This is a genomic window from Vibrio sp. 10N.222.55.B11 (assembly GCF_041473705.1).
In the GTDB taxonomy this organism is placed as follows: Bacteria; Pseudomonadota; Gammaproteobacteria; order Enterobacterales; family Vibrionaceae; genus Vibrio; species Vibrio crassostreae_C.
This window is the reverse complement of sequence record NZ_JBFRST010000063.1, coordinates 1-91,627: the sequence shown is the minus strand read 5'-3', so window position 1 is coordinate 91,627 and position 91,627 is coordinate 1. Positions and strand designations below refer to the sequence as shown.

Below are 91,627 nucleotides of genomic sequence, written 5' to 3'. Positions count from 1 at the left end.
GCTGATTCGTTTTGGTTTCTTACGAAGCCATCCCGTGTCAGCGAGGTGGCATTATAGAGATTTCGATCACACTGGCAAGCCCTTTTTGAAGTTTTTCTTACTTTTTTGATTGTTCGAGCGTTTTTTGTTCAAAACACCCCATTTTCACTAGTATTCCTCTTAATTAAGGGCTTAAGGTGCCTATATAAAGGAGGATTTATGAGTTCAATACGCAGTTATAAAGGAATATCCCCTCAGATTGGGCAAGGTGTCTATATAGATACCAGTTCAGTACTGGTTGGTGATATCAAAATCGGTAACGACTCTAGCGTGTGGCCTTTGGTTGCAGCTCGAGGGGATGTGAACCACATTCATATTGGAGAGAGAACGAATATCCAAGATGGTAGTGTCTTGCACGTCACCCATAAGAATGCTGAAAACCCTGACGGTTATCCTCTCTTAATAGGTAATGATGTCACTATCGGGCATAAAGTAATGCTGCATGGCTGCACTATTGAGGATCGTGTACTTGTTGGTATGGGAGCGATCGTGTTGGATGGCGTGATTATCCAAAAAGAAGTGATGATTGGTGCTGGTAGCTTAGTGCCACCAAACAAGGTACTTGAAAGCGGTTACCTCTATGTAGGAAGCCCAGTAAAACAAGCTCGTCCATTAAATGATAAAGAGCGTGCCTTTCTACAGAAGTCTGCAGACAACTACGTTCAGAATAAAAATGACTATCTAGACTCTGTAATTTCAGTCTAAAGCGCTTTGATCTGAATCCGATTAGAGGAGTCATACTCCTCTTCTTCTATTAACTCTTCCGCTAGCTCTTCAATATCGAAACGTAACTCTGAAAAGATAACTAAAGCTTGATCGCCTTCTTCTATATCTTTACCTGCCAATCGTGATAATTCCTCAATAGACATGACACATTCAATCAATGCGCCCGACTGTTGTGCTGGGAACGTGATTGTTCGGCTCTCTTCATCCCAATCTTGGATATCAGGAAATAGAATTGATTGATTCATTTTTTATAAACACCCCATTACATCTCTAGATTTTTACGTAATTCTCTTAAAATCTGTTTTGTTCCCGGACGAAGACCACGCCAAAGCATAAAGCTTTCTGCTGCCTGCCCCACTAGCATACCCAAACCATCATAAGCAGCATGAACACCATTATCTAATGCCCATTGATTGAATACCGTCGTTCCAGATCCATAAACCATGTCATAAACGGCGCTAGTAGAATTGAAAATCACCTCAGACACTTCAGGAAGCTGCCCGCTTAGACCAGATGAGGTAGAGTTAATAATGACATCAAAGCCTTCATTAACATCACTTAGCCCCATCCCCTTGATGTTGCCATGCGACGAAAACATCTCAGCCAGAAGTTCAGCCTTGGAGCTGGTTCGATTAGCGACCACCAGCTGTTGTGGCTTTTGGTCGAGAAGAGGTTGAATCACTCCTCTAGCAGCACCACCAGCGCCAAGAAGAAGAACACGTGCTCCTTTTAGCGTGACTTGATGTTGAAGCAGGTCTTGAACTAAGCCCTCACCATCGGTGTTATCACCAATGATCTCTCCATCATCTAACTTCTTAAGGGTATTTACGGCACCAGCTAGTTCAGCTCTCTCAGTTAGGCGATTGGCAAACTGATACGCATCTTCTTTAAAAGGTGCTGTGACGTTACATCCTCGACCACCTTCACTGAAAAATGTTTTGGCCGCAGTGATAAATTCACCATGCTCTGGCTGTAATGCTGTATAGGTAAGTTGTTGTCTGGTTTGGCGAGCAAATAATGTGTGAATGAATGGCGATTTGCTTTGCCCAATAGGGTTACCGAAAACGGCATAACGATCTACTTGCTGTGTCATATCCTTACCTAACAGAAATAAAAAAGGGTCATCTATATAGATGACCCTATCACTATCCCTATAAGGAAGGAAGAACTACCAAACTCGAGGCTTTAGGTAGTCGCTATAAAGCAGAGCTTCCGGTGAACCCGCTTGTGGTTCGTAGCGGTATTCCCAGCGAGCCAATGGCGGCATCGACATTAATATAGACTCTGTACGACCGCCGCTTTGTAAACCAAATAGAGTGCCACGGTCATAGACTAAGTTAAATTCAACATAGCGACCACGACGATAAAGTTGGAAATCACGCTCGCGCTCACCATAAGGCGTCTGTTTGCGTCGTTCTACAATTGGTAAGTATGCGGCTGCAAAACCTTCACCGACCGCCTGCATATAAGCAAAGCTCTTTTCAAAGCCCCACTCGTTAAGATCATCAAAGAACAACCCACCAACACCACGTGTTTCGTCTCGGTGAGGAAGATAGAAGTACTTATCACACCACTCTTTGTGCTCTTGATAAACATAATCTCCAAATGGCGCACAAAGATCTTTGGCTGTTTGGTGCCAAGATTGGCAATCTTCATCGACAGGATAAAATGGCGTTAAGTCAAAACCACCACCAAACCACCAAATCGGGTCTTCCCCTTCTTTTTCCGCAATGAAGAATCGAACGTTCGCGTGTGAGGTTGGGATATATGGGTTTTTAGGGTGGATAACTAATGAAACCCCCATCGCCTCAAACTTACGTCCGGCTAATTCAGGTCGATGAGCTGTAGCTGAGGCAGGCATAGCCTTACCCGCTACGTGAGAGAAGTTAACCCCACCTTGCTCAAATACCGCACCGTTGGTCATCACACGAGTTCGACCACCGCCACCAAGGCGCTCGCCAGGCTCACGCTGCCATGCATCTTCTTCAAACAGTGCAGTACCATCAGCTTGCTCAAGCTGCTGGCAAATCGAATCTTGTAGACTCAGTAAAAACTGTTTTACTGCTTCTTTATCAATTGCTGACATCTTACTTCCTTTGCAGGGTTTAGCCCTGTCTTAATATTTTCGACGTTTTTGCATCTCTAATTTCGCTTGGCTTCTCACGACCACCCGTTTGACCTTCTAAAATAGCCACCAAATGTTGGCCAAGTTGCTGCTTAACTTCTTCAGTCGTCATACAAGGCGGCTCGCCGGTCAGGTTAGCACTGGTAGAGGTTAACGGCTTACCAAACTCATTACACATTCTTTGAACCAAAGGGTGATCAGTCACTCGTACCGCGATGGAATCAAATTGACCACTTACCCAGTCAGTAACTTTGCTGCTGGTTGGCATAATCCAAGTGACCGGACCTGGCCATGTCGCTTTCACTGTTACCAACTGTTCTTCCGTCAACTGGCTTTCATCAATGTAAGGTAACAGTTGCTCGTAACTTGCAGCAATTAAGATCAACCCTTTCTCGATCGGTCGTTGTTTTAAGTCGAGTAATTTCTTGATGGCTTGTGGATTATCGGGATCACAACCGACCCCAAAAACGCCTTCAGTCGGGTAAGCAATGACTTCACCTTGTTGTAATGCCTGCAAAGTATGTTGAAAGTTATCCACGGGTTGCCTCATTAATTCAGTTATCTAAGTCACTAAGTGTACAAATTATCATTCACTGTGACTAAAGCTATTTGTTTATAAAATGTATCAATTAACAACCTAGACTGACGCAAACGTTTTCCTTAGGCAATTTTACCCGTATAATGCGCGCAAAATATCTAATCACTAATTAAATCGTACCTGAAGGAGTTTGAGATGACTGTCGGTATTATCATGGGTTCTAAATCTGATTGGCCAACAATGAAGCTAGCTGCAGAAATGTTGGATCAGTTTGGCGTGGCGTACGAAACAAAAGTGGTTTCTGCTCACCGCACACCTCAGTTGCTTGCAGACTACGCAACCAGTGCGAAAGAGCGCGGTATTAAAGTAATTATTGCTGGTGCTGGCGGTGCAGCGCACCTTCCGGGTATGGCTGCTGCTTTCACAAGCGTACCAGTTCTGGGTGTTCCAGTTCAGTCTAAAGCACTGAAAGGCATGGACTCTCTGCTTTCTATCGTGCAGATGCCAAAAGGTATCGCGGTAGGTACTTTGGCTATCGGTGAAGCTGGCGCTGCCAATGCAGGTATCCTAGCCGCTCAAATCATTGGTACACACAATGAAGAAGTAATGGCAAAAGTAGAAGCATTCCGTTCTGAGCAAACAGAAACGGTTTTGGCTAATCCAAACCCTGCAGAGGACTAATTTCCATGCATGTTCTTGTGTTAGGCGCGGGCCAACTTGCTCGCATGATGTCCCTAGCTGGGGCGCCGCTGAATATTGAAATTTCTGCTTTTGATGTTGGCAGCAAAAATATTGTTCACCCATTAACGCAAGCGATTCTAGGTAACGGCTTAGAAAATGCGATAGAGCGTGCGGACGTCATTACTGCTGAATTCGAACATATTCCTCACGATGTACTTGAGGTGTGTGAACGCAGCGGTAAGTTCTTACCGACAACAGAAGCAATTAAAGCCGGCGGTGACCGTCGTCTTGAAAAAGCCCTGTTAGACGAAGCAAATGTGAAAAATGCCAAATACTACGTGATTAACTCTCGCGAAGACTTTGACGCTGCGATCGCTCACGTTGGCTTACCAATGGTATTGAAGAGCACACTTGGTGGTTACGATGGCAAAGGTCAATGGCGCTTAAAAACATTAGACAATGTTGACGCAACTTGGACAGAAATGGCCGAGTGCATCGCCGCAACAGACAACCAAGCCATTGTGGCTGAAGAGTTCGTTCCGTTTGATCGCGAAGTATCACTGGTTGGTGCTCGTGGCGCTAATGGCGAGATTCAAGTGTACCCACTGGCTGAAAATGTTCACACCGACGGCGTGTTAAGCTTATCGACAGCGATTGATGACATTGAACTGCAAGAGCAAGCTAAAGCCATGTTCACTGCCATTGCTGAGCGTTTAGATTACGTTGGCGTGCTAGCACTTGAGTTCTTTGATGTTCAAGGTTCACTGCTTGTTAATGAGATTGCACCACGTGTTCATAACTCGGGCCACTGGACGCAACAAGGCGCAGAGACTTGTCAGTTTGAAAACCACCTACGTGCAGTGTGTGGCATGCCACTAGGTAGCACTAAACTGATTCGTCCAACCGCAATGATCAACATTCTTGGCGAAGATACTCTTCCTGAGGCTATTCTTGCTCAAGGTGGTTGTCATGTTCATTGGTATGGCAAAGAAAAGCGTGCAGGTCGCAAGATGGGTCACATTAACGTGAGCGCTGACTACAACGCAGAATTACAAAGAGCTTTGTGCTCATTGGCTGAGATTCTTGATAAGCAAGCCTACCCTGCTGTGCATGAGTTTGCTGAGCAGATGAAGTAAGCCTACATTGGCTTATTGATATAAAAAGTTTATTGGATACAAAAACGGCGCTCAGTGAGCGCCGTTTTTTTGTGTCTATAATATCGAGTTATTGAGATTGAATGTGGTGACACTTGCGATCAGCGCATTGCTTCTTGGTACCACTGGCTGTTTTCTTCTCAAGTAACAACGGGAACTGGCACTGTTCACAACGACCTATAACAGGTGGCTGATTAACGGCGAACTTACACTTAGGGTAGTTATCACACGCATAGAAGGTTTTGCCATAGCGAGATTTACGCTCAACCAAGTGGCCTCGACCACACTCAGGGCAGGCAACAAGTGGCTGCTCTTCAGGTTGTTCTTTCGGTTGGTCCAAAGATTCGATGTGATTACACTCTGGATAACTGCTACAGCCAATGAACATCCCAAAGCGACCTTGCCTTAATACCAATTCGTTTTGGCATTTAGGACACGGAACGCCCAGCTCTTTCACCACATGACCATCATTTTGATGAAGAGGCTTGATGTAATCACAGCTCGGATACTGCTTACAGCCTAAAAATGGGCCGTGCTTACCATGGCGAAGCTGAAGCTCCCCACCACACTGTGGACATGGTTCATGCTCTAACGCATGTTCATGTGCTGAAAAAAGCTGATTATCAATCTTACTACTCATGATAAGCCTGTATTAATGCAAGATACCTTGCTCTTTGGTGTACAACAGCTCTTCCATTTGCGTGTAAGCACTTTCATTACCCGGTACATTGAACAGTACCATTAAGATAATCCACTTCAGATCATCCAACTCAAATTCATTGGTCTCTAACCCCATGACACGATCAATCACCATTTCACGAATCTCTGTCGTGAGGACGTTGATCTGCTCAAGGAACAACAAGAAACCACGACACTCCATATTAATACGTGATATCTCTTTACTTGTGTAAACACGCATCGAGGTATTAGAGCACATAGTAATCGCCGCTTGGTTATCGGTATCTTGCAGTGCAGCAAGGTCTTCTAACCAATGGAGAGCCTTATAAATATCATCTTGGTGAAACCCCGCTCGAAGAAGTTCATCTTCAAGTTCGTCTTGATCCACCTGCAATTCAGAATCGCTATGGATGTAGGTTTCAAACAAGTACATCAGTATGTCCATCATCATAGCTTAGCCTCTCCCCTTTCGAATATAGCCACCGGAAACTGCAACAACATGCCCTGAGAGCTCAAGCTCTAAAAGCTGCATCATGACTTCATGCACAGGTATATGGGTTCTCTGTGCCAAAATATCAACGGGTGTCGCCTCTAATCCTACGTTAGCTAACAGCTGTGGAAATGGCAATTGTTCATTTTCACCCTCATTCGGCGTAGGTTCGAATAAGCTCGGCTGCTGATCTATAGACCAGTTTAACAGACTCTTTATTTCAATCAGAACATCTTGAGCATTTTGCACTAAACATGCTCCAGCTTTGATGAGACTGTTACCTCCGCGACTGGTTGGGCTATGAATAGAACCGGGCAGCGCAAACACTTCTCGACCTTGCTCCATGGCATAGCGAGCGGTAATTAAAGAGCCACTCTTCTCAGCCGCTTCCACCACCAAGGTTCCTAACGACAAGCCACTTATAATACGGTTACGACGGGGGAAATGTTCAGGTCTTGGTTTAGCACTCGGTCGAAACTCTGAAATCAGCGCTCCGTTCTCACAGATCCTCTCAGCTAGATTTCGGTGGCGGGCAGGATAAATGGAGTCCAAGCCAGACCCCAACACTGCAAAAGTTTCCCCTCTTTTATCTAGAGCACCATCATGAGCATAGCCATCAATACCAAGCGCTAAGCCGCTAGTGACAATCAAACCATTTTGTACAAACTCTTTAGCGAATGATTTCGCCGTCTGTAGACCTTCGATACTGGCATTACGGCTGCCAACCATCGCGATTTGAGGCTCGATCAGTTTTTCAACGTGACCTTTAACGAAAAGAACACTGGGCGCAGAGGCAATCTCATTAAGCAGTTTGGGATAATGTGGGCAATTAGGGGTAATGATGTGATGGTTAGGCTGTTTTGCTTGCCATGATAAGCAAGCCTCCACATCTCTTGGGGCTTGCTCTCTTAGATAAGAAATTTGTTTGCCTGATAAACCCATCACTTGCAGCTGCTGGCTTGAGTAGCCAACAATGTTCGAAGGGGAATCGATACTCAGCAGGCGAGAAAGGCGTTTGCCACCCAATTGAGGAACAAAACTTAGAGTTAGCCAAGCACTCAGTTGTTGCTCATTCACTCGGTGCCCTTAACCTCTTCTGTCAAAGCAAGATCCAAAGGCGATACTGCCAGAATGCCCTTGCTAACAGGCTTAGAGCTCTGAGTGATCAACGCGAGGCTAAAATACTCATAAGGACGAATGACCATCAAGCTACCCAGCGAGGTACTTGGCAATTGCACCTTATCGCTCGCCGCAGACTCTTTATAACTGTATTCACCTTGCTTACCAAACACCACCGCACCGCTTTCGCTGAGGGTAAACATAGAACCTTGACGAAGGTTATCCTGTGAACCTTTGTTGATCACTACCACCTGATTCTTCGCGCTGTATTGGCAGCCATCTAATGAGCCCAAGATATTAGCAAATTGACCCGCCGCACTAGGTGCAGGATAAAACGTGGTAGAGAGCTTCACCTGATCAACACCAAGTTCTGGTAGCACAAGGTCGTTCAGCAATACCTCTTGCAGCTGAGTGTCTATCTGCAAGCTGCTGAACTCAGCATCCACTTCTTTTAAGCGCGCCGTGGCGACCAAACGCAACGAGGTCATACTCGCTTGAGGTTGCTGTCGCTGGTAGGTTTCAACGGCGCGGTAAATACCCCACTTTTGATGTTGTTGGTTGCCCGAGATAAACAACCGGTCTTCACCCGATAAGAATCTCTTCCCATCACTCGTTCCTAACACTCGTTGAGCCGATTGAATATCTTGCAGTTCAACCAAGCGATCAGATTGTAGGTAAGGAAGAACCAATCCTTCATTGACGGTTGGCACCGCTTTCTTCTCCGAGACACGAATCTTAGGGCTCAGCTTGATAACCGGTTTAAGACTCAATACCGGCTCACCATTAATCCAAACCAGAGACAATTTATCTCCAGGGTAAATAAGGTGAGGGTTTTCTATTTCAGGGTTTACCTGCCATAACCTTGGCCACAACCAAGGGCTATCGAGATACATCGCGGAGATATCCCATAAGGTATCGCCCTTAACCACCACATACGCCTCGGGTGCGCCTTGTTTAATGGTTAAAGGTTGCTCACTATTTTCAGCCATAGCGGCGAACGAAAGCGAGGCACAAATAAGAGATAAAGCGGGGGAAAAATGACGCATGACCTAGGTTCCTTGGTCTGAATATATGACATCTGATTGGAGAATTACCTTCAGGATGCTGTCATTTGACCTCTAAAATGTCTAGAATTGAGCCAACAAGGTTTAAGCTGTTTCGGCACAGTTCAATATTTCGAGTGTATATGTCTGTATTACAAGTATTAACATTACCAGATGATCGTCTACGTACCGTGGCGAAACCGGTAAAAGAAGTTACCCCAGAGATTCAAAAGTTCGTTGATGACATGATTGAAACCATGTACGACGAAGAAGGTATCGGCCTTGCGGCAACGCAAGTAGATTTCCACCAACGCATCGTTGTTATCGATATTTCAGAAACACGTGATGAGCCAATGGTGCTTATCAACCCTGAAATTACTGAGAAGCGCGGCGAAGATGGAATCGAAGAAGGCTGCCTATCTGTACCAGGCGCTCGAGCTCTAGTACCTCGCGCTGCAGAAGTAACGGTTAAAGCACTAGACCGTGACGGCAACGAATTCACATTCGACGCTGACGACCTTCTGGCTATCTGTGTTCAGCACGAACTTGACCACCTAGAAGGCAAGTTGTTTGTTGATTACCTATCGCCACTAAAGCGTAAACGTATCCAAGATAAGCTAGCGAAGATTAAACGTTTCAACGAGAAACAAGGTTAATAACCGCTGCTATTACTAAATTAGAAGGAAGCCTACCTTGAGTCAGTCTTTAAGAATTGTCTTTGCAGGTACTCCGGATTTCGCCGCCCGTCACTTGGCGGCGTTGTTGTCTTCGGAGCATGAAGTTGTTGCTGTTTACACACAGCCAGATCGCCCAGCAGGCCGCGGTAAAAAACTCACTGCGAGCCCAGTAAAAAACATCGCACTTGAAAACAATATTCCGGTTTACCAACCAGAAAACTTCAAGTCAGATGAGGCTAAGCAAGAGCTAGCTGAATTGAACGCTGACATCATGGTTGTTGTCGCTTACGGCTTATTGCTTCCGCAGGTTGTATTAGATACGCCTCGCTTAGGTTGTATCAACGTACATGGCTCTATCCTACCGCGCTGGCGTGGTGCTGCTCCGATTCAACGCTCTATTTGGGCGGGTGATAAAGAGACAGGCGTGACGATCATGCAGATGGATATCGGCCTAGATACTGGCGACATGCTAAGTATCGCGACGCTGCCTATCGAAGCGACAGATACTAGCGCATCTATGTACGAGAAATTAGCGGGCCTTGGCCCTGATGCGCTTGTTGAATGTCTAGCGGACATCGCTTCTGGCAAAGCAGTTGCAGAAAAGCAAGACGATGAGCTTGCGAACTACGCGAAGAAGCTAAGCAAAGAAGAAGCGCGTATCAACTGGAGTGATGAAGCTGCGCATATTGAGCGCTGCGTTCGTGCCTTCAACCCATGGCCAATGAGTCACTTTGAAGCTGCTGAGAACAGCATTAAAGTATGGCAAAGCCGTGTGGCAGAGCAAACTTCTGATAAGCCTGCAGGTACCATTCTGCAAGCGGATAAAACTGGTATCTATGTTGCGACAGGGCAAGGCGTACTTGTTCTTGAACAACTGCAAGTTCCAGGTAAAAAAGCCATGTCAGTTCAGGATATCTTGAACTCACGTGCAAGCTGGTTTGAAGTTGGTACTCAACTTTCTTAATCCGCTTTTAAAGCTGTTAATTACACAGCTTAGAAAACCTTTACGAGGGCAGAGATGTCCTCATGTATTCAAATAAATATTCGGTACCCCTCATGAATGTTCGCGCTGCTGCTGCAAATGTCCTATTCCAAGTTGTCGATAAAGGCCACTCTCTTTCACACGCTCTCCCTGCGGCTCAAAAAACGATCCGTCCGCGAGACCATGCTCTACTGCAAGAGATTTGCTACGGCGCACTTCGTTATCTGCCTCGTTTAGAGTCAATCGCTAACGAACTGATGGAAAACCCGCTTAAAGGTAAAAAGCGTGTATTCCACCACCTAATCTTGGTGGGCATTTACCAACTAAGCTTCATGCGTATCCCTTCGCATGCCGCGGTTGCTGAAACGGTTGAGGGTACTAAGACACTGCGCGGTCCAAGCCTGAGTGGTTTGATCAACGCTGTGTTACGTAGCTACCTACGTGACCAAGAAGAACTAGACGAGAAAGCCGTTAGCCACAATGCAGGCAAATACGGCCACCCAAGCTGGATTCTAAAAATGCTTCAAGAGAGCTACCCAGATCAATGGGAGCAACTGGTTGAAGCAAACAACAGCAAGGCACCAATGTGGCTGCGCGTTAACCGCCAACACCACACTCGTGACGAGTATGTAGAACTGCTTAAAAACGAAAACATTGAATACACATTGCACCCAGAAGCAGCTGATGCCATAAAATTAGCTGCACCTTGTGATGTTACTTTGCTTCCTGGCTTCGACAGGGGTTGGGTATCAGTGCAAGATGCTGCCGCTCAGCTTTCGGTTGATTACCTAACACCAAAAGATGGTGAGCTGATCTTAGATTGTTGTGCTGCACCAGGTGGTAAAACGGCACACATTCTTGAGCACACTCAAGATACTGAAGTGGTTGCGATTGACTGCGACATCAAACGTCTAGACCGTGTTTACGATAACCTTGAGCGCCTACAACTGCGTGCCGACGTAATTTGTGGTGATGCTCGCTACCCTGAAGAGTGGTGGATGGGCGATAAGTTCGACCGTATCCTACTTGATGCACCTTGTTCAGCGACTGGCGTCATTCGCCGTCACCCTGACATCAAGTGGCTACGTCGTGCATCTGACATTGATGCGCTGGCTGAACTGCAAAGCGAAATTATGGATGCAATGTGGCGTCAGCTGAAAGAAGGCGGCACCATGGTTTATGCGACATGTTCTATCACGCCGCAAGAAAACGTGCTGCAAGTGAAAGCATTCCTAGCACGTACTGAAAACGCAACGCTGGTTGGGTCTGATATCGAAAATCCGGGTCGTCAAATACTACCTGGAGAAGAAGATATGGATGGCTTCTACTACGCAGTTCTAGTAAAACAGGCATAACAACTAACAGCGGCTAAGAATTTATTTCTTAGCCGCTGTTTCTTTCTAGTGCATTATCAAAACAAAGTTAGATAACTAGAATTACCACGGTAAAGAAAAGAGAAAGGCTATGAAGATCATTATCCTAGGTGCTGGACAAGTTGGCGGTACCCTTGCTGAAAACCTGGTTGGTGAAAACAACGACATCACCATTGTCGACCGTAATGCTGACCGACTTCGTGAACTTCAGGATAAGTACGACCTTAGGGTTGTAAACGGTTATGCCAGCCACCCAAACACACTACGTGAAGCGGGTGCGCAAGATGCCGACATGTTAGTTGCCGTAACTAACATGGATGAAACCAACATGGCTGCGTGTCAGGTTGCTTTCTCTCTTTTCAATACGCCGAACCGAATTGCTCGTATTCGTTCTCCTCAATACCTAGAAGAGAAAGAAGCGCTATTCAAATCAGGTGCCATCCCAGTCGATCACCTGATCGCACCCGAAGAACTAGTGACCAGCTACATCGAGCGCCTGATTCAATACCCAGGCGCACTGCAGGTTGTGAGCTTTGCTGAACAGAAGGTTAGCCTAGTAGCAGTAAAAGCCTACTACGGTGGTCCACTGGTGGGTAACGCACTGTCTGCTTTGCGTGAGCACATGCCGCACATTGATACCCGTGTTGCCGCTATTTTCCGTCAAGGTCGCCCTATTCGCCCACAAGGCACCACCATCATTGAAGCCGATGATGAGGTTTTCTTTGTGGCAGCGAGTAACCATATCCGCTCAGTAATGAGTGAGCTACAACGCCTAGAGAAACCGTACCGCCGCATCATGATTGTCGGTGGTGGTAACATTGGTGCAAGCTTGGCAAAACGCCTTGAGCAGAGCTACAGCATCAAGCTTATCGAGCGCAGCTACACTCGTGCCGAAAAGCTGTCTGAAGAATTAGAAAACACCATCGTCTTCTGTGGCGATGCGGCAGACCAAGAGCTGCTAACCGAAGAGAACATCGATCAAGTGGACGTGTTCATTGCCCTAACCAATGAAGATGAAACCAACATCATGTCAGCAATGCTGGCGAAGCGAATGGGTGCCAAGAAGGTAATGGTACTGATTCAGCGTGGTGCTTACGTAGACCTTGTTCAGGGTGGCGTGATTGATATTGCTATCTCTCCACAGCAAGCGACCATTTCTGCGCTGCTTACTCACGTTCGTCGTGCTGATATTGTTAACGTATCATCTCTACGTCGCGGCGCTGCAGAGGCGATCGAAGCCATTGCTCACGGTGACGAAACCACATCGAAAGTGGTTGGCCGAGCGATTGGCGACATCAAGCTACCACCGGGCACCACTATTGGTGCGATTGTTCGCGGAGAAGAAGTACTTATCGCGCACGATAGAACCGTAATCGAACAAGATGACCACGTAGTGATGTTCCTAGTGGACAAGAAATACGTACCTGATGTTGAGTCTCTATTCCAACCGAGCCCGTTCTTCTTATAGCCTTGTTCTCGTAAGTATCTTCTCGCAACCTTCTTCTTGTGAGAACGACGCTTCGGCACAAAGCGATGGTCTATTAAGCTATGGTCAACTTTCGTCCGATATTATTAGTGATAGGGTTAGTGTTATCAAAACTCGCCCTTTTCATGTACATCCCTACATTGGTTGCCTTTTTTACAGGCACCGGTGGCTTCCTCGAGTTTGGTCAGTCGGTAGTGATCACGCACATAGTGGCGTTCATCTGCTTGAGTTTAGGCCGTTCAGCTAAGTTCCGACTTGGGGTACGGGACATGTTCCTGATCACCTCTCTGGTATGGACGATTGCCAGTGCCTTTGCTGCACTGCCGTTTGTCTTCATCAACCACATCAGCTTCACCGACGCCTATTTTGAAACCATGTCTGGTATCACCACGACTGGCTCAACTGTATTGAGCGGCTTAGACAGCATGGCACCAAGCATTCTGTTGTGGCGCTCTATACTGCAATGGTTAGGCGGCATCGGCTTCATCGTTATGGCGGTAGCGGTTCTACCAATGCTCAACGTCGGTGGTATGCGCCTGTTCCAAACCGAATCATCAGATTGGTCAGATAAAAGCAGCCCACGAGCAAAAACGGTCGCGAAGAACATCGTGGCGGTTTATCTGGTTCTGACTGGCTTGTGCATCATTAGCTATCTGTTTGCAGGCATGGGCATCTTTGATGCGATCAATCACGCCTTCACAACACTGTCGACGGGTGGTTACTCAACATCAGATGGCTCAATGAACCACTTCTCTAACAGTGCTCACTGGGTGGGAACCCTGTTCATGTTCCTTGGCGGTCTGCCGTTCTTACTGTTTGTTAGCGCACTGCGTGGTAGAAAACTCTCAATCCTCTACAAAGACGCTCAAGTGAGAGGCTTCACGTATCTATTCTTGGTCACCAGTGCCGTAATATCGACATGGCTGGTGGTTAGGGATGACTACACCATCATGGATGCAATGCGTGTTTCGATGTTCAACATAGTGTCAGTCGTCACCACAACCGGTTTTGGCTTAGAAGACTTCACCGCGTGGGGTGCACTACCGACTACCTTGTTTGCGTTTTTAATGATGGCGGGCGCGTGCTCAGGTTCAACCTCTGGTGGTATCAAGATCTTCCGCTTCCAGATCGCGATGACCATGCTTCATAAGCAGATGATGAAACTGATTCACCCGTCGGGCGTGTTTGTTCAACGCTACAATCAGCGACCGGTGAATGACGATATTGTGCGTTCACTAGTCGCATTTGGTTTGATGTTCTTTATTACGATTATCTTAATTGCAGGTGGCTTGAGTGCGATGGGGCTTGATCCCGTGACCAGTATATCTGGCGCTATCACAGCCGTTGCCAACGTTGGTCCTGGTATGGGCAGCGTTATCGGTCCAACCGGGAACTTTGCTCCACTGCCCGACGCCGCTAAATGGTTGCTAAGCTTAGGAATGCTGATGGGGCGACTCGAGATATTGACGCTCATTGTTCTATTTTTCCCAGCCTTTTGGCGACGTTAACCAAGCACAAAATCAAGGAAACAGAGATGAAATCATACGTACTTCTCGCTAGCGCATTGCTCGCAAACTCAGTATTCGTAAGTTCTGCCTTTGCTGATCAAATGGTCACCTTGCCTGATGGCAAGCAAGTGTTACTCAAAGATGATTTTACTTGGCAATACGTGGCACCAAAGCAAACGGAAGCAGCAACGACAACATCAGAGACTGCAGTGCCTGTCGTAGCCGTACCTGTCGCAACGAACACGCGTGGCACTACGATTGTGGTTAATAGTAAAAAGCCAAGCTTACAGCTGTCTCAGTCAGGAGTGGATGTTGTACTGGGTGCAAGTCGCTATGAAGATGGTGAGCTTATCATTCCGACAGCCATCACTAACCAAGGCACTCAAGCTGTCATTTTGGTATCACTTAACATCAGCGTATTTACTGTAGAAGGCGAGTTGTTGGCAGAAGAAAAAGTTGCAGTGTGGAAATCAATCAAACGAATGGCCGACACATATTTGCGACCAAAGACGGGTGAAGAAGGCAAGCTCATCAAGCTCGACCTAGAACAACACCCTGAATATCAGATTAAAGCTGAGATTACTGAGGTACTGGCTCGCTAAACCGGAGTCACGTACAAATAAATAGCGAAGAAATGGCAAGCGCAGCCCGCCAACACAAACAAATGCCAGATAGCATGATTGTAAGGGATGCGTTTTGCCACATAGAAAATCACACCCAACGAGTAAATCACGCCACCGAGTGCTAGTAGCACCAAACCACCCATCTCGATATTCATCGCCAGTTGATAAACCACAATCAGCGATAACCAACCCATCGCCAAGTAAGTCACCAATGACAAACGCTTAAATCGGTAGACGAAGGCAATCTTCATAATGATTCCGACTAGCGCGATACCCCAAATCACTGCCATCAAACCCATCGCCAATGGTGTTCTTAAACTCACCAATAAAAATGGCGTGTAACTGCCCGCGATCAATAAGTAGATCGCACAGTGATCGAGAGTTTTCAGTAATCGCTTGGTCTTTTCTGTGGTGATCGAGTGATAAAGCGTGGAAGCGAGAAAGAGTAGGATAATACTGCTGCCATATACCGCCATACTCGCAATAGTCAGTATGTCGGCTTGATGGTCAAACGCACGAATCAGCAGCAGGATTAAACCAACCACGCCAAGCACAACACCCAAGCCATGGGTTATCGCATTGGCGCGTTCTTCGATGTCACTGTATTCGCTCGCCGATGATGCAGACATGATTATCCTACTAGAGTAAATGTTCGATTTGCCTAGTATTGCACATTAAGCTTACACGTGTAAGCTTAAATTTTTATGACATCTTTTATGACATTAATAACGCCTAAACGGTGTGATGAAGCTAAGGTCTCTAAAGCTACAGAACCAAAGAGCTAACTAAGATGCGTTGTCTAGATACTCAAGTACCATCTTGCCCGCATCTTGTGGTGACGTATCCAATGGCACACTCAATTGACGCTGCAGTTGGCCAATGCCTAACAAGCTCGCCAACATACCTTTTGCACCATCGCGATTACGGTCTATCTCAAACCACAACTTAAGCTCGGTTTCATCACGATGAGCAACCACTTCCAGTTCACGCCAGCGGCCATGATATGGACCAGTGGTAGGGACAAACTCAAACTCTTGAACAAATGGCAGTTCAAAGCCCTCTACTGCTTCGCACTCAACTTGGCGAATGCGCAGCCCTTGAGCTTCAAGTTCATTAAAAATACCATCGAGGAGTGCATCAGGACGAACCGTTAAGATGTCTTTATCCGATGGATCAATCGCCATCGCAATATCAAGCCCGGTTTCAAGCCATACTTTTGAGTCACCAATCGTGACCGGAGTGTTCAGCGGGACATCAAATTCACATTCAAAATCACGGGTTTCACCCGGCTGAATAACAAAGGCATACGGCAGGCTCCATTTGGCCAACGAGTATGTCTGGTGCATTCGACGTGTTTGACCGCCCTCTTGCCTTTGCGAGTTCATGGTAACTTCTTTGACGTAACGACAGCACAAGTTGAGATCGATGTTGTCGATCTCTTGTGGCTGAGCGCCACCATAGACATGCACAATAATGCTCGCCTTCTTGCCTGGATAAAGCACTTCCTGTTGCAATACAGAATCCACCTTGGCAGATCCAATTCCAAAACTTGCTAACGTTTTCTTTAAGAACGACATATGCACCTCCTTTAAAGCATCATCTTAAGCCTGAAAGAGGTTCAAACTCAAATATACTGCTCACACTATTTTAGCTCTAATATCGTTTAATTATCACTCAGGCGTCGATCGATAACTTAGATAGTGATAATCTAAGCCTTGATATGCATGCATATCATTATCCTGATTTATTTTTCGGATTGGCGAAAGCCAGACGAGTGACTATTCAAGTAATTGAAGCGAAGCTCATGATAAGTCAGGCCATTAGATTGGCAATGGATATGCCTGACCGTTAGGTAAATTAATGCGCCCAACAGCTGTCAGGTTCTCGCACACCAACCGTAGTGCGATGCGTCGTCGTAGTGGCTTTGTTGCTGCTCCAACGGCTAAGAAATTGGCTCCTACAATGACTCTCGTTCAGAAGACTGCTTTATTAGCACCGACTGCAACAAAAGTAATTAAAGCCGCTTAACGAAAAGCGCAGTTTTTACTGCGCTTTTTTCTTGCCCGGTCCCATCTTGAAATGTCTTTACACATTGGTATTCCCTACCCGATTTGATACCTTAACCACAAATCATTATAAAATTTGTGGAGAAGTAAAGTATGAAGTGTCACCGCATTGAGGAACTGCTTGAACTGATGGAGCCTGAGTGGCAGAAAGATCAAGAGCTTAACCTATTAGAGTTCATCATTAAGCTTTCAAACGAAGCAGGCTACCAAGGCAAGCTTGAAGAACTGACTGACGATGTTCTTATCTACCATCTAAAAATGCGTAACAGCGAAAAAGATGAAATGATCCCAGGTCTTAAAAAAGACCAAGAAGATGATTTCAAAACGGCAATTCTAAAAGCGCGTGGCCTTCTTTAATCGCCTATTTGGTTAGAACTCAATTGCCGTATAAATAAAACAATCAATTTCGAAAAGCGACCACTCGGTCGCTTTTTTGTTTCTGTTCGCTATTTTTTCGTCACAACTGTTATGACTTTTGTTGTTAAAGGTTGATAGCGTTAAAGAAATGAGAACAAGATTGTCGCTATAATCGCCATCCATAAGAATCTTCTAAAATAATAAGAGTGAGTGCGATAACAACAAATGCACCAAGCTCAATTTCAACGGGTTCTCTAAACCATACTTTCAAGTAATGTCGTCATGCCCGACTTAACCGGGCAAACAAGCCACAAAAAGGATAGTCCATGAGTCAGGATAAAATCGACATCAAAGATGTGACTCCTAAAACCTTTAACCCAAAAACACATAAAGGTAATGGAGATCGATTTAACCCAAGTAACCGAATCTATGTTCGAGAAAGCAAAGGTAAATTCCAACAACTTCGTCGTTACGGCGGTTGGTTCTTACTTTTACTTTTTGCGCTTATCCCATGGATTCCATTTGGTGAACGACAAGCGATCTTGCTCGATATCGGTAGCCAGCAGTTCAACTTCTTTGGCACCACGTTGTACCCACAAGATCTGACCCTACTCGCCATCCTATTTATGATTGCTGCGTTTGGCTTATTCTTCATAACCACCTTCTTAGGGCGAGTCTGGTGTGGTTATTTATGCCCGCAAACCGTCTGGACCTTCATGTACATCTGGTTCGAAGAGAAACTGGAAGGTGCTGCCAATAAGCGAAGAAAACAAGACTCGGGCAAACTGACGAGCAATTTAATTCTCAGAAAAACCATCAAACACATCGCGTGGTGGGCGATTGCGATTGCGACGGGCTTAACCTTTGTCGGTTATTTCATCCCAATCAAAGAGCTGGTGGTTGGCTTCTTTACCTTTAACTCGTCTTTCTGGCCGGTGTTTTGGGTACTGTTCTTTGCTGGATGTACTTATGCCAATGCGGGTTGGATGCGTTCAATTGTTTGTCTGCACATGTGTCCTTACGCGCGTTTCCAGTCGGCAATGTTCGATAAAGACACCTTCATCGTTGGTTACAACACAGAACGTGGTGAAAGCCGTGGCCCTCGCTCTCGTAAAGCCGATCCAAAAGAGCTTGGTCTAGGCGACTGTATTGACTGTAATCTGTGTGTACAAGTGTGCCCTACGGGTATCGATATCCGTGACGGCCTGCAATACGAGTGTATTAACTGCGGCGCGTGTATTGATGCCTGTGACAACACGATGGAGCGTATGGGCTATGAGAAAGGCCTGATCAATTACACCACCGAGCACAGACTTGAAGGTCACTCGACCAAGGTAATGCGTCCCAAGCTGTTGGGCTATGGCGCTATCTTGATCGTGATGCTGGGCTTGTTCTTCGCCCAAATCGCGAGCGTTGATCCTGCCGGCCTAAGTGTTCTGCGTGACCGAAACCAACTGTTTAGAGTCAATAACCAAGGGTTGGTTGAAAACACCTACACCTTGAAAGTGATCAACAAGACTCAACAAGAGCAAGAGTACAAACTCGATGTTAGCGGACTGCCCGATTCTATCTGGTATGGTAAACAGACGATTACTGTCGATCCAGGCGAGGTTTTGAACCTACCTATCAGTTTGGGCGCCGACCCAGAAAAACTGAGCTCACCAGTTTCGACAATTCAGTTTATACTCTCGGATAATGAAGAGTTTACGATGGAAGTCGAAAGCCGCTTTATCAAGAAGCTCTGATACCCGCACCGTAGTGCTTGGTATAACAACCCAATAAATGGAAAAAGGCTCAGTAATGAGCCTTTTAATAAATCTTAAGTTATTGTTTTTAAGATAAAATAAAAACAACAAAGCCACAAAATGACCACAACAAAAAACCCACTAGCAATAGTGGGCTTTCTTTTTAACTCTTTGGAGCACTCCCCCAAAGCAACGAAGTATCATTTCCTAACAAGCCAGCCACATAATCTATACCGCCATGCTTAACGGTAAGAAACACACCGCTATACGTACCATTCATTGAAGCTTGAGCACATGACACAGCGTTTGCATTGTTGACGTTGAAATACGCGCCGTTGCGTACAAGGGTTCCTGTGATTGTACAAATACCATTTACAGTAAAAGAGCCATCAGCATTGATTGTCCATGTACTACCATCGCTAAGGTTTGTATGAGTACCTACAATCTCAGATAGTTGCAAAGAATCAGACGTTTTATCCATTGAGTACGCTAGATTGCTTCCATTAAAAACCGCAGTCAGTGACACAGAATTACCCGTAAAATTAGCAGTCATTTCCTGACTACTACTTTTAAGGAAACTTGATGCATCAGCGTACGTTACGCCCTTAGTTTTCATCTGCTTTTCTGTCGTGGTTGCACTATCAGTAAAGTAAACACCATTATTCGCAAAGTCACCCACCACCAAATTATTAGCAGAACGCGAAGAGTCGACTACCATCACAGCTAAGTCCGCTGTATTGACATAAATCCCACTGCCCGAAAATGAACTAACACTACTAGGGGTAGAGCTTCCACCGCCCCCGCCACCACAACCGATTAGTGATACAGACGCTATTAAACCAACGATTAAGCCTTTATTTTTCATTTATTCATTATCCCTATTTGCATATGCGCACAAAATAGTATCAAACAAAAACAATAAAGCCCACATAGGTTAGTGGGCTTTATAAAACTAAAAGACTTTAGTTTCCAATCGGATAAGTCGGTTGTTATGTCGCCAGAATATAGCAACGATGATTAACATTGAGGGAGGTAAGCCCATTGACGTGAGATACTGCAATAGTTCAACCATTTACACCCCCTAAACGTTTTTGCAGCCAGTGTTCAAAGGCAACCCGCACCATTCGACGAAAACCGAACGTATCAACGTAAATCATCCCTAGCGCATACCAGTAATATTCTGGTACACCATCCAATGCAGCAAAACCCGCATCAACGATATGCGCCCAATCAGGGATAAACGATAGCCCTAGCGGTAAGGTGGTCAGAATCAATAGATATTCATCTTTCCAGCCTCTCTGCTTAATGCTCAGTTCATCCAATTTCGCCGCTGATTCATCACCGGATTGCAGTCGTTTGATTTGAGCATCTAACTTAGCTTGCTCTAGCTTGTCGTCACGCTCTTGCGCCTTGTGCTTTGCTTCCTGCTTTTGCTTAAAGTACCCGACTCCCTCAGTGAAAAGGGAGGTAATTAATCCAATCATAGCCAACCTTGCTTCTTTAAGAATTTGATTGTGTAAGCCGCTACCACCGCACCAACAACGGTGACGGCGATTCGTTTCGCGTCACCTTTGTTCATCATCGGTAAACAGCCTTATCCAGTTCGATGTGTGGACCATCTTTAAAAGACTTCCAATCACCGCCCCACTTGATAGGCACACCCAATTCACGCGCGGCCTGTTTAAACGCCCAACTTACTTGCTCGTAATAACTAAAGCCCCAAGTCACTTTTCCGTTTTCGTCATAAACAACAAAATCGATGGCATGGCCTGTTTGGTGTCGACTCTTGCGAGAATAACCGTCCAGTTGGCTTGCCCCTTTTTTGAATAGAACGTTTTGTTCTTCCGCTGTACGTTTGCCAGAGGTGATACCAAAATCAAACGGTGAAAGCTGAATAGCGCGGTGAACCACGGCTTTTAAATCGCGGTGAACCCCACCCATTCGCGCTTCACTACGCGCAGACAGTGCCCATTTAGAAATGGTTTCTTTTTTCATAAGTAATAGCCCTCCAATGGCTAAACAGACGCTTGCGGCAATGATGGTTTTTGAGGCCATACCACATCTTCCGGATTAGTGAACGTTTGAGGGATATCGCGTAGAGCTTGGCGATACTGGCGAAATGGGGTTGCATCTAACTCCATATCCATTGCTGAGCTCACAAGATGGTCAGCATCAACTAATAGCCCACCTCGCTTGTTAATAATGTCCAGCCATTTTTCACCAACCAAACCACGACGAGTTACAATTGTCATTTCCATTTCATTAAATCCTTATTCGTGTAATCCGTTAATTTTTCGGACAAGCTCAGTTTTTGTGCTATATAACAAACCGTGCTTTTTCGATTTGGGAAAGTGACCAGCACACAAGGTAGGTAATGCTAAATAAACCACATCACCAACACTGGCAGCAGAGAAGTTAATATCCACATGGAAGTAAGAACCAACATTATCCGAACTGGTCTGCATGTTGATTTGCTTCCATGTACCGCCCGTATCCCCACCGAGAAAACTTAATACCGCATCACCTTCAATCTTCGTATAAGCCATGAACGTACTTGCGGGGGCGTTTTTAATATGAGGGTCAGGGACAACAAAATCGACACCAGCAATATCCATAAAAGCAGTATCAAGAACGGTCAGTTTCATGATGTTAAATGCTTTTGAAAAATGAATTGTATCCCGCCCTATCCCCATATAATCCAACAGCGTTTTTGCTTCTGGATGTCGCATCGCAGGATCGGCACCGTTAACAACAGGTATCATCTCAACCTTAAAGCACTCGTTACGGTCGTTGCGAATACCCGCCCCAATTGGGTAAGTGTTTGCATCACCACGAGCATTCGCTGGCAATGTCTTGGTATCAATAAAATCACCGTTGTAATTCAACGCCGTAAAGCCCAACTCAGCACGAACTGTTTCCGTATCAACCCGCCCAATCGCCGCCAGCGCTTCATTATCGACTTGGCTTTTCTTCGCCGCCCACTGGCTATTTACATTCACCATAAACGCATCAAACGCCGTTTCCATTTTTCGAATAGCACCGCCCTTGATGCTATCTAGTAGGTTTCGGGCTTCAGTCACCAGTTGCCCGATTGCCGTAAAATCACTCATTGAGCTCTTTCTCCATTTCTTCCGCTACGTCCTGTAAGCGAGGGAGCGTATTTGCTGCCACACTATCTGCCAGTTCGTGAACGTCATTATCTGAATCGAAAGCGTGACGCTGTATAGATACCACCGCCGCACTTAATGCCACCTGATTGCTGTAAACGCCTTGCATCATTTCCAATGCGTCTACTTGCTCAGGCTGTAGGTTTTTTAGGTGTTCCGTGAGTGGGTCGCATTTCACGACCACTCGACGGGGCATGATGTGGCTCATCGGTGAACCTCCATCATTGCCAGTTTTAAAGGTTGATTAGAGTTGTTGTGCGCCCAAAGCTCACCACCACCCGTAATCGTAATTCCTGCAGGGGCTTGTCTGTCCCCCATAACCGGAAGCCCGACCACGGCAGAAACATTGCTATCACCAATCATCGCTTCTACTTCCGTATCGCTAATGTTTTGGATAATCGCCTCTAGTCGTGTAACTGAGGCATTGAACAAACGTTTCTTTTCATTGGGGTTAATAAGCAAATGGTCACGACTGATAAAGCGTTGCGCCGTTTCTTGTCGAGTGGTCACGATTGAACGAATCTCACTGACTGCCAACGATTGAGCAAACTTCACCTGTGCAGGTGGGGTAGTTTTTAGATCACGTTTAGTGAGTTGGTACACCACTCGAATTGACGCTGCATGAGGGTTAGAAATTTCAAGCTCTTTAAAGCTTTCAATATCTAACGTATCTCCCGCATCAACACGAATTTGCTCGCCGTTATCACTGCGAACATAGAGGTACTCTTGAGATTCACGGACAATCAGCCACTTATCAGAACCCACACCAAAACGTTTAACTTCATTAGCCTGTAAGGTTAGCTGTTTCATTTAGCCCCCTTAAAGGCCGTTGCGACCATTCCCACACCTGCTGCCACTGCAACTGCAATCGCAACTTTTGACATTTCGCCAGCACTGCCTGTTTGACTGCGTGATGCGGTATTTTCTGCCATAACCAGAGCAGCGCGGGCGTTCTCTCCCGATTGTGCAGCCATGGCTTTAATTGCGGACGTTGTATCTGCGCTGTTCTGTCGCATATTGTCCATTGCCTTTTGACTCACAACGCTGTTTTCTTTCATTGAGTCACGACTAAAATCGAGAGCCTTTGATAGAGACTCTTGACCAGAACTCAAAGCAGATTTAAGCGATTCGTGATTAGCCTTAATTGCTTCTTTGCTAACACTTTCATTTGATTTAAGGGCTTCTTTGCTCACGCTCTCGTTTGACTTGAGAGCATCACGCCCAAAACCTAATGATTCATCAATCGCCTTTTCGTTGGCTTTAAGCGCATCAGAACCCAATCGAGCCGCTTCTTTCATAGCAGCACTATTGCTGTTCATCGCACTTTTTGCGATTTCTGTTGCTGCCTTAACCGAACCATGGTCAGTCACTGAAATATTGCCGACATTGCCGTTAACACCAGAAATAACAACACCGAGGTTATCCCCACTAATGGCACTGGTGCCGCTAGTATTGGTTGTGTTTGTAACGTTCTTACTTGAACTACTGCCACCGCCACCCATTAGCACCCCTCCCATGTGAGTGATAAAACCGATTCATGCTCTGTCTTATCTGCAACAACGAAACCAAAAGCTTTAAGGATGCGTTCCATCCCACGGCGCACCGTGTGATATTTAATTGAGCGATAACCTTGAGACTTCACCGCCTCAATAATGCAAGGAGCCGCTTTCACTAACCCCTTGCCTGTCATAGCCAAAATTAAATACTCGTTATCACTGGTAACCAAACCAACAAAACGAACAGAGACACCCGCACCTTTTAAGTGGTAAAAGCTCGCCTGTTTATTACTGACTGCTTCACAACAAAATTGATATTCAGCCTTGGCACAATGCACCCCGTTAAATGCGGATTTAATCAGGGCAAACTGTGCCTTAATGTCAGCGCGAGTAGGTTTAATTAACATGAAATTCATTTTTTAAACGCCACCCACGCAATACCAAGAGCCAACAAGACAAACGGCAGGTTTTGAGCAAGGCTTTGCCCCGCACTCCCACCAAAATTGATAGCACCATTACGAATGCCACCAATCGAGTTAGTCCCTGTTGCCTCACTAGGGCCAGCCGAACCACCTCCGGCACTGATAGGCATAGAACCGCCCGCGCTTAAACCGCCGCCGATACCCGGTATCATTTGCCCCCCTTAATGACTCGATAAGCCACATAACAGCCGCCACTTACCGCCGCGACTTTTAATAATTTCGTTGCACCTGAACCAGACCAAAAGCCCGCCCCAAATCCAACTCCGCCCGCAACCAGAGGAAGAAGCACAATCAATGGCATACTTCCCCCTTACTTTTTCACTGCAATAACCAACACCGTAAGCAATAACGCGACACCCAAACCGCCACCGACATACAACAATGTTTTGTCAGTCGTTTGGGGCAGCGGTGAGCCTGTCACCGCGTTGCCATGATTATCTTTTACAGGCTGTTGGGGTTGCTGAGTCGTACCTGCGTTTTTCGATGAGTCGTCTTTGGTAGCGGTATCAATCAAGTTACCCATACCTTCACCTACATCATCCAAAAGCCCAGACCCAAATTCGGTTAAATCATCCCAAAAAGCCAAAAGTCACCCCCCTACACTAAATCAGGGCGAACAACTTCCACTGACTCAACAATAATTGGAATAGAGCCGACTGGCTGATTGGTTTTCACTGTGAACTTAAGCTCCGAGCTATGTGCTGTTGGAAACAGTTCATCAATGTAAAAACCGCGCATGATTGGGTCGAAATGAAAGCAGCCCGCTTGCCAAAAACGGCGATTGCGTTTTGCTCGCATATCTTCCAAAGCTCGTGAAGAGTCAAAGACCTTCACAAAGTCACGGTAGATTTGCAGCGTATGAATTTCATCACTTAAAAAGTGCATGCGGCGAACCAGTTGAAGCGGGCCCGAAACAAGATCAAGAAACTCATTTTCTGTAGAGCTTGCTTGCATGGTTTGCTTTTTGATTTTTGGCACAACCACACGTGCAGGTTGACGCGCTGAAACGGTCGCCCATGCTTGCAATTGAACCTTGGGTGCATTCGCTTGAGAGGTGGAAGCAATTTCCACTTCTAGCGTAATGTTATCGCCCATTTCCGTTACCAGACCTGTGTAACGAACGCCGTTTTTCGTTTTTGCTGTGATATCAGACAGTGGGATTGTGAAGAAACCATCTACCTGAGTCAGACCTTTGTACGCTTCTAACTTCTTGATGAACTCACCATCTAAAACAATGATTTCATCTGCATTAAGTGTCAGCGTGATACGGCGCAATTGTGCAGCAGCAAGGTTGGTCTCAAGAAAGATTTCTTCATAAGTAGGACCAATCGGAATAGTCAGCGTTGCTTTCTCGCCGTAATCCGCACCCGTGAAGGAATTGAGTTTAGTTGGAGCAGACATTGATAATTACTCCCTTAACCGATGGTATCTTCAACAGCGTCAACGTTGTTTGAAGCCCAAACCACGCCAGCCGCCACAACGGATGCTACAAGAGCAATAACCGCGAGTTTCTTCGGTGTAAAACCTGCCATTTCTTTACCTATAAAAAAAACCGCCCAACATTAGGCGGCTTTTACTTAAACAGGCTATTGGGAATCGATTCCTAATAGTTATTGGGAATCGATTCGGAATAAATGGGCTTTGTGTCACAATTTACCACTTAATCACCCCTTTCTTGAACGCTTTACCGTCTTGTAATAGGTACTCAAGTGGATCAAGTTTTTCGATATCACTTGCAGGGATTCCGGTCATTTTTTCCAAATACACAGCACTAGCCTTGGTCTTTTGCATCATCACACAGGCGTGCTGACAGTTATCGATAATGGTCTTTGAAACTTCCTGACCACGTTGAAACAGGTTAATAGTATGCAGGTTAAACTTACGACCTAAGCGCAATATTTTGCCATGATAGCCCGTTGCTTTACCTGCATTTTCGCTATGCTCCGCGACCTCTTCACAGATGATTTTAAGCGGTTTTTTGTGCTTACCATTCCCCATAGCCCAAACCACTTGGCAAAACTTATCAAAGTCTTTGGTTGTGGTTTCGTGAGTCGGTTGATAGGCAATCTTAAAGCCTTGTTTTGTCTTACGACCTGCAATCAGTGCGGCGGCAAACTCTTTAATGTTGGAATAACCGCGCACCACACGCCCTGCAAGCTTTCCACTGTAATCGCCCATTGGGTCAAACATGGCTACTTGGTCAGTATCTTTGATAAAGAGCTTTTTGGCAGCGGAGGTTTTCCCGCTGCCACTCATACCAACCGCAAACACATGACCATTTTTAAGGGCGTTATTTGGGTTAATTGGCTGCATTTATTGTGCTTCCTCCGCGGAATCTGTTACCTCTTCCGGTTGAGTAATTTCTTTCGCCGCATCGGATGCCTTAAGCATTTTGATTTGTTGGAATGACGTAAAGCCTAATGAACCCGCCGCGACCAGAAATGCAAACTCTTCTTTGTAGGCTGCTAACCATGGGGGCATTTCACCGCCATATTTCACAAACAAAGGTGCTGCCGTACTTGCCACGCTTTCGGCCTGTGATGGGTCAATAGCAAAGTCTTTATGTCCAAACTGTTTTAGCAATTGCTCAGACACTCCAAGAATTGCCATTACAGACGCTGAGCCTTGCGCTAGAGCTTGCGCATTATCCGCTTGTTTAATATCAGCGGTACTAGGGTCAAAATCTTGCTCATCACCCAACTGTTGAAGCAATGCCGCTTCATCTTCCGTTGTGTGCACATCTTCATTCACTTCAATTTCATTTACTTCTAATTCGCTTTCCATTTACGCCACCACTTTGATTGTTTTAACTAGACCACCAAACACCAACCCCATAAGAGCACCGATACCCACACACGCCGCCGTTCCGATTGGCTTTGATTCCGTATCTGTATTGGGTTTCGGTGTTGGCTCTGGATTGGGTTTAAATTCCCCTTGATTGACAATCGGTTTAGCCTCTAGCTTTGGAGCTTTTAGCTTTTCGATATCTGATTGCACTTCTTCAAGTGATTTAAAGGCATTCATTTCCGCTTGCATTGCCTTACCTGTACGAGTATCAGGACCACACTCACAACGACCATGAACATAAGCCGAACGTTTCCCTTTACCTTGCTTGATTGCCTTTGGTGTTAAGCAAGTCGAGCACACTACATACCCTAAGATTTCGTTTTCATTTTCCATTAGCTATTTTCCTTTTCTAATGCGTTTAGACGTTGGTTAAAGGCTTTAAAAAGCCAAATGGTTTTCATTAGCCAAGGCTTAATGAAACCGAAGCCTATCGGGGGCTTATACGCTTGCGACTCCGAATCCATTTCATTCAGTAAACGAGTGGTTTCGCTTTGTATTGTTTTTTCCGTCATTGGATTACCTGTTGTCGATAGTATTGCTCTACTTCGTTCATGGCCTGACCGAGTAGCTCTTGTTGAATTTCATAAGGTGGTATTGGCGGCAAGTCCTGATTGAGCAGACTTAACCAGTTAGCCTGATTGACTTGCCAACGCTTAAACTCTTGTTGGTAACGGTCTTTTGCTTCAAGGCGTATATCATCTAGATACGCATCCTCTGTCGTCATACTCCAACCTCTAGCCCCTGCCGCCCACTCTAAGAATTGATTAGCTTTTTGTTCGCAATCCTCGCCCTCAAAGCTAATTGAAAATTGATTATCTGAACTGGCAAACACGCCGCGACTGCTTAAACGTTCCTTTTGTGCTCGAATTTCGCCATCTATCTGCTTTATGAGTCTATTTAGCTTGACGACTGCCCCGACCTTTTTAGCTTTTTTATTGATAGCAATGGCTTTTTTGGTTTCTTCTTTTTTGGCTTTCTTGCGAGCAATTTCGCGCTTAGTTGGAGCTTTCCATTGCTCTAAACGATACCCACACTCTTTGATAATTCCCGTCATATTGGAAACGTCAAAGCTTGCCAACGCCTCCCACTCAGGGGCACGACTGCAACGAGCAATGTTATAGCGATTACCTTTAATCAACCCTTGGTCAGCATTACCACCTTTAGCGGCATAACCAATTGCTTTGATGAGATAACCCGCCGCCGCTTCTTTGTGCTGAATACGTTGAAGATTAGCCATACCATGCCCCCAAAGGCGCTCAACACGTTTCGCCCACCCTTGAAAATGCTCTTTAGGCACGTGGTAATTCAATAGAATATGAACGTGTGGATTTGGCTCACCGTTTTCATTCGCAGGACATTCAGCAACCCAAACATAATGAAAGTCGAAAGGCTTTTTCGTTGCGCCGTGTAATTCTTGGGTATGTGTTCGAACCTGCTTGTTTTCGTCTTTCGTTTTCCAGATAGCTTTAAGTGGTCGCCCTTGGTTCCCCTGAACAACCACCTTATTGGTTAGAGAAAGTTCACCAACCTCAGACGGTTGATATTCAAAACCGCGCTGATACATTTTTTTAAGACCATCAAGAAAACGAGATACCTCTTTGCCTATGGTGGTTTGAATAGGGCAATACGCTAAACCCTCATCGGTCAACGCTTCACCGCCGAACAAATGCTTTCGCTGTTCTTCGGTAAAAGTTAAGGTCAGGAACGTAGTAAAACCGCCATGACAAGTAGCTACATATGCACCCGCCTCAAAGATTTTCTTAACTGCGTTTGAACTTAATTTTTCAGTGAAACGCTCACCTGTTGGTGATTGCGGCGCATCGCTTGGGCTTGGGTGGTAAGTGACTTGCAATTTCACTTGTTGAGCCCACTCTCTTTTGAGCAAATAGGCGCGACTCTGTCCTTTAGGGATGTAATCAAGGCGATTGCGGTCTTTATCTCGCACCCATCCGACTTGTGGCGCGTTTTGTTCAGTTCCGTAGTGCTGTGACTCCACATGAACACTTTGTGTTTTTGAGCGCGGTTTTAGACGGCGTGAGCGGGTGATAAAGCGGTCTAAATGGCGTCTTTTTTCGTGTCGGACTTTGCCGCCCTTTGACAAGCCTAGTGTCTCCACGGCTCCGCCGTGCGCTCCGCGCCGAGAATTGGTGAAATATTCAGGAGTGATTAACGTAAGTTTTTTATCCTGAACTAATTGCCAAATTTCCGCTGATTCCTTGGTGTTATGAAAGTGGACTTGCTCCATTGCATGTAACTTACTTTGCTCACTTTCCATCCAATCAGAATTTTGAGCACTAAAAAAACCGCTCTCGATAGCGGCTATGTTTTTTTCAGTTGTCGCAACGTCTTGCGCTAAGGCTGTCACATAGCCCACATCATGCGGACTAAGAATATTAGTAATCTCTCGCTCAGCTTGCGGCTCGTATAAGTGATTCACGCTAAAGTCTCTTTGTGCTTAATGGCTTGAAGTCGTGCGGCTTTTTTAAACTCAGCCTGACCTTTTCGGCTAAAACGGTAATCTTTCCCGCCTTTAGAGTGTGAGTTGTATCCATTCGGAAACCACTTAGCCTTAATGTCGTTTAGGGTTTTAAGTCCTTGCTCAGTTGGCATAACCCCTCCCTAAGAATCACATTCAGTGTGGTGAATACGAGTCGCGTCAGTCTTTTTATCAAGGTTGCGATAACGCTGTCGTCTTAACGCAGCTCTTAACTTTCTGGTCTGCATTACGTGCGTTAGCATAGTCTCTCTAGTGCCGCAATTAGCCCATCTTAAGTTGCTCCCAACTAGCCTAAAAACATTGCCGGCACGCTTACTGCCCAACTCCGACTCTAGAAGCGATATATCGACTTTTATACCCGTAATAGAAAATGTGCTCATTGCGGTTTTTATACCCGCCGTAAAATTACGAAACTCTTTTGATGTTTTCATCATTGCCCCCCTTAAATCGCTGAACGCCAGTCTTGATATTTAGACGCCTGTTCTTCTGCTAACTGGTCAATAGCTCGCATATTGATTAACACTCGACGTGCATCACTTGAGCTTTCACGCTTCAAAAGTGGAAGCTGACCGCGCTTAACCTGCATTCGGACAGCATTCAAAGACAACCCTGTTAGGTCTGCATACTTTTCAGGCGTCACAAAAGACCCATAAAAACCGTTAACTTCATTCATTTCTGTTTGTTTATGACCTACCATGACTTAAACACTCCAATAGTTAGTTAAAGAACCAACCAAGTGGTTCGTTAAGGTTCTATTGGATTTAAACATATTTATTGTGGTTTTCAAAGGTTCTTAAGGGTAATTATGAAAGAGTGGATAATGAGTGATTTGTTAATTGAGCTAGAAGGGATGCCAAACTCAATTACGGGGATAGGACAAAAAGCAAGAAGAAACAAATGGTTAAAAAGAAAAGCCATTGGTCACGCACGTGCTGTTGAGTACCATATTTCAAATTTTCATCCCGACATACAAAAGCAAATAATTGAGAAGTTAGTCACAAACCCTCTTGAGCGTGAAAAACTATTAAAAAAAGACTGGACGATACCACCGAGCAATGCGCATGGCTTAAGGCCACTCGATGATTTTGAAGATTGGGCGAAGCTGCCTGTTTATGATGTACACGCAGCAGCAGGGGCAGGAGCCTTGATTGAATCAGAGTATCAAATAGGGGTTTTCAGCTTACCCGTTGAGCTACTTCACGAATACGGCCTTAAGCCTTGCTATAGCTCTATTATTTTTGTCGATGGTGATTCAATGGAGCCAACGTTAAGCCACAAAGACAGGTTACTTGTTGATATTCGAGAGCAACAACATCCTGTAGCAACTGGCGTTTATGTGATTCGCATAGATGAAGCTGTTTACGTGAAGCGTTTACAGTGGGATATAGAAAACGGCCTCTACAAAGTAATCTCTGACAACCTGAGATACCCTGCTTTTAGTATCAACCATCAGAATGGGCGAAATTTCAAAATAATAGGTAAAGCGGTTGCCCCTGTTATGAAGAAGATCATATGAGCGTTAAGAAAGACGGCGAAAAATGGCTTGTTGATTTAAGGCCATCCGGAAGAAGCGGCAAGCGTTTTAGACGTAAGTTTGATAAAAAGTCAGAGGCTTTAGCCTATGAGAAACACATACTTTCGACACATCACAATAAAGAGTGGTTAGGTCTACCCGACGACAAACGGCTACTCTCTGAGTTAGTCGAAATATGGTGGATTAAGTCAGGCCAACTTAAACGAACGGCAAGCAACTATAGAAAAAAGTTAGACCTGGTATGTCGTGAGCTTGGTAATCCACCCGTCAATAAAATCAATAATGCGATGGTTAGCAATTGGCAACTGAATAGAATGTCTAAAGGGCAAAGCGCAAATACAGTCCGCCGATTAACATCGTGTCTAAGTAATGTTTTTACTGTACTGATTGAAACGGGTGACTTCAACGCACCTCACCCGTTAAAAGACCTCAAACAACCCGCCCCTAATCGGTCTGAAATGACTTATTTAACAACCTACCAAATAGATGCGTTGTTATCAGCGGTACAATCGCACCCTGAACTATCCAAGATAGTAGACATTTGTTTGTCTACTGGTTCACGGTGGAGAGAAACCGTAACTCTAAAGCCAATGAACCTAAGCCCCTATAGGATTAGATTCACCAACACAAAAACAGGCAAGCCTCGAACTGTTCCTATTAGTGAAGAGTTATATAAAAAGTTGCAAACCAATGTAAGTGGAAACTTGTTTTCATATGACCCGCAAAAAGAGCTATATGAGATTATGGATTCATTAGAGTTCAATTTACCGAAAGGGCAAAAGGTTCACGTATTACGGCACACTTTCGCGAGTCACTTTATTATGAACGGCGGTAACATTCTTACGCTAAAAGAAATCCTAGGCCATGCTAGTATTACCCAAACAATGGCTTATGCTCATTTAGCACCAGACCACCTAATTGACGCGGTAAAACTTAACCCACTAAGCAGGTTAAGAGATCCACAAAATGACCACACTCACGACCCAAAGCGACCTATTACCACATAAGACGGATTGTTAAGTGATTGTATTTAATGGCTATGAACCATTACCACCCATACTAAACAACTTGGGAAACGCTCAGTAATGAGCCTTTTTTATTCTATGACGATGCAAGCCTTTAACTTTGATAACCTGACTCCTGACTTCATGTGGTACGCACTGGAGAGCATCGGAGTTCGCGCTGAATCCGGGCTTCTCGCTCTCAACAGTTACGAAAACCGTGTCTATCAGTTCACCGATGAAGACCGTAAGCGCTACGTCGTTAAGTTTTACCGTCCACAACGCTGGAACAAGGCACAGATCCAAGAAGAGCATGACTTCGCACTCGAGCTTATCGAACAAGAGATGCCGGTTGCGCCTCCAATGCGAATCAACGGTGCAACCTTACATGAATACCAAGGCTACCTATTTGCACTATTTGAAAGTGTTGGCGGCAGACAGTATGAAGTTGACAATCTAGATCAATTGGAAGGCGTAGGACGCTTTCTTGGTCGTATTCATAAAGCCAGCGCGGGAAGAACATTCCAGCATCGCCCGACCATCAGCTTAGATGAATACCTTTATCAGCCACGTAAGATTCTAGAGAACTCTCAGTTTATCCCGACGCACCTAGAAAATGCCTTCTTCAATGACGTTGACCTTCTGATCAAAGAGCTAGAGAGCCAGTGGCCGAGCAACATTGAGAATATCCGCCTGCACGGTGACTGCCACCCTGGCAATATTTTGTGGCGCGATGGGCCAATGTTCGTCGATCTTGATGACGCACGTAACGGCCCTGCGATACAAGATCTGTGGATGCTGCTCAATGGCGAGCGCCAAGATAAGCTGATGCAACTGGATATTTTGCTAGAGAGTTACCAAGAGTTTTGCGATTTTAATACCGCACAACTGAAACTAATCGAACCACTACGCGGTCTACGTATGGTGCATTACATGGCATGGTTGGCGAAACGATGGCACGATCCTGCGTTTCCTCTGGCCTTCCCGTGGTTTAATGATCCGAAATATTGGGAGCAACAAGTACTTGCTTGTAAAGAGCAAATTGCTACCCTGCAAGAGCCACCACTTTCGTTAATGCCTCAGTGGTAACAGCAATCGCAACATACAACTAGATAAAAATTCAAACATAATGGAGATTGGATAAATGAAAAAGCTATTCGCATTTTTCTCATTGATCATGTTGAGCCTTACCGCTCACGCTGCGAAATTTAACGAAGGTGAACACTACAAAGTTCTCGACCTAGAAGCATCAAAAAAACCAATGGTGACAGAGTTCTTCTCTTTTTACTGCCCACACTGTAATAGCTTTGAGCCAATCATCCAGCAGCTAAAACAACAGCTACCTAAAGACGCTAAGCTACAGAAGAACCATGTTTCATTCATGGGTGGCAACATGGGTCTGCCAATGAGCAAAGCTTACGCGACAATGATTGCACTGAAAGTTGAAGATAAAATGGTGCCAGTGATGTTTAACCGCATCCACACAATGAACAAGCCACCACGTGATGAAGAAGAACTGCGTCAAATCTTCCTAGACGAAGGCGTTGATGCGAAGAAATTCGATGCTGCGTATAACGGCTTTGCTGTAGATTCTATGGTTCGTCGCTTCGACAAAGCATTCAAAGACAGCGGCCTTTCAGGTGTACCCGCTGTTGTGGTTAACAACCGCTACCTAGTAGAAGCTCAAGGTATCAACTCTCTTGATGAGTACTTCGAGCTCGTGAACTTCTTATTAAAGAAGTAAGCCATTGATGAAAGGAAGCTTCGGCTTCCTTTTTTTTTGCTAGTTCAAAAATCATTATTGATAAATAATTAACCTGGAAGTTTAAAGCTTTACTGCTATTAATAACCCGTCCTAAGAACCGGTGGGCAAGGAGCCCTTGAATGAAAATAAAAATAACTCTCTTGGCATTGAGCGTTGCGGCTTCTCCCGCTTTTGCCAAGCTTGCAGACCAACAAGGTTTCAGTGGTGAAATCTCTCTCAATACCGGGGTTACCTCTTCCACCTCGAACTTTAATACCGATGCTGATAGCAATCTTTCATCCACAGATCAGAAGGCTTCTTCGGAAAGCTCTTTTCTGGTTGCTCCTTTAGGTAGTGTTGCTTATACCTTTGGTGAAAAGCTAAACCATCAGGTATACACAGGTACCGCGCGAGATGATGTAGCAACAGGTACTGTAGTTCTCGAAGTCGGTTACAAATACCAACTTGAGTCAGGCATGGTGATCGACGCTTCACTGCTGCCAACCATTATGTCTGGTGAAACTTGGGCTGATCCATACAACACCACATCAGCTCGCACCAAGACCGATGAAACTGGCAATGCGTTTCGTTTGAAGCTAAGCAACATTGCGGGCTCAGCTTTCTCGCTAGACATGGCCTATGCGACCAAAGATGTCGACAAGGATGATATTCAAGATCAAGAGCTCAAACGAGATGCCAATACTCTCTACTTGAAAGGTCAATATCGCCTGCCACTTAGTCGTACCATGATGCTTATTCCATCCGTCATCTATCAAACACGTGATGCTGATGGTAAAGCTGAATCTTACGACCAATTCGGTGGTGAGGTAAGCTTGTTTGGTGGCATGGGGCGTCACAAGTACGCACTAACAGCGGGTTACAACCAACGCTCTTACGATGCGAGCAACCCGATCTACGACAAGAAACGCAGCGACGACAATATCAACCTATTCGCCGCCTATGAGTATGATCAATTCATGGATTGGGAAAACTGGTCGTTTATTTCACTGGCAGGCTACGGCACCAGCGACTCGAACATTACCTTCTACGACGAGTCTCAATATATAGTTTCAGTTGGCTTGAACTACAAGTTCTAACCTTAGCGAGTATGAACTGCAATCCAACGAAAGCCTGCATCTAAGCAGGCTTTTTCTGCTTGCTAGACAGCTTGAGCCGTGAGTTGTTTCAGCAAGCGATCCATCGCGCGATAGCCTAGCGCTTCTGATAGATGTTTCTTTTCGATCTGCTCGTTACCGTCAAGGTCGGCAATGGTTCGTGCCACCTTAATAATTCGATGATAAGCACGAATCGATAAACCCAAGCGATGTAGTGCTGTCTCAAGAAACTCTGCATCTTCGCGTCGCAGTGGGCAATACTTCTCAATTTCTCGGCTACCTAACAGTGCATTCGATTTATGGTTGCGAGATAGCATTAACTCTCGCGCCTGCCTAACCCTTTGCTTAACTACTTGAGTGGTTTCACCGCGATCACCGCCTTCGGCCAACATTCCTTTTGGCAACAGAGGTATCTCCAATGACATATCGAACCTATCCAGCAAGGGCCCAGATAAGCGATTGAGGTAACGCAGGATGATCTGTGGGTTGGCGCGCGCCTGGTTACCTTCGTAATAACCCGTTGGACTTGGGTTAAGTGCACCGACCAATTGAAAACGCGCAGGAAAACGAGTCTTGCCCGCAGCACGGGAGATAATGATCTCGCCCGACTCTAGTGGCTCTCGTAATGAATCAAGCACCTTGCGCTCAAACTCCGGCATCTCATCTAAGAACAATAAGCCGTTATGCGCTAAAGAGATCTCTCCGGGGCGAGGCACCGAACCACCACCCACTAATGCCGCCATTGAACTGGAATGGTGAGGAGAGCGAAAAGGTCGTTGCTTCCAGTTGTATTGATTGATTTCTTGTTGCGTTAACGAGGCCACCGACGCGGTTTCCATCGCTTCGTCATCACTCATTTCAGGTAATAGGTCACGCAGTCGAGAAGCGAGCATAGTTTTTCCGGTTCCGGGTGGGCCAAGAAACAATAAGTTATGATTCCCAGCAGCGGCTATCTCTAGAGCTCGCTTGCCTTGTTGTTGGCCGATAATATCTTGTAGGTCGCGAAGCACTGAAACATCAGCCTGATGATGTTCCGTTCTATATAGCCCAAGCTGAGCCTGTCCACACATGTCAGCACAAACCTCCAACAAGGTTTGTGCAGATTTATGCGCTCCCTTGCCCACCAGCGCAGCCTGATCACCGTTATGATGTGGGACAACTAAGCATCGCTCTACACTGTCGGCGGCTAACGTCGCAGGCAAAACGCCCTTTACCGAGCGAAGTTCTCCTGACAATGCCAACTCACCGATAAATTCATGTTGAGCTATTTTTGATGTCGGAAGCTGATCTGACGCCACCAAAATCCCAAGCGCGATGGGCAGGTCAAAACGGCCACCTTCTTTGGGCAAATCGGCTGGGGCGAGATTAACCGTGATTCTTTTCGATGGAAACTCAAAGCGAGAATTGATGATCGCGCTTCTCACTCGGTCTTTAGATTCCTTGACCGTTGTTTCAGGTAGACCCACCAGCGTGAAGCCAGGCATTCCGTTGCTTATATGCACCTCAACGGTCACTTCTGGCGCCTCTACACCCACACTAGCTCGGCTATGAATTATCGCGAGTCCCATAACTTTCCTTTGTCTTTGATTTAAAAGTATTCGCTCTGGATATTCGTTGCTCACCAAAGCGATAAGGTTGTTATATAGCTTGGTGGAATGGTATTTTAATGTGAAAAAAGAATGACATTTCCCTTGTCATGCGGCAGATTTGTGTGATAACACTAGAGATGTAGACATTTACTGAAGACAATAAACGAGAAAACTCGAATATTATGATTTTTAACGCTCGCATTTACGCACTGATTAACCTGATTATCGTAGTCATTATTAAGACTGCGCGGGGGCGAGTGGGAAGAAAGTAACCACGAATTAGAAAAAACCCCCGCACTGACAAGTCCGGGGGTTTTTTCTAATTTAAACATTCGATTTTTATATTTTTGAGCATTTTCGGCTTTGCCGATTTACAGGAAGAATGGGAGCACAAGATGTGCAGAGACAAAGGAAACAGTTACCAAAATAAAGGTAATACGGGAGAATTCCGATGAAAGGCGCAGAACTAGTCGTATCCGCACTCAAGCAACAAGGAATTGAGACCGTATTTGGTTACCCCGGTGGTGCCATCATGCCAATCTACGATGCACTCTATGACGGCGGGGTTGAACATATCCTATGTCGCCATGAGCAAGGCGCCGCTATGGCCGCGATCGGCATGGCTAGAGCAACACAAGATGTCGCTGTTTGTATGGCAACCTCGGGACCAGGTGCAACCAACCTAGTCACTGGCCTTGCTGATGCCTTTATGGATTCAATCCCATTGGTTGCTATCACAGGTCAGGTTGCAAGTTCCCACATTGGTACCGATGCATTCCAAGAAATGGATGTGATTGGTATGTCTCTGTCATGTACTAAACACAGCTACCTAGTAACTGATATTGAAGAGCTAGCTCCAACCCTCGCTGAAGCGTTTGTGGTAGCAAAGTCTGGCCGCCCTGGCCCGGTTATCGTCGATATCGCTAAAGACGTTCAACTAGCAGAAGCACCTGTTAACGCTCTTCCTGAATTTACTCCACCCGCAATTCCTGTTGCGACAACTGATGCCATTGAACAGGCACAGTACTTTTTGTCTCAAGCGACCCGTCCTGTTTTATACGTAGGTGGTGGTGTTCAACTTGCTAAAGCAACCGATGCGGTTCGTGAGTTTTTACGCCTAAACCCAATGCCAGCAGTAAGCACACTGAAAGGCTTGGGCACTATCGAACGTGACGACCCACACTACCTTGGCATGCTGGGTATGCACGGCACTAAAGCCGCTAACCTTGTGGTTCAAGAGAGTGACCTGTTGATTGTTGTCGGTGCTCGTTTTGATGACCGAGTAACTGGCAAACTCGATACCTTTGCGCCGCATGCTAAGGTTATCCATATCGATATCGATGCCGCTGAGTTCAGCAAACTGCGTCTTGCCAATGCGCCAATTCGCGGTGACATCAACAAGATCATGCCTCAACTAGAGCTAAGCCAAGACATCTCCTCTTGGGTTCATCACTCTGAAGGTCTTCGTAGCTCATTCAAATGGCGTTACGACCACCCTGGTGATCTGATTTTTGCTCCACTGCTGTTGAAGCAACTGTCAGACATGATGCCAGCAAGCTCTATCGTATCGACTGATGTGGGCCAACACCAAATGTGGGCAGCTCAGCACATTCAGCCTCGCGATCCACAGAACTTCATTACCTCTGCCGGTTTAGGCACCATGGGCTTTGGCTTGCCAGCTGCAATGGGTGCATCGGTTGGGCGTCCTGACGACCAATCTATACTTATCTCTGGTGACGGCTCGTTCATGATGAACATTCAAGAGCTTGGCACATTGAAGCGTCGTCAGATCCCAGTGAAGATGGTACTGCTTAATAACTCTCGTTTGGGCATGGTTCGCCAATGGCAATCGCTGTTCTTTGATGGCCGCCACAGTGAAACTATCTTAGATGACAACCCTGATTTCGTGATGCTCGCGAAAGCGTTCGATATCCCGGGCAAAACCATCACTCGTAAAGAAGAAGTAGAACCAGCATTGAAAGAGATGCTAGAGAGCAAAACCGCTTACCTACTTCATGTTCTTATCGATGAAGAAGAAAACGTATGGCCACTAGTACCGCCAGGTGCTTCAAACAGTGAGATGTTGGAGAACACATAACATGAAAAGATACCTATTAGACATCAAAGCCGATGATAAGCCTGTACTACTAGAGCGTGTTCTTCGTGTTATCCGCCACCGTGGCTTCATTGTTAAGCAAGTTGCGGGCACTCAAAACCACGAAAGCAAAGTGGCGAGTGTTGAGATCATCGTAGACAGTGACCGTCCGATCTCGTTCTTGGTAAACCAAATCGAAAAGCTGTGGGATGTACGTACCGTTGACGTTATCTCGATCAGCCGTAATGAACTGCCAAACAACAACTTACAACAAAAGATAAACGCATAAGGAACCGCAAACATGACAGCTAAAACAGCAGACTATATTTGGTTTAACGGTGAGATGGTTCCTTGGGCAGAGGCGAACGTTCACGTCCTGACTCACGCAATGCACTACGGTACTTCTGTGTTTGAAGGTGTTCGTTGTTACAACACACCAAAAGGGCCGGTTATCTTCCGTCACCCTGAACATGCTAAGCGCCTAAAAGACTCAGCAAAAATCTATCGCTTCCCTATTCCTTACACTGAGGAAGAAATTATGGAAGCGACTCGCGAAACGCTACGCCAAAATAAGCTAGAGTCAGCGTACATCCGCCCTCTAGGTTTCGTAGGTAACGTTGGTTTGGGTGTCTGCCCGCCAGAAAATACTGAGATGGAACTGATCATCGCTGCTTTCCCTTGGGGGTCTTACCTAGGCGAAGAAGCACTAGAAAACGGCGTTGATGCAATGATTTCTAGCTGGAACCGTGCCGCTCCAAACACGATCCCAACCGCAGCAAAAGCCGGTGGTAACTACCTATCTTCACTATTAGTTGGTGGCGAAGCTCGCCGTCATGGTTACGATGAAGGCATCGCACTGAGTGTTGATGGTTACCTTTCTGAAGGGGCTGGTGAGAACATCTTTGTGGTACGTAACGGCGTGCTATCCACACCACCAGCGACCAGTGCGATTCTGCCGGGTATCACGCGTGATTCGATCATGACACTAGCAAAAGACATGGGTTATGAGATCCGTGAAGAGAACATTGCTCGTGAAGCGCTATACCTTGCCGATGAAGTATTCATGACAGGCACAGCGGCGGAAATCGTTCCGGTTCGCAGCGTAGACAAAATTACAGTAGGTGAAGGCAAACGCGGTCCTATCACTGAAAAAGTTCAAGCGGCTTACTTTGGTCTATTCAATGGAACCACTGAAGATAAGTGGGGCTGGTTAGACTACGTTTACCCAGCAGACCAAACTTCAGAAAACCAAACGCAAACAACTAAGTAAGCAACAGCCAAATATTTTATAAGGATTTAAGCAATGCCAATCTATCGTTCAGCAACGACTACCCACGGACGCAACATGGCTGGTGCGCGCGCTTTATGGCGTGCAACTGGCGTTAAAGATGATGACTTCGGTAAGCCAATCATCGCAGTTGTAAACTCTTTCACTCAATTCGTACCAGGCCACGTTCACCTTAAAGATATGGGTCAATTGGTAGCAGGTGAAATCGAGAAAGCGGGCGGTATCGCTAAAGAATTCAACACCATCGCAGTTGATGATGGTATCGCAATGGGTCACGGTGGCATGCTGTACTCACTGCCATCACGTGAGCTTATCGCAGACTCAGTAGAGTACATGGTGAATGCTCACTGTGCGGATGCGATGGTATGTATCTCTAACTGTGACAAAATCACTCCGGGAATGATGATGGCTGCAATGCGCCTTAACATCCCAGTGATCTTTGTATCAGGCGGCCCAATGGAAGCAGGTAAAACCAAGCTTTCCGATCAAATCATCAAGTTAGACCTTGTTGATGCAATGATTCAAGGTGCCGATCCAACGATTTCTGATGAGCAAAGTGAGCAAGTAGAACGTTCTGCGTGTCCGACATGTGGTTCTTGTTCAGGTATGTTCACGGCTAACTCAATGAACTGTCTAACTGAAGCGCTAGGCCTATCTCAGCCTGGTAACGGTTCTATGCTAGCAACGCACGCTGACCGTGAAGAGCTATTCATCAATGCTGGTAAGCGTATCGTTGACCTGACTAAGCGTTACTACGAGCAAGATGACGCATCAGCACTGCCTCGTAACATCGCGAACCGCGCAGCCTTTGAAAATGCAATGGCTCTAGATATCGCAATGGGTGGCTCGAGTAACACCGTTCTTCACCTATTGGCAGCAGCTCAAGAAGGTGAAGTCGACTTTGATATGGGTGATATCGACGAGATGTCTCGCCGCGTTCCACACCTATGTAAGGTTGCGCCTTCAACACCTAAATACCACATGGAAGACGTTCACCGCGCTGGTGGTGTTATGGCTATCCTAGGTGAACTAGACCGCGCAGGCCTACTGAACAACCAAACTCGCACTGTACTTGGCCTAAGCATGCAAGAGCAGCTAGCTCAATACGACATCATGCAGACAGAAGACGAAGCGGTACTTAAGTTCTTCCGCGCGGGCCCAGCAGGTATTCGTACCACCAAAGCCTTCTCACAAGATTGCCGTTGGGATCGTCTTGATGACGACCGTAAAGAAGGTTGTATCCGTACTAAAGAGAATGCATTCAGCCAAGAAGGTGGCCTAGCCGTACTTTCAGGCAACATCGCCGTTGACGGTTGTATCGTTAAGACAGCAGGTGTTGATGAAGAGAACCTGAAATTCCAAGGTCCTGCTATCGTATTTGAAAGCCAAGATAGTGCTGTTGATGGCATCTTAGGTGGCAAAGTGAAAGCGGGCGAAGTGGTTGTTATTCGTTACGAAGGTCCTAAAGGTGGTCCGGGCATGCAAGAAATGCTTTACCCAACCACTTACCTAAAATCTATGGGTCTAGGCAAGTCTTGTGCTCTATTAACAGATGGTCGTTTCTCGGGTGGTACATCGGGTCTGTCTATCGGTCACGCTTCTCCAGAAGCAGCAAGTGGCGGTGTGATTGGTCTAGTAAACACTGGCGATATCATCACTATCGACATCCCTAGCCGTTCGATCACACTTGATGTGCCTGAAGCTGAACTAGAAGCGCGTCGTGTTAAGCAAGACGCACTAGGCTGGAAACCAGAAAACCGTCAGCGTGAAGTGTCTTTCGCACTGAAAGCTTACGCAAGCATGGCGACCAGTGCCGACAAAGGCGCCGTGCGTGATAAGTCTAAGCTAGAGGGCTAGTCTATGAGTGATGACACGGTCAGTCCCCAAAAACAAACTGGCGCAGATTATCTGCGTCAGATCCTGAGAGCGCCAGTTTACGAAGCCGCAATCGTGACACCTCTGCAAGAGATGCCTCGCTTAAGTGCTCGCATTGGTAATCAGGTTCAGCTAAAGCGTGAAGACCGTCAGCCGGTCCACTCGTTCAAGCTACGTGGTGCCTACAACATGGTATCAAGCCTTTCAGAGCAACAGAAAGCCGCAGGTGTGATTGCAGCATCGGCAGGTAACCATGCTCAAGGTATGGCGCTGTCCGGTTCTAAGCTTGGTATTCAAACCACGATTGTGATGCCAAAAACCACACCAGACATCAAGGTTGATGCGGTACGTGGCTTTGGCGGTAACGTAGTTCTACACGGCAGCAACTTTGATGAAGCTAAAGCTGAAGCAGAACGCCTTTCCGCTGAACATGGCTACACCTTTGTGCCTCCATTCGATCACCCATTGGTGATCGCCGGACAGGGCACCATGGGTATGGAAATGCTTCAGCAAAATGGTCACATGGATTACATCTTTGTGCCTGTCGGTGGTGGTGGTTTGGCTGCGGGTGTTGCCGTGCTAGTTAAGCAATTGATGCCGGAAATAAAAGTCATCGCGGTTGAACCTGAAGATTCATCTTGCTTGAAAGCAGCACTGGATGCCGGTGAGCCAGTAGTACTGGATCAAGTCAGCATGTTTGCCGATGGCGTTGCGGTTAAGCGCATTGGTGAAGAGACATTCCGTCTGTGTCAGCAGTACATCGATGGTCACATTGCCGTGTCTAGCGATGAGATCTGCTCTGCGGTCAAAGACATCTTTGAAGACACTCGTGCGATTGCCGAGCCTTCTGGTGCGCTTGCTCTGGCTGGTTTAAAGAAGTTTGCAGAGCAGAACCAACTGCAAGGCAAACAACTGGCAACTGTACTTTCTGGTGCTAATACCAACTTCCATGGTCTGCGTTATGTCTCTGAACGTTGTGAACTAGGTGAGAAGCGAGAAGGTCTACTTGCGGTTACGATTCCAGAGCGACAAGGAGCATTCCTAGAGTTCTGTAATATTATTGGTGGTCGAGCGGTAACTGAGTTTAACTACCGCCACAACGACGAAAGCCTAGCGAATATCTTCGTTGGTGTACGCCTACAAGGTGGTCAAGAAGAACTCGAACACATCATCAATGACTTACGTGAGGGCGGCTACCCGGTTGTCGATCTCTCTGATGATGAGATGGCAAAACTGCACATTCGTTACATGATTGGTGGCAAACCATCAAAACCATTGAAAGAGCGCCTATACAGCTTCGAGTTTCCTGAATACCCAGGAGCATTGATTAAGTTCCTTGATACCTTAGGTACCCATTGGAATATCAGCCTGTTCAACTACCGTAACCACGGCGCTGATTACGGCCGTGTATTGTGTGGATTCGAACTGGATGATGATGATTTAGCTCAGTTCTCAACACATCTACGAGAGCTTGGCTATCAGTGTAAAGATGAAACCGATAACCCTTCCTACAAGTTCTTCTTGTCATAAGAGTTAACGACCGAATCAAAAAAGAGCGAGTATTTACTCGCTCTTTTTATTGGTGCTGATTCAGCTCAAGCTTGAAAAGGATCTTCTTGTAAACAGATCATTAGATCGCCTTGCGATGATCCAACCAATCTTGGTGAAGTTGCTCACTCGATCCTAGGTACTTCACCATCCATTCGATCAGTTTATGGTTATCGTCTTTTCGCCATACCAAACAACAATGACTCTGCGGACTCGGTTCAGGCAGTATTTTCTCCACCAGCAGGCCTTGTTCGATAATTGGCGCGGCAATGTGCCTTGGCATATAACCCACTCCTACTCCATTTTTAAGACACTCTATGGCGCTATACCAGTTGGGTAACAACAGGCGTCTTTGACTTGAGTAGTGACCTGTGTGTCGCTTGGGGAGCACACTAGAGGTATCGTCCAAACATATCGCGGGATACTGGCTAACAAATTCTTCGTTGAGGTTTTGCTCTCGCACACACGGGTGACTTGGCGACATTACAAACGCCCAATCTAGGCGTCCCATATCTTTAACCTCAAAGTCGCCACCGACCGGTATCGCTGAGGTTGCGCCAATCACAATATCCGCTCTGCCCTGTGCAATCGCTTCCCAAGAGCCATTAAACACCTCCATGTTGATCTGAAGCTCTGCAAACTCAAAGGTTTGGTAGAACTCTTCAATCATCGGCTTCATTTTGTCGAGCTTAACCACGTTATCGAGCGTCAGACGCAAGGTTTTCTTCCAACCTCGAGCTGCTCGACGAGTCTGGGCACTGACCTCTTCCATTTGCCTCAGTAGTGCACGCGCCTCTTCAATGAACAGTTCACCTGCCGGAGTGAGCTCAACCTTTCTCGGTAAACGCCTGAAAAGCAGCACATCCAGTTCTTGTTCGACCTGTCTGACACCATAACTGATCGCCGAGGGCACTTTGTGCAACTGCTCAGCCGCCGCGGTAAAACTGCCCAAGCGCGCTACCGTATCGAGCATTTCTAAAGAGGATTTAGAGAACATAAGCCTTCAAATTTTTTGATTGATAACCACATATTTTAGCGTTTTATTTTATCAGGTCTGAAAAATAGAATGTCAGCATAAATAAACAGGGGCTTTCACTTCTGTATATCAAACAATTTTTTTGATGATAAAAACATCACTACCTTTAGCTTAATGGCATCTTATGAATATTTCTAAATTTCAATTGGTCTACCTTGCAGTTCTTTCAATGCTTGGCTTTATTGCGACCGATATGTACCTTCCTGCATTTAAGGCAATGGAAGTTGATTTCGCAACCGGCCCAGAGCAGATTGCCCTGTCTTTAACGGTATTCCTTGGCGGTATGGCAATGGGTCAGCTTCTTTGGGGTCTGGCGAGTGACAAGTATGGTCACCGTAATACGCTGGCGGTTGGTCTTGTTATCTTTACTGCAGCTTCATTCGGCTTAGCATTCAGCACCGAGGTATGGCATCTACTGACACTGCGCTTCATTCAAGCGATCGGCGTATGTGCTCCTGCGGTAATCTGGCAAGCAATGGTTATCAAGCGTTACTCACAAAGCAGTAGCCAACAAATTTTTGCAACCATCATGCCTTTGGTTGCGCTATCTCCTGCATTAGCACCTCAGCTAGGTGTGTTACTGGCGGATAGCTTTGGCTGGCACAGCATCTTCATCACATTAACCTTGATGGGTGCACTGCTAGTGGCGACAACAATGGCTCAACCAAAAGAAGCGCCTGAAGTAAAACAGACATCGATTAAGACAGACATCAAGATGTTGCTTAAATCAAAGCCTTACATGGGTAATGTTTTAATGTTTGCATCAGCATCTGCCGCGTTCTTCGCTTACCTAACGGGTATGCCAGAGATCATGGCTCAGCTAGGTTATGAAGCAAAAGACATCGGTTTGAGCTTCATCCCACAGACAATCGCGTTCATGGCGGGTGGTTACTTCGGTAAGCAAGCGGTGAAGAAATATGGCGATGGTGTTGTACTAAGAAATCTTATCGGTTTGTTCAGCGTAGCAGCGATGCTTATCTTTATTGCATCACAATGGGAACTGACGTCAATCTGGCCTCTACTAGCACCTTTCTGTTTGATTGCTGTCGCAAACGGTGCTCTTTACCCAATCGTAGTAAACCGTGCCCTATCAAGCGCTAAACAAAGCCCAGCAACAGCTGCTGGCCTACAAAACAGCCTGCAAATCAGTATCAGTGGCCTATCAAGTGCATTGGTCGCAGCAATGGCGAGCCAAGCACTAAGCGCGACGGGTATTGCAGTTGTGATCTGTTTGGGTGCATTGTGGGTTGGTTATATTGTTTCGAACAAAGAGCTTTCTGAACACTTCGCGACACCAGACAACTCTCGAGTGGTCGCTGACGAGAAACAAGACTAATTTCTGGATTAACGAAAACAAAAAAGAGCGAGATTACTCGCTCTTTTTTTATATCTAGATAAATAAGAAAAAGCCAGTAGCGGTACTACTGACTTTCATTTAAATCATCTTATTTATTAAGAGACTACTTTTTCTTAGTCGGACGCTGCCAGTCAGCAATCTTACGTTCTTTCGCACGGCTGATAACCAGCTCATTTTCAGAAACATCGCGTGTTACGGTAGAGCCAGCTCCAACGGTAGCACCATTACCAATCGTAACAGGCGCGATTAATTGGCTGTCTGAACCAACGAATACGTCATCACCAATTATGGTCTTAAACTTATTCGCCCCATCGTAGTTACAAGTAATTGCACCCGCACCCACGTTTACGCGCTGACCAATTTCAGCATCCCCAAGATAAGTCAGGTGGTTGGCTTTAGAGCCTTCGCCAAGGCGAGTGTTCTTCACTTCAACAAAGTTACCGACGTGCGAATCGTTACGCATGTCTGCACCAGGGCGTAGGCGAGTAAATGGACCAACCGTACAGTCTTCACCAACAGTCGCTCCTTCGATTACGCTGTATGGACGAATAACTGTGTTGTCATCGATCTCACAGTCTTTCAGCACGCAGCCAGTGCCGATAACCACGTTATCGCCAATGCTTACGCTGCCTTCGATGATAACGTTAGTATCAATCTCAACGTCCATACCGCACTGCAGTTCACCACGCAGATCAAAGCGGCTTGGGTCGCGTAGCATCACGCCTTGCTTCAATAGCTTATCGGCTTGCGTAGCTTGGTAAGCGCGCTCTAGGCGAGCCAGTTGCGAACGATCGTTAACGCCTTCCACTTCAATTGGGCTTACTGGGTGTACCGCTTCAACTGCACGACCTTCGTCGTGAGCCGCAGCGATAACGTCAGTCAGGTAATATTCACCCTGTGCGTTGTCGTTGCTTAGACCTGACAACCAGCGCTTCAGATCGCCACCAGTCGCCACCATAACGCCGGTATTGATCTCTTTGATAAGCTTCTGCTCATCCGTTGCATCTTTCTGTTCAACGATAGCCACAACAGGGCCATTACGACGAATAATACGTCCGTAGCCCATCGGGTTGTCTAACACGACAGTAAGTAGCGCGATGCCACCGTTTGGTTGAGCGTCTAATAGGTTTTCAATGGTTTCAGGTGAGATTAGTGGAACATCACCGTAGAGCACCAATACTTTTTCATCATCAGCGAAATGTGCAGATGCTTGATCCACAGCGTGACCTGTGCCGAGCTGTTCAGCTTGCAGTGCCCAGTTTACAGATTCTTCAGCTAAGGTAGCCTTCATCTGATCACCACCGTGGCCGTAAACCAGGTTGATGTTTTGAGCGCCTAGACCATTACATGTATCGATAACATGCTTCACCATTGGCTTACCCGCAAGTGTGTGCAGAACCTTTGGTGTGTTTGAATACATGCGAGTGCCTTTGCCCGCCGCGAGAATTACCGCGCTAAACTTCATTGTAAACCTATCCAACGTTATTTTTATTAAGCCGATATTGTAACCGTTTTTGGGCAAAAAATTAAATCGCAATAACCATTTAACCAGTAGTGATACGTAAAAGAAGCATTTTTGAGAATCTAAAAATGCAAAAAGGCGACCCTTAGGTCGCCTTTATCTCAGAGTCTGTAATCTTAAAAAGATTAACGACGCTGTTTTGTCAGTTCGATAACTCGTAACTGAGCAATGGCTTTAGCCAGTTCACCGGCCGCTTGTGCGAAGTCTATGTCGCCATGCTGATTTTGGATATTCTCCACAGCCTTGCGTTTAGCTTCTTCCGCCTTTGCTGCGTCTAGCTCTTCACCACGGATAGCTGTATCAGCCAGTACAGTCGCTGTACCAGGCTGAACTTCTACCATACCACCAGAAACATAAATAATTTCTTCGTGGCCGTGCTGCTTAACAATACGCACCATACCAGGCTTGATAGCGGTCAGCAGTGGAGTGTGACCATGGAAAATACCAAGCTCACCCTCACTACCGGTCACCTGAAACGTCTCAACAAGACCAGAGAAAATTTGTTTCTCGGCACTTACAACGTCTAGGTGAAAGGTTATTGCTGCCATATCGCCTCCTAGTTAGCCTTATAGCTTCTTAGCATTCTCGATAGCTTCGTCAATTGCACCACAGTACATGAACGCTTGCTCTGGAATGTCATCGTATTCACCAGATAGAAGACCTTGGAAGCCACGTAGAGTCTCTTTAAGAGGTACGTAAATGCCTGGGTCACCTGTAAATACTTCCGCTACGTGGTAAGGCTGAGTTAGGAACTTCTCAATCTTACGAGCACGAGATACAACTTGCTTATCTTCTTCAGATAGCTCGTCCATACCTAGGATAGCAATGATATCTTTCAGCTCTTTATAGCGCTGAAGAGTAGACTGAACGCCACGAGCGATGTCGTAGTGCTCTTGTCCAACTACCAATGGATCCAGTTGACGTGAAGTAGAATCTAGCGGGTCGATCGCAGGGTATAGACCCATAGATGCGATGTTACGGTTAAGTACAACCGTTGCATCCAAGTGAGCGAACGTTGTTGCTGGAGACGGGTCAGTCAAGTCATCCGCAGGTACGTATACCGCCTGTACAGACGTGATAGAACCAGCTTTAGTTGACGTGATACGCTCTTGTAGAACACCCATTTCTTCAGCCAGTGTAGGTTGGTAACCTACCGCAGAAGGCATACGACCTAGAAGTGCTGATACTTCAGTACCTGCTAGTGTGTAACGGTAGATGTTATCAACGAACAGTAGAACGTCACGACCTTCGTCACGGAAGCGCTCTGCCATTGTTAGGCCAGTCAGGGCAACACGTAGACGGTTACCTGGTGGCTCGTTCATCTGACCGTAAACCATCGCTACTTTTGATTCTTCAGGTTTTTCGATGTTTACAACACCTGCTTCCTGCATCTCAAAGTAGAAATCGTTACCTTCACGAGTACGCTCACCTACACCTGCAAATACAGATAGGCCTGAGTGTTGAAGTGCGATGTTGTTGATAAGTTCCATCATGTTAACGGTCTTACCTACACCAGCACCACCGAATAGACCGATTTTACCACCCTTAGCGAATGGACAAATCAAGTCGATTACTTTAACACCAGTTTCTAGAAGAGCTGTCTCGTTAGACTGCTCTTCATAGCTTGGAGCTTCACGGTGAATGGCGTAATGCTCTTCAGCACCAATCTCGCCACACTCATCAATCGCGTCACCTAGGACATTCATGATACGACCCAATGTCTTAGTACCTACTGGTACTGAGATTGGAGCGCCAGTATTTTCAACTGTCAAACCACGACGTAAACCATCAGAGCTACCCATTACGATTGCGCGAACTACGCCACCGCCAAGTTGTTGCTGAACTTCAAGAACTAGACGTTCTTGTACTTCATTAACATTCAGAGCGTCGTATACACGAGGTACTTCACCCTGTGGGAACTCTACGTCGACTACCGCACCGATGATCTGTACGATCTTACCTGTAGCCATCGTTAATCCTCTAACTATTTAGTTTTACCTAAGCTTAAACCGCAGCTGCGCCTGAAACGATCTCAGAAAGTTCTTGTGTAATCGCCGCTTGACGCGCTTTGTTATACACAAGTTCTAAGTCATCAATAATGTCACCAGCGTTATCTGTTGCTGATTTCATTGCAATCATTCGAGCCGCTTGCTCACAAGCAAGGTTCTCAACCACACCTTGGTACACTTGAGATTCGACATAGCGAACCAGTAGTGCATCTAGTAGTGGTTTTGGCTCGGGCTCATAAATGTAGTCCCAAGAATGACTGCGTTTCATTTCTTCGCTGTCTGATTTAGGCAAAGGAAGTAATTGATCGATCGTTGGTTCTTGAACCATAGTGTTTTCAAACTTGTTGAACACTACGAACAGGCGATCTAATTCGCCTTCATCATATTTCTTCAGCATAACGCTTACAGAGCCAATCAAGTCTTCAAGGCTTGGGCGATCGCCCAGACCAGAAACTTGAGCTGCTACTTTCGCGCCGCTGTTGTTGAAAAATGCTGTCGCTTTTGAACCTACAATTGCAAGTTCAACGTCAGCACCTTTCTCAGACCAATCTTTCATGTCGTTCATGGCTTTTTTGAACAAGTTAATGTTCAAACCACCACAAAGACCACGGTCTGTAGAAACGATGATGTAACCAACACGTTTGGCTTCACGTTCCTCAAGATAAGGATGCTTATACTCGAGGCTACCATTAGCCAAATGACCGATCACTTTACGCATTGTTTCTGCATATGGACGAGTAGCTTCCATTGCGTCTTGAGAACGACGCATTTTTGAAGCTGCTACCATTTCCATTGCTTTCGTAATCTTCTGTGTGCTTTTAACACTACCGATTTTATTACGTATCTCTTTTGCGCCGGCCATCGTTACTCTCCGTTAATGGTATGAGGTGGCCCTAAGACCACCTACCAATTACCAGGTCTGGGTTGCCTTGAAATCGTCAACAAGCTTCTTCAGCTCAGCTTCGATTTCTTTATTGAAAGCACCCGTTGTGTCGATCTGTGTTGCTAGATCGGCATATTGACCACGAGCAAACGACAGTAAAGCAGCTTCAAAGTCTAGAACTTTAGAAAGTTCAACGTCTTGAAGGTATCCACGCTCTGCAGCGAAGATTACTAGAGCTTGGTCAAATACAGACATAGGAGCGTATTGCTTCTGCTTCATCAGTTCTGTAACTTTTTGACCGTGGTCTAGCTGCTTCTTAGTCGCTTCATCAAGATCCGAAGAGAACTGAGCAAATGCTGCAAGTTCACGGTATTGAGCTAGAGCAGTACGGATACCGCCAGATAGCTTCTTGATGATTTTAGTCTGCGCCGAACCACCTACACGAGAAACTGAGATACCAGGGTCAACAGCTGGACGTACGCCCGCGTTGAATAGCTCAGTTTGTAGGAAGATCTGACCATCGGTAATCGAGATTACGTTCGTCGGTACGAATGCAGATACGTCACCAGCTTGCGTTTCGATGATAGGAAGAGCAGTTAAAGAACCCGTCTTGCCTTTCACTTCGCCTTTAGTGAATTCTTCTACGTAGTGTTCGCTTACACGAGCAGCACGCTCTAGTAGACGAGAGTGAAGGTAGAAAACATCACCAGGGAACGCTTCACGACCTGGTGGACGCTTAAGCAGTAGTGAGATCTGACGGTAAGCGACAGCTTGCTTAGATAGATCATCATAAACAATCAGTGCATCTTCACCGCGATCACGGAAGTATTCACCCATCGCACAACCAGCATACGGTGCAAGGTATTGCAGCGCTGCAGATTCAGAAGCCGATGCAACAACAACAACAGTGTTTGCTAGTGCGCCGTGCTCTTCTAGTTTGCGAACTACGTTAGCAATAGTCGACGCTTTTTGGCCGATAGCTACGTAGATAGAGAAAATACCAGAATCTTTTTGGTTAATAATCGCATCGATCGCCATTGCTGTTTTACCAGTCTGACGGTCACCGATAATAAGTTCACGTTGACCACGACCGATAGGGATCATTGAGTCAACAGACTTGTAACCAGTTTGAACAGGTTGATCTACCGATTTACGGTCGATTACACCTGGTGCGATAATTTCTACAGGCGAAGTCAATTTAGCTTCGATTGGACCTTTACCATCAATTGGCTCACCTAGCGTGTTTACAACACGACCAAGCATTTCAGGACCTACTGGTACTTCTAGAATACGACCAGTACCTGTAACTTTCATGCCTTCCTGTAGGTCAGCATACGGGCCCATTACAACAGCACCAACCGAATCACGGTTCAAGTTCAGTGCTAGCGCGTAACGGCCACCCGGTAGTTCGATCATTTCACCTTGCATCACGTCCGCTAGGCCGTGGATGCTAAGGATGCCATCGCTTACAGAAACGATAGTACCTTCATTGCGAGCTTCACTAACAACGTCGAAAGATTCAATACGTTGTTTAATTAGATCGCTAATTTCAGTGGAATTAAGTTGCATGCTCCAATCCCCATTAAGACTGCAATGCATCGCTCAGGCGGTCTAAACGACTGCGCGCTGAGTTATCGATGACTAGGTCTCCGGCTCGAATAATAACTCCACTAAGTAGAGTCTCATCTATACTGCAATTCAGCTGAACTTTGCGCGCAAGGCGCAGTTCCAATTTGCTGATAATGCTTGTGCGTTGTTCTTCAGAAAGTTCAACAGCTGAAGTAACTTCAACGTCGATCTCTTTCTCATACTCTTTTTTGAGTATAAAGAACTCTTTACAAACATCAGGAAAAGCCATTAAGCGGCCATTCTCTGCCATCACTTTAATTAAGTTCTGGCCGAATTCATCAAATTGTTCGCCACAAATTACAATGAATACTTCAGCTAATTTTTCAGCAGTCATAGAACCGCTTAATAAATTGTGAACATCATCATTTTGTGCCACTTCGGCAGCAAAAGTAAGCATTTGACCCCATTGGTCTAGCTCACCTTTATCTACCGCAAAGTCAAACGCTGCTTTAGCATAGGGGCGTGCGATTGTAGTCAAATCAGACATATACAGCCCCTTGCTTTAAAGTTTTGCAGTAATGTTGTTAAGAAGATCATCGTGTACATCTTTATCGATTGTACGCTCAAGGATTTTCTCAGCACCAGCTATAGCCAGAGTTGCGACTTGTTTGCGCAGGTCATCACGGGCACGTGTACGCTCTGCTTCAATTTCTGCTTCAGCTTGCGCTAAGATTTTCTGGCGTTCTGCCTGAGCTTCTTCGCGTGCTTCATCAATAATTTGAGCTTTACGTTTGTTTGCCTGATCAATAACCTCAGTTGCAGTGCGCTTTGCTTCTTTCATTTGCTCAGAAGCGTTGGCTTGTGCCAGGTTCAAGTCTTTAGCAGCGCGTTCAGCGGCTACAAGACCGTCAGCAATTTTTTTCTGACGTTCTTCAATTGCTTGCATGATTGGTGGCCATACATATTTCATGCAGAACCAAACAAACAGTGAAAAAGCAATTGCTTGACCTAGCAGAGTTGCGTTCATATTCACAACAGCTACCCCTCGTTAAGAATCAACTACAAAAATTTAATTAACTATTAAAGAGTTAATTAGCCTGCTAGTTGACCAACAAATGGGTTAGCAAACGTGAATAGTAGTGCGATTACGATACCGATCATTGGAACAGCATCCAGTAGACCAGCGATGATGAACATCTTAACTTGTAGCATTGGAGCCATTTCAGGTTGACGCGCAGCGCCTTCTAGGAATTTACCACCAAGAATAGCAAAACCAATTGCAGTACCTACGGCACAAAGACCAACAATAATAGCAACAGCGATTGCTGAAAAACTTAGTACAGTTTCCATTTACGTTCTCCGATTAACATTAATAGTTAGAATAAAGCTTAAAAATTTTTTAGTGATCACTATCTTCATGAGCCATTGATAAGTAAACGATTGTCAACATCATGAAAACAAACGCTTGAATCAATATAACTAAGATATGGAAGATAGCCCAAGGTAGTGCACCTACCCATTGTAAGTACCACGGTAGCATTGCCGCGATAAGAATAAACACCACCTCACCCGCAAACATATTACCAAATAAACGCATACCTAGAGATAGTGGCTTCGCTAATAACGAAATTACCTCAAGTACCAAGTTAAATGGGATCATGATTGGGTGATTAAATGGATGCAGTGCCAATTCTTTAGCAAATCCGCCTAGGCCTTTCACTTTGATGCTGTAGTAGATCATCAGAGCAAAAACACCCAAAGCCATTGCCATGGTTATATTTACATCAGCTGTAGGAACCACTTTCAAGTAAGGGATACCTAGCCAATGCTCTGCAGGATATGGTAAGAAATCGATAGGCACTAAGTCCATCAAGTTCATAATGATAATCCAGCAGAATATAGTCAGTGCTAGTGGGGCAATCAGAGGGTTGCGACCATGGAAAGTTTCTTTAACGTTGTCGCCAACGAATTCCACTACCATTTCAACAAAACACTGAAGCTTACCAGGTACACCTACTGTTGCTTTCTTAGCGACTGAGCGAAAAACCCAAAGGAATAACATCCCTGTCAACACCGAAAAAAACAGACTGTCTATATGTACGTTCCAGAAACTTGTCTCCTCTACAAGACCAAACTTAGCTAAAGAAAGGTTTTGTAAATGGTGTTCAATGTATCCGGATGCTGTTGGCGCAGCCATAACTCATCCTATTTTTTATTGTTAATGAAAAGCACTGGCGCAAAGATATTAATACCTAGAACCAGTAAATAGGTCAGTTTGAGGGGAATTAATTCCACCTGCATATACATGTAGACAATAGAGAATAGTAGAACTGTGATAAGGATCTTTAGTGCTTCACCTGCATAGAACGACGCCGCAACTAACTTAGTTGCGCGAGCTCCACAAAATAGGAAAGCACACACACAAAAAACCACATTCGCGATGACAAAAATACCGCCACCAACCAATGCAGCAAAACCCCAATCAGGATTAACAGCTAAACCTAACCCTATCGCCACTAATATAACCGCGCTAAGCTCGATCAATAACATTTGCTTTGCAAGCACTCGTCCTGGTCTTGCTAACGCCGCTACCATGTATTCGTTCCTCTTTAAGCCCACTTTACCACTCGCTTAAAAGCGTGCTGAGAAATTGGCGAAAATTATACGTTCAGCCAAATTGATTGCAATAAGAATGCAGCAATCATTTACATTTCTGTATACAAACCGACAACTTTTGTAAGAAATTACTTGTTTATTACATAATTGACCTAAATCAATTATCTCATTTAGTACTCTAGTTTAGCAATAAGTTGCTCTAATTTGTGAGGCTCATCAAGAGTAATTGTCACTTTTGACTTACCGCTAACAGAACGAGTAACTGAAACGTTTGCTTGCAATTTTTCCGTGAGTCTTCGTGAAAGTTCGATGGCCTCAGTGTCTTCGGGCTTCGATTCCGCTTCAACGTCTGGTTTTAAGCACTTTTTGACAAGTTGCTCAGTTTGACGCACGGTCATTTTTTTGGTTGCTGCAGTATTCGCTGCCTCAACCTGGGTAACACCTTCAAGTGCAAGCAGTGCTCTAGCATGCCCCATTTCTAGTTGTTTACTGGAAACTAAACCTTTTACTTCATTTTCGAGCTGATTTAGACGTAATAAGTTACTAACGGTAGCTCTGGATTTACCAATCACATCGGCGACCTGCTGATGTGTCAGTGAAAACTCGTTCTGCAAGCGCTCTAGCGCTTGTGATTCTTCGATAACATTCAGATCTTCACGTTGAATGTTCTCGATCAATGCCATCGCAATCGCGGCCTTGTCTTCTACTCTCTTGATCAAGCATGGAACTTGTTTAAGACCAGCTTGACGAGCCGCTCTCCAACGACGTTCACCAGCAATAATCTCAAACTGGTCGTGCGCCAATGGGCGAACTACGATCGGTTGGATAATGCCTTGAGATTGAATTGATGCTGCCAGCTCTTCTAGCGCTTCAGGCGCAATATCCTTACGCGGTTGATATACACCAGGCTTCAAGCAACCAACAGCCAGTTCAATAAGCTCACCATCAGCCGACAACGCCTGACTATGAGAAGCAACTTGCTGTTTTTCACGAGCCAATGAGCTAGTTGCAAGCAATGCATCTAGCCCTTTTCCTAAACCACGCTTAGACATTGAGCGAATTCCTTTGGTTGGACCTATACTGGGACTTCTTCACGACGCAACATTTCGCCAGCAAGAGCAAGGTAAGCCTTAGCTCCTGCGGAATATTTGTCGTAGTACATTGCTGGCTTGCCGTGACTCGGGGCTTCTGCCAGACGCACATTTCTAGGGATCACAGTTCGGTAGACTTTGCTACCAAAGTGTTTTTTGAGTTGATCAGATACTTCGTTCGATAAGCGGTTGCGAGGATCGTACATAGTACGCAGAAGACCTTCGATCTTCAGGTTCTCGTTTACAACAGCCGCTAGCTTACTGATGGTATCCATCAATGCAGTCAAACCTTCCAAAGCAAAGTATTCACATTGCATAGGAACCAATACGGAGTCGGCCGCAGCCATCGCGTTGATTGTAAGAAGGTTTAATGAGGGCGGGCAATCAATAAAGATGAAATCATAGTTATTGCGAATGGGTTCGAGTGCATTTTTTAAACGAACTTCACGAGCAAACACTTCCATCAGCTTGATTTCTGCCGCAGTAACATCACCGTTCGCGGCGATGAGGTCATAATTGCCAGATGTACTCCGGCAAACCACCTCATCAAATGGGGTGTCTTCAACCAACAAATCGTAAGCTGTTGCTTCAACTTGATACTTGTCGACACCGCTCGCCATAGTGGCATTACCTTGAGGATCGAGGTCAACAACCAATATCTTGCGTTTTGTTGCCGCCATTGATGCTGCTAAATTAATGCAAGTTGTTGTTTTTCCTACGCCACCCTTCTGGTTGGCAATTGCTACGATTCTACCCACTATGGCCTCGCTGATTATCCCTGACGCGATAAAGTAACTAGATGACGCTCTCCATCAAGCTCTGGCACTTGCAAAGCTTTAATGTCTGTCACTGAACACCATTCAGGTAACAGGTCGATTTCGTCTCTAGGATGTTGTCCCTTAAGAGCCAAAAATACACCGGATTGCTCTTTAGGTAAATGGTGACACCACTCTACCATGTCTGTCATTGACGCAAATGCACGACTGAGCACTGCATCAAACTTTTCTTCTGGTTGAAATTCTTCAACGCGACTTTGAACCGGTACCACGTTGTCGATACCCAGCTCATGAATCACCTGTTTGATAAAACGAATACGCTTACCTAGGCTGTCTAGCAAGTAAAACTCGCAGTCTGGATTCATGATTGAGAGCGGAATCCCAGGAAGACCAGGTCCCGTACCCACATCGATAAAGCGCTTACCTTGTAAGTGAGTGCTAACAATGATGCTATCTAAGATATGTTTCACCATCATTTCTTGTGGGTCACGAACTGATGTTAGGTTATAAGCTTTGTTCCACTTGTTCAGTAACTCAACGTAGCCAACCAACTGGCCACGTTGTTTTTCAGATACTTCAAGTTCAGTCTGGCCAATAAGGTGATCCAGTTTTTCGCGTAATGCGCTCATTATGCTTCCTCACCTTTTTTCAACAGGCCGTGTTTTTTCAAGTAAACCAACAGAATTGAGATTGCTGCAGGTGTGATACCTGAAATTCGCGAAGCAATACCAATTGAGTCAGGCTTAGCTGTCGTTAGTTTAAGAACCACTTCGTTAGAAAGTCCTTTTACCTTGCTGTAATCGATATCAGCAGGCAGTTTGGTGTTTTCATGACGCAGTGATTTTTCAATTTCGTCTTGTTGACGCTGAATGTAACCATCGTACTTCACTTGGATCTCAACTTGCTCAGACGCTTGTTGATCTTCCAGTGCAGGACCAAAACGATCCAATGCGGTTAACTGTGAATAAGTCATTTCAGGGCGACGAAGAAGATCTTCACCGCTCGCTTCACGAGACATTGGTGTTTTCAGAATTTGGTTCAGTTGATCAATATCTTCAGATTTTGGATTAATCCAAGTCTCTTTCAGACGTTGACGCTCCTTCTCCATGTTTTCCATCTTCTCGTTGAAACGAGCCCAACGAGCGTCATCAACAAGGCCAAGTTCACGCGACTTTTCAGTCAAGCGGATATCGGCGTTGTCTTCACGAAGCAGCAGACGGTATTCCGCGCGAGACGTAAACATGCGGTAAGGTTCTTTGGTACCCATGGTAGATAGGTCGTCGATAAGCACGCCCATGTAAGCTTGGTCACGACGTGGACTCCAGCCTTCTTTGCCTTGAGTAAACAAACTTGCATTCAGACCGGCCATCAAGCCTTGTGCAGCCGCTTCTTCATAGCCAGTGGTACCGTTGATTTGACCCGCAAAGAATAGACCTTTGATAAACTTAGTTTCGTAAGTCAGCTTAAGGTCGCGAGGATCAAAGAAATCGTACTCAATCGCATAGCCAGGGCGAACGATATGAGCATTTTCAAAGCCCTTCATCGAACGAACAATTTGAACCTGTACATCAAACGGCAGACTGGTAGAGATACCATTCGGGTATAGCTCGTGAGTCGTTAGACCTTCTGGCTCAATAAAAATTTGGTGACTGTTCTTGTCAGCAAAACGCATTACTTTGTCTTCAATCGAAGGGCAGTAACGAGGGCCAATGCCTTCAATCACACCCGCGTACATAGGGCTGCGATCAAGGTTGGCACGAATTACGTCATGCGTATTTTCATTGGTATGCGTGATGTAACATGGAATTTGACGAGGTTGTTGAGCTCGGCTGCCCATGAACGAGAAAACAGGCGTCGGGTTATCACCGTGCTGAACCTCAAGCTCAGAAAAATCAACGCTACGCGCATCGATACGAGGAGGAGTACCTGTTTTCAGGCGATCAACTCGGAATGGAAGATCACGAAGACGGTCAGCCAGTGCGATCGATGGTGGATCACCAGCACGGCCACCTGAAGAACTTTCCATACCAATATGGATCTTGCCGCCTAGGAATGTGCCCACAGTCAGAACCACAGCGCTTGCGCGGAACTTAAGGCCCATCTGCGTTACCACACCTACCACTTGATCCTGTTCAACGATCAAGTCATCAACCGACTGTTGGAACAAAGTCAGGTTTGGCGTGTTTTCAAGAACGTTACGAACAAAGGCTTTGTACAGTGCGCGGTCAGCTTGTGCACGAGTAGCACGAACCGCAGGGCCTTTTGATGCGTTCAATGTTCTGAACTGAATACCTGCATGATCAATAGCTTGCGCCATTAATCCACCCATTGCATCGACCTCTTTTACCAAGTGGCCCTTACCGATCCCGCCAATGGCTGGGTTACAAGACATTTGTCCTAGTGTATCGATATTATGAGTAAGTAATAACGTACTTTGACCAGTACGTGCAGATGCGAGTGCGGCTTCCGTTCCTGCATGGCCACCACCAACAACGATGACGTCAAATTTTTCGTGATAAAGCATGAACCGACCTCAGGTATTCAAACGTTTTCTAGATTGATAAAAAGGAGCGATATTCTACCTGTTTTCATAGCCTGAGAAAACGTTTTTGGGATTTTTCGAAAAAGCTGTTTTTAATTAATATAGATAAGATCTTTAAGGAGATCTTTTATTAGATCTATTATTAGGAACGAGGGTATCTGTGGATAAGTCGGAAATGATCAACGAGATCATGGATCTTTTTTGGATCAAATGATGTGATCTAACTTTGATCAGGATGAGGATTAGCTGGGATCAAAATGGCTACTTATTCACAGGAGGAAATTAGCCTAAAACTTGTTATTTGGATAACTATAGGTTAATCACCGTATATGTATGATCTTATCCACAGCAGAAATTGAAAATAGATCGCTAATTTTCGATGTTTTTGAAAAAAAGTTATTCACAATCACGATGTTCAGAGACAAAAAAAGCGGCATAAGCCGCTTTTTGAGAGAGGAGAGAGGTTAAAACTGGTCGCTATGATCGTTGAACCAAGCTTCTGCTGCGTCTTCTGGTACCGGAGTTTCCAATACATCGATGGTAAAACAGTCAGAAATAGGCTGAGCACCGAGCTCTTTCATCTGGCTGTGGACTGATTTTCCCGCCAAACAGAAGGTATCGTAACTCGAATCACCAAGCGCCACGACAGCAAAGCGAACCGGGCTTAAATCTGGAGATTGCTGGGTCAATGCGTCGATAAACGGCTTAATATTATCTGGAAATTCACCCGCACCATGAGTTGAAGTCACCAGCAACCAAAAGCCTTGTTGGGGAATATCATCGAATTCAGGCTGATTATGAAGGGTGATCTCGTGGCCTTGCTCTTCAAGAAGATCATTAAGGTGATCGCCAACGTACTCTGCACCACCTAAGGTGCTGCCTGTAATAATGTGGATCATTAAGCTGTCCTTACTAAAGAAAAAGGCCAGCATGAGCCGGCCTTTAAAGGTTATTTACCAATACAGAAAGAGGTGAAGATACGGCCGAGTAGGTCATCGGAACTGAATTCACCAGTAATCTCGTTAAGGTGTTGCTGCGTTATACGCAGTTCTTCTGCCAAGATTTCCCCTGCCATATAGCCTTCGAGCTGTTGCTGGCCAATATCTAGATGCTCAGATGCGCGTTCTAGGGCATCTAAGTGGCGACGACGTGCCATGAAGCCACCTTCATTGCCACCAGCAAAGCCCATGCAATCTTTTAAGTGATTACGTAGTGCATCAACGCCTTGTCCCGTCTTTGCTGATAGTCGAATCAGAGTTGGATCATTAACATGGCAAATCCCGAGATCTTCACCGGTTTGATCGGCTTTGTTACGAATCACGGTCATTCCGATGTTATTCGGCAGACGATCAACGAAATCTGGCCAGATATCTTTCGGGTCGGTTGCATCGGTAGTGGTGCCATCGACCATAAATAAAACGCGATCGGCTTGAGCAATTTCTTCCCAAGCGCGTTCAATACCGATTTTTTCGACTTCATCCGAGGCTTCACGCAGGCCTGCGGTATCAATAATGTGCAGTGGCATACCATCAATATGGATATGTTCACGAAGTACATCACGGGTTGTACCTGCAATATCAGTCACAATCGCGGAGTCTTTACCCGATAATGCATTCAGTAAGCTCGACTTACCGGCATTAGGACGACCTGCAATCACCACCTTCATACCTTCACGCATGATGGCACCTTGATTGGCTTCTTGGCGAACCGCTTCGAGGTTGTCGATGATAGCTTGTAAGTCAGCACTTACTTTACCGTCAGCAAGGAAATCAATCTCTTCTTCTGGGAAGTCGATAGCGGCTTCAACATAGATGCGTAAGTGAATCAGAGAGTCCACCAGCGTATTAATGCGTTTCGAGAACTCACCTTGCAACGATTGCAGAGCTGATTTCGCCGCTTCTTCTGAACTGGCATCAATGAGGTCAGCAATCGCTTCTGCTTGGGTTAAATCCATCTTGTCGTTCAAGAAGGCACGCTCCGAGAACTCACCTGGGCGTGCTGCGCGTAGCCCTGGAATAGCGAGGATGCGCTTGATGAGCATATCCATTACCACAGGACCACCGTGGCCTTGCAGCTCTAAAACGTCTTCACCGGTAAACGAGTGCGGGTTAGGAAAGTAAAGCGCGATGCCTTGGTCTAGCTCTAAACCATCGTGAGATTTAAAAGGGGTGTACTCAGCGTAACGTGGTTTCAGTACTTTGCCGGTAACTTCAAGCGCAACTTGGGCTGCTTGTGGGCCTGAAACGCGAATAATACCGACGCCGCCACGGCCGGGTGCAGTCGCTTGAGCAACAATCGTATCTGTAGTCATAGTTGTGCCTGCTAGCATGTGAAAGCCAAAAAGGGGCGCTCACGATTAATCAATTAGCTGAATTGTAATCAGCTAAAAACAAAAAGGCGACCTTTTGGTCGCCTTTCTTTGTCTCTTTCTATTATCGAACTTACTTAGAATGTAAGCCTTTCTTTTCCAGCGCGCGGTAGATAAGCGTTTGCTGAATCAGAGTTACGATGTTCGATACTAGCCAGTATAGAACCAGACCTGAAGGGAAGAACAGGAAGAAGAATGTGAACATAACCGGCATAAAGGTCATGATCTTCTGCTGCATTGGATCCGTTACAGTTGTCGGGCTCATCTTCTGGATTAGGAACATTGAAGCACCCATCAGAAGTGGCAAGATGTAGTATGGGTCTTGTGCTGAAAGGTCAGTAATCCAACCGAAGAACGGTGAGTGACGCAGTTCAACAGACTCCATTAGTGCCCAGTATAGCGAAATGAAGATAGGCATTTGCAGAAGGATAGGTAAACAGCCACCTAGTGGGTTTACTTTCTCTTTCTTGTAAAGCTCCATCATTTCTTGGCTCATGCGTTGACGATCGTCGCCGATACGCTCACGCATTGCAGTCAGCTTAGGCTGAAGCATACGCATTTTCGCCATAGACGTGTACTGAGCTTTCGTTAGTGGGTACATAGCACCACGAACGATGAAAGTTAGACAGATGATTGCCAGACCCCAGTTCACAACGATGCCTTGAATGAACGAAAGCAGAGTATGAAGTGGTTTAGCAATGAACCATAACCAACCGTAGTCAACTACTAGGTCTAGGTTAGGTGCAACAGCAGCCATTTGGTCTTGAAGTTTAGGACCAACCCAAAGCGTTGCTTTGAAGTTTGCTTCGTCGCCAGTAGCGATGGTTTTGTTCGGCATGCGAACACCGATGTCGCCAAGGTTACCAATTACACGAGTGTAAAGGTTGCTGCCTGCTTCGTCGCGTGGGATCCATGCACTTGCAAAGTAGTGCTGAATCATCGCTGCCCAACCTTGACCGTTTGCTAGGTTAAGAGACAGGTTGCGATCTTGCATGTCGTCGAAGCTGTATTTTTTGTAACGCGTATCTTCCGTAGAGTAAGCACCACCACGGTAAGTTGGCATTGTTAGGCTACCGCCGTCATCCATTACGTTCTGACGCAGGTGAGCGTACATGCCGAATGTCGCGTTGTTACCAGAGTTGTTGACTACATCGTATTCAACATCCATTGCGTAGCTGCCACGCTTAAGGATGAATGTTTTCGTGTAATCAAGGCCGTTCGCTTGGTAAGTCATCGGGATGCGTAGTTCATCCTGACCATCAGCAAGCGTGAAGCTGTCTGCTGAAACTGTGTAGCTTGGGCGGTTTGTGCTGCTTAAATCGATACCTTGAGGACCCACTAGACCGCTTTGTGCGATAAATTGGTGACCTGGTTCGTTTTTAAGAAGAACAAACGTATCTTCAGAATCGAACTCAGCAGAGTAATCGTTTAGGTTTGCTTTAACGACATCACCACCAACCGTATCAATTGACAGAGTCAGTACATCAGTTGTTACTGTGATAGTTTTAGCAGAAGAAGTAACTTGACCAGGAGCCGGGTCTAGATCATCTGCATAAGATGGCGCTGGTAGGGTGCTGCCAGATTGTGCCTGCTCAACCGCTTGTGGTGCTGGATTCTGAGCTACGTTCCATTGTTGGAACAGTAGGAAAGAAACCAAAGCCAATGCGATTAACAGGATATTACGTTGAGAATCCATCGTTATTTATCTCTGTCTTGTTTTTGGACTGGTGGAACGGGGTCAAAGCCCCCTTCGTTCAAAGGATGGCATTTTAATAGACGTTTGCCTGATAACCAACACCCTTTTACAAAACCGTGAGCTTTCAACGCTTCTATCGCATATAAAGAGCAGGTTGGAGTAAATCGGCAGCGTGGGCCGATGAGTGGACTAATAAACCATCTATAAAAATAGATGGGTATTAGCGCTATCCACGCGAAGGGCGAGACAGGCGAAGCCATAATTTGTCGAGTAGCTTGAACATTTCTTCATTGCTTAAATCTTGCGCGCTCTTCTTAGCGATTACAACAAAATCTTTGTTAGGAAGTTTGTGTTGAGTGTTACGAAAGCTTTCACGAGTAAGACGCTTGAATCGGTTACGACCCACGGCGGTTTTAATCTGCTTTTTCGGAACGGCTAATCCAAGACGAGGATTTGAAAGAGAGTTATTTCGGGCAATGATGGTGAAATGAGGGGAGCCAGCTCGATGAGCTTGCTTGAAGACATTTTGATAATGTTCGGGAGTTAACAAGCGTAACTCCCGACCGAAGGCTAGCTTATTCAAAATAATCAAAGATTACTTAGAAAGACGCTTACGGCCTTTTGCACGACGTGCATTGATTGTTGCGCGACCGTTCTTAGTAGCCATGCGAGCACGGAAACCGTGAGTACGCTTACGCTTTAGAACTGTAGGTTGAAAAGTGCGTTTCATTGTAATTACCTTACTGATCAGTAGTTTTAGGTTTTTGTTAAACCCGGCGTGGGCATTTTTTCTCTTCTTTATATAAGAAAGGAAAACCGACGCCTCTCAACAAAGAGGCGGAATTGTAATCACTGTCACAAAAAGTGTCAATGATTGGGTTAACTAAAATTCCGGTCGGGGGATTATACGTAGAATAACTAAAATCACAAGGATCCTTAGTCGATCCCAACCTTATTTAAGAATTTTTTTAATTTAGGATCCTGTGGATTACCAAAAATATCCTGTGGAGATCCCTGCTCGATAATATGACCGTCAGCCATGAAGATCACTCGGTCTGCGACCTCTCTCGCGAACTGCATTTCATGGGTAACCACCAGCATGGTTTGATGCTGATTTGCCAGTTTTTTCATTAGGTTAAGCACTTCGCCAACCCACTCAGGATCGAGCGCTGAAGTCGGCTCATCAAACAGTAAAAGCTCGGGTTGTAGTGCCATTGCACGGCCAATACCCACCCGTTGTTGCTGGCCACCAGAGAGCGCGGCTGGGTAGCTATCACCTTTGTCACCTAAGCCAATATCATCAAGTATTTGTTGTGCTTTTTCATGGGCTTGCTGTTTTTTCCAACCACGAACGGTAATTAAACCTTCAGCAATATTCTGTATCGCGGTTTGGTGAGCGAACAGTGCATAGTTTTGGAACACAAAACCGGTCTTACGACGCAGTGCAAGCACCTCTGCCTTAGTGTGTTTCTGAGTATCAACCTTGATATCATCAATCGAAATCGTGCCTTGATCGGCTTGCTCTAGAAAATTCACACAACGCAGTAGGGTAGATTTACCCGTACCACTTGAACCTATGATGACAATTATCTCACCTTGTTTGATTTCTAGGTCGATCCCTTTCAAAACTTCGGTGTCACCAAACTGCTTGTGGATACTTTGTAATTTGATCATCGTACATACGCCTTATTCAGTTTCACTTCGGCCCAAATTTGAATACGAGTGAGGATAACCACCACGCCCCAGTAAATCAGTGCGACTGCTAAGAAAGCCTCGAAGAAGCGGAAACTTGAAGAAGCCTCCATCTGAGCTTTAGCCATGATTTCGGCGACACCTAGGGTGAAGGCAAGTGAAGTCGACTTGATCATATCGATGAAGTAGTTCATCAACGACGGCAGTGCCACGCGAGTTGCTTGCGGTAAGATCACTCGGCGCATCGCTTGGCTGGTTGTCATACCGACCGAAAGGCTGGCTTCCATCTGGCTGCGATCAATACCGATAATCGCGGCACGAATACTTTCTGCCATATACGCGGCAAAGTGCAGGGTTAAGCCAATCACAGCGGCGCTGAAGGCATCCAACCCAACCATCCACGGGAAGACTTGTGGTAAGCCGTAATAAAGGAGGAACAGCTGCACCAACAGTGGTGTGCCTCGGAAGAAGCTAATGTACAGCTGGCTCAGTTGGTCGAGCACTGGGATTTTGAATACACGAATATTCGCCAGTATCAGAGACAGGATCAGAGCAAAGAACAAGCCCCAGGTCGCCATCTCCATCGTGGTGCCTAAATACTTCAGTAGTATTGGCAACAGCTCTAGCATGTAATTAAAGTCAAATCCCATAATCTATCTCGTATTTTTATTGGCAGTGTTGTTCTATATGTAAGTACTGTTGTATCAGGTTTTTTAATCAGTGCACAAAAGCAAAAAGCCCACCGCTGTATAAAGCAGTGGGCCTTGAATGGAGAAAGTGAGTAATTACTTCTGAGTAATGTCCGCACCAAACCATTTCTGAGAGATACTTTCTAGCGTACCATCTGCGCGCATTGCTGCTAATGCTTCATTTACTTCTGCTTGCAGTTTTTTGCCGTTATCGTTGTCGACGAAAGGCCAAGCGTTTTCAATTGTTTCGAATGGCTGACCTGCTAGTTGTAATGGTAGACCAGTCTTCTTGATAAGCTCTAGTGCTGATAGGCGATCCATTACGAATGCATCGGCACGACCCAGTGCCACGTCATGTTCAATACCTGTATCGTAGGTTTTTACATTGATCTTGCCATCTTTGTCGTAGCTGCGAAGCAGTTGTTCAAAGTTTGAGCCTAGGTTTACCGCAACCGTCTTGCCATCAAGGTCTTCGATGCCTTTAATGCTGTCATTACCTTTACGAACGGTAATTTGTGCGCCGTCTACTACGTATGGGTCTGCGAATAGGTATTTCGCTTTACGTGCATCCGTCATTGTAATTTGGTTTGAAATGGTATCGATGCGACCCGTTTCAAGAAGACCAAACAGACCAGAGAAGTTTGCCGTTACGTATTCAACCTTGTAATCGTTACGCTTACCGATCTCATCCCATAAATCCACTTCAAAACCCTGTAGCTGGTCTTGTTTAACGAACGTAAACGGGAAATAGCGACCAGACATGCCGACTTTAACTTCAGTCGCAGCTTGAACAGTAGCAGCAGAGAGTGCGATAGCCGCAATTGCAGCCTTAATCCAGTTATTCATTTGGTAACTCCTTATATTTATGGGTTTGGATGTTACTGGGAAAATGCTCACTAGAATAAATAACCAGATGTTATTAACCATAACCAGATTGAATTCCCGATTTGGGGATAACTAGCAAGGATCCGGGCATAAGTGGATCATTGTGTGAGTAAATTAGGGGCAAGATGTGTGGATCCACCGATAAATTACAAATTTATTGTGAATAACTTGGATCTTATTCACTGGATCTGTGATCAATTGCTGGTGATCTGACTTATCAACAGGTAAAATTAGCGGTCATTTCATATTACTTTAAATAGAGTGAGGGCACCGTGTCATCTTCGCTTTGGTTGCAGTGTTTGCAACAGCTTCAAGAAGAGTTACCAGCTACAGAATTCAGTATGTGGGTTCGTCCGTTACAAGCGGAACTCAATGACAATACTCTAACTCTATTTGCACCGAACCGTTTCGTACTCGATTGGGTTCGTGATAAGTATCTAAATAGCATTAACCGTCTGCTGCAAGAATATTGCGGTAACGATATCCCACATCTTCATTTTGAAGTGGGAAGCAAGCGTGTGATTGCACCAAAGCCTGCGACACCGACACCAACTCAGACTCGCACTGCAGCTGATGTGGCCGCTGAGTCATCAGCACCTGCGCAATTACAAGCTCGCAAACCTGTCCATAATATCTGGCGTGATGAAGAGCCTGTCGCGGTTGACTTGAATCACCGCTCAAACGTGAACCCAAAACATAAGTTCAATAACTTTGTTGAAGGTAAGTCGAACCAACTCGGTTTGGCTGCGGCACGTCAGGTTTCTGATAACCCAGGTACAGCCTACAACCCGTTGTTCCTATACGGCGGCACTGGTTTAGGTAAAACGCACTTGTTGCATGCGGTGGGTAACGCCATTGTTGATAATAAGCCGAATGCGAAAGTGGTTTACATGCACTCAGAGCGTTTTGTTCAGGATATGGTAAAGGCTCTGCAAAACAACGCGATCGAAGAATTTAAGCGCTACTACCGTAGTGTTGATGCATTGCTTATCGATGACATCCAATTCTTTGCTAATAAAGAGCGTTCTCAAGAAGAGTTCTTCCATACCTTTAACGCGCTGCTTGAAGGCAACCAACAGATCATCCTCACGTCTGACCGTTATCCAAAAGAGATCAACGGGGTAGAAGATCGTCTTAAATCTCGTTTCGGCTGGGGTTTGACGGTAGCGATTGAGCCACCAGAGCTTGAGACACGTGTTGCGATCTTGATGAAGAAAGCCGAAGACCACCAAATTCACCTTGCGGATGAAGTGGCGTTCTTTATTGCCAAGCGTCTACGCTCTAACGTTCGTGAACTGGAAGGCGCATTGAACCGTGTTATTGCGAATGCAAACTTCACTGGCCGCCCGATCACGATCGACTTCGTGCGTGAAGCACTGCGTGACTTACTTGCCCTGCAAGAAAAACTGGTCACTATTGATAACATTCAAAAGACAGTCGCTGAGTACTACAAAATCAAAGTCGCTGATCTATTGTCTAAGCGTCGTTCTCGTTCTGTTGCTCGTCCACGTCAATTGGCGATGGCACTGGCGAAAGAGCTAACAAACCACAGCTTGCCTGAGATTGGCGATGCATTCGGTGGTCGTGACCACACGACGGTACTACATGCTTGTCGTAAGATTGCTCAGCTGCGTGAAGAGAGCCACGACATTAAAGAAGATTATTCGAACTTGATTCGTACCCTTTCTTCTTAATACACAGTATTCTTAACCTTAATAAGCAGAATCTTGGCCACGTACTATTACGCAGTGCCATTTAGACCGTAAGAGCAAGATATGAAATTTACCATTGAACGTAGTCACCTGATTAAGCCATTACAACAAGTATCTGGCGCACTCGGTGGCAGGCCAACGCTTCCAATTCTAGGAAACCTACTGATTAAAGTAGAAGATAACGTGTTGTCGATGACAGCGACGGATCTAGAAGTTGAACTGATCAGCCGTGTAACGCTTGAAGGTGATTTCGAAGCGGGCAGCATTACCGTACCTTCACGTAAATTCCTAGATATCTGCCGTGGATTGCCAGATAACTCAGTGATCACTGTGGTATTGGATGGTGACCGTATTCAGGTTCGCTCTGGTCGTAGCCGCTTTTCTTTAGCAACATTACCTGCGGCAGATTTTCCAAATATTGAAGACTGGAGCAGTGAAGTTGAAGTGTCAGTGACACAAGCTGAACTTCGCGGTCTTATCGAGAAAACACAATTCTCAATGGCGAACCAAGATGTTCGTTATTACCTCAACGGTATGTTGTTTGAGATTGAAGGCTCTATCCTGCGCAGCGTGGCGACCGATGGTCACCGTATGGCAGTATCTCAAGCACAACTGGGTGCGGATTTTGCTCAGAAGCAGATCATTGTTCCTCGTAAAGGTGTTCAAGAGCTAGTGAAGCTATTGGATGCACCTGAACAGCCAGTAACACTGCAAATTGGTAACTCTAACGTGCGAGCTGAAGTGAACAACTATGTCTTCACTTCTAAGCTGGTTGATGGTCGTTTCCCTGATTATCGCCGCGTAATGCCGCAAAATACCACCAAGACACTTGAAGCTGGCTGTGATGAATTACGTTCAGCATTTTCTCGTGCTGCGATTCTATCGAATGAAAAATTCCGTGGTGTTCGCGTTAACCTTGCGGATAGCGAGATGCGCATTACCGCGAACAACCCAGAGCAAGAAGAAGCAGAAGAAGTACTCGATGTTAACTTCGACGGTGACGCGCTAGAGATTGGCTTCAACGTAAGCTACGTATTGGATGTTCTGAACACACTGCGTTGTGAACAGGTTCGCATCTCAATGTCAGACGCCAATGCGAGTGCTCTTATCGAGAACGCACAAGATGACAGCGCGATGTACGTTGTTATGCCAATTCGCTTATAAGCAGCCCTATGTTGACCTACCGAGTCGTGATTGAAGATTAATATGAAGACGTTATGCCTTTATCGCGCTTAATCGTTAAGCAGTTTAGAAATATTGAAGCCTGTGACATTCAACCGTCATCAGGCTTTAACTTTCTTATAGGGGCTAACGGAAGCGGCAAAACCAGTGTCCTTGAAGCTGTGTATCTGCTCGGACATGGTCGCTCATTCAAGAGTTCACTTACCGGTCGTATCATACAAAACGAGTGTAGTGAGCTGTTTGTACATGGCCGTTTTATGACCTCGGATCAATTTGAGCTGCCAATTGGCATTAATAAGCAGCGTGATGGCACGACAGAGGTTAAAATAAGCGGTCAAACTGGGCAAAAGTTGGCTCAGTTAGCTCAAGTCTTACCTTTGCAGTTGATTCACCCTGAAGGGTTTGATTTACTAACCGATGGACCTAAGCATCGCCGAGCATTCATTGATTGGGGAGTCTTCCACAGTGAGTCGGGCTTTTATGATGCGTGGGGCAGGGTAAAGCGCCTCAATAAGCAGCGAAACGCCTTATTGAAAACGGCAACGCACTATCGAGAGCTGAGCTATTGGGACCAAGAATTGGCCCGTTTAGCAGAAAGCATCAGTCAGTGGCGTGCCACCTACGTTGATCAGCTCAAAGAAGTCGCCGAAGAAATCTGTGCGACCTTCCTTCCTGAGTTTGAGATAAAGATTAACTACTATCGTGGCTGGGACAGAGACACCCCGTACGCCGATATATTAGAAAAGAATTTTGAAAGGGATCAGCAGCTTGGTTACACCTTTAGTGGGCCAAACAAAGCGGATCTGAAGATAAAAGTGAACGGCACTCCAGTGGAAGATGTCTTGTCACGAGGTCAATTGAAGTTGATGGTGTGCGCGCTACGAGTAGCACAAGGGCAACACCTCACTCAAATGACAGGTAAGCAGTGCATCTATTTGATAGATGACTTCGCTTCCGAATTAGATAGCCAACGCCGAGCACGTCTTGCTGAGTGTTTAAAGGCGACCCAGGCTCAAGTTTTTGTAAGCTCTATTACCGCTGATCAGATTGCAGATATGCATGACGAAAATAGCAGGATGTTTCATGTGGAACATGGCAAAATAGAGCAAGGATAATTAGTCAGAGAGTAACTATGTCAGATAATTACGATTCATCGAGTATTAAAGTACTGAAGGGTCTGGATGCGGTACGTAAGCGTCCTGGAATGTACATTGGCGACACGGATGATGGTACCGGTCTGCACCACATGGTTTTTGAGGTGGTAGATAACTCTATTGATGAAGCGCTAGCTGGTCACTGTAATGACATCATTGTAACTATCCATGAAGATAGTTCTGTGTCTGTGAGCGATGACGGCCGTGGTATTCCAACAGAATTGCACCCAGAAGAAAACGTATCTGCAGCCGAAGTAATCATGACGGTTCTTCACGCTGGTGGTAAGTTCGATGATAACTCGTACAAGGTATCTGGTGGTCTGCACGGTGTTGGTGTTTCAGTAGTTAACGCACTTTCTAAGCAAGTTACTCTTACTATCCACCGCGGTGGCAAAATCCACACTCAAACCTACAGCCACGGTGAGCCTCAAGCGCCACTAGCGGTTATCGGTGACACGGATAAAACAGGTACAGAGATTCGTTTCTGGCCGAGTGAAGAAACCTTCACTAACATCGAGTTCCATTACGACATTTTAGCTAAGCGTCTACGTGAGCTATCATTCTTGAACTCAGGTGTATCAATTAAGCTAATTGACGAGCGCGAAGAAGACAAAATGGATCACTTCGAATACGAAGGCGGTATCCAAGCGTTTGTTGAACACCTTAATACTAACAAAACGCCAATCATCCAAAAAATCTTCCACTTTAACTCTGAGCGCGAAGACGGTATTACCGTTGAAGTTGCGATGCAGTGGAATGACGGCTACCAAGAAAACATCTACTGTTTCACCAACAACATCCCTCAACGCGATGGTGGTGCTCACTTAGCAGGTTTCCGTGCGGCGCTAACGCGTACTCTGAACAGCTTCATGGACAAGGAAGGCTTCTCTAAGAAAGCGAAGACTGCGACCTCTGGTGATGATGCTCGTGAAGGTCTGACGGCGATTGTTTCTGTTAAAGTGCCTGATCCTAAGTTCTCAAGCCAAACTAAAGATAAGCTGGTTTCTTCAGAAGTGAAGTCTGCCGTTGAATCTACAATGGGTGAGAAGTTGTCTGAGTTCCTTATTGAGAACCCAGGTGAAGCGAAAACAGTTTGTTCTAAAATTATTGATGCAGCACGTGCTCGTGATGCAGCGCGTAAAGCTCGTGAAATGACTCGTCGTAAAGGCGCATTAGATTTAGCGGGTCTTCCTGGTAAGCTTGCTGACTGTCAGGAAAAAGATCCTGCACTGTCTGAACTATATATTGTGGAAGGAGACTCTGCTGGCGGTTCAGCTAAGCAGGGGCGTAACCGTAAGAACCAAGCAATCCTACCGCTGAAAGGTAAAATCCTTAACGTAGAGAAAGCACGTTTCGATAAAATGCTGTCTTCTCAAGAAGTAGCAACGCTAATCACCGCTCTTGGTTGTGGTATTGGTCGTGACGAATACAACCCAGATAAACTGCGTTACCACAACATCATCATCATGACCGATGCCGATGTCGATGGTTCTCACATCCGTACCCTGCTACTGACGTTCTTCTACCGTCAAATGCCAGAGCTGATTGAACGTGGCTACATCTACATTGCTCAACCGCCACTTTACAAAGTGAAGAAAGGTAAGCAAGAGCAGTACATTAAAGATGAAGATGCGATGAACCAGTATCAAGTATCTTTGGCTTTAGACAACGCAGAACTGCACGTAAACCCTGAAGCGCCAGCATTTGCAGGTGAAGGTTTAGAGAAGCTTGTTCAGCAATACAATGCAGGCATCAAGCTTGTTGATCGTATGAGCCGCCGTTACCCACGCGCATTGGTTCACGAACTGATTTACGTTCCTCGTCTAACGGCCGAGCAGTGTCATGATGACGCGGCAGTTGAAGCTTGGGGTAAGCAGCTTGTTGAACAGCTAAACGCGAAAGAAGTAGGTGCAAGCCAATACAGCCTTGAAGTTGAAAAACACGAAGAGCTAGGCTTAAGCGTTCCTAAGATTGTGGTTCGTACTCATGGTGTGACTCATGAACACCTACTAAGCATCGATCTTATTAACTCTAAAGAGTTTGGTAAGCTAGCGGATCTTTCTGAAGCTCTTGATGGCTTGATTGAAGAAGGCGCTTACATTAAGCGTGGTGAGCGTACTCAAGAAGTTTCTAGCTTCGTTGATGCTCTGAACTGGTTAGTGAAAGAGTCTCGTCGTGGTCTAAGCCTACAGCGATACAAAGGTCTAGGTGAGATGAACCCTGATCAACTTTGGGAAACCACGATGGATCCTGAAACTCGCCGTATGATGCAAGTAACAATTGAAGACGCTGTTGGTGCTGATTTGTTGTTTACGACGCTAATGGGTGACCAAGTTGAACCTCGTCGTAACTTCATCGAAGAGAATGCACTGAAAGTAGCAAACCTAGACGTTTAGTCTCTTTGATACTTCGCTCTTTGGCTTAATTTCTGTGTCAGAGGTGCTCACATACATTCGTATGCTCCGCGCCTCTTCCTTGAACTAAAGCCAAATAGCTTCGTCTCAAAAAACTAAAATCATTTTAAAGCACTATCCTTTGGATGGTGCTTTTTTATGTTTGTAAGATATTGAAAAATATTGAGTTGCAAAAATAATTGAAAATAACCCCTTGAAACTATTTTGCTCAATCCATATATCTATTTGTGAAGAGGATGACTGTCTTGCTCTACAAGAGAAGAAACAGAACCTTCATTACCGCTAACGAAGTATCGCTCAATAGAGGATAACTTTGGCAGCACACAACTTAAAAATTGATTCATTGCCATGTCCCAGCGTTGTCGCCAATAGAGGTGAAACCCGAGGAATGCGAATTGAATCTCTTAGCTGTTTACTGGGTCACACACAGGTTAGATCCAAGTAAAATTCGCAGCTAAGACTATTGCTTACTAAAAGGATAGCATTATGAGAACTGTAGATTTCACTCCACTTTACCGCAACGCAATCGGCTTCGATCGTCTATTCAACATGATGGAAGCGAATACATCGAAGAACTCTTCTGGCGGTTACCCTCCATACAACATCGAGCAAAAAGACGAGAACAACTACCGTATTACTATGGCAGTCGCTGGTTTTGCTGATGACCAATTAGATCTGACTCAGAAAGAGAACATGCTAATTGTGAAAGGTGAGCGTAAAGCAGAAGCAGAGAAAACCTTCGTATACCAAGGTATCGCAGAGCGCGATTTCGAGCGTAAATTCCAACTGGCTGACTACGTAAAAGTGGTAGGTGCAAGCATGGAAAATGGTCTTCTTCACATCGACCTCGAACGCGAAATCCCAGAAGCGATGCAACCACGTAAGATTGCTATCAATGGTAATAGTTTACTAGAAGGCTAATTACTGTTAGCTCCTTAGAGCTAAAAAATATCGGGAAGTAAAAGTGAAAGAGCACCTAATGAGGTGCTCTTTTTGTATTTGACCTGCGGTAAGCTAAAAGCTCTTATTACTGCTCTGAGTAAGCCTTTTTCACTTCTTCAGCAATGATAGCAATGCCTTTCTGCATCGCCTCATCATCTTGTACGTAGTTCATGCGTAAGCACTGGTGAGCATGATCCCACTCGTCTTCTTGGCCGATAAAGAAGTATTCACCCGGAACAATCAATACGCCGCGAGCTTTAAGGCGGTCGTACAGTTCCATTGTGGTGATCGGCAGCTCATCAAACCATAGCCATAAGAAGATAGCGCCTTCAGGCTTGTGAATACGGAAGCGAGGGTCGTCGATAGCGTCTTGTAACAGTTCAACTGCACGTAGTGACTTATCTTTATAGAAAGGTTTGATTACCTCGCTACTTAAGCGCAGTAAATCGCCTTTTTCAATCATGTGATTGGCAATTGCAGGGCCAACACTGTTTGGCGCTAAGCTAATGATGCCATTCATGTTGGTCAATGCTTGTGTTACTTCTTCACTCGCAATTACGATACCGCAACGCACACCCGGCAAACCAAGCTTAGAAAGGCTCATGCACAGAATCGTATTTTCATTCCAGAACGGTTCGACATCTTCAAAGATGATGTTAGGAAACGGCAGGCCGTAAGCATTGTCGATCAGCAGTGGGATGTTGTTTTCACGCGCCAGTTTATCCAGTTTACGCACTTCTTCGTCGGTCAGTACGTTACCCGTTGGGTTGGTTGGACGAGATGCACAGATAGCCGCGACTGAGTCATCAACCTTTAGTTGTTCAAAATCAACGTGGTATTTAAACTGACGGTTTTCTAGCAGTTCGATCTCTGGGTGGTAAGAGATAAAAATATCGTCATCAATACCCGCGTCGCCGTAGCCGATGTATTCCGGTGCGATCGGCAGTAGGATTTTCTTATGTGAGCCGTCAGGCTGTTGGCCTGCTAGCAGGTTGAATAGGTAGAAGAAGCCACTTTGACTGCCATTAGTCAGGCTGATGTTCTTCTCGCTGATGTCCCAACCGTAGGTCTCTTTCAGCATTGCCGCTAACGATTTGATGAAGCTGTCTTTACCCTGCGGACCATCGTAGTTGGCGAGGGCGGCGATGAGTTCTCCACTGGCGAGCATGTCGGCACTGGCTTGGTTAAAGTAATCGAGCATGGCAGGGATAGCGGCTGGGTTGCCACCACCGAGCATGATAGCGCCAGGAGTGCGCAGGCCATCATTCAAATCATCCATTAAACGAGTGATTCCAGAGTATCGATTAAACTTTTCGCCAAACTTAGAGAACTGCATTACTAATTTTACCTAATTCATTGTGATTGCTTGTTACGTGTCATTAAGGCAGACCTTATGTCTGCCATCAGTGTATTCCTTGAACATACCGCAATGTTTTTGCGACGCATAGCGCCAAATGCTCTAACACGTAAAAAACTTCTATAAAGTTTGGTTAATGAGTGACAGCTTGCTTATTGAACGTACCTTTAGCGATAAAAAAAGGAGAAGCCTAAGCTTCCCCTTTAGTTTCTGGTGTTTATGTTAATGAAGGTTTAGTTCGAACCGGTATAAACGACTAATACCTTGTCATCTTGGTATTGGCGTTCGAACGCATAGTAGCCCTTGCTGTTACGGATGATGTGCTTACCCTGAGCAACGGCTGGGTGGCGTTGGCGGAATTGGCCAAGCGCTTGCCAGTGTTCTAGCAGCTCTGCACGTTCGCCAGTGATTTGATCCCAAGGCATGTCTGAGCGTGTGCCTTGCATTGGATCAGACCCCGTTGGGCCAAAGTCTCGGGCGATTTCATCGCCGTAATAGATCTGTACCGCACCGGGAGCCAGCATCAACGCGTTTGCAGCTTTGGTTTGTTTTGCAAAGTCACTGCCATGTTGTGTCCAGAATAGCGAGGTGTCGTGAGACGAAAGGTAACTCAGTACGTTGAACTCGCTGTCGTTGTTGATCTTCTCTGCGTATCGAAGGTAATCAGCATCAAGATCGGATAGGCACTTGAGCGCCTTTGGTGCGATATCACTCTGGAATTCAAAGTTGATGATCGAATCAAATCCGTTAGCGAAGTAATCTGATTTGACCACGCTGTGTGCCCATACTTCGCCAGTCATCCAGAAGGGTAAGTCATCCAAGGCCTTGTCTGGGTTGTTCTGTTTCCACTCGGCAAGTGCCTGGTTGGTGCTCTCTTTCAGTTCTGCCCATGCTTCGAGTTCAACGTGTTTAGCGGTATCGACCCTGAAACCATCGACACCATATTCGCGCACCCAATCCGATAACCAAGTGATTAAATGGTTACGAGGTGTTTTGAGTTCATCGGTCGCGCTGGTGGACTTATTGCGATAGAAATTAGGCAGCCCGATTGTCTCTGTCGACTCTGTTTTGAAATCGGGCAGATGCGCCAAAGACATGGTGAGGTTATTGTAGCCCGGAGAGTCATAGGCGCCGATATCGCTGCGTAGCCAAGCTTTGCCCCACCACTTTTCCCACGCTTCTTTGTCGCTGTAAGAGATGTAGTTGTTGAAGTAGTGCCAGTTCTGACCTTTGGCAGGTTGCCAATCTGTCCAGTTTTCGCCAAGTGTTTGTTTGGCTTCTTCGTCAGTTAGGTTGAGCTTACCAAAATCAAACTCTTGCATGTCGGCAAGCGTCGCATAGCCGGTGTGGTTCATTACCACATCCCAAACAACACGAATGCCTTTGCTATGCGCGGTATCGATGAAGGTTTTTAGCTCGTCTTCGGTGCCCATGTTGTCATCGAGCTTGGTCCAATCTTGATGGTAGTAGCCGTGGTAGCCGTAGTGTTTGAAGTCACCTCGATCACCGCCGCCAACCCAGCCGTGGATTTGCTCTAACGGAGACGTTATCCAGATAGCATTAGCACCGAGTGATTCTATGTAATCGAGTTTTTCGGTTAAGCCTGCCAAGTCACCACCGTGGAAGGTGCCGATTTCGTCTTGTCCATCTTGGCTGCGACCGTAACTGTTGTCGTTATCAGGATTACCATTGTGGAAACGGTCAGTCATTACGAAGTAAACCGTGGCGTTATCCCAACTAAAGTCAGCTTTGGTTTCTGGTTCTACTTTCTCAAGCAGCAGAACACCTTGGCTATTTTCTGCTGGCTGCATGGTGACGCTGCCATTCGTTACTGTGACTTGTTTGCCTGAAAGAGCGTCTCTAACCACGGTGCCATCATCAAAGGTTTGAGCAACGTCGATGATGGTTGGTTCGTCACTAGGAACCGGACAAGCAAAGCTTTGTACTTGTTGTTGCTTCGGCTTTATCTGAACGGTCAGTTCATTGGTTTGTGGGTTGAGCATAAACTGATAGGTGTTAGCGCGAAAGATCTTGATATGTAATTCAGACTTCTCGGCGCAGTCGTCTAGGCGAAGGGGTTTATTGAATTTGATGCGGTTTTCTTCAGCCAGCGCATAGTTGGTGCCACAGGTATTTTGAGTATCGCTGATAGAGAAGGTATAGCTACCTTTCGCGAGTTCCTGTTCTGCAATCACGGTGCCTTTACCGGATGATTCGAATACGACAGTGTCGTTATCAATTGTCAGTAATAGGTTGTTGTCACTGGTTTGGCTGCATGCGCTGAGTGCGAGTATTGAAAGCGCGAGTACTGTTTTTTTCATTGTTCCCTTCCCCTGAATAAACAGGTCAGTTATAGCAAACAATGCCCTCTACAGTCTGAGTGCTGTTTCATTCAGTTAATCAATAAGACCTCTACAAACAAATGCTTGGTTCACAAAAACAAAAAGGGAAGCTTTCGCTTCCCTTTGGGTGTTTACCGTTAATTACTCAGAGTATGACTTAGAGTATGACTTAGAGTAATTGTCTCACTTGTGCTTATTTTTGCAGTAGAGAGATGTCAGCAATCTGTAGGAACAGGTTACGTAGGTTGTTCAGTAGCGTTAGACGGTTCTTCTTAAGCGCTTCGTCATCAGCCATCACCATTACGTTATCGAAGAATGCATCAACTGGTTCACGTAGATCAGCAAGCTTGCTTAGGGCTTCTTGGTAGTTACCTGTTGCGAATGCTGGTTCTAGTGCTTCCGTCATTACTTCAACGTTTTCAGCCAGTGCTTTCTCTGCGTCTTCTTGAAGAAGCGTTAGGTCGATTTCAGCTGGTAGCTCGCCATCGAATTTCGCAAGGATATTACCTACACGCTTGTTCGCTGCTGCTAGTGCTTCTGCTGCTTCCAGCTCACGGAAGTGAGAAACCGCTTTAACACGTTGGTCAAAGTCAGCAGGCTTAGTTGGACGACGTGCTAGTACCGCTTGGATGATATCAACGCTGAAACCAGCATCTTGGTACCATGCGCGGAAACGACCTAGCATGAAGTCGATAACGTCAGCTTCTACGTTTTTGTTAGTCAGCTTGTCGCCTAGTAGCTCTTTCGCTTTGCCGATCAGATCGGTTAGGTCTAGGTTGTAGCCGTTTTCAACGATGATACGTAGCACACCTAGAGACGCACGACGAAGTGCAAATGGGTCAGAACCTTTTGGTGCTTGGCCAATACCGAAGATACCTACGATAGTGTCTAGCTTGTCTGCCATTGCTACTGCTGAAGAGATACCAGTGCTTGGTAGATCGTCACCCGCGAAACGAGGCATGTATTGCTCGTAAAGTGCCAGTGCAACTTGCTCGTCTTCACCGTCGTGAGTCGCGTAGTGCATGCCCATCACACCTTGAGTATCCGTAAATTCGAATACCATAGAGGTCATTAGGTCACACTTAGCCAGTAGGCCAGCACGCTTAGACTTTTCAACGTCAGCATCGATTTGCTCAGCAATGTAGCCTGCAAGCTCTGTGATGCGGTCTGTTTTGTCTTTGATAGTACCCAATTGCTTCTGGAAGATAGCCTGGTCTAGTTCAGCAAGACGGTCGATAAGCGGGCGCTTACGGTCTGTGTTGAAGAAGAATTCAGCATCAGCAAGACGTGGGCGTACCACTTTCTCGTTACCTTCGATAACGTGACGAGGCTCTTTAGACTCGATGTTCGATACGAAGATGAAGTTCGGTAGTAGCTTCTTGTTGTCATCGTAAACAGGGAAGTACTTTTGGTCACCCTTCATGGTGTAAACCAAAGCTTCAGAAGGGACTTTTAGGAATTCTTCTTCAAACTTCGCTGTCAGTACTACTGGCCATTCAACCAGAGACGTTACTTCTTCAACAAGGTCATCTTCTAGGTCAGCTGTACCGCCAACCGCAGCTGCCGCTTTTTGCGAATCAGCAAGGATGATCGCTTTACGCGCTTCGTAATCTGCCATTACTTTACCGCGCTCTTCTAGGATCGCAGGGTATTGGTCAGCAGAGTCGATTGTGAACTCTTGTTCGCCCATGAAACGGTGGCCACGGATAGTACGAGCAGATGCTACGCCTAGGATTTCGCCTTCAACAAGCTCATCACCTAGTAGCACTGTCAGTGTTTTTACTGGACGGATAAATTGAATGTCTGAGTTACCCCAGCGCATTGCTTTAGGAATTGGTAGGCCAGCCAGTGCTTTCGCAGCAATGTCCATCACCAATTCTTGAACTGGTTTGCCAGCTACTTCTTGTTTGAAAAGAAGCCACTCGCCTTTGTCTGTTTTCAGACGGTCAGCTTGCTCAACAGTAATACCGTTACCACGAGCCCAACCTTGTGCCGCTTTGGTCGCGTTGCCTTCAGCATCGAATGCCACAGAAACAGCAGGGCCACGTTTCTCAACCACTTTGTCTGCTTGGCCTTCAGCCAGTGCAGTTACTTTAAGTGCTAGACGACGAGGTGCTGCGTACCACTTGATGCCTTCGTGAGAAAGCTCAGCCGTTTTAAGACCTGCTTCAAAGTTAGAAGCAAACGCTTCTGCTAGAGAACGAAGTGCTGTTGGTGGAAGCTCTTCCGTACCCAGTTCAATTAGAAAATTCTTCGCCATGATTATTTACCTTCCTTCTTACACATTGGGAAGCCAAGCGCTTCACGTGACGCGTAGTACGCTTCAGCAACTGATTTAGTCAGGTTGCGGATACGAAGGATGTAACGTTGACGCTCTGTTACAGAGATAGCTTTGCGCGCATCAAGGATGTTGAATGCGTGACCTGCTTTTAGAATGCGCTCGTAAGCTGGAAGCGGCAGTGGCTTCTCAAGCTCAAGTAGCTCTTTACACTCTTTCTCGCACTGGTCGAAGAAAGTGAATAGGAAATCTACGTCTGCGTGCTCGAAGTTGTACGTCGATTGCTCAACTTCGTTTTGGTGGAAGATGTCACCGTAAGTCACGTTAGAACCGTCTGGTGCTACGTTCCATACTAGGTCGTAAACAGAATCTACTTCCTGGATGTACATTGCTAGACGCTCGATACCGTAAGTGATCTCGCCAGTTACTGGCTTACACTCAAGGCCGCCAACCTGTTGGAAGTAAGTAAACTGAGTTACTTCCATGCCGTTTAGCCATACTTCCCAACCAAGGCCCCATGCGCCTAGTGTTGGGTTTTCCCAGTTATCTTCAACGAAGCGAATGTCGTGAACAAGTGGGTCAACACCAAGAACCTCTAGGGAGCCTAGGTACAACTCTTGGATATTGTCTGGCGATGGTTTTAGCGCTACTTGGAATTGGTAGTAGTGCTGCAGACGGTTCGGGTTTTCACCGTAACGGCCATCGGTCGGACGACGAGAAGGTTGAACGTAAGCTGTAGACATTGGCTCTGGGCCAAGTGCTCGTAGACATGTCATTGGGTGAGAGGTGCCTGCACCTACTTCCATATCTAGAGGTTGAACAATGGTACAACCGTTTTGAGCCCAGTAATCCTGCAGCGCGAGGATCATTCCCTGGAAGGTTTTGATATCGTATTTTTGCATAGTCAGGTTCGCGCGATTCTTTTAAATGAATGAGAAAAATAACCTCTGAGTATACCGAGATATTCGTAAAGCGAGTAGGGGTAATCTTGTTTAATTAGTGGTCTAAAATGTCGTTTAGTGGATTTTTTTGCCTTTAATGTTTGTTTTTCGGCACAAGTGGATATTTTGATAAGTTTGACACTTGTGTTTGAAAGCGTGGGTGATTAAAATCTCGCGGTCTTTGGGGAGTAGCTTACTTATTCATATCCTATTGAATGAGTTCGTTCGTCAACATAATTGATGCAAAATCATCATGGCGTTCGAGGCAACCACCACCTTGGTGGCGCTTAGCAAGACCTTAGACAAGCATCGTGAACCGGGATGGGGCGCGAGGTTTGTCTTTGGTTAAATATAATAATCTCCATCCCAAATGAGCATGTCGTGAGCGTTTTAGCAATTTCAATTACAACTGTCGCCTTAGCCGAGATCGGTGATAAGACCCAGTTGCTATCCCTTTTATTAGCCAGTCGATATCGAAAACCGATACCTATCATTGCGGCTATCTTCTTTGCCACCATTGCCAATCATGCCCTTGCTGCATGGCTCGGGGTTGTGGTCGCCGACTATCTTTCACCTGAAGTATTAAAGTGGGTGCTGGTGGTTAGTTTCATCGCTATGGCGGGCTGGATTCTGATTCCGGATAAGTTGGATGACGATGAGCAGATATCAAACCGAGGCCCGTTTGTCGCCAGTTTCATCGCCTTCTTCATTGCTGAGATCGGTGATAAAACCCAAATTGCGACCTCTATTCTAGGGGCTCAATATTCTGATGCATTAACGTGGGTGATTCTGGGTACTACGATCGGTATGCTGCTGGCGAATGTGCCTGTGGTGATCATCGGTAAGCTCTCTGCGGATAAGATGCCGCTTGATCTGATTCGTAAGATCACAGCCTTGCTATTCGTGGGTTTAGCTATCGCTGCTGCTTTCTATTAACAGGTGGTATTGAGTCTTATTATACTCAATCAGTAGAGTAATGTGTTGTAGGTCATACTCTTACAGTATTGTGGGGTTTATCGAGCGAATGGACATATAACTGTCATACTTGTCATGATATTTTAATCTTGTGAGTTAAGAACACGAGGGCATGATTATGTTGACGCGTTATATGGGTATTACTCCACAAAGCCAAAGTTATCTATTTACTTTTGGTCTTGCACTTACACTGTTAGGCATGGTGTTGACGGACATGTGGCTGCCAATGGTCGCGGGTGCCATCATCATGACTGCACTTGCGGTAGAGGCTTGGATTCGGGTCGCGCATATTATTCCGATGCGCAAAGATATCCGAGAAATTCAGCATCAGCTGGAGCATCTGCAAAACAAATCTAGAAGCGAATAAACAAAAAGCCGCTCGTACTCTGAGTTCTGTTTAAGAACATAAGGTACGAGCGGCTTTTTTGATACTTGATAGTCGGTGGGGCGTTACGCCTCCAATCCCTTTCTGATCAAATACTGGTAAGGCAACGTTTCTGTTGCTTGGCCTACCAACTGGTGATCCATGAATCGACAAAAGCTCGGAATATCTCGAGTTGTCGAAGGATCGTCAGCTTTTACCAGTAACACATCGCCATCCTGCATGTTTCTAATTGTCTTCCTGACCATCATTACTGGTTCCGGGCAACGCAGGCCTTCAGCTTCTAAAGTATGGGTTGCCAGTTCAGGTTTGAATGTCATGGTTTGTATCTCTATATCTATCTAACGAGTGAATAATACGTCTGCAGAAAAAATATGCAATAAGTGCTTGGCAAACAGAATCATTTCCTATAACTTAGTTAACAAGTTGATAACAACTTGAAGCAAAGGCAACTAGCTAAGGAGTGGCGATGTTGACAGGATTAGATAGATTAACAATTTATTCGGTTCTCTGTTTTATTTCTTTTTGTGCGTTAGTACTACGCTCATCGACAGAGACCTCACTGATGCCTATTTTTGGCATAGTAGCAACGATTATTGGTATTTGGGTAGAGATGCGCCGTTGGCAAGGCATAGCCGAAGAGCAAGAGCACTAACCCGAATACAGCAAGCGAATTCCGATACGACAACATTCCGACACTATCCCCAAATTTTCTTGGGCTTCCCCGCGTAATTGCGGGATTTTTTTTATCTAAAGCATGCTATAAACAACTTAGTGACTAATGGCAATCGTATACAGCTAGGTAAGTGGCGTGGAATTAGAAGACATTTATCGTAGAGACCTTAATTTATTGGTCGCTTTAAAGGTATTGATTGAAGAGGGCAGCGTAAGCCAGGCCGCGCTTCGTCTTAACTTAAGCCAATCCGCAACCAGTCGAGTATTAGGGCGTTTAAGAGAATTACTAAACGATCCGTTGTTTACACGTCAAGGTCAGCACCTTATTCCTACCAAGAAAGCACTCGAGATCAGTCAGCGTATTGATCAGCCTTTGGAGTCTTTTCGCCAATTGCTGAGTCCGAGTGACTTTGACCCTTACTATTGCAGCGAACGTTTTCTGATCGCTACCACCGATTATGCGATGCAAACCATCTTGCCTTATGCGTTGCCTAAGATTTATGAACAAGCACCCAATATCTCTTTGGAGTTTGCTCCGTTGCAGCATGAGCATTTGTTTAAACAGCTCAGCACCGAACGCGTTGATATGGCGATCTGTCGTCCGAGTGGCAGCATTGCACCACTTCATCAAGAAGTCTTGGGGCCGGTTGGTGTGTCGTGTCTGTTATCTAAAAACCATCCATTAGCCGATCAACCTTTAAGCCTTGAAGACTATGTTTCACTCCCACATGCGATGATTGCGATCAGTGATGGTGTTAAGGCTTTATTAGACAACGCGTTAGCCAATCAACAGCCTCGTAAAATGGTGTTGCGTGCTTATCACCTTGAAGCTGCATTGGCGATTGTTGATAGAATGCCGTTGGTGATTACTGTGCCTGCTGATTTGGCTTATTTGGTAGCAGAGCGTTATGACTTGGTTGTTAAGCCATTACCATTTGAATTTATGCCGTTTGATTACTCACTGATCTGGCACTCGCGTTGCGATTCTTCTGCTTCACAACAATGGTTAAGAAGAGTGGTAAAAGAAGAGTGTGGTGAGTTGATTCAAAAACGGATTGCGGATGTCGGTTTGGGTTAACCGGATCTGAGTCTGAGTTCACTTGACCCGAATGACAAAAACGCAAAAGGGCTGATAAAAATCAGCCCTTTGTTGTTTTGGGTTATCCAAGCCTAAAGCTGTTGCTTAAGGTTTGATAACTTTATGTTTGAGAGCCTATAGTTTAATGACTACGCGACCAGTGATTTGACCGTTAGTGATGTCTTCTGCTGCTTGAATTGCACCGTCTAAAGACACTTCTTTGGTTGCTTGAGCGTAGAAAGATTCTGGTAGTAGCTCAGCCAGTTGTTCCCACGCTTTAATACGTTTTTCACGAGGGCACATTACAGAATCAACACCTTGTAGGCGAACGTTACGCAGAATGAATGGCATTACCGTGGTTGGTAAGTCAAAACCGCCTGCTAGACCACACATCGCAACCGCACCGTTGTAATCAATTTGCGCCAATACTTTCGCAAGGACTTTGCTGCCTACCGTATCGATAGCGCCAGCCCACAGTTGTTTTTCTAGTGGCTTAGCTGGTTCTTCTAGTTCAGCACGCTCTACAATACGTGTCGCGCCTAGTGATTTAAGTAGTTCACCGTTTACAGAAGCACGGCCAGTCACTGCTGCCACTTTGTAGCCCAGTTGGTTTAGTAGAGTGATAGATACGCTACCTACACCGCCACTTGCGCCGGTAACTAGGATTTCACCGTCTTCAGGCTTGATGCCAGCATCGACAATAGCTTGAACACAAAGCATTGCTGTGAAGCCTGCTGTACCAATCGCCATTACTTTCTTAGCGTCTAGACCTTTAGGCATCGGCACTAACCAGTCACCGTTTAGGCTTGCTTTCTCAGCCATGCCGCCCCAGTGACCTTCACCAACACCCCAACCAGTTAGAACCACTTCGTCGCCTGCTTTGTAGCGAGGGTCATCAGATTGTGAAACCACACCAGAAAGGTCGATACCAGGAACCATAGGGAAGTTGCGAACAATGCGCCCTTTACCTGTAATCGCCAAACCATCTTTGTAGTTCAAAGAAGAGTAGCTAACATCAATCTTCACGTTACCTTCTGGTAATTGAGATTCTTCAATTTGAGAAACTGACGCGATAGTTTTTTTGTCTTCTTGGTTTAGTACAAGTGCTTTAAACATGATCTGCTCCGTGGAGGAATATTAGGAAACTGAAGTAACTTTAGTTGAATCATCCGAGAAAAAATAATGAAACATCAACATTGAATATATGCGTTTTGTGCATAGATGTCAGGGTTGGTTTTTCTCTCGTTGAGTTCGCTGAACACAATCGATGCATTGTTGGATGCCAAGCAATAAAAAGTGCAGCTATATAAATATAGCTGCACAAAAGATTACCCTTCAAATATTACAGTCAGTAAACGCTATGGGCGTTCAAATACCGTTGCAATACCTTGGCCTAAACCAATACACATAGTCGCCAAGCCGTATTTCACGTCTTGTGCTTCCATCAGGTTGATTAGCGTCGTCGAGATACGAGAACCAGAACAGCCTAGTGGGTGACCCAGAGCAATCGCACCGCCGTTAAGGTTTACTTTCTCGTCAACAACATCCAGTAGACCTAGGTCTTTCGCACATGGAAGAGATTGAGCAGCAAACGCTTCGTTTAGCTCAATCACACCCATATCTTCGATGGTTAGGCCTGCACGTTTAAGTGCTTTTTTCGTCGCTGGTACTGGGCCGTAACCCATGATTGAAGGATCGCAGCCAGCGATAGCCATCGACTTCACGCGAGCGCGAATCTTCAGGCCAAGTGCGTTGGCTTTCTCTTCGCTCATGATAAGCATTGCCGATGCACCATCAGACAGTGCTGATGAAGTACCTGCTGTTACCGTACCGTTTGCTGGGTCAAATACCGGGCGAAGCTGAGATAAGCCTTCAACCGTAGTTTCTGGGCGAATGACTTCGTCGTAATCCAGAGTGAACAGAGAACCGTCTGCAGCGTGAGCTTCGGTTGGCAGGATTTCATTTTTGAAACGACCTTCAACCGTAGCTGCTTGAGCGCGAGCATGTGAGCGTGCTGCGAATGCATCTTGGTCTTCACGGCTAATACCGTGCATTTTGCCTAACATCTCAGCGGTTAGCCCCATCATGCCGGCCGCTTTTGCTACGTGTTTTGACATGCCTGGGTGAAAATCAACACCATGGTTCATTGGTACGTGGCCCATGTGCTCCACACCACCAATCAGGCAGATTTCAGCATCACCAACCATGATAGAGCGAGTTGCATCATGCAAAGCTTGCATAGATGAACCACATAAACGGTTGACTGTTACAGCACCAATCTCAATCGGTAGACCAGCAAGCAAGGCAGCGTTACGTGCAACGTTGAAGCCTTGCTCTAGTGTTTGTTGTACACAACCCCAGTAAATATCTTCAATTTCGACAGGGTTTACTTCTGGGTTGCGCTCTAAAATGCCTTTCATCAAATGTGCAGACAGATCTTCAGCACGAGTGTGACGGAAAGCTCCACCTTTGGAACGTCCCATTGGGGTGCGAAGGCAATCAACAACAACTACATTTTTCATTTTGCTATTCCTTTTCCAAATGTGGGTTACAGAGAACTGGCTTGTTGGCTGTCGTAAAAGCTTTCGCCCTTCGCTGCCATATCAAGCAATAGCTGAGGAACTTGGTACATTGCACCTAAGTCTTGGTAGCCTTTCGCCATTTCAACGAAGTTACCAATGCCCACACTGTCTAAGTAGCGGAATACGCCGCCTCTAAATGGAGGGAAGCCTAAACCGTAAACCAGTGCCATATCCGCTTCTTGCGGTGTCGCGATAATGCCTTCTTCTAGACAAAGCACCACTTCGTTGATCATTGGAATCATCACGCGCTGGATAATTGTTTGGTCATCAAAATCTTGTGGTGCTTGACATACGTCAGCCAAGATAGGAAGAATGTCTTCAGAGAAGGTCTTCTTCGGACGACCACGCTTGTCTACGCTGTATGTGTAGAAACCGCTACCGTTTTTCTGACCGTATTTTTCAGCAACGTAAAGTGCATCAATCGCATCACGACCTTCTTTGCCCATACGCTCTGGGAAACCTTGCGCCATCACAGCTTGTGCGTGGTGTGCAGTGTCTAGGCCTACAACGTCTAGTAAGTAAGCCGGGCCCATTGGCCAACCGAACTTGCGCTCCATCACTTTATCGATCTTAGTGAAATCAGCACCGTCGCGTAGCAACATGCTGAAACCGCCAAAGTAAGGGAAAAGTACACGGTTAACGAAGAAGCCTGGGCAGTCGTTAACAACGATTGGGGATTTACCCATCTTCGCTGCGTAAGCAACCACGCGATTGATGGTCTCTTCTGAAGTTTGTTCACCACGGATGATCTCAACCAAAGGCATGCGATGCACAGGGTTAAAGAAGTGCATGCCACAGAAGTTTTCTGGGCGCTTCAGTGATTTCGCTAGCAGGTTGATCGGAATTGTAGAGGTGTTTGATGTTAGAACCGTGTCTTCACCAACCAAACCTTCCACTTCGCTCAGTACTGCTGCTTTTACTTTCGGGTTTTCTACTACTGCTTCAACAATCACATCCGACTGTTCTACACCCGCGTAATGCAGGCTTGGAGTAATAGAAGACAGAATACCTGCCATCTTGAATCCATCTAAGCGACCGCGTGATAAGCGTTTATTCAACAGCTTAGATGCTTCGTTCATACCTAGATCAAGCGATGCTTGTGCGATGTCTTTCATCATCACTGGCACGCCTTTTAGAGCTGATTGGTAAGCAATACCGCCGCCCATGATACCTGCACCAAGTACGGCTGCACGCTCAGTTGCTTTGTTTGCTGACTTACCCGCTTGTTTCGCTAAGCCTTTGATGTACTGGTCATTCAGGAATAAGCCAACTAATGCTTTTGCTTCTTCCGATTTCGCTAGCTTAACGAAGTGCTTACGTTCGATGTCGAGTGCTGCATCGCGATTGCTGCGTGCTGCTTCTTCAATCGCAATCACAGAAGTAATCGGAGCTGGGTAGTGAGGCCCTGCTTTTTGAGCAACTAAGCCCTTCGCCATGGTAAAGCTCATCATCGCTTCGAGTTTGCTTAGTGAAAGCGCTGATGTCTTTTGTTTACGGCGTAGCTGCCAGTCTAATTTTTCATTAGCAGCCAGAGAAACGGTATTGATTGCCGATTCTAGTAACTGGTCTGTTTCAACAATCGCATCTAACAAGCCAACTTTAAGCGCTTCATCTGCACGGCATGCTTTGCCTTGCGTGATAATTTCCATTGCGCTGTCAGCACCGATAACACGAGGTAGGCGTACACAACCACCAAAACCAGGCATGATGCCAAGTTTGGTTTCAGGTAGGCCAATGCTGGTGGTCTTATCACCGATACGGAAATCGGTAGCGAGTACACATTCACAGCCGCCGCCAAGGGCATGGCCACGCATCATTGAAAGAGTTGGGACAGGAAGGTCTTCGAGCTTGCTGAAGATTGAATTAGCGAATCTTAACCATTCATCAAGTTCTGCTTCTGGCTTAGCAAATAGGCCAAGAAATTCAGTGATGTCTGCGCCTACAATGAACGCGTCTTTGTTTGAAGTTAAGATTAAACCACGTAATCCTGCGTGAGCATTAAGAGCATCTAACGCTTTATCTAGTGATTCTAAAGTAGCAAGGTCGAGTTTGTTTACAGAGGCTGGTGCACAGAAGCTTAATTCCGCAATACCATCTTGTAATTCCTTTACCTGTAGGGTGTTAGCTTGGTAAATCATTGTCTATCTCCATGACATACAATCCACGATTGTTTGAGAGAATCTTGTTATCTTTCTATTATTGTAGAATACCTGGTAAGACCAGTTATCTTAGTCTGTACCTCTGCTTGATTAATTTCAATACATTTTTTAAACAATTGTTTAACATTGTGCGATGGCACAGATCCTCTAACCCTTATTATTCACGCGTGATACACTTCGTCGCTCTTATTAACTAAGTTAACGATATGAATGAACAGCCTTATTTAATACCTTCTGCGTCGGCTCTGTTTGAAGAAGAGATAAAAAAGAGCGTCTTTATTACGCATCTTGCTCATACTCCAAGTGTTGAAGCTGCAAAACAGTTCGTAGAACAGGTGAAAAAAGAGCATTCTTCAGCACGACATAACTGTTGGGGTTTTGTTGCTGGTCGACCTGAAGACTCAATGCTTTGGGGTTTCAGTGATGATGGTGAACCCTCGGGTACAGCGGGTAAGCCTATCTTGGCGCAACTATCGGGCTCTGGTGTCGGTGAATTAACGGCTGTTGTGACGCGCTACTCTGGCGGAATTAAGCTTGGAACCGGCGGTTTGGTTAAGGCTTACGGCGGTGGCGTACAACAAGCTCTCAAGCTGCTTCAAACTATCGAGAAAAAAATAACCACAAAATTACGGCTAGAGTTAGACTATGGCTTTGTGCCGATCGCACAATCCATCATGGCTCAGCATCAGGCTGTTGAGGTCCAAGCGGATTATGGTGTTCAAGTTGAGCTTATTATTGAAATAGAGCTCCTTCAGGTAGATTCGTTTACCCAAACCATGATCAATAAAAGCGGTGCTAAGGCACTGGTAACGAAAGTCAAAGACAACTAGGAAGTGTGAAGCATTTCGCTTCGTTCAATAGCTCATGCAATTTCGCTCAATTATTCGAATCGTCGGATTATTATTAGCACTTTTTAGTGTATCAATGCTTGCTCCTGCGCTCGTCGCACTGATCTATCGAGATGGTGCGGGTGTGCCATTTGTGACGACCTTCTTCGTTCTCTTATTCTGTGGAGCAACTTGCTGGTTTCCAAACCGACGTTATAAGCATGAATTGAAAGCGCGTGATGGCTTTTTGATTGTTGTTCTGTTTTGGACGGTAATCGGTAGTGCGGGTGCGCTGCCGTTTTTGATCGCCGATAACCCCAATGTGTCGGTAACCGATGCTTTCTTCGAATCCTTCTCTGCATTAACTACGACAGGTGCGACCGTAATTGTCGGCCTCGATGATCTGCCTAAGGCGATTCTTTTTTATCGTCAGTTCCTACAATGGTTTGGTGGTATGGGTATCATCGTATTAGCGGTAGCTATCCTCCCTGTTCTGGGTATCGGTGGTATGCAGTTATATCGTGCTGAAATCCCGGGCCCAGTAAAAGATAGCAAGATGACTCCGCGTATTGCTGAAACGGCAAAAGCGCTTTGGTACATCTACCTGAGCTTAACCATTGCTTGTGCAGTGGCGTTTTGGCTTGCTGGGATGAGCTTCTTTGATGCCATCAGTCATAGCTTCTCTACTATTGCGATTGGTGGCTTCTCGACTCACGATGCGAGCATGGGGTATTTCAATAGCCCTGCGATCAACATGATTACAGTTGTGTTCCTTCTTATATCCGCATGTAACTATTCGCTTCACTTTGCTGCATTTGCTTCAGGTGGTGTGCATCCTAAGTATTATTGGAAAGATCCTGAGTTCCGCGCCTTTATCTTTATTCAGGCAGTACTGTTCTTGGTTTGTTTCTTATTACTGCTCAATCATCACTCTTATGATTCGTACTACGATGCTTTCGACCAAGCCTTGTTCCAAACCGTGTCTATCTCTACGACCGCGGGCTTTACAACGACGGGTTTCTCAGAGTGGCCATTGTTCTTACCCGTACTGCTTTTGTTCTCTTCTTTTATAGGGGGATGTGCAGGTTCTACGGGTGGTGGTATGAAAGTGATTCGAATCTTACTACTTACTCTGCAAGGTGCTCGTGAAATGAAGCGTCTTGTTCACCCACGGGCTGTCTATACCATCAAGGTTGGCGGTTCTGCGTTACCACAACGTGTCGTGGATGCGGTTTGGGGCTTCTTCTCTGCTTATGCCTTGGTTTTTGTGGTTTGTATGTTGGCTCTTATTGCTACTGGGATGGATGAGCTGAGTGCTTTCTCTGCGGTAGCGGCAACGTTGAATAACCTTGGCCCGGGCTTAGGTGAAGTGGCAATGCACTTCGGCGATGTGAATGATAAGGCCAAATGGGTGTTGATCGTATCTATGCTGTTTGGTCGTTTAGAGATATTCACCTTATTAATTTTATTGACCCCTACGTTTTGGCGTAGCTAAGGACAACATTGTGGCAAAAGCTCTATTTTTGTATTCAAGCCGTGAAGGGCAAACCAAGAAGATCTTGAACTATATAAAAGAAGAAATGAATGAGTTCGAATGTGAGCTTCAAGATCTGCACACTGTGAGTAATGTCGACTTTGCTCAATACGACAGAGTGTTGATTGGTGCATCTATTCGTTATGGTCACCTTAATAAGAAGCTATATAAGTTCATTGATGCCAACCTTGCTCAGTTGCAATCCAATAAGGTTGCCTTCTTCTGCGTTAACTTAACGGCTCGTAAAGAAGACCAAGGTAAAGACACCCCTGAAGGCAGTGCCTATATTAAGAAGTTTCTTCTTAAGTCACCATGGCAGCCGACTCTAATCGGTGTATTCGCGGGTGCCCTCTATTACCCACGTTATAACTGGTTCGATAAAACCATGATTCGCTTCATTATGAATATGACAGGCGGAGAAACGGACACAACCAAGGAAGTTGAGTATACGAACTGGGAAAAAGTCTCTTTATTCTCTAAGAAATTGCAAGAGATGTAAGAGATGTAAGAGATGTAAGAGAAAAGCCTACTTTTGAGGCGTTTTGAGTTCTTTTTAATCGAACGAATAAAAAAACGAGAAAAACTTCAAAAAGGGCTTGCCAGTGTGATCGAAATCTCTATAATGCCACCTCGCTGACACGGGATGGCTTCAACAGAAACCAAAACGAATCAGC

The 91,627-nt window shown here is 45.7% G+C and carries 100 protein-coding genes and 1 riboswitch; of the genes, 35 read left to right on the top strand and 65 right to left on the bottom strand.

Translation table 11 applies throughout. The features are described 5' to 3' along the window. Positions 1-198: 198 nt before the first annotated feature. Positions 199-744: a gamma carbonic anhydrase family protein gene (locus tag AB4503_RS21920; RefSeq protein WP_017058763.1), complete on the top strand. Its 546-nt coding sequence runs from the start codon at positions 199-201 to the stop codon at positions 742-744. Here AB4503_RS21920 and AB4503_RS21915 read toward each other — a convergent pair. From AB4503_RS21915 to AB4503_RS21900, 4 genes are all read right to left on the bottom strand, one after another. Continuing rightward, entirely contained in the window at positions 741-1,010 is a 270-nt protein-coding gene (locus tag AB4503_RS21915) for a DUF1488 domain-containing protein (protein WP_017058764.1), read from the bottom strand. The genes AB4503_RS21920 and AB4503_RS21915 overlap by 4 nt on opposite strands. Positions 1,011-1,027: 17 nt before the next feature. Continuing rightward, positions 1,028-1,858 (bottom strand): shikimate dehydrogenase, encoded by an 831-nt coding sequence (gene aroE, locus AB4503_RS21910; protein ID WP_102429018.1) that lies wholly within the window; start codon positions 1,856-1,858, stop codon positions 1,028-1,030. A gap of 75 nt (positions 1,859-1,933) precedes the next feature. Further along, the gene (gene hemF / locus AB4503_RS21905; RefSeq protein ID WP_065584143.1) at positions 1,934-2,851 is read right to left on the bottom strand and encodes an oxygen-dependent coproporphyrinogen oxidase; all 918 of its coding nucleotides are present in this window, start codon (positions 2,849-2,851) and stop codon (positions 1,934-1,936) included. 19 nt (positions 2,852-2,870) lie between these two features. Further along, entirely contained in the window at positions 2,871-3,428 is a 558-nt protein-coding gene (locus AB4503_RS21900; RefSeq protein WP_065584144.1) for an L-threonylcarbamoyladenylate synthase, read from the bottom strand. A 195-nt stretch (positions 3,429-3,623) separates the two neighbouring features. Here AB4503_RS21900 and purE point away from each other — a divergent pair, with 195 nt between their 5' ends. Together purE and AB4503_RS21890 are read left to right on the top strand one after the other, a co-directional pair. Beyond that, positions 3,624-4,109 carry a 5-(carboxyamino)imidazole ribonucleotide mutase gene (gene purE / locus AB4503_RS21895; protein WP_004735777.1) on the top strand — a complete coding sequence of 162 codons (486 nt, stop codon included), beginning with the start codon at positions 3,624-3,626 and terminating at the stop codon, positions 4,107-4,109. 5 nt (positions 4,110-4,114) lie between these two features. Beyond that, positions 4,115-5,245, top strand: coding sequence for a 5-(carboxyamino)imidazole ribonucleotide synthase (locus AB4503_RS21890; RefSeq protein WP_372115722.1), 1,131 nt, complete (start codon positions 4,115-4,117; stop codon positions 5,243-5,245). Between the two features lie 88 nt (positions 5,246-5,333). On the opposite strand, the gene AB4503_RS21885 is transcribed toward AB4503_RS21890, so the two are convergent. From AB4503_RS21885 to AB4503_RS21870, 4 genes are read right to left on the bottom strand one after another with little or no spacing between them, the layout of a single operon-like run. Further along, positions 5,334-5,903, bottom strand: coding sequence for a type I DNA topoisomerase (locus AB4503_RS21885; RefSeq protein ID WP_017063003.1), 570 nt, complete (start codon positions 5,901-5,903; stop codon positions 5,334-5,336). Positions 5,904-5,915: 12 nt separating this feature from the next. Then, complete coding sequence (locus AB4503_RS21880; protein WP_029235095.1) at positions 5,916-6,392, bottom strand: DUF494 family protein; 477 nt, start codon at positions 6,390-6,392, stop codon at positions 5,916-5,918. 3 nt (positions 6,393-6,395) lie between these two features. Then, positions 6,396-7,508 (bottom strand): DNA-processing protein DprA, encoded by a 1,113-nt coding sequence (dprA, locus tag AB4503_RS21875; RefSeq protein ID WP_372115721.1) that lies wholly within the window; start codon positions 7,506-7,508, stop codon positions 6,396-6,398. Next, on the bottom strand, positions 7,505-8,596 hold the full coding sequence (locus AB4503_RS21870; protein WP_372115720.1) for a LysM peptidoglycan-binding domain-containing protein: 1,092 nt from the start codon (positions 8,594-8,596) through the stop codon (positions 7,505-7,507). The genes dprA and AB4503_RS21870 overlap by 4 nt, the downstream gene beginning before the upstream one ends. A 140-nt stretch (positions 8,597-8,736) precedes the next feature. On the opposite strand from AB4503_RS21870, the gene def reads away from it, so the two are divergent. From def to AB4503_RS21840, 6 genes are all read left to right on the top strand, one after another. Then, a complete protein-coding gene (gene def / locus AB4503_RS21865) occupies positions 8,737-9,249 on the top strand; it encodes a peptide deformylase (protein WP_017058772.1) in 513 nt (170 codons plus the stop codon). Between the two features lie 37 nt (positions 9,250-9,286). Further along, positions 9,287-10,234: a methionyl-tRNA formyltransferase gene (gene fmt, locus AB4503_RS21860; RefSeq protein ID WP_017058773.1), complete on the top strand. Its 948-nt coding sequence runs from the start codon at positions 9,287-9,289 to the stop codon at positions 10,232-10,234. 92 nt (positions 10,235-10,326) lie between these two features. Continuing rightward, positions 10,327-11,607, top strand: coding sequence for a 16S rRNA (cytosine(967)-C(5))-methyltransferase RsmB (rsmB, locus tag AB4503_RS21855; RefSeq protein WP_017058774.1), 1,281 nt, complete (start codon positions 10,327-10,329; stop codon positions 11,605-11,607). Between the two features lie 109 nt (positions 11,608-11,716). Continuing rightward, positions 11,717-13,093 (top strand): Trk system potassium transporter TrkA, encoded by a 1,377-nt coding sequence (gene trkA, locus AB4503_RS21850; protein ID WP_004735766.1) that lies wholly within the window; start codon positions 11,717-11,719, stop codon positions 13,091-13,093. 80 nt (positions 13,094-13,173) lie between these two features. Next, positions 13,174-14,619 carry a TrkH family potassium uptake protein gene (locus AB4503_RS21845; protein WP_065676893.1) on the top strand — a complete coding sequence of 482 codons (1,446 nt, stop codon included), beginning with the start codon at positions 13,174-13,176 and terminating at the stop codon, positions 14,617-14,619. A gap of 26 nt (positions 14,620-14,645) precedes the next feature. Then, complete coding sequence (locus tag AB4503_RS21840) at positions 14,646-15,221, top strand: DUF3157 family protein (RefSeq protein WP_372115719.1); 576 nt, start codon at positions 14,646-14,648, stop codon at positions 15,219-15,221. Here AB4503_RS21840 and AB4503_RS21835 read toward each other — a convergent pair. Together AB4503_RS21835 and AB4503_RS21830 are read right to left on the bottom strand one after the other, a co-directional pair. Then, complete coding sequence (locus AB4503_RS21835; RefSeq protein ID WP_017063010.1) at positions 15,218-15,871, bottom strand: hemolysin III family protein; 654 nt, start codon at positions 15,869-15,871, stop codon at positions 15,218-15,220. The two genes, AB4503_RS21840 and AB4503_RS21835, sit on opposite strands and share 4 nt — an antisense overlap. Positions 15,872-16,027: 156 nt before the next feature. Further along, positions 16,028-16,819 carry a sporulation protein gene (locus AB4503_RS21830; protein WP_371725271.1) on the bottom strand — a complete coding sequence of 264 codons (792 nt, stop codon included), beginning with the start codon at positions 16,817-16,819 and terminating at the stop codon, positions 16,028-16,030. 283 nt (positions 16,820-17,102) lie between these two features. On the opposite strand from AB4503_RS21830, the gene AB4503_RS21825 reads away from it, so the two are divergent. The 3 genes from AB4503_RS21825 (at position 17,103) to ccoG (ending at position 19,410) form a co-directional block, all read left to right on the top strand. After that, on the top strand, positions 17,103-17,270 hold the full coding sequence (locus AB4503_RS21825) for a hypothetical protein (protein ID WP_004735761.1): 168 nt from the start codon (positions 17,103-17,105) through the stop codon (positions 17,268-17,270). A 131-nt stretch (positions 17,271-17,401) separates the two neighbouring features. Beyond that, entirely contained in the window at positions 17,402-17,665 is a 264-nt protein-coding gene (locus AB4503_RS21820) for a YihD family protein (protein WP_004735759.1), read from the top strand. 326 nt (positions 17,666-17,991) lie between these two features. Further along, positions 17,992-19,410, top strand: coding sequence for a cytochrome c oxidase accessory protein CcoG (gene ccoG / locus AB4503_RS21815; RefSeq protein WP_017066750.1), 1,419 nt, complete (start codon positions 17,992-17,994; stop codon positions 19,408-19,410). 163 nt (positions 19,411-19,573) lie between these two features. Here ccoG and AB4503_RS21810 read toward each other — a convergent pair whose 3' ends face one another. The 21 genes from AB4503_RS21810 to AB4503_RS21710 form a co-directional block, all read right to left on the bottom strand. After that, positions 19,574-20,275, bottom strand: coding sequence for a hypothetical protein (locus AB4503_RS21810; protein WP_372115718.1), 702 nt, complete (start codon positions 20,273-20,275; stop codon positions 19,574-19,576). A 199-nt stretch (positions 20,276-20,474) separates the two neighbouring features. Then, entirely contained in the window at positions 20,475-20,894 is a 420-nt protein-coding gene (locus AB4503_RS21805; protein ID WP_008221284.1) for a hypothetical protein, read from the bottom strand. Between the two features lie 94 nt (positions 20,895-20,988). Then, positions 20,989-21,405 (bottom strand): M15 family metallopeptidase, encoded by a 417-nt coding sequence (locus tag AB4503_RS21800; RefSeq protein WP_372115717.1) that lies wholly within the window; start codon positions 21,403-21,405, stop codon positions 20,989-20,991. 20 nt (positions 21,406-21,425) lie between these two features. Beyond that, positions 21,426-21,668: a phage tail assembly chaperone gene (locus AB4503_RS21795; RefSeq protein WP_372115716.1), complete on the bottom strand. Its 243-nt coding sequence runs from the start codon at positions 21,666-21,668 to the stop codon at positions 21,426-21,428. 12 nt (positions 21,669-21,680) lie between these two features. Beyond that, positions 21,681-22,520, bottom strand: a complete 840-nt coding sequence (locus AB4503_RS21790; protein WP_372115715.1) for a phage tail protein — start codon at positions 22,518-22,520, stop codon at positions 21,681-21,683. Then, positions 22,513-22,785, bottom strand: a complete 273-nt coding sequence (locus tag AB4503_RS21785) for a hypothetical protein (protein WP_372115714.1) — start codon at positions 22,783-22,785, stop codon at positions 22,513-22,515. The genes AB4503_RS21790 and AB4503_RS21785 overlap by 8 nt, the downstream gene beginning before the upstream one ends. Next, positions 22,782-23,387 (bottom strand): hypothetical protein, encoded by a 606-nt coding sequence (locus AB4503_RS21780; RefSeq protein WP_372115713.1) that lies wholly within the window; start codon positions 23,385-23,387, stop codon positions 22,782-22,784. The genes AB4503_RS21785 and AB4503_RS21780 overlap by 4 nt, the downstream gene beginning before the upstream one ends. Then, positions 23,384-24,079: a hypothetical protein gene (locus tag AB4503_RS21775; protein WP_008221297.1), complete on the bottom strand. Its 696-nt coding sequence runs from the start codon at positions 24,077-24,079 to the stop codon at positions 23,384-23,386. The genes AB4503_RS21780 and AB4503_RS21775 overlap by 4 nt, the downstream gene beginning before the upstream one ends. Continuing rightward, entirely contained in the window at positions 24,079-24,480 is a 402-nt protein-coding gene (locus tag AB4503_RS21770) for a hypothetical protein (RefSeq protein ID WP_008221299.1), read from the bottom strand. The genes AB4503_RS21775 and AB4503_RS21770 overlap by 1 nt, the downstream gene beginning before the upstream one ends. Before the next feature lie 5 nt (positions 24,481-24,485). Continuing rightward, on the bottom strand, positions 24,486-24,707 hold the full coding sequence (locus AB4503_RS21765; protein WP_008221301.1) for a hypothetical protein: 222 nt from the start codon (positions 24,705-24,707) through the stop codon (positions 24,486-24,488). Further along, entirely contained in the window at positions 24,704-24,856 is a 153-nt protein-coding gene (locus tag AB4503_RS21760; protein ID WP_008221303.1) for a hypothetical protein, read from the bottom strand. The genes AB4503_RS21765 and AB4503_RS21760 overlap by 4 nt, the downstream gene beginning before the upstream one ends. 9 nt (positions 24,857-24,865) lie before the next feature. Further along, positions 24,866-25,141: a hypothetical protein gene (locus tag AB4503_RS21755; RefSeq protein ID WP_102983416.1), complete on the bottom strand. Its 276-nt coding sequence runs from the start codon at positions 25,139-25,141 to the stop codon at positions 24,866-24,868. Between the two features lie 11 nt (positions 25,142-25,152). Beyond that, positions 25,153-25,956: a major capsid protein P2 gene (locus tag AB4503_RS21750; RefSeq protein ID WP_008221307.1), complete on the bottom strand. Its 804-nt coding sequence runs from the start codon at positions 25,954-25,956 to the stop codon at positions 25,153-25,155. Between the two features lie 252 nt (positions 25,957-26,208). Then, positions 26,209-26,868 (bottom strand): ATP-binding protein, encoded by a 660-nt coding sequence (locus AB4503_RS21745; RefSeq protein ID WP_008221310.1) that lies wholly within the window; start codon positions 26,866-26,868, stop codon positions 26,209-26,211. Then, the gene (locus AB4503_RS21740) at positions 26,869-27,339 is read right to left on the bottom strand and encodes a hypothetical protein (protein WP_372115712.1); all 471 of its coding nucleotides are present in this window, start codon (positions 27,337-27,339) and stop codon (positions 26,869-26,871) included. It lies immediately after the preceding gene. Beyond that, positions 27,340-27,735, bottom strand: coding sequence for a hypothetical protein (locus AB4503_RS21735; protein ID WP_372115711.1), 396 nt, complete (start codon positions 27,733-27,735; stop codon positions 27,340-27,342). After that, on the bottom strand, positions 27,735-27,914 hold the full coding sequence (locus AB4503_RS21730) for a hypothetical protein (RefSeq protein WP_372115710.1): 180 nt from the start codon (positions 27,912-27,914) through the stop codon (positions 27,735-27,737). The genes AB4503_RS21735 and AB4503_RS21730 overlap by 1 nt, the downstream gene beginning before the upstream one ends. Continuing rightward, entirely contained in the window at positions 27,911-29,839 is a 1,929-nt protein-coding gene (locus AB4503_RS21725; RefSeq protein WP_372115709.1) for a hypothetical protein, read from the bottom strand. The genes AB4503_RS21730 and AB4503_RS21725 overlap by 4 nt, the downstream gene beginning before the upstream one ends. Continuing rightward, positions 29,836-30,012, bottom strand: a complete 177-nt coding sequence (locus tag AB4503_RS21720; RefSeq protein WP_372115708.1) for a hypothetical protein — start codon at positions 30,010-30,012, stop codon at positions 29,836-29,838. Before AB4503_RS21720 ends, AB4503_RS21725 begins: the two co-directional genes overlap by 4 nt. Positions 30,013-30,021: 9 nt before the next feature. Then, complete coding sequence (locus AB4503_RS21715) at positions 30,022-30,333, bottom strand: hypothetical protein (RefSeq protein WP_372115707.1); 312 nt, start codon at positions 30,331-30,333, stop codon at positions 30,022-30,024. An 8-nt stretch (positions 30,334-30,341) separates the two neighbouring features. Further along, positions 30,342-30,596 carry a hypothetical protein gene (locus tag AB4503_RS21710; protein WP_372115706.1) on the bottom strand — a complete coding sequence of 85 codons (255 nt, stop codon included), beginning with the start codon at positions 30,594-30,596 and terminating at the stop codon, positions 30,342-30,344. Between the two features lie 108 nt (positions 30,597-30,704). Between AB4503_RS21710 and AB4503_RS21705 the strand changes: the two genes are divergently transcribed. The 5 genes from AB4503_RS21705 (at position 30,705) to AB4503_RS21685 (ending at position 35,275) form a co-directional block, all read left to right on the top strand. Then, positions 30,705-31,415, top strand: coding sequence for a phage repressor protein (locus tag AB4503_RS21705; RefSeq protein WP_029405664.1), 711 nt, complete (start codon positions 30,705-30,707; stop codon positions 31,413-31,415). Further along, on the top strand, positions 31,412-32,440 hold the full coding sequence (locus AB4503_RS21700; RefSeq protein ID WP_008221331.1) for a tyrosine-type recombinase/integrase: 1,029 nt from the start codon (positions 31,412-31,414) through the stop codon (positions 32,438-32,440). Before AB4503_RS21705 ends, AB4503_RS21700 begins: the two co-directional genes overlap by 4 nt. A gap of 96 nt (positions 32,441-32,536) precedes the next feature. Beyond that, positions 32,537-33,523: a serine/threonine protein kinase gene (locus AB4503_RS21695; protein WP_017058781.1), complete on the top strand. Its 987-nt coding sequence runs from the start codon at positions 32,537-32,539 to the stop codon at positions 33,521-33,523. A 55-nt stretch (positions 33,524-33,578) separates the two neighbouring features. Beyond that, positions 33,579-34,178, top strand: coding sequence for a thiol:disulfide interchange protein DsbA/DsbL (locus AB4503_RS21690; protein WP_017063015.1), 600 nt, complete (start codon positions 33,579-33,581; stop codon positions 34,176-34,178). Between the two features lie 140 nt (positions 34,179-34,318). Next, positions 34,319-35,275 (top strand): DUF2860 domain-containing protein, encoded by a 957-nt coding sequence (locus AB4503_RS21685; protein ID WP_017066751.1) that lies wholly within the window; start codon positions 34,319-34,321, stop codon positions 35,273-35,275. A 62-nt stretch (positions 35,276-35,337) separates the two neighbouring features. Here the strand turns inward: AB4503_RS21685 and AB4503_RS21680 are convergent, their stop codons facing one another. Next, on the bottom strand, positions 35,338-36,861 hold the full coding sequence (locus AB4503_RS21680; protein ID WP_017058783.1) for a YifB family Mg chelatase-like AAA ATPase: 1,524 nt from the start codon (positions 36,859-36,861) through the stop codon (positions 35,338-35,340). A gap of 472 nt (positions 36,862-37,333) precedes the next feature. Here AB4503_RS21680 and ilvG point away from each other — a divergent pair, with 472 nt between their 5' ends. Genes ilvG through ilvA form a run of 5 tightly spaced genes read left to right on the top strand, consistent with a single transcriptional unit; the run spans position 37,334 to position 43,670 of the window. Then, positions 37,334-38,980 (top strand): acetolactate synthase 2 catalytic subunit, encoded by a 1,647-nt coding sequence (gene ilvG / locus AB4503_RS21675; RefSeq protein ID WP_102321080.1) that lies wholly within the window; start codon positions 37,334-37,336, stop codon positions 38,978-38,980. A 1-nt stretch (position 38,981) separates the two neighbouring features. Continuing rightward, on the top strand, positions 38,982-39,266 hold the full coding sequence (gene ilvM / locus AB4503_RS21670) for an acetolactate synthase 2 small subunit (RefSeq protein WP_017055442.1): 285 nt from the start codon (positions 38,982-38,984) through the stop codon (positions 39,264-39,266). Between the two features lie 12 nt (positions 39,267-39,278). Further along, positions 39,279-40,247, top strand: coding sequence for a branched-chain amino acid transaminase (locus AB4503_RS21665; RefSeq protein WP_017063017.1), 969 nt, complete (start codon positions 39,279-39,281; stop codon positions 40,245-40,247). A 33-nt stretch (positions 40,248-40,280) separates the two neighbouring features. Beyond that, the gene (gene ilvD / locus AB4503_RS21660) at positions 40,281-42,122 is read left to right on the top strand and encodes a dihydroxy-acid dehydratase (RefSeq protein WP_065584155.1); all 1,842 of its coding nucleotides are present in this window, start codon (positions 40,281-40,283) and stop codon (positions 42,120-42,122) included. Between the two features lie 3 nt (positions 42,123-42,125). Continuing rightward, the gene (gene ilvA / locus AB4503_RS21655; protein ID WP_102429012.1) at positions 42,126-43,670 is read left to right on the top strand and encodes a threonine ammonia-lyase, biosynthetic; all 1,545 of its coding nucleotides are present in this window, start codon (positions 42,126-42,128) and stop codon (positions 43,668-43,670) included. Positions 43,671-43,770: 100 nt separating this feature from the next. Here ilvA and punR read toward each other — a convergent pair whose 3' ends face one another. Beyond that, complete coding sequence (gene punR / locus AB4503_RS21650) at positions 43,771-44,685, bottom strand: DNA-binding transcriptional activator PunR (protein ID WP_017067697.1); 915 nt, start codon at positions 44,683-44,685, stop codon at positions 43,771-43,773. 163 nt (positions 44,686-44,848) lie between these two features. On the opposite strand from punR, the gene punC reads away from it, so the two are divergent. Beyond that, positions 44,849-46,060 (top strand): purine nucleoside transporter PunC, encoded by a 1,212-nt coding sequence (gene punC / locus AB4503_RS21645; protein WP_017063021.1) that lies wholly within the window; start codon positions 44,849-44,851, stop codon positions 46,058-46,060. 124 nt (positions 46,061-46,184) lie between these two features. Here the strand turns inward: punC and glmU are convergent, their stop codons facing one another. The 23 genes from glmU to AB4503_RS21530 all read right to left on the bottom strand — a co-directional run bounded on the left by glmU (position 46,185) and on the right by AB4503_RS21530 (position 66,380). Beyond that, positions 46,185-47,546, bottom strand: a complete 1,362-nt coding sequence (glmU, locus tag AB4503_RS21640; protein ID WP_017063022.1) for a bifunctional UDP-N-acetylglucosamine diphosphorylase/glucosamine-1-phosphate N-acetyltransferase GlmU — start codon at positions 47,544-47,546, stop codon at positions 46,185-46,187. A 182-nt stretch (positions 47,547-47,728) separates the two neighbouring features. After that, the gene (locus tag AB4503_RS21635) at positions 47,729-48,151 is read right to left on the bottom strand and encodes a F0F1 ATP synthase subunit epsilon (RefSeq protein ID WP_004735742.1); all 423 of its coding nucleotides are present in this window, start codon (positions 48,149-48,151) and stop codon (positions 47,729-47,731) included. Positions 48,152-48,169: 18 nt separating this feature from the next. Further along, complete coding sequence (gene atpD, locus AB4503_RS21630; RefSeq protein ID WP_017058792.1) at positions 48,170-49,573, bottom strand: F0F1 ATP synthase subunit beta; 1,404 nt, start codon at positions 49,571-49,573, stop codon at positions 48,170-48,172. 34 nt (positions 49,574-49,607) lie between these two features. Further along, a complete protein-coding gene (gene atpG, locus AB4503_RS21625) occupies positions 49,608-50,474 on the bottom strand; it encodes a F0F1 ATP synthase subunit gamma (RefSeq protein ID WP_016794171.1) in 867 nt (288 codons plus the stop codon). A gap of 48 nt (positions 50,475-50,522) precedes the next feature. Beyond that, on the bottom strand, positions 50,523-52,064 hold the full coding sequence (gene atpA, locus AB4503_RS21620; RefSeq protein WP_372115705.1) for a F0F1 ATP synthase subunit alpha: 1,542 nt from the start codon (positions 52,062-52,064) through the stop codon (positions 50,523-50,525). A 13-nt stretch (positions 52,065-52,077) separates the two neighbouring features. Beyond that, positions 52,078-52,611, bottom strand: coding sequence for a F0F1 ATP synthase subunit delta (gene atpH / locus AB4503_RS21615; protein WP_010433233.1), 534 nt, complete (start codon positions 52,609-52,611; stop codon positions 52,078-52,080). A gap of 15 nt (positions 52,612-52,626) precedes the next feature. After that, positions 52,627-53,097, bottom strand: a complete 471-nt coding sequence (gene atpF / locus AB4503_RS21610; RefSeq protein ID WP_010433231.1) for a F0F1 ATP synthase subunit B — start codon at positions 53,095-53,097, stop codon at positions 52,627-52,629. 59 nt (positions 53,098-53,156) lie between these two features. Then, positions 53,157-53,414 (bottom strand): F0F1 ATP synthase subunit C, encoded by a 258-nt coding sequence (gene atpE, locus AB4503_RS21605; RefSeq protein ID WP_004411110.1) that lies wholly within the window; start codon positions 53,412-53,414, stop codon positions 53,157-53,159. Between the two features lie 49 nt (positions 53,415-53,463). Then, complete coding sequence (atpB, locus tag AB4503_RS21600) at positions 53,464-54,261, bottom strand: F0F1 ATP synthase subunit A (protein WP_009848124.1); 798 nt, start codon at positions 54,259-54,261, stop codon at positions 53,464-53,466. A gap of 8 nt (positions 54,262-54,269) precedes the next feature. After that, entirely contained in the window at positions 54,270-54,659 is a 390-nt protein-coding gene (locus AB4503_RS21595; protein WP_010433210.1) for a F0F1 ATP synthase subunit I, read from the bottom strand. Positions 54,660-54,850: 191 nt separating this feature from the next. Continuing rightward, the gene (locus tag AB4503_RS21590) at positions 54,851-55,732 is read right to left on the bottom strand and encodes a ParB/RepB/Spo0J family partition protein (protein ID WP_017063024.1); all 882 of its coding nucleotides are present in this window, start codon (positions 55,730-55,732) and stop codon (positions 54,851-54,853) included. Between the two features lie 23 nt (positions 55,733-55,755). Then, the gene (locus AB4503_RS21585) at positions 55,756-56,529 is read right to left on the bottom strand and encodes a ParA family protein (protein WP_029235097.1); all 774 of its coding nucleotides are present in this window, start codon (positions 56,527-56,529) and stop codon (positions 55,756-55,758) included. A gap of 14 nt (positions 56,530-56,543) precedes the next feature. After that, the gene (rsmG, locus tag AB4503_RS21580) at positions 56,544-57,176 is read right to left on the bottom strand and encodes a 16S rRNA (guanine(527)-N(7))-methyltransferase RsmG (RefSeq protein WP_017058801.1); all 633 of its coding nucleotides are present in this window, start codon (positions 57,174-57,176) and stop codon (positions 56,544-56,546) included. Continuing rightward, a complete protein-coding gene (gene mnmG, locus AB4503_RS21575; RefSeq protein WP_017058802.1) occupies positions 57,176-59,071 on the bottom strand; it encodes a tRNA uridine-5-carboxymethylaminomethyl(34) synthesis enzyme MnmG in 1,896 nt (631 codons plus the stop codon). The genes rsmG and mnmG overlap by 1 nt, the downstream gene beginning before the upstream one ends. 482 nt (positions 59,072-59,553) lie before the next feature. Continuing rightward, positions 59,554-59,988, bottom strand: coding sequence for an FMN-binding protein MioC (mioC, locus tag AB4503_RS21570; protein ID WP_017058804.1), 435 nt, complete (start codon positions 59,986-59,988; stop codon positions 59,554-59,556). Between the two features lie 50 nt (positions 59,989-60,038). Then, entirely contained in the window at positions 60,039-61,400 is a 1,362-nt protein-coding gene (mnmE, locus tag AB4503_RS21565; protein ID WP_029235098.1) for a tRNA uridine-5-carboxymethylaminomethyl(34) synthesis GTPase MnmE, read from the bottom strand. 130 nt (positions 61,401-61,530) lie between these two features. Further along, positions 61,531-63,153, bottom strand: coding sequence for a membrane protein insertase YidC (gene yidC, locus AB4503_RS21560; protein ID WP_372115704.1), 1,623 nt, complete (start codon positions 63,151-63,153; stop codon positions 61,531-61,533). 2 nt (positions 63,154-63,155) lie between these two features. Beyond that, on the bottom strand, positions 63,156-63,413 hold the full coding sequence (gene yidD, locus AB4503_RS21555; RefSeq protein ID WP_004735802.1) for a membrane protein insertion efficiency factor YidD: 258 nt from the start codon (positions 63,411-63,413) through the stop codon (positions 63,156-63,158). Beyond that, positions 63,380-63,703: a ribonuclease P protein component gene (rnpA, locus tag AB4503_RS21550; protein ID WP_017055478.1), complete on the bottom strand. Its 324-nt coding sequence runs from the start codon at positions 63,701-63,703 to the stop codon at positions 63,380-63,382. The genes yidD and rnpA overlap by 34 nt, the downstream gene beginning before the upstream one ends. Positions 63,704-63,748: 45 nt before the next feature. Further along, complete coding sequence (gene rpmH / locus AB4503_RS21545; RefSeq protein ID WP_004735800.1) at positions 63,749-63,883, bottom strand: 50S ribosomal protein L34; 135 nt, start codon at positions 63,881-63,883, stop codon at positions 63,749-63,751. A gap of 206 nt (positions 63,884-64,089) precedes the next feature. After that, on the bottom strand, positions 64,090-64,827 hold the full coding sequence (locus AB4503_RS21540) for an amino acid ABC transporter ATP-binding protein (protein WP_372115703.1): 738 nt from the start codon (positions 64,825-64,827) through the stop codon (positions 64,090-64,092). After that, a complete protein-coding gene (locus tag AB4503_RS21535) occupies positions 64,824-65,495 on the bottom strand; it encodes an amino acid ABC transporter permease (RefSeq protein ID WP_009848134.1) in 672 nt (223 codons plus the stop codon). Before AB4503_RS21535 ends, AB4503_RS21540 begins: the two co-directional genes overlap by 4 nt. 135 nt (positions 65,496-65,630) lie before the next feature. Further along, the gene (locus tag AB4503_RS21530) at positions 65,631-66,380 is read right to left on the bottom strand and encodes an amino acid ABC transporter substrate-binding protein (RefSeq protein ID WP_009848135.1); all 750 of its coding nucleotides are present in this window, start codon (positions 66,378-66,380) and stop codon (positions 65,631-65,633) included. Positions 66,381-66,691: 311 nt separating this feature from the next. Here AB4503_RS21530 and dnaA point away from each other — a divergent pair, with 311 nt between their 5' ends. The 4 genes from dnaA to gyrB all read left to right on the top strand — a co-directional run bounded on the left by dnaA (position 66,692) and on the right by gyrB (position 72,863). Beyond that, on the top strand, positions 66,692-68,113 hold the full coding sequence (gene dnaA, locus AB4503_RS21525) for a chromosomal replication initiator protein DnaA (RefSeq protein WP_017058808.1): 1,422 nt from the start codon (positions 66,692-66,694) through the stop codon (positions 68,111-68,113). An 81-nt stretch (positions 68,114-68,194) separates the two neighbouring features. After that, positions 68,195-69,295 (top strand): DNA polymerase III subunit beta, encoded by a 1,101-nt coding sequence (gene dnaN, locus AB4503_RS21520; RefSeq protein ID WP_017058809.1) that lies wholly within the window; start codon positions 68,195-68,197, stop codon positions 69,293-69,295. Between the two features lie 53 nt (positions 69,296-69,348). Continuing rightward, positions 69,349-70,428, top strand: a complete 1,080-nt coding sequence (gene recF / locus AB4503_RS21515; RefSeq protein WP_017067695.1) for a DNA replication/repair protein RecF — start codon at positions 69,349-69,351, stop codon at positions 70,426-70,428. Positions 70,429-70,445: 17 nt separating this feature from the next. After that, on the top strand, positions 70,446-72,863 hold the full coding sequence (gyrB, locus tag AB4503_RS21510; protein ID WP_017058811.1) for a DNA topoisomerase (ATP-hydrolyzing) subunit B: 2,418 nt from the start codon (positions 70,446-70,448) through the stop codon (positions 72,861-72,863). Positions 72,864-73,102: 239 nt separating this feature from the next. On the opposite strand, the gene AB4503_RS21505 is transcribed toward gyrB, so the two are convergent. Further along, the gene (locus tag AB4503_RS21505; RefSeq protein WP_267869012.1) at positions 73,103-73,225 is read right to left on the bottom strand and encodes a hypothetical protein; all 123 of its coding nucleotides are present in this window, start codon (positions 73,223-73,225) and stop codon (positions 73,103-73,105) included. A gap of 142 nt (positions 73,226-73,367) precedes the next feature. Here AB4503_RS21505 and AB4503_RS21500 point away from each other — a divergent pair, with 142 nt between their 5' ends. Beyond that, on the top strand, positions 73,368-73,802 hold the full coding sequence (locus AB4503_RS21500) for an Hsp20 family protein (protein ID WP_009848140.1): 435 nt from the start codon (positions 73,368-73,370) through the stop codon (positions 73,800-73,802). A gap of 106 nt (positions 73,803-73,908) precedes the next feature. On the opposite strand, the gene AB4503_RS21495 is transcribed toward AB4503_RS21500, so the two are convergent. The 4 genes from AB4503_RS21495 to glyQ form a co-directional block, all read right to left on the bottom strand. Then, positions 73,909-75,159 carry a valine--pyruvate transaminase gene (locus AB4503_RS21495; protein ID WP_048611244.1) on the bottom strand — a complete coding sequence of 417 codons (1,251 nt, stop codon included), beginning with the start codon at positions 75,157-75,159 and terminating at the stop codon, positions 73,909-73,911. A 254-nt stretch (positions 75,160-75,413) separates the two neighbouring features. Then, complete coding sequence (locus AB4503_RS21490; RefSeq protein ID WP_372115702.1) at positions 75,414-77,501, bottom strand: alpha-amylase; 2,088 nt, start codon at positions 77,499-77,501, stop codon at positions 75,414-75,416. Positions 77,502-77,715: 214 nt separating this feature from the next. Further along, positions 77,716-79,782: a glycine--tRNA ligase subunit beta gene (gene glyS / locus AB4503_RS21485; protein ID WP_017058814.1), complete on the bottom strand. Its 2,067-nt coding sequence runs from the start codon at positions 79,780-79,782 to the stop codon at positions 77,716-77,718. Positions 79,783-79,784: 2 nt separating this feature from the next. Beyond that, positions 79,785-80,702 (bottom strand): glycine--tRNA ligase subunit alpha, encoded by a 918-nt coding sequence (gene glyQ / locus AB4503_RS21480; RefSeq protein WP_017058815.1) that lies wholly within the window; start codon positions 80,700-80,702, stop codon positions 79,785-79,787. A 210-nt stretch (positions 80,703-80,912) separates the two neighbouring features. After that, positions 80,913-81,088: riboswitch (yybP-ykoY riboswitch) on the top strand. 34 nt (positions 81,089-81,122) lie between these two features. Between glyQ and AB4503_RS21475 the strand changes: the two genes are divergently transcribed. Both AB4503_RS21475 and AB4503_RS21470 read left to right on the top strand, forming a co-directional pair. Continuing rightward, positions 81,123-81,677, top strand: a complete 555-nt coding sequence (locus tag AB4503_RS21475) for a TMEM165/GDT1 family protein (RefSeq protein ID WP_017055491.1) — start codon at positions 81,123-81,125, stop codon at positions 81,675-81,677. A gap of 151 nt (positions 81,678-81,828) precedes the next feature. Then, positions 81,829-82,083 (top strand): hypothetical protein, encoded by a 255-nt coding sequence (locus AB4503_RS21470; RefSeq protein WP_017058818.1) that lies wholly within the window; start codon positions 81,829-81,831, stop codon positions 82,081-82,083. 83 nt (positions 82,084-82,166) lie between these two features. Here AB4503_RS21470 and tusA read toward each other — a convergent pair whose 3' ends face one another. After that, entirely contained in the window at positions 82,167-82,418 is a 252-nt protein-coding gene (gene tusA / locus AB4503_RS21465) for a sulfurtransferase TusA (RefSeq protein ID WP_004736675.1), read from the bottom strand. A gap of 149 nt (positions 82,419-82,567) precedes the next feature. Here tusA and AB4503_RS21460 point away from each other — a divergent pair, with 149 nt between their 5' ends. Both AB4503_RS21460 and AB4503_RS21455 read left to right on the top strand, forming a co-directional pair. After that, positions 82,568-82,753, top strand: a complete 186-nt coding sequence (locus AB4503_RS21460) for a hypothetical protein (RefSeq protein ID WP_004736674.1) — start codon at positions 82,568-82,570, stop codon at positions 82,751-82,753. Positions 82,754-82,909: 156 nt separating this feature from the next. Next, a complete protein-coding gene (locus AB4503_RS21455) occupies positions 82,910-83,851 on the top strand; it encodes a LysR family transcriptional regulator (protein ID WP_004736673.1) in 942 nt (313 codons plus the stop codon). Positions 83,852-83,986: 135 nt separating this feature from the next. Here the strand turns inward: AB4503_RS21455 and AB4503_RS21450 are convergent, their stop codons facing one another. The 3 genes from AB4503_RS21450 to fadB all read right to left on the bottom strand — a co-directional run bounded on the left by AB4503_RS21450 (position 83,987) and on the right by fadB (position 88,571). Then, positions 83,987-84,967 carry an MDR family oxidoreductase gene (locus tag AB4503_RS21450; protein ID WP_017058820.1) on the bottom strand — a complete coding sequence of 327 codons (981 nt, stop codon included), beginning with the start codon at positions 84,965-84,967 and terminating at the stop codon, positions 83,987-83,989. A 242-nt stretch (positions 84,968-85,209) separates the two neighbouring features. Next, a complete protein-coding gene (fadA, locus tag AB4503_RS21445) occupies positions 85,210-86,373 on the bottom strand; it encodes an acetyl-CoA C-acyltransferase FadA (protein WP_004736671.1) in 1,164 nt (387 codons plus the stop codon). A gap of 26 nt (positions 86,374-86,399) precedes the next feature. Further along, positions 86,400-88,571 (bottom strand): fatty acid oxidation complex subunit alpha FadB, encoded by a 2,172-nt coding sequence (gene fadB, locus AB4503_RS21440; protein ID WP_017058822.1) that lies wholly within the window; start codon positions 88,569-88,571, stop codon positions 86,400-86,402. Between the two features lie 227 nt (positions 88,572-88,798). On the opposite strand from fadB, the gene AB4503_RS21435 reads away from it, so the two are divergent. The 3 genes from AB4503_RS21435 to hemG are packed head-to-tail and all read left to right on the top strand — an operon-like array spanning position 88,799 to position 91,452. After that, complete coding sequence (locus AB4503_RS21435; protein ID WP_017058823.1) at positions 88,799-89,422, top strand: YigZ family protein; 624 nt, start codon at positions 88,799-88,801, stop codon at positions 89,420-89,422. 34 nt (positions 89,423-89,456) lie between these two features. Then, positions 89,457-90,914, top strand: a complete 1,458-nt coding sequence (locus AB4503_RS21430) for a TrkH family potassium uptake protein (protein ID WP_017077285.1) — start codon at positions 89,457-89,459, stop codon at positions 90,912-90,914. A 10-nt stretch (positions 90,915-90,924) separates the two neighbouring features. Further along, complete coding sequence (gene hemG / locus AB4503_RS21425) at positions 90,925-91,452, top strand: menaquinone-dependent protoporphyrinogen IX dehydrogenase (protein ID WP_108196436.1); 528 nt, start codon at positions 90,925-90,927, stop codon at positions 91,450-91,452. The last annotated feature ends 175 nt before the right edge of the window (positions 91,453-91,627 follow it).

What these genes read in the sequence shown, in the direction of transcription:
- AB4503_RS21505 (WP_267869012.1), bottom strand. Translation starts at nt 73,225, where the DNA reads ATGAATCAATTTTTAAGTTGTGTGCTGCCAAAGTTATCCTCTATTGAG.
- AB4503_RS21805 (WP_008221284.1), bottom strand. Translation starts at nt 20,894, where the DNA reads ATGATTGGATTAATTACCTCCCTTTTCACTGAGGGAGTCGGGTACTTT.
- AB4503_RS21435 (WP_017058823.1), top strand. Translation starts at nt 88,799, where the DNA reads ATGAATGAACAGCCTTATTTAATACCTTCTGCGTCGGCTCTGTTTGAA.
- atpE (WP_004411110.1), bottom strand. Translation starts at nt 53,414, where the DNA reads ATGGAAACTGTACTAAGTTTTTCAGCAATCGCTGTTGCTATTATTGTT.
- AB4503_RS21760 (WP_008221303.1), bottom strand. Translation starts at nt 24,856, where the DNA reads ATGCCATTGATTGTGCTTCTTCCTCTGGTTGCGGGCGGAGTTGGATTT.
- fadA (WP_004736671.1), bottom strand. Translation starts at nt 86,373, where the DNA reads ATGAAAAATGTAGTTGTTGTTGATTGCCTTCGCACCCCAATGGGACGT.
- AB4503_RS21770 (WP_008221299.1), bottom strand. Translation starts at nt 24,480, where the DNA reads ATGTTAATTAAACCTACTCGCGCTGACATTAAGGCACAGTTTGCCCTG.
- mnmG (WP_017058802.1), bottom strand. Translation starts at nt 59,071, where the DNA reads ATGCTTTATCACGAAAAATTTGACGTCATCGTTGTTGGTGGTGGCCAT.
- rsmG (WP_017058801.1), bottom strand. Translation starts at nt 57,176, where the DNA reads ATGAGCGCATTACGCGAAAAACTGGATCACCTTATTGGCCAGACTGAA.
- fadB (WP_017058822.1), bottom strand. Translation starts at nt 88,571, where the DNA reads ATGATTTACCAAGCTAACACCCTACAGGTAAAGGAATTACAAGATGGT.
- AB4503_RS21825 (WP_004735761.1), top strand. Translation starts at nt 17,103, where the DNA reads ATGCGCCCAACAGCTGTCAGGTTCTCGCACACCAACCGTAGTGCGATG.
- AB4503_RS21820 (WP_004735759.1), top strand. Translation starts at nt 17,402, where the DNA reads ATGAAGTGTCACCGCATTGAGGAACTGCTTGAACTGATGGAGCCTGAG.
- AB4503_RS21810 (WP_372115718.1), bottom strand. Translation starts at nt 20,275, where the DNA reads ATGAAAAATAAAGGCTTAATCGTTGGTTTAATAGCGTCTGTATCACTA.
- AB4503_RS21460 (WP_004736674.1), top strand. Translation starts at nt 82,568, where the DNA reads ATGTTGACAGGATTAGATAGATTAACAATTTATTCGGTTCTCTGTTTT.
- AB4503_RS21915 (WP_017058764.1), bottom strand. Translation starts at nt 1,010, where the DNA reads ATGAATCAATCAATTCTATTTCCTGATATCCAAGATTGGGATGAAGAG.
- AB4503_RS21785 (WP_372115714.1), bottom strand. Translation starts at nt 22,785, where the DNA reads ATGAGCCACATCATGCCCCGTCGAGTGGTCGTGAAATGCGACCCACTC.
- mioC (WP_017058804.1), bottom strand. Translation starts at nt 59,988, where the DNA reads ATGATCCACATTATTACAGGCAGCACCTTAGGTGGTGCAGAGTACGTT.
- AB4503_RS21685 (WP_017066751.1), top strand. Translation starts at nt 34,319, where the DNA reads ATGAAAATAAAAATAACTCTCTTGGCATTGAGCGTTGCGGCTTCTCCC.
- AB4503_RS21595 (WP_010433210.1), bottom strand. Translation starts at nt 54,659, where the DNA reads ATGGTAGCGGCGTTAGCAAGACCAGGACGAGTGCTTGCAAAGCAAATG.
- AB4503_RS21535 (WP_009848134.1), bottom strand. Translation starts at nt 65,495, where the DNA reads ATGGGATTTGACTTTAATTACATGCTAGAGCTGTTGCCAATACTACTG.
- glyS (WP_017058814.1), bottom strand. Translation starts at nt 79,782, where the DNA reads ATGGCGAAGAATTTTCTAATTGAACTGGGTACGGAAGAGCTTCCACCA.
- AB4503_RS21920 (WP_017058763.1), top strand. Translation starts at nt 199, where the DNA reads ATGAGTTCAATACGCAGTTATAAAGGAATATCCCCTCAGATTGGGCAA.
- AB4503_RS21430 (WP_017077285.1), top strand. Translation starts at nt 89,457, where the DNA reads ATGCAATTTCGCTCAATTATTCGAATCGTCGGATTATTATTAGCACTT.
- AB4503_RS21730 (WP_372115710.1), bottom strand. Translation starts at nt 27,914, where the DNA reads ATGACGGAAAAAACAATACAAAGCGAAACCACTCGTTTACTGAATGAA.
- def (WP_017058772.1), top strand. Translation starts at nt 8,737, where the DNA reads ATGTCTGTATTACAAGTATTAACATTACCAGATGATCGTCTACGTACC.
- AB4503_RS21540 (WP_372115703.1), bottom strand. Translation starts at nt 64,827, where the DNA reads ATGATCAAATTACAAAGTATCCACAAGCAGTTTGGTGACACCGAAGTT.
- punC (WP_017063021.1), top strand. Translation starts at nt 44,849, where the DNA reads ATGAATATTTCTAAATTTCAATTGGTCTACCTTGCAGTTCTTTCAATG.
- AB4503_RS21885 (WP_017063003.1), bottom strand. Translation starts at nt 5,903, where the DNA reads ATGAGTAGTAAGATTGATAATCAGCTTTTTTCAGCACATGAACATGCG.
- AB4503_RS21845 (WP_065676893.1), top strand. Translation starts at nt 13,174, where the DNA reads ATGGTCAACTTTCGTCCGATATTATTAGTGATAGGGTTAGTGTTATCA.
- ccoG (WP_017066750.1), top strand. Translation starts at nt 17,992, where the DNA reads ATGAGTCAGGATAAAATCGACATCAAAGATGTGACTCCTAAAACCTTT.
- ilvG (WP_102321080.1), top strand. Translation starts at nt 37,334, where the DNA reads ATGAAAGGCGCAGAACTAGTCGTATCCGCACTCAAGCAACAAGGAATT.
- AB4503_RS21495 (WP_048611244.1), bottom strand. Translation starts at nt 75,159, where the DNA reads ATGCAGTTCTCTAAGTTTGGCGAAAAGTTTAATCGATACTCTGGAATC.
- AB4503_RS21500 (WP_009848140.1), top strand. Translation starts at nt 73,368, where the DNA reads ATGAGAACTGTAGATTTCACTCCACTTTACCGCAACGCAATCGGCTTC.
- AB4503_RS21690 (WP_017063015.1), top strand. Translation starts at nt 33,579, where the DNA reads ATGAAAAAGCTATTCGCATTTTTCTCATTGATCATGTTGAGCCTTACC.
- AB4503_RS21800 (WP_372115717.1), bottom strand. Translation starts at nt 21,405, where the DNA reads ATGAAAAAAGAAACCATTTCTAAATGGGCACTGTCTGCGCGTAGTGAA.
- AB4503_RS21590 (WP_017063024.1), bottom strand. Translation starts at nt 55,732, where the DNA reads ATGTCTAAGCGTGGTTTAGGAAAAGGGCTAGATGCATTGCTTGCAACT.
- AB4503_RS21830 (WP_371725271.1), bottom strand. Translation starts at nt 16,819, where the DNA reads ATGTCGTTCTTAAAGAAAACGTTAGCAAGTTTTGGAATTGGATCTGCC.
- AB4503_RS21870 (WP_372115720.1), bottom strand. Translation starts at nt 8,596, where the DNA reads ATGCGTCATTTTTCCCCCGCTTTATCTCTTATTTGTGCCTCGCTTTCG.
- AB4503_RS21740 (WP_372115712.1), bottom strand. Translation starts at nt 27,339, where the DNA reads ATGGAAAGCGAATTAGAAGTAAATGAAATTGAAGTGAATGAAGATGTG.
- AB4503_RS21720 (WP_372115708.1), bottom strand. Translation starts at nt 30,012, where the DNA reads ATGCCAACTGAGCAAGGACTTAAAACCCTAAACGACATTAAGGCTAAG.
- AB4503_RS21695 (WP_017058781.1), top strand. Translation starts at nt 32,537, where the DNA reads ATGACGATGCAAGCCTTTAACTTTGATAACCTGACTCCTGACTTCATG.
- AB4503_RS21470 (WP_017058818.1), top strand. Translation starts at nt 81,829, where the DNA reads ATGATTATGTTGACGCGTTATATGGGTATTACTCCACAAAGCCAAAGT.
- AB4503_RS21840 (WP_372115719.1), top strand. Translation starts at nt 14,646, where the DNA reads ATGAAATCATACGTACTTCTCGCTAGCGCATTGCTCGCAAACTCAGTA.
- AB4503_RS21735 (WP_372115711.1), bottom strand. Translation starts at nt 27,735, where the DNA reads ATGGAAAATGAAAACGAAATCTTAGGGTATGTAGTGTGCTCGACTTGC.
- aroE (WP_102429018.1), bottom strand. Translation starts at nt 1,858, where the DNA reads ATGACACAGCAAGTAGATCGTTATGCCGTTTTCGGTAACCCTATTGGG.
- yidD (WP_004735802.1), bottom strand. Translation starts at nt 63,413, where the DNA reads ATGGCTTCGCCTGTCTCGCCCTTCGCGTGGATAGCGCTAATACCCATC.
- dnaN (WP_017058809.1), top strand. Translation starts at nt 68,195, where the DNA reads ATGAAATTTACCATTGAACGTAGTCACCTGATTAAGCCATTACAACAA.
- atpG (WP_016794171.1), bottom strand. Translation starts at nt 50,474, where the DNA reads ATGGCCGGCGCAAAAGAGATACGTAATAAAATCGGTAGTGTTAAAAGC.
- atpB (WP_009848124.1), bottom strand. Translation starts at nt 54,261, where the DNA reads ATGGCTGCGCCAACAGCATCCGGATACATTGAACACCATTTACAAAAC.
- tusA (WP_004736675.1), bottom strand. Translation starts at nt 82,418, where the DNA reads ATGACATTCAAACCTGAACTGGCAACCCATACTTTAGAAGCTGAAGGC.
- glyQ (WP_017058815.1), bottom strand. Translation starts at nt 80,702, where the DNA reads ATGCAAAAATACGATATCAAAACCTTCCAGGGAATGATCCTCGCGCTG.
- AB4503_RS21765 (WP_008221301.1), bottom strand. Translation starts at nt 24,707, where the DNA reads ATGATACCGGGTATCGGCGGCGGTTTAAGCGCGGGCGGTTCTATGCCT.
- AB4503_RS21890 (WP_372115722.1), top strand. Translation starts at nt 4,115, where the DNA reads ATGCATGTTCTTGTGTTAGGCGCGGGCCAACTTGCTCGCATGATGTCC.
- AB4503_RS21715 (WP_372115707.1), bottom strand. Translation starts at nt 30,333, where the DNA reads ATGATGAAAACATCAAAAGAGTTTCGTAATTTTACGGCGGGTATAAAA.
- AB4503_RS21745 (WP_008221310.1), bottom strand. Translation starts at nt 26,868, where the DNA reads ATGCAGCCAATTAACCCAAATAACGCCCTTAAAAATGGTCATGTGTTT.
- purE (WP_004735777.1), top strand. Translation starts at nt 3,624, where the DNA reads ATGACTGTCGGTATTATCATGGGTTCTAAATCTGATTGGCCAACAATG.
- AB4503_RS21880 (WP_029235095.1), bottom strand. Translation starts at nt 6,392, where the DNA reads ATGATGATGGACATACTGATGTACTTGTTTGAAACCTACATCCATAGC.
- recF (WP_017067695.1), top strand. Translation starts at nt 69,349, where the DNA reads ATGCCTTTATCGCGCTTAATCGTTAAGCAGTTTAGAAATATTGAAGCC.
- AB4503_RS21835 (WP_017063010.1), bottom strand. Translation starts at nt 15,871, where the DNA reads ATGTCTGCATCATCGGCGAGCGAATACAGTGACATCGAAGAACGCGCC.
- AB4503_RS21700 (WP_008221331.1), top strand. Translation starts at nt 31,412, where the DNA reads ATGAGCGTTAAGAAAGACGGCGAAAAATGGCTTGTTGATTTAAGGCCA.
- rpmH (WP_004735800.1), bottom strand. Translation starts at nt 63,883, where the DNA reads ATGAAACGCACTTTTCAACCTACAGTTCTAAAGCGTAAGCGTACTCAC.
- gyrB (WP_017058811.1), top strand. Translation starts at nt 70,446, where the DNA reads ATGTCAGATAATTACGATTCATCGAGTATTAAAGTACTGAAGGGTCTG.
- AB4503_RS21780 (WP_372115713.1), bottom strand. Translation starts at nt 23,387, where the DNA reads ATGAAACAGCTAACCTTACAGGCTAATGAAGTTAAACGTTTTGGTGTG.
- mnmE (WP_029235098.1), bottom strand. Translation starts at nt 61,400, where the DNA reads ATGACTACAGATACGATTGTTGCTCAAGCGACTGCACCCGGCCGTGGC.
- ilvM (WP_017055442.1), top strand. Translation starts at nt 38,982, where the DNA reads ATGAAAAGATACCTATTAGACATCAAAGCCGATGATAAGCCTGTACTA.
- AB4503_RS21680 (WP_017058783.1), bottom strand. Translation starts at nt 36,861, where the DNA reads ATGGGACTCGCGATAATTCATAGCCGAGCTAGTGTGGGTGTAGAGGCG.
- atpH (WP_010433233.1), bottom strand. Translation starts at nt 52,611, where the DNA reads ATGTCTGATTTGACTACAATCGCACGCCCCTATGCTAAAGCAGCGTTT.
- atpD (WP_017058792.1), bottom strand. Translation starts at nt 49,573, where the DNA reads ATGGCTACAGGTAAGATCGTACAGATCATCGGTGCGGTAGTCGACGTA.
- AB4503_RS21705 (WP_029405664.1), top strand. Translation starts at nt 30,705, where the DNA reads ATGAAAGAGTGGATAATGAGTGATTTGTTAATTGAGCTAGAAGGGATG.
- hemF (WP_065584143.1), bottom strand. Translation starts at nt 2,851, where the DNA reads ATGTCAGCAATTGATAAAGAAGCAGTAAAACAGTTTTTACTGAGTCTA.
- AB4503_RS21490 (WP_372115702.1), bottom strand. Translation starts at nt 77,501, where the DNA reads ATGAAAAAAACAGTACTCGCGCTTTCAATACTCGCACTCAGCGCATGC.
- AB4503_RS21795 (WP_372115716.1), bottom strand. Translation starts at nt 21,668, where the DNA reads ATGGAAATGACAATTGTAACTCGTCGTGGTTTGGTTGGTGAAAAATGG.
- rsmB (WP_017058774.1), top strand. Translation starts at nt 10,327, where the DNA reads ATGAATGTTCGCGCTGCTGCTGCAAATGTCCTATTCCAAGTTGTCGAT.
- yidC (WP_372115704.1), bottom strand. Translation starts at nt 63,153, where the DNA reads ATGGATTCTCAACGTAATATCCTGTTAATCGCATTGGCTTTGGTTTCT.
- punR (WP_017067697.1), bottom strand. Translation starts at nt 44,685, where the DNA reads ATGTTCTCTAAATCCTCTTTAGAAATGCTCGATACGGTAGCGCGCTTG.
- ilvD (WP_065584155.1), top strand. Translation starts at nt 40,281, where the DNA reads ATGCCAATCTATCGTTCAGCAACGACTACCCACGGACGCAACATGGCT.
- glmU (WP_017063022.1), bottom strand. Translation starts at nt 47,546, where the DNA reads ATGAAGTTTAGCGCGGTAATTCTCGCGGCGGGCAAAGGCACTCGCATG.
- AB4503_RS21530 (WP_009848135.1), bottom strand. Translation starts at nt 66,380, where the DNA reads ATGAATAACTGGATTAAGGCTGCAATTGCGGCTATCGCACTCTCTGCT.
- AB4503_RS21665 (WP_017063017.1), top strand. Translation starts at nt 39,279, where the DNA reads ATGACAGCTAAAACAGCAGACTATATTTGGTTTAACGGTGAGATGGTT.
- AB4503_RS21790 (WP_372115715.1), bottom strand. Translation starts at nt 22,520, where the DNA reads ATGAGTGATTTTACGGCAATCGGGCAACTGGTGACTGAAGCCCGAAAC.
- AB4503_RS21450 (WP_017058820.1), bottom strand. Translation starts at nt 84,967, where the DNA reads ATGTTTAAAGCACTTGTACTAAACCAAGAAGACAAAAAAACTATCGCG.
- AB4503_RS21775 (WP_008221297.1), bottom strand. Translation starts at nt 24,079, where the DNA reads ATGGGTGGCGGTGGCAGTAGTTCAAGTAAGAACGTTACAAACACAACC.
- atpA (WP_372115705.1), bottom strand. Translation starts at nt 52,064, where the DNA reads ATGCAACTTAATTCCACTGAAATTAGCGATCTAATTAAACAACGTATT.
- trkA (WP_004735766.1), top strand. Translation starts at nt 11,717, where the DNA reads ATGAAGATCATTATCCTAGGTGCTGGACAAGTTGGCGGTACCCTTGCT.
- AB4503_RS21750 (WP_008221307.1), bottom strand. Translation starts at nt 25,956, where the DNA reads ATGTCTGCTCCAACTAAACTCAATTCCTTCACGGGTGCGGATTACGGC.
- ilvA (WP_102429012.1), top strand. Translation starts at nt 42,126, where the DNA reads ATGAGTGATGACACGGTCAGTCCCCAAAAACAAACTGGCGCAGATTAT.
- AB4503_RS21635 (WP_004735742.1), bottom strand. Translation starts at nt 48,151, where the DNA reads ATGGCAGCAATAACCTTTCACCTAGACGTTGTAAGTGCCGAGAAACAA.
- AB4503_RS21710 (WP_372115706.1), bottom strand. Translation starts at nt 30,596, where the DNA reads ATGGTAGGTCATAAACAAACAGAAATGAATGAAGTTAACGGTTTTTAT.